Below are 115,343 nucleotides of genomic sequence, written 5' to 3'. Positions count from 1 at the left end.
TATGCAGCGCGTCGAGTTTCTCCAGTACGCCGGTTTGCACCAGCGAAGGTTTGGCGCGAAGCTGGGCGATCATCAGGTCCGGCTGGCGAGAGATCACGGTTTCCAGATCCACGTTCCCCTGGTCGGAAAACTTCATGTCGAGGATCTTCTCTGCTTCCGGCCATTTTCGCTTCAGCACGTTCCAGGTTTCAGTGTCCTGCTTCTTCGGCAGGTTATTCCACGCCACCACGCTGGCAAACGGGTTGTCGCGCTCCAGTAGCGCCAGCGTGAAGATATCGCGCCCGTCCTGCAAAATGATGCGCTGCGGCTTGTGTTCAATCGTGACCGTGCGGTTATCCAGATCTTTTACCGTGACCGGCCAGCTCTGCGCCTGGGCGATGAAAGATGAAAGGAGCAGTGCCAGACCGCCTGCGGCGGCGAGAAGTTTTCTGAGCGTCATGTTTTCCCCGTCTGTTTTAGTAAGGCGTTAACCCGTCAACCACCACGTGCGGCAGCCCGCGCGAACAGTATTCAACCCGACCCTGCACGCCGTAGACCGTTGCCAGATTTGCAGCGTTCACTACCTCTCCCGGCGGCCCGCTGGCAATTAACTCGCCGCCTTTAAGCATCATGGCGTAATCGGCATGGCGCAGCGCAATGTTGATGTCGTGGATCACCACCACGGTGACGATATTGCGTAGCCGCGTTTCGCGCGCCACGATATCCATGACGTGAAACTGGTAGTTCAGATCGAGGGCGCTGAGAGGTTCGTCCAGCAGCAGCAGGTCGGGCTGGCGGATAAGAGACTGCGCCAGGCCAATCAGCTGTTTCTGCCCGCCGGAAAGCTGGTCAAGAAAGCTCATCGCCAGGTGCGCGACGCCGAGCTTATCAAGGATGGCGTAGGCCTCTTGCTCAACGTTTTCACTCTGCTCGCTGCCGCTGGCCCGGCGGGCCACGATGACCGATTCCAGGGCGTGAAGGTGCACTCCCTGCGGCAGGGACTGCGGCAGATAAACCACCTTCTGCGCACGTTGGGCGGAGGGCATCGCCATCAGGTCTTCCCCGTTGAGGTGTAACGCCCCCTGGGCGGGATTGAGGTCAGCGAGGGCGCGCAGCAGGGTCGACTTACCTGAGCCATTGGGGCCGAGCAGAGCGGTAATTTTCCCGCGTGGCAGGCAGGGCGTATTCAGCCCGGTGATAATTTTTTTCTTGCGATAGCCGGTGTGCAGATCGCGAACGAGCAGGCCGCCGGTCATACGTTCCCCCGGTTACGAATAATGATGCTCAGGAAGAAGGGAACGCCAACAAGAGAGGTGACAATGCCGACGGGAATAATGACGCCGGGCACCATGTTCTTCGAGAACACCGAGGCCAGCGACAGTACCAGCGCGCCAATCAGCATACTGCCGGGCAGGTAAAAGCGGTGGTCCTCCCCAAACATCATCCGCGAAATGTGCGGCGCGACCAGGCCGATAAAGCCGACCGGCCCCACAAAGGCGACGGTCAGTGCCGAGATAATGCTGATGCGAAACAGCGTGGTCATGCGCAGTTTCTTCACGTTAATACCGAAGCTCACGGCACGATCTTCCCCCAGGCGCAGCGCCGTGAGTTTCCACGCGTTTTTCAGCGACAGCGGGACGATAATCACCAGCGCGACGGCCAGGATCGCCAGCTTATCCCAGGAGGCTCTCGCCAGGCTGCCCATCGTCCAGAAGACCAGCCCCTGCAGCGTATCTTCGCTGGCAACGAACTGCAGAATGGAGATCAGGGCGTTGAAGGTAAACACCAGCGCGATCCCGAACAGCACCACGCCCGAGGTGGCGACACGGGTCCAGCGGCTGATGCCGTCGAGAATAAAGCAGGCCAGCAGCGCAAAGACAAAGGCGTTGGCGGGAATAAACCATTTGTCGTCGATGCCGGGAATGCCCAGGCCAAGCACAATCGCCAGCGCGGCGCCGAACGAGGCGGCAGACGACACGCCGAGAGTAAAGGGGCTGGCAAGCGGATTGTTCAGGATGGTCTGCATCTCCGCGCCGGCAAGCCCCAGCGCCATCCCCACGGCCACAGCCATCAGCGCGAACGGCAGACGAATATCCCAGACAATGACGCGCGTACCTGCGTCGGCGGCGGAGGCGTTGACGAGGGTGTGCCAGAGGGTCGAAACCGACATGCCGGACGGCCCGAGCGTAAAGTCGAGAAGCAGGGAGCAGACAATTAAAAGCAGAAGCGCGCCCGCAAGGGCGTATCGGCGCAGCACAACCCGGCGATAGTGAGAGGCAATGGTCGATTCGTCAGGCTTTACGCTGGCGGCAAGGCTGGAGTTCATTGGATAACCTTATGCAACACAACAACATCGTGATGCCTCCCACCGTTCCTGTGGAGAGCGCTGCATGATATCCAATATCCGGGAGGCTCCGGCGACGATATTTAAAGTGATAATGCTTATCAATTCAATATTGAAATAACGGGTGTTTCATTGACGAACTGTTGGAGTTTTGGCGCAAAATTAAGCGAAGCGGGCGGGGGAGTCGTGCCTGCAGGGCAGGCACGACGGAAGAGCTATCAGTGTTTTTTACCAATCGGCAGCACGGTGCGGCCAAACTGCTCGTTCAGCACTTCGCCCATTGCCAGGTAGATAGCGCTTGCGCCACACACCAGGCCAACCCAGCCCGCGATGTGAACGATGCCTTCGTTATCCGCCAGGTGGCCAATCGCCAGCAGGGCGAACAGCACGGTCAGGCTCAGGAAGACGAACTGCAGCGCGCGGTTAGCCTTCAGCGTACCGAAGAACATGAACAGCGTGAAGACGCCCCACAGGCCCAGGTAAACGCCCAGGAAGTGCGCGTTTGCCGCGTCTGTCAGACCCATTTTAGGCATCAGCAGAATGGCGACCAGCGTCAGCCAGAAGGAGCCGTAAGAGGTAAAGGCCGTTAGACCAAAGGTGTTGCCTTTTTTGTATTCCAGCAGGCCCGCGAAGATTTGTGCGATACCGCCGTAAAAGATGCCCATCGCCAGGATAATTCCGTCCATCGGGAACATCCCGATATTGTGCAGGTTCAGCAGGATGGTGGTCATGCCAAAACCCATCAGGCCCAGCGGAGCCGGATTAGCCAACTTAGTGTTGCCCATAAGTCCTCAAAAAAAATCATCATTAATATGGTGAAATGGTGAATCCCGCGTCAATTCTCCCTGACGGGGCGCGGCATCATAATGGGGACGCACCATGCCGTCTATGATCTGATCAGGGTGAATTTAAAATATTTTTTATCCTTCCCCCTTGATGGATGCCGTTGCGACCCCATCTTGTAAGCAACCGCAGTGTGTGGACCTGAAAAAATCAAATCTGGGCAGTTGAAAAAGCACGTTCTGCCCTTATTACAGGTACACAACCACATGTTGACTGAATTTTTAGTGGAGACGTTTAGATGGGTAAAATTATTGGTATCGACCTGGGTACTACCAACTCTTGTGTAGCGATTATGGACGGCACTACCGCACGTGTGCTGGAGAATGCCGAGGGCGATCGCACCACGCCTTCTATCATTGCCTATACCCAGGATGGTGAAACTCTGGTTGGTCAGCCGGCTAAACGTCAGGCAGTGACAAACCCGCAAAACACCCTGTTTGCGATTAAACGCCTGATCGGTCGCCGCTTCCAGGACGAAGAAGTTCAGCGTGACGTTGCTATCATGCCGTACAAAATCATCGCGGCGGATAACGGCGATGCATGGCTTGATGTGAAAGGCACCAAAACGGCACCACCGCAGATCTCTGCTGAAGTGCTGAAAAAAATGAAGAAAACGGCGGAAGATTACCTGGGCGAACCGGTAACTGAAGCGGTTATCACCGTACCTGCATACTTCAACGATGCTCAGCGTCAGGCAACAAAAGATGCTGGCCGTATCGCAGGTCTGGAAGTAAAACGTATCATCAACGAACCAACCGCAGCTGCCCTGGCTTACGGTCTGGATAAAGAAGTGGGCAACCGTACTATCGCGGTTTACGACCTCGGTGGTGGTACCTTCGATATCTCTATTATCGAAATCGACGACGTTGACGGCGAAAAAACCTTCGAAGTTCTGGCAACCAACGGTGATACCCACCTGGGTGGTGAAGACTTCGACAGCCGTATGATCAACTACCTCGTTGACGAGTTTAAGAAAGATCAGGGCATTGACCTGCGTAACGACCCGCTGGCTATGCAGCGCCTGAAAGAAGCCGCTGAGAAAGCGAAGATCGAGCTGTCTTCCGCTCAGCAGACCGACGTGAACCTGCCGTACATCACCGCAGACGCGACCGGTCCAAAACACATGAACATCAAAGTGACCCGTGCGAAACTGGAAAGCCTGGTTGAAGACCTGGTGAACCGTTCTATCGAGCCGCTGAAAGTTGCGCTGCAGGACGCGGGTCTGTCCGTCTCTGACATCCAGGACGTTATCCTGGTCGGTGGTCAGACGCGTATGCCAATGGTTCAGAAGAAAGTGGCAGAGTTCTTTGGTAAAGAGCCACGTAAAGACGTTAACCCGGACGAAGCTGTTGCTATCGGTGCAGCGGTTCAGGGTGGCGTACTGACCGGTGAAGTGAAAGACGTACTGCTGCTGGACGTTACCCCGCTGTCTCTGGGTATCGAAACCATGGGCGGTGTGATGACGGCGCTCATCAACAAAAACACCACCATCCCAACGAAACACAGCCAGGTGTTCTCTACCGCTGAAGACAACCAGTCTGCGGTAACCATCCATGTGATTCAGGGTGAGCGTAAGCGTGCGGCGGATAACAAATCTCTGGGTCAGTTCAACCTGGACGGTATCAACCCGGCACCACGCGGCATGCCACAGATCGAAGTTACCTTCGACATCGATGCTGACGGTATCCTGCACGTGTCTGCGAAAGACAAAAACAGCGGTAAAGAGCAGAAGATCACCATCAAGGCATCTTCTGGCCTGAACGAAGCGGAAATCGAAAAAATGGTTCGTGATGCAGAAGCTAACGCTGAATCCGACCGTAAGTTCGAAGAACTGGTTCAGACCCGTAACCAGGGTGACCATCTGCTGCACAGCACCCGTAAGCAGGTTGAAGAAGCAGGCGATAAACTGCCAGCAGAAGACAAAACGGCTATCGAGGCTGCACTGAGCGCGCTGGAAACCTCGCTGAAAGGCGAAGACAAAGCGGACATCGAAGCGAAGATGCAGGAGCTGGCACAGGCTTCTCAGAAGCTGATGGAAATCGCACAGCAGCAGCACGCACAGCAGCAGGCTGGCGCTGATGCCTCTGCGAACAACGCGAAAGACGACGACGTGGTCGACGCTGAGTTCGAAGAAGTAAAAGACAAAAAATAATCGCCCTTTGAACGGGTAATTACTGGCACGGGCGAAGAGGTTTCCTCTCCGCCCGTGCACGCATGTTAGGGGCAGATAAAACAAGATGGCGAAGCTTGATTATTACGAGATTTTAGGCGTTCCCAAAACAGCGGAAGAGCGTGAAATCAAAAAGGCGTATAAGCGCCTGGCCATGAAATATCACCCGGACCGTAATCAGGGTGATAAAGAGGCTGAATCCAAATTTAAAGAGATCAAAGAAGCCTACGAAGTTCTGACCGATGCGCAAAAACGTGCAGCCTACGATCAGTACGGTCACGCGGCCTTTGAACAGGGCGGCATGGGCGGCGGCGGATTCGGCGGCGCGGGCGGCTTTGGCGGCGGTGCTGATTTCAGCGATATCTTTGGCGATGTCTTCGGCGACATCTTCGGCGGTGGTCGTGGTCGCCAGCGCGCGGCGCGCGGTGCAGATCTGCGTTACAACATGGATCTGACGCTGGAAGAAGCCGTTCGTGGTGTCACCAAAGAGATCCGTATCCCGACGCTGGAAGAGTGTGACGTTTGCCACGGCAGCGGCGCGAAGGCGGGCACCCAGCCACAGACCTGTCCAACCTGTCATGGTTCCGGTCAGGTGCAGATGCGCCAGGGCTTCTTCGCGGTACAGCAGGCGTGTCCTCACTGTCACGGTCGCGGTACGCTGATTAAAGATCCGTGCAACAAATGCCACGGTCATGGTCGCGTTGAGAAAACCAAAACCCTGTCCGTTAAAATTCCGGCTGGCGTCGATACGGGCGACCGCATCCGTCTGTCGGGCGAAGGTGAAGCAGGCGAGCACGGCGCGCCGGCAGGCGATCTGTACGTTCAGGTTCAGGTGAAACAGCACGCAATCTTTGAGCGTGAAGGTAACAACCTGTACTGCGAAGTGCCGATCAACTTCGCGATGGCCGCGCTTGGTGGCGAGATTGAAGTGCCAACGCTTGATGGTCGCGTAAACCTGAAAGTGCCAGGCGAAACCCAGACCGGCAAGCTGTTCCGCATGCGCGGTAAAGGCGTGAAGTCCGTTCGCGGTGGTGCGCAGGGCGACCTGCTGTGCCGTGTGGTGGTCGAAACGCCGGTGGGCCTCAACGATAAGCAGAAACAGCTGCTGAAAGAGTTGCAGGAAAGCTTTGGTGGGCCGACGGGTGAAAACAATAGCCCACGCTCTAAAAGCTTCTTCGATGGCGTCAAAAAATTCTTCGATGACCTGACCCGCTAATTCTCTGCTGATCACTATCCTTTAAAAAGCCCGGAAGCGATTCCGGGCTTTTTCTATTTGTGGGTATAGCTCGGTAAAACTGAGTGTAGAGCCAACATTAATCTGATTTTCCCGATCTATATGGCTTGGTATTATGGTTTTAACGACGTATTCTGGGTAAAGAGAGAATTTAAGTGAAATTATTACAGCGTTTCTTTAGCAACGAAGCCTCCGGCGGCGTGATCCTGATCATCGCCGCTGCGGCCGCGATGGCCCTGGCTAACATGGGTATTACGCGCGATCTCTACCATGCATTTCTGGAAACCCCCGTCGAGCTGAAGGTCGGGCCGCTGGAAATTAACAAGAACATGCTGCTGTGGATCAACGACGCGCTGATGGCGGTGTTCTTCCTGCTGGTAGGGCTGGAGGTGAAGCGTGAGCTGGTGCTGGGTTCGCTTGCCAGCCGACAGCGTGCGGCGTTCCCGGTGATTGCCGCCCTCGGCGGTATGGTCGTACCGGCGTTGCTCTTCCTGGCATTTACCTGGCAGGATCCGGTTGCTCGCCACGGCTGGGCCATTCCGGCCGCCACGGATATCGCCTTTGCGCTCGGGGTACTGGCCCTGCTGGGCAGCCGCGTGCCGATGGCGTTAAAAATCTTCCTGATGGCGCTGGCCATCATTGACGATCTGGGCGCAATCATCATTATTGCGCTGTTCTATACCAGCGACTTGTCGGTGCTGTCGCTGAGCGTGGCGGCTGGGGCGATTGCGGTGCTGGCGTTGCTGAATATCTTCAACGTCCGCCGCATCGGCATCTATATGCTGGTGGGCGTCGTGCTGTGGACCGCCGTGCTGAAATCGGGCGTCCATGCCACGCTGGCGGGGGTGATCGTGGGCTTCTTTGTGCCGCTTAAGCCGCAGGAGGGCAAGTCTCCTGCACAACAGTTAGAGCATGTGCTTCAGCCTTGGGTCGCCTTCATGATCCTGCCGCTGTTTGCCTTTGCCAACGCGGGCGTTTCGCTGGCTGGCGTCACCCTTGATGGCCTGACGTCGGTTCTGCCGCTGGGCATTATTGCCGGGCTGTTTATCGGTAAGCCGCTGGGAATTAGCCTGTTCTGCTGGTTGGCGCTGAAACTCAAGCTGGCATCGCTGCCGAATGGCGTGACCTTCAGGCAAATTATGGCGGTTGGCGTGTTGTGCGGTATCGGGTTTACGATGTCGATTTTCATCTCGACGCTGGCGTTTGGCGCACATGCGCCTGAGCTGATTGTCTGGGCGAAGCTAGGCATTCTTATTGGGTCATTACTGGCCGCAGTAACAGGATATACATTGTTGAAAGTGAAATTGTCAGGGCAGGTCGCCCGGGCATAACGGAAGACCGGGAGAAGGGGACCTTCTCCCGGTAAACGATCAGGGAGCGAAGACGCGATGTCTCATTTGAATTACAACCATCTTTACTACTTCTGGCACGTCTACAAACAAGGATCGGTGGTGGGGGCCGCAGAGGCGCTCTATCTGACGCCGCAGACCATTACCGGGCAAATTAAAGCCCTGGAAGAGCGTCTGCAGGGCAAACTCTTTAAGCGTAAAGGCCGCGGGATAGAACCAACGGAGCTGGGCGAGCTGGTATTTCGCTATGCGGACAAGATGTTCACCCTCAGCCAGGAGATGCTGGATATCGTCAACTACCGCAAGGAGTCGAACCTGCTCTTTGACGTAGGCGTGGCGGACGCGCTGTCGAAACGGCTGGTGAGCGGCGTGCTGGATGCCGCCGTGGTGGAAGATGAGCAAATTCATCTGCGTTGCTTCGAGTCCACCCATGAGATGCTGCTTGAGCAGCTGAGCCAGCACAAGCTGGATATGATTATTTCGGACTGCCCGATTGACTCCACGCAGCAGGAGGGGCTGTTCTCGGTGAAGATTGGCGAATGCGGTGTCAGCTTCTGGTGCATCAATCCGCCGCCGGAAACACCGTTCCCGGCGTGCCTGGAGGAGCGTCGCCTGCTGGTGCCAGGCAGACGTTCAATGCTGGGACGTAAACTGCAAAACTGGTTTAACTCCCAGGGGCTGAAGGTGGAGATCCTCGGAGAGTTCGACGACGCGGCGCTGATGAAGGCTTTTGGCGAAGCGCATAACGCTATCTTTGTCGCACCGACGCTGTACGCGCACGATCTCTATTCGGCGAAGGGCATTACGGAGATTGGCAGGGTCGATAACGTGATGGAGGAGTATCACGCCATATTCGCCGAAAGAATGATTCAGCATCCGGCGGTGCAGCGCATCTGCAACCGGGACTACGCGGCGTTGTTTACGCCACCGGCACTCTGAAGGCATAAAAAAACCCGCGTTAAGCGGGTTCTTTAAACAAGCAACAACAAGTAGCGATTAAGCCAGTTTGTTGATCTGCGCGGTCAGGTTTGCTTTATGACGCGCTGCTTTGTTTTTGTGGATCAGACCTTTAGCAGCCTGACGATCCACGATTGGTTGCATTTCGTTAAATGCGTTCTGCGCTGCAGCTTTGTCGCCAGCTTCGATTGCTGCGTATACTTTCTTGATGAAAGTACGCATCATAGAGCGACGGCTTGCGTTGTGCTTACGAGCCTTTTCAGACTGAACGGCACGTTTCTTAGCTGATTTGATATTAGCCAAGTCCAACTCCCAAATATGATCTATGTGGACAATTCAAAGGCCGAGGAATATGCCCTCTTTGCCTTCTTTTGTCAATGGATTTGTGCAAATAAGCGCCGTTAATGAGCGACGCTATGTTACGTAGTGATGGCACAGGATTCTACCAGCTTGTCTCGTGCGAATACAGCTTTTCGGCAGAAAAAAAAGCACCTCTAAGGCAGATTTTTTTGCTGTGAAAGGTCAGCATGATGAAATCATTACGGCTTTCTGTTTTGCGTGAACAATCGCCGGTTAACCTTAATCGCTGTACAAGGTATACTTTGGCGATTTTCACTGTTTTGAGCCAGACATGAAGCTGATACGCGGCATACATAATCTCAGCAAAGCCCCGCACGGGTGCGTGCTGACCATTGGTAATTTCGACGGCGTGCATCGTGGTCATCAGGCGCTGTTGCAGGGATTGCGTAAAGAAGGGGAGGCGCGTGGCCTGCCCGTTGTAGTGATGATTTTCGAGCCACAGCCGCTGGAGCTGTTTGCAGGTGAAAAATCTCCTGCCCGCCTGACTCGCCTTCGCGAGAAGCTGCGCTATCTGGCCGAGTCTGGCGTGGACTACGTACTGTGCGTACGTTTCGACCGTCGCTTTGCCGCGCTGACAGCACAAAACTTCGTCAGCGACCTGTTGGTCAAGCAGCTTGGCGTGCAGTTTCTCGCCGTGGGCGATGATTTCCGCTTTGGCGCTGGTCGTCAGGGTGATTTCTTGCTATTACAGAAGGCTGGCCTGGAGTACGGGTTTGACGTCACCAGCGCCATGACGTTCTGCGAAGGCGGCGTTCGCGTCAGCAGCACGGCGGTTCGCCAGGCGCTGGCTAATGACGAACTGGAGACAGCAGCAAACCTGCTGGGGCATCCGTTCACCATTTCAGGCCGTGTGGTGCATGGCGATGCGCTTGGGCGTACCATCGGCTTCCCGACGGCGAATATCCCGCTGCGCCGCCAGGTCTCCCCGGTAAAAGGGGTTTACGCGGTGGAAGTGACTGGCCTTGGCGATAAGCCCTTTTACGGCGTCGCTAACATTGGCACGCGTCCTACTGTCGCCGGTGTGCGTCAACAGTTAGAAGTACACCTCCTGGACGTTGTAATGGACCTCTACGGTCGCCATATAGATGTGATACTGCGTAAAAAGATACGCAACGAACAGCGATTTGCCTCGCTGGATGAACTAAAAGCGCAAATTGCGCGAGATGAATTGACGGCCCGTGAGTTTTTTGGGCTATAAAACCGGCTTTAATGCCTACGTGATAAATACGGAACCGAGAATCTGATGAGTGACTTTAAATCAACCCTGAATTTGCCGGAAACAGGGTTCCCGATGCGCGGCGATCTCGCTAAGCGCGAACCGGGAATGCTGGCGCGTTGGACCGATGATGACCTGTACGGCATCATTCGTGCAGCCAAAAAAGGCAAAAAAACCTTCATTCTGCATGATGGCCCTCCCTATGCGAATGGCAGCATTCATATTGGTCACTCGGTTAACAAGATTCTGAAAGACATTATCGTGAAGTCTAAAGGCCTCACGGGGTTCGACTCGCCGTACGTTCCGGGCTGGGACTGCCACGGCCTGCCGATCGAACTGAAAGTTGAGCAAGAGTTCGGTAAACCAGGCGAGAAATTCACCGCCGCTGAATTCCGCGCGAAATGCCGCGAATACGCCGCCACTCAGGTTGACGGTCAGCGTGCTGACTTTATCCGTCTGGGCGTACTGGGCGACTGGTCGCACCCGTACCTGACCATGGATTTCAAAACCGAAGCCAACATCATCCGTGCGCTGGGTAAAATCATCGGTAACGGCCACCTGCATAAAGGCGCGAAGCCAGTGCACTGGTGCGTGGACTGCCGTTCTGCGCTGGCTGAAGCGGAAGTTGAGTATTACGACAAAACCTCGCCATCTATCGACGTCGCTTTCGAAGCGGTCGATCAGGATGCCATCAAAGGTAAATTCGGTCTGCCTGGCGTAAACGGCCCGATCTCGCTGGTGATCTGGACCACCACCCCGTGGACCCTGCCAGCCAACCGTGCGATCTCCCTCTCCAGCGAGTTCGACTACGCGCTGGTGCAGATTGATGGCCGCGCGGTAATCCTGGCGAAAGATCTGGTGGAGAGCGTGCTGAAGCGTGCGAACATCACCGAGTACACCGTGCTGGGCACTGTGAAAGGGGATGCGCTGGAACTGATGCGCTTCAAACACCCGTTCCTCGATTTCGATGTGCCTGCAATCCTGGGCGATCACGTGACGCTGGACGCCGGTACCGGTGCGGTGCATACCGCCGGTGGCCACGGTCCTGACGACTACAACATCAGCCTGAAATACGGTCTGGAAATCGCTAACCCGGTGGGTCCGGACGGCTCGTACCTGCCTGGCACCTACCCGGCGCTGGACGGTATCAACGTCTTTAAAGCCAACGACATCATCGTTGACATCCTGCGCACCAGCGGCGCGCTGCTGCACGTTGAGAAAATGCAGCACAGCTATCCGTGCTGCTGGCGCCACAAGACGCCTATCATCTTCCGTGCGACCCCGCAGTGGTTCATCAGCATGGATCAGAAAGGCCTGCGCGCGCAGTCGCTGAAAGAGATCAAAGGCGTGCAGTGGATCCCGGACTGGGGCCAGGCGCGTATCGAATCCATGGTGGCTAACCGTCCTGACTGGTGTATCTCCCGTCAGCGTACCTGGGGCGTGCCAATGTCTCTGTTCGTGCATAAAGAGACGCAGGAGCTGCACCCGAATACGCTGGAGCTGATGGAAGAAGTGGCGAAGCGCGTCGAAGTTGACGGTATTCAGGCGTGGTGGGATCTCGACGCCCGCGACATCCTGGGCGCGGACGCAGACAACTACGAAAAAGTGCCTGATACCCTGGACGTGTGGTTCGACTCCGGGTCAACCCACTCTTCCGTTGTGGACGTGCGTCCTGAGTTTGCCGGTCACGCCGCCGATATGTATCTGGAAGGGTCTGACCAGCACCGCGGCTGGTTCATGTCATCGCTGATGATCTCCACCGCGATGAAAGGTAAAGCGCCATACCGCCAGGTACTGACTCACGGTTTCACCGTCGATGGCCAGGGCCGTAAGATGTCCAAATCTATCGGCAACACCGTTTCTCCGCAGGACGTGATGAACAAACTGGGCGCGGACATTCTGCGTCTGTGGGTGGCATCAACCGACTACACCGGTGAAATGGCCGTTTCTGATGAAATCCTGAAACGTGCCGCCGACAGCTATCGTCGTATCCGTAATACCGCGCGCTTCCTGCTGGCGAACCTTAACGGTTTCGATCCGGCGAAAGACATGGTGAAACCGGAAGAGATGGTGGTTCTCGACCGCTGGGCGGTTGGCTGTGCGAAAGCCGCGCAGGAAGATATCCTGAAAGCCTACGAGTCTTACGACTTCCACGAAGTGGTGCAGCGCCTGATGCGCTTCTGCTCCATCGAGATGGGCTCGTTCTACCTCGACATCATCAAAGACCGCCAGTACACCGCGAAAGCGGACAGCGTGGCGCGTCGCAGCTGCCAGACTGCGCTGTTCCACATCGCAGAAGCGCTGGTGCGCTGGATGGCACCAATCATGTCCTTCACCGCAGACGAGATCTGGGGCTACCTGCCGGGCGACCGCGAGAAGTATGTCTTCACCGGCGAGTGGTACGAAGGTCTGTTCGATCTCTCCAGCACCGAAGCGATGAACGATGCCTTCTGGGACGAACTGCTGAAAGTGCGTGGCGAAGTGAACAAGGTTATCGAGCAGGCGCGTGCTGATAAGAAAGTCGGTGGCTCTCTGGAAGCGACAGTGACCCTGTACGCAGAACCTGAGCTGGCGGCCAAGCTGACGGCGCTGGGCGATGAATTACGATTTGTCCTGTTGACCTCCGGTGCGAAAGTTGCGGATTATGCCGGGGCGCCTGCTGATGCACAGCAGAGTGAACTGCTCAAAGGGCTGAAAGTCGCGCTGAGCAAAGCCGACGGTGAGAAGTGCCCGCGTTGCTGGCATTACACCACCGATATCGGCCAGGTGGCGGAACACGCAGAAATCTGCGGACGCTGTGTCAGCAACGTCGCCGGTGATGGCGAAAAACGTAAGTTTGCCTGATGAGTAAACCATTAAGTTCAACAGGACTGCGCTGGCTGTGGCTGGTTGTGGTGGTGCTGATTATCGATCTGGGCAGCAAATTCCTGATCCTCCAGAACTTCGCTCTGGGGGAGACGGTTTCCCTGTTCCCGTCCCTTAATCTGCATTACGCGCGCAACTACGGCGCGGCGTTCAGTTTTCTTGCTGACAGCGGTGGCTGGCAGCGCTGGTTCTTCGCGGGTATCGCAATGGGTATCTGCGTGGTGCTGGCGGTGATGATGTACCGTTCAAAGGCCACGCAGAAGCTGAATAACATCGCCTACGCGCTGATCATTGGCGGTGCGTTAGGCAACCTGTTTGACCGCCTGTGGCACGGCTTCGTGGTCGATATGATCGACTTCTACGTCGGCGACTGGCACTTCGCCACCTTTAACCTGGCCGATAGCGCAATTTGTGTCGGTGCGGCGTTAATCGTGCTGGAAGGCTTCTTGCCGAAACCGGCCGCGAAAGAGCAGGTGTAAGCATTAATGCCGGGTCGCGTGCAGCGATTCCGGCCTATAAAATTTGTGGCCTCCTGTTTGCCGGGTAAACGAAGCGCCACCCGGCAAACAGGCACCCCAAAACAAGCGAGCAATGTGCATGTCTAAATCCGTACAGAGCAACAGCGCAGTCCTCGTTCACTTCACGCTGAAGCTGGACGATGGCTCAACGGCCGAGTCTACCCGTAACAACGGCAAACCTGCCCTGTTCCGTCTTGGCGATACCTCACTGTCTGAAGGTCTTGAGCAACAGCTGCTGGGCCTGAAAGAGGGCGAGAAGAAGGTCTTTTCGCTGGAGCCGGATGCGGCGTTTGGCGTGCCAAGCCCGGACCTGATCCAGTATTTCTCGCGCCGTGAGTTTATGGACGCGGGCGAGCCGGAAATCGGGGCTATCATGCTCTTTACCGCTATGGACGGCAGCGAAATGCCTGGCGTGATCCGTGAAATCAACGGCGATTCTATCACCGTCGACTTCAACCATCCGCTTGCCGGGCGTACCGTTCATTTTGATGTAGAAGTGCTGGAGATCGATCCGGCACTGGAGGCCTGAAATGCAGATCCTGTTGGCTAACCCGCGCGGTTTCTGCGCCGGTGTAGACCGCGCTATCAGCATTGTTGAAAACGCGCTGGAAATTTACGGCGCGCCAATTTACGTGCGTCATGAAGTGGTGCATAACCGCTACGTGGTCGACAGCCTGCGCGAGCGCGGTGCCATCTTTATCGAGCAGATCAGCGAAGTGCCGGACGGCGCGATCCTGATCTTCTCCGCCCACGGCGTGTCCCAGGCGGTGCGTAACGAAGCGAAAAGCCGTGAACTGACCGTTTTCGATGCAACCTGTCCGCTGGTGACCAAGGTGCATATGGAAGTGGCGCGCGCCAGCCGTCGCGGTGAAGAGTCGATTCTGATTGGTCACGCGGGCCACCCGGAAGTCGAGGGCACCATGGGCCAGTACAGTAACCCGGAAGGGGGCATGTATCTGGTCGAGTCGCCGGACGATGTGCTGACGCTTAACGTCAAAAACGAAGCCCGGCTGTCGTTTATGACCCAGACGACGCTCTCCGTGGACGACACCTCAGACGTGATTGACGCGCTGCGTCAGCGCTTCCCGAAGATCGTCGGGCCGCGTAAAGATGATATCTGCTACGCCACCACCAACCGTCAGGAAGCGGTGCGCGCGCTGGCTGAACAGGCGGATGTGGTGCTGGTGGTCGGTTCGAAAAACTCCTCTAACTCTAACCGTCTGGCCGAGCTGGCCCAGCGTATGGGGAAAGCGGCGTTTCTGATCGACGACGCGACGGATATCCAGGAAGCGTGGGTGAAAAATGCAGCCTGTGTTGGCGTCACGGCCGGGGCTTCCGCGCCGGATATCCTGGTGCAGAATGTCATTACCCGACTGCAGGAACTCGGCGGCGGCGAAGCGGTTCCGCTGGAAGGACGCGAAGAGAACATTGTCTTCGAAGTGCCGAAAGAGTTGCGTATCGATGCGCGCGAAGTCGAGTAACTGAGTTTTAATGAATGCAAAGCCAGGCCCGGTGCCTGGCTTTTTTGATCCACGGCGCAATTCCGGCACGGCATCACAAGGTTAATCGATTAATCTGCTATGCTTTTCAGGCTTTTCTCCTCGGGCCGGAGACACATATGAAACCTGACATTATCCAGCCACCGCAGGTGGACTGGCAGACCGGCGCGTTCGCGCAGGGTCATATCCTGCGTAAAACGACGCGCATTGCCGATCTGGCTGGCGTGTTTGCCTGCACTGACGCCTGGCAGAACGGCGACCCGCAACGGCCCGTTTACGACGTTGAAATCCTCGACGGTAAGACGGTCGAAGGCAGCCTGTTCACTGGCGTAACCCATCTTCAGCCCGGAAAAGTCGGCAATGAATTCTTTATGACCCGCGGCCACTTCCACGCGCGCCGGGAGCAGGGGGAAGTCTATCTCGGGCTGCGCGGGACGGGATTGCTGCTGCTGCAATCAGAGAGCGGCAAGGCGTGGCTGGAACCCGTGAACGCCGGTTCGGTACACGTCATTCCCGGCTTTACCGCACATCGTCTGATTAACACCGGCACGGAGGTACTCTCCGCGCTGGCGGTCTGGCCGACAGTCGCCGGGCATGATTATGCGGCTCTTCAGCAGGGTTTTGCGCTGAGGGTGACGGAGGTGGACGGCGACATCCTGGTGCGTGAGGTGCAGCATGGCTAATTACGGGCTGGATATGCAGATACATCATCGGCCGCTCGGCTTTTCATACGGAGAAGAGGTCACAGGCCCGATGCCGGAGATCCGCCGTCTGGATCAGATCCGCTCGTCGCTGCGCGATCCGGACTGTCAGGGGCCGGAAGAGGTGTACGCTATTGCGATGGACGTGGCGCGAATGCAGGACAGGGATGAGCTGAGCAAACGGATGCTGCTGTTTGGCGTGGTGACCTATGCCGCCGGACAGCTTGGCGACGAGCCCGTGCGCAGCCAGGGGCATGTTCATCGCATCAGCCAGCACAGCGGCTGGTCGCCGCCAGAGCTGTATGAGATCTGGCAGGGGACCGCCATTATTTATATGCAGGAGCGGGTTGAAAACGATCCGGGCCGCTGCTTTGCCGTGATCGCTCACGAAGGCGAGAAGGTGCTGGTTCCACCGGGCTGGGGCCATGCCACACTCTCCGCCGATCCGGATGTTCCGCTGACGTTTGGCGCCTGGTGCGACCGGGAATATGGTTTTGAGTACGAGGCCGTGCGGGCCCATAAAGGGCTGGCCTGGTATCCGCTGATGCAGGACCGGCAGGTCGTCTGGCAGCATAACCCACGCTATGCGCCGGGACGGTTACAGGTCATCACGCCGCGTCGGTATGATGAGTTTGGTATTACTGCGGAGCCCATTTACCAGCAGTTTATTGCCGATCCGGCGCGCTTTCAGTTTATCTCCCGGCCCGATAAAGTCGCCGCGCTGTGGCAGAATTTTCACCCATAAAAAAACCGGGGCCAGTTGGCCCCGGTTATCGCAAGCATTATCCGGCAAAAAGCCCCGACGCCACGCCAGCGGCAGCCAGGACCAGCAGGAGCAGCATCGCCTTAACCGGTGACACACCGCGTTTCGCCATCAGGTACCAGGTGCTCAGTACCACCACCAGCGGCAGCAGCTGCGGGAAAATCCCGTCGAGCATCTGCTGAACATGGATATTAACCCCATCTTTGGTGATGAACTCCAGCCCGGTGCCCAGCTTCACATAGCTTGCCGCGACGCCACCCATCACAAAAACACCCAGCAGGGACAGCGCTTCGCGCAGGCGGGTCGATTTGCTGCTCACCAGCATTTCAACAGAACCGGATCCCATCTGGTAACCCTTCAGGAACAAGAACCAGGAGCCAGGTATGATAATGGCAAGCCAGGCCACTATGTAGAACAACGGTCCCAGGGCGTTACCGCCTGCCGCCAGCGCCATACCGATGCTGAGCAGAATAGGGATCAACATGCCGGGGATCATCGAATCGCCGATCCCGGCGATCGGCCCCATCAGGCCAACCTTGAGGGTATTGATCGTCTCACCATCGATAGGCTCACCGTTGGCCTTTTTCTCTTCAAGGCCCAGCGCCATCCCGTTAACAATGGCACCAATCTGCGGCTCGGTATTGTAGAAAGAGGCGTGGCGACGCAGCATTTCCCGCCGCTGGTCGGCGTCCGGGTAGAGTTTTTTGGCGACCGGCAGCATGCTCAGGCAGAATCCGAATGACTCAAGGCGCTCAAAGCTCATCGACGACAGGTTGTGCATCATCCATGCTCGCCAGCAGCGGCGCAGATCCTTACGGGTCAGTTTACGTTCTTCCATCAGAATTCGTCCTCGTCATCGACGACCGGCGCAGAGGCGACGGCCTTTGCGGATTCCGGTTTGTAGTTATAGTGGATCAGCGCCAGCAGCGCGCCAACGATGACCAGCGCAACCATGTTGAGCTTCAGGAAAACGATGCAGACGAAGCCCACCAGAAAGTAGATCAGCATGCTGTAGTCTTTGATGATCTGCTTGAGCAGGATAGCGATACCGACGGCGGGCAAGATCCCACCTAAAACGTTCATGGTAGACAGCACCACGGCTGGCAGGCTGTCCATGATGCCGCTGATATACTGCGCGCCGAAGTAGACGGCAATGAACGTCGGAACAAAACGCAGAATAAAGTTGGTCGCCTGGGGCCAGATGGCGCTGTTCAGATAGATCCCCCGCTCGTCGCCGCGCTCAAGGGCGTTATCCGCGCGATGGTTCCAGAAGGAGTTCAGCACCATCATCATATTAAACAGAATGGTCCCGGCAATGCCGATCGTAGCCGCCAGCGCCACCGCCACTTCCGGGCCTTTACCCGACAGAATACCCAGCGCAATGGCCGGGTAGGCGACAAAGTTCAGGTCGGCGGGCATCGACCCGCCCGGCGTCACCATGGCGATATAGACTGCCTGCACCGCCACGCCAATCATGATCCCGGTCTTAATATCGCCAAGGATAATGCCCACCAGCATGCCTGACACCAGCGGGCGGGTGATCAAATACCAGCCGCCGGTTAGGCCCAGCAGCCAGGGACTGCTCAGCGCGCCCAGATAACAGAGCACGCCAATTAATGCCGCTTCGATAATCATCATTCGCTCCTTATTTCAGCTTTTGCCGGGCATCCTGCCAGCTGTAGCTGCTGGCATCCGGTACCAGCCGAAATTCAATGAGATGCCCCTGAGCGTTAAGCCAGTCAAACGCCGCGATCTCCTCTGCGTTGACCGACTGGTTCGGGCCAATAGTGGTGGTCTCCGCGCGGGCGCTCATCGGGCCAACGTTGATTTTGCCGTTACTGTTTTTCAGGCTGATACCGGCCTGTTCAATGCGCTGCAGGGTGAGGGGCGATTTGCCAATAACGAAATAGCGCTTGTCGCTGGCGATGACCTTCGGCAATTTTTCAATCGCCGTTGCGGTATCAAAAAGCCAGACTTTGGTGTCGGAGACGGCACCTTTCATGACGGAAGAGAGAAGGGGATCGGCCGCCACGGCGTCGTCAATGGCCACGATACCGTCGCAGGGCAGCTCTTTGGCCCAGCGTGTGATGAGCTGCCCGTGGATCACGCGGTCATCGATGCGTACAAAAGAAATGCTCATAGTGGAGTCCTCAAAAGTCGTCGGATTGCACGGCAGAAGCGGGAGCAGCTACCACCAGCGTGGGTTGGGTGAGCGCCAGCAGCAGGCTGGCCGCGGCGTCCACGTCGGCAAGCGCGTGGATCTCATCGGTTTGCAGCAGCATCGGCAGATTTACCCCGCCCAGCACCGCCACCGGCGGCGTGGTGTCTGGCGAAAAGGCGGCGCTGCTGGCGACGTTCCACGGCGTGCCGCTTTGCATATCGCACAGCACCAGTACACCCTCTGCGTGTTGTGAGGCCTGAGCCAGCACGCGGGCAAAGTTCTGCTTAAAGCCTTCAATTCCCGCCTCACCGGTGAGCGTAACGGCATAGCAGTAGGGCAGATCGCCGTAAACCATGCGGGCGCTGTCGAGCATCGCGTTTGCCATCGGCCCGTGAGAGGCCACAATGATGTTAATCATGCTTACCCCCTGACCCAGGCTTTAACGGTGGCGAGCTGCTGGCCTGAGCCTTTGCCCCACGGTGTGATTCGGTATTCCCCTACGGCGGCAGGAATGATAAACGTCTCTGCGTAATGCACGACGAAAGGTTCAAACGCGCCGCTCGGGCTGTCGACGCGCGCTTCGTCGCCCTCAACCAGATTAAGCACGTTGACGCCGCCTTCAGTGTGGTGAACGACCGGGCCGCTAAACCAGTGGCGGCGTGTTTCGATAAATTCACGTTCGTGCAGTCCGGTTCGTTCTTCACGCCAGCCTTCACCCTCCGCCACCGGTTCAATCCGGTTGACCAGGTGGTCATTTACCCATTGGGTATCGCGCTGCCAGTCGATAACCTGCTCGCCGTGATCGAGGTGAACCGGGCGCGGTAAGCCATCAAGACCCAGGCGGCCCCAGTCCCAGAGCTTAAAGGTGAAAATGTACGGGGTGGCGCTGATCTCAAGCACCATGGTGCCGGCACCTGAACAATGTACGGTTCCGGCCGGGATGAGAAAGTGATCGTGTTTTTTGGCGGGGATTTGATTCACAAAGCGTGCATCGTCGAACGGCTTTTCGCCCCGCGCGGCCTGGCGCAGATCGTCCATCATCGCTTCAGGCCGGGTGCCTGTTTGGGTGCCGAGATAGACCACGGCCCCCGGCTCGGCGTCGAGAATGTAGTAGCTCTCATCCTGGGTGTAATGCATGCCAAACTGCTGCTGAATGTACTCCGTCAGCGGATGCACCTGAAAACTCAGATTCTGCCCCCCGACGGTATCAAGAAAATCAAAGCGGATGGGGAACTCGGCCCCGAAGCGGGCGTGAACCTTTTCGCCCAGCAGCGCGCGCGGTTGCAACAGAACGACATCAATGGAGGGGATCTCGATCCGAACGTCGCCAAACCGCATCAGCAGGCTGTTTTCCTCGGGCACGCAGTCAAAACACCATGCGTAGTTAGGCTTCGCTGGATCGAGATCGAATCGTTGTTTCATCCACTGGCCGCCCCAGACGCCGGGATCAAAGAAGGGGACAACGCGGAACGGCTGCTGTGTGGTCTGCTTAAGCCCCGCGCGAAGTGCCTCGCCGCTGACCATGGCCGGTGCGTCGGCCTGGGTGGTATCAAGCAGGAAATCACAGCGCTTGAGCAGCGGCGTTTTGTGTCGGTCAAAGACGCGCCACTCAACGAAAAAGGCGCGTTTATACCGGCGCAGCATATCTTCAGTGAGGTTTTCAATACCCCAGTTACCCAGCTCGCCTGCGCGCATGCGCTGCTGAATTTCCCAGCGCGGCATATCGGCGTACACCAGCACATCGCCCGGATGGACCAGAGCGGCACCGGAGCCATACACAATCACCAGTCCCGCCGCCTCGGCCACCTGCTTTTGCAGGGCCGTTAATGCTTCGGCATCAAAAAACTCGGCGAGCTGGTGGCAGGAGAGCACGCCAAACACGCGGTCATCCGTCAGGTTGCGGGCCAGCATCTCGCTAAGCGTGTGCTCGTCGCGGCGGGCCGTTTCGACGTTTATCCGCACTGCGTTGCCGAACCGGGCAAGCACATTACGCTCCAGCTCCTCCAGACGGACGCCAGGATAGCAATCGATAACCAGCACGGTTTTCCGGGACGTCAGGACCCTGGTGTTAAGCGCCGTAATAATGTCGTTCCACCCACGCCATGCGTGAGCGTCAAAGCCCCGAACAGAGACTTCAGGATGTTTGTTATAAGGGGGATAAGTCATCGTTTCACTCCGTTGTCGTTGAAACAAGATTAATCGATTAACCTTACGATGGAAGAGTGGTTAACGCGATTAACCTGGCAAAATGGCGAGGAAAGGCGGTTTTAAGGCGGGGAGTGTGAACCGCTTCACAGGGAATTAGACAAAAAACAGGTTATTCGATTAATCTGTGAAGAATAAGGGAGGAACAATGACAACTGTAACGCTGGCGCAGGTCGCTGAACGAGCAGGCGTGTCGACCGCCACGGTGTCGATGGTCTTGCGAAACCGGGGGCGGATCTCGCAAGCCACCCGTGAAAGAGTATTAAAAGCGCTGGATGACGCGGGTTATGTCTATAACCAGACGGCGGCGAATCTTCGAAACCGCAGCAGCAACCAGGTCGGGCTGCTTCTGCACGATATTACTAACCCCTTTTACGGCGAGATGACGGCCGGGCTGAGTCATGAGATTGAGCGTCACGAGATGCTGCTGTTTCTGGCGAACAGTGAAGAGTCCGGTGAGCGACAGCAAAAGTTTGTCGATTCGCTGATGCGTAATAACGCGTGCGGTATGGTGCTGTGCGCGGCCCGCGAAACGCCACAGACGTTTTTTGAGAGCCTCAAGCGTCGCAATATTCCCGCCATTATGGTGGTGCGGCCCGTTAACGATCCGGATTTCGACTTTGTCGGTACCGACAACTTTCTTGGCACCCAGATGGCGACCGCGCATCTGCTCGCCCTGGGACACCGGCATATTGCCTTTATCGGCGGGAGCCAGAGTTCCGGTACGCGTGCCCAGCGTATTGGCGGTTTTACCAGTAAGTTGCTCGAAAAAGGTCTTTCAGCGGACCCGCGATGGATTGTCCCCAGCCTGGCGAGCCAAAGCGACGGCGCACGGGTAGCCGAGAGTTTGTTCCGCCAGTTCCCGGCGATCACCGCCGCGGTCTGTTATCAGGATATCGTCGCGCTCGGCGTGATGCAGGCGCTGCGTAAAATGGGGCGCGAGGTCGGGCGTGATTTTGCCCTGGTGGGGTTTGACGATATCACCGAGGCGGCGCTGGTTCAGCCTGCGCTCACCACTGTATCGGTGGCGGCAAAAGAGATAGGTCGTAAAGCCGGAGAGCTGCTCTACAGCCGAATTCAGGGCAATAACGAGCCGCCGAAACGTATCATTCTGCCGCCTGCCCTGGTGATCAGAGAATCATGCGGTTTCAGTTAGTATGTCTTTTACTGATATCGGCTGCGGTTTCACATTAATTTCTAATTATGGGCGTTTTTAGTGGCAGCCTTCGTGAGGGCTGGTTACTCTGAAAACGATTTACATCATTTTAACGTAAGAGAATAACTATGCATGATGCACAGATCCGTGTCGCTATAGCGGGCGCGGGTGGACGTATGGGTCGCCAGCTTATTCAGGCGGCACTTCAGTTGGATGGCGTGGCGCTTGGCGCGGCGCTGGAACGTGAAGGCTCGTCGCTGTTGGGAACCGACGCGGGTGAGCTGGCGGGGGCAGGGAAGACGGGCGTCACCGTGCAGAGCAGCCTTGAGGCAGTAAAAGATGACTTTGACGTCTTCATTGATTTCACGCGCCCGGAAGGCACGCTGAACCATCTGGCGTTCTGCCGTAAGCACGGCAAAGGAATGGTCATTGGTACCACCGGTTTTGACGATGCCGGTAAACAGGCTATTCAGGATGCCTCGCGCGATATTGCGATTGTCTTTGCGGCGAATTTTAGCGTGGGCGTAAACGTCATGCTGAAGCTGCTTGAGAAGGCGGCAAAAGTGATGGGCGACTATACCGACATTGAGATCGTTGAAGCGCACCACCGTTACAAAGTCGATGCCCCGTCCGGCACCGCGCTGGCGATGGGCGAAGTGATTGCCCAGGCGCTGGATAAAGATCTGAAGGATTGCGCGGTCTATGCGCGTGAAGGCCACACAGGTGAACGCGTACCGGGCACGATTGGTTTCGCTACCGTCCGTGCGGGGGATATCGTCGGTGAACATACGGCGATCTTCGCCGATATTGGCGAGCGCGTTGAAATTACTCACAAAGCCTCAAGCCGCATGACCTTTGCCAACGGTGCCGTTCGATCCGCATTGTGGTTAAAAGAAAAGGATAAGGGTCTTTTTGATATGCGTGATGTGCTGGATCTTAACAATTTGTAAGCATTATTACCCTTCGTGATGTGGTTATTGTAGTCGTAACTTATTGATTGCATAGGGCAATATTTTATTGCCCTTTTATTTTACCTGTTTGGTGGATTTTAATATGCTTAATCCATAAAAGAATGCGTTTACCTTCGTTTATTCGTTATTGAATTGTAAATTTTGACCATTTGGTCCACTTTTTTATCGCGTTGAGCGCTCATTTCAATTTAACGCCTCCCGCAAGCGTTTCCTACAGTGATTTGCCTGATCTTTTCGCCGCTTACTCTGCATTTCAGCCACCAGGCCTGCAAAAGACTAAGTAAAATATCCGTTTTAAGTTGACTTTTAGCCACCAAATCCCCAGAATGCCGCCGTTTGCCAAAAATCCGCTGGCAACACATTTGCATTGCTTCATAACGTGGTTATGAATTAATATGCAAATAAAGTGAGTGAATATTCTCTGGAGGGTGTTTTGATTAAGTCAGCGCTATTGGTTCTGGAAGACGGAACCCAGTTTATCGGTCGGGCCATAGGGGCAACGGGTTCGGCGGTTGGGGAAGTCGTTTTCAATACTTCAATGACCGGTTATCAAGAAATCCTCACTGATCCTTCCTATTCTCGCCAAATCGTTACTCTTACTTATCCTCATATCGGCAATGTCGGCACCAATGCGGCTGACGAAGAATCCTCTCAGGTACATGCGCAAGGTCTGGTCATTCGTGACCTGCCGCTGATTGCCAGCAACTTCCGCAACACTGAAGACCTCTCGTCTTACCTGAAGCGCCATAACATCGTGGCGATTGCTGATATCGATACCCGTAAATTAACGCGCCTGCTGCGCGAGAAGGGCGCACAGAACGGCTGTATCATCGCAGGGGATAACCTCGATGCGGCGCTGGCGCTGGAAAAAGCAAAAGCCTTCCCAGGCCTGAACGGCATGGACCTGGCGAAAGAAGTGACGACCGCAGAAGCCTATAGCTGGACCCAGGGGAGCTGGACACTGGAAGGCGACCTGCCGGAAGCGAAACAGGAGAGCGAGCTGCCATTCCACGTTGTCGCGTATGATTTCGGTGCCAAGCGCAACATCCTGCGCATGCTGGTGGACCGCGGCTGCCGCCTGACGGTCGTCCCGGCGAAAACCTCCGCCGAAGAGGTGCTGAAGATGAACCCGGACGGTATCTTCCTTTCCAACGGCCCGGGCGACCCGGCACCGTGCGACTACGCTATCGACGCCATCAAAGCCTTCCTTGAAACCGACATTCCGGTCTTCGGCATCTGTCTCGGCCATCAGCTGCTGGCGCTGGCGAGCGGGGCGAACACCGTCAAGATGAAGTTCGGCCACCACGGGGGCAACCACCCGGTGAAAGACATTGATAACGACACGGTGATGATTACGGCTCAGAACCACGGCTTTGCAGTGGATGAATCGACCATGCCGGCCAACCTGCGCGTGACGCACAAATCGCTGTTCGACGGCACCCTGCAGGGTATTCATCGCACCGATAAGCCAGCCTTCAGCTTCCAGGGCCACCCGGAAGCCAGCCCTGGCCCGCACGATGCCGCACCGCTGTTCGATCACTTCATCGAACTTATTGAGCACTACCGTAAGACCGCTAAATAATCAGGAGCTGAGAAGACCATGCCAAAACGTACAGACATAAAAAGCATCCTGATCCTCGGCGCTGGCCCGATTGTTATCGGCCAGGCCTGTGAATTTGACTACTCCGGCGCGCAGGCGTGTAAAGCCCTGCGCGAAGAGGGTTACCGCGTTATCCTGGTGAACTCCAACCCGGCGACCATCATGACCGACCCGGAAATGGCCGATGCGACCTATATCGAGCCGATTCACTGGGAAGTGGTACGTAAGATCATCGAAAAAGAGCGCCCGGATGCGGTGCTGCCAACCATGGGCGGCCAGACGGCGCTGAACTGCGCGCTGGAGCTGGAGCGTCAGGGCGTGCTGGAAGAGTTCGGTGTGACCATGATTGGTGCCACCGCCGACGCGATTGATAAAGCAGAAGACCGTCGCCGCTTCGACGTGGCGATGAAGAAAATCGGCCTCGATACCGCGCGTTCCGGCATTGCGCACAATATGGAAGAGGCGCTGGCCGTGGCGGCTGACGTGGGCTATCCGTGCATCATCCGGCCTAGCTTCACCATGGGCGGCACCGGCGGCGGCATCGCCTACAACCGCGAAGAGTTTGAAGAGATTTGCGAGCGCGGCCTGGATCTCTCCCCAACCAAAGAGCTGCTGATTGACGAGTCGCTGATTGGCTGGAAAGAGTACGAGATGGAGGTGGTGCGTGATAAAAACGACAACTGCATCATCGTCTGCTCTATCGAAAACTTCGATGCGATGGGGATCCACACCGGCGACTCCATCACCGTTGCGCCAGCCCAGACGCTGACCGATAAAGAGTACCAAATCATGCGTAACGCCTCGATGGCGGTACTGCGTGAAATCGGCGTGGAAACCGGCGGCTCTAACGTGCAGTTCTCGGTGAACCCGAAAACGGGCCGTCTGATTGTTATCGAAATGAACCCGCGCGTGTCTCGTTCTTCCGCGCTGGCCTCCAAGGCTACCGGCTTCCCGATTGCGAAAGTGGCGGCGAAGCTGGCTGTGGGGTACACCCTCGATGAGCTGATGAACGACATCACCGGTGGCCGCACGCCTGCGTCCTTCGAGCCGTCCATCGACTATGTTGTGACCAAAATTCCACGTTTTAACTTCGAGAAATTCGCCGGTGCGAACGACCGCCTGACCACCCAGATGAAATCCGTGGGTGAAGTGATGGCGATTGGCCGCACGCAGCAGGAATCCCTGCAGAAAGCGCTGCGCGGCCTGGAAGTCGGTGCCACCGGTTTCGACCCGAAAGTGAGCCTCGACGACCCTGAAGCGCTGACCAAAATCCGCCGCGAGCTGAAAGACGCGGGCGCTGAGCGTATCTGGTACATCGCCGATGCCTTCCGTGCGGGCCTGTCCGTCGACGGCGTGTTCAACCTCACCAACATTGACCGCTGGTTCCTGGTGCAAATTGAAGAGCTGGTGCGTCTGGAAGAGAAAGTGGCAGAGCTTGGCATCAACGGCCTGGACGCTGACTTCCTGCGCATGCTGAAGCGTAAAGGCTTCGCTGATGCGCGTCTGGCTAAGCTTGCAGGCGTGCGCGAAGCGGAAATCCGCAAGCTGCGCGACCAGTATGACCTGCACCCGGTTTACAAGCGCGTGGATACCTGCGCGGCGGAGTTCTCCACCGACACCGCCTACATGTACTCCACCTATGAAGACGAATGCGAAGCGAACCCGTCCGTCGACCGCGATAAAATCATGGTACTGGGCGGCGGTCCTAACCGTATCGGCCAGGGCATTGAGTTTGACTACTGCTGCGTCCACGCCTCGCTGGCGCTGCGCGAAGACGGTTACGAGACCATCATGGTCAACTGTAACCCGGAAACCGTCTCGACCGACTACGACACCTCTGACCGCCTCTACTTCGAGCCGGTCACCCTGGAAGACGTGCTGGAAATCGTGCGCATCGAGAAGCCGAAGGGCGTCATCGTGCAGTACGGCGGCCAGACTCCGCTGAAACTGGCACGCGCGCTGGAAGCAGCAGGCGTACCGGTCATCGGCACCAGCCCGGATGCGATTGACCGCGCCGAAGACCGCGAACGTTTCCAGCAGGCGGTTGACCGTCTGAAGCTGAAACAGCCGGCTAACGCCACCGTGACCGCGATTGAAATGGCGGTGGAGAAGGCGAAAGAGATTGGCTATCCGCTGGTGGTGCGCCCATCCTACGTGCTGGGCGGCCGCGCAATGGAGATCGTCTACGACGAAGCCGACCTGCGCCGCTACTTCCAGACGGCGGTAAGCGTCTCTAACGATGCGCCGGTTCTGCTCGACCGCTTCCTGGATGACGCGGTAGAAGTGGACGTCGACGCCATCTGCGACGGCGAAATGGTGCTGATTGGCGGCATTATGGAGCACATCGAGCAGGCGGGCGTGCACTCCGGAGACTCGGCGTGTTCTCTGCCAGCCTACACCCTGAGCCAGGAAATTCAGGACGTGATGCGCCAGCAGGTGCAGAAGCTGGCCTTTGAGTTGCAGGTTCGCGGCCTGATGAACGTCCAGTTCGCAGTGAAAGACAACGAAGTCTACCTGATTGAAGTGAACCCGCGTGCGGCGCGTACCGTCCCGTTCGTGTCAAAAGCGACCGGTATCCCACTGGCGAAAGTGGCGGCGCGCGTGATGGCGGGCCAGACGCTGGCGCAGCAGGGCGTGACCAAAGAGATCATCCCGCCGTACTACTCGGTGAAAGAAGTGGTGCTGCCGTTCAACAAATTCCCGGGCGTTGACCCGCTGTTAGGGCCAGAAATGCGCTCTACCGGGGAAGTCATGGGTGTGGGCCGTACCTTCGCAGAAGCGTTCGCCAAAGCACAGCTGGGCAGCAGCTCCACCATGAAGAAATCGGGCCGTGCGCTGCTCTCCGTTCGTGAAGGTGACAAAGAGCGCGTGGTCGACCTGGCCGCCAAGCTGCTGAAACAGGGCTTCGAGCTGGATGCGACCCACGGAACGGCGATTGTGCTGGGTGAAGCCGGTATCAACCCGCGTCTGGTGAACAAGGTGCATGAAGGTCGTCCGCACATTCAGGACCGTATCAAGAATGGCGAATACACCTACATCATCAACACCACCGCAGGCCGCCAGGCGATTGAAGACTCCAAGCTGATCCGCCGCAGCGCGCTGCAGTACAAAGTGCATTACGACACCACCCTGAACGGCGGTTTCGCGACGGCGATGGCGCTGAACGCGGATGCCACCGAGAAGGTGATTTCGGTGCAGGAAATGCACGCGCAGATTAATAAGTAAATAAGCCAGCCCGGCAGCATTCGCCTGCCGGGCATTATCCCCCCTATTAGGAACCATCTGGTTTTCCATCCGCATTCAGTCAGTTAGCCTAGAATTAACAGGACGTTAATTACATTCAACTGACAAGCAGGGGAAACACCATGCGCAATAAACTCCTTATCACGTCTTTTTTGGCTGCCACTGCACTGTTTACCGTTGCGGGTTGTTCGTCTAACCAGGCGGTGAAAACCACCGATGGCCGTACCATCGTGACCGACGGCAAGCCGCAGGTGGATGATGACACGGGGCTGGTATCGTATAAAAACGCTGAGACGGGCCAAACCGAACAGATTAACCGTGACCAGGTTAAATCCATGGGTGAACTGGATAACTAAAAAAAAGCCGTGGCGAGAGCCACGGCTTTTTGCATTTTGCGGTAAGTGATTACCAGCGGTGATTCAGCAGGATATGACCGCCGTAAGCGGCATAGCTGTTCTCACCCCATTCGCCGCTGGCGCGCAGCGAAATCGTGGTGGTGTCGTTCAGGTTGCCGGTCACGCCCAGCTCTAACTGGCCACGATCGTCTGGCGTATCGTTGCTGACGGTTTCATCGTTAAAGGCCAGATCGTTTTGACCCGCACCTTTCAGCCAGTTAACCGCAACGTACGGCTGCCATGCCTTCACGTCTTTCTGCTGGAAATAGCTCGATTTAACACCGAGACGACCAAAGAAGGTATCGTTATCCAGCGTGGTAACGCGTACGCCATCGCGGTCAGTATGGTTCTCCTGATCCAGATAGCTGTAGATCACCTGTGCCTGCGGCTCGATTTTCCAGGTGCGCTCGTTCTCTGACGCGATAATCCACGCGTGGCCCACTTCGACAGAGGCAGCAAAGCCTTCGCTATCGTAATCTTCGTCGTTACGATTGCTGGTCACTTTGTTGTTGTACCAGCTGTAGGCCGCCCAGGTATCAATGTAGTTGCCCAGACGCAGTTTCTGATCTTCCTGCCAGGTCGCATACAGCCCAACGTTGAAGCCATCCACTTTACCCTGCGCATCGCGGACGTTGTGTTTGGCGTCGGAGTGCGTTTTCGCCTGGCCTGCACCGAACATACCCCCGGCACGCAGAATGCCGTTGTCCATCGGCTTGCTCATGAAATCGCTGCCCACCTGAAGGACGGTGGTGGTGGTGTCATAGTTAACCTTGTCACCGCCAGCATCGTTTTCGTGATAACGGCCTTTGACGTACATCCAGGTGTTCAGATCTTCTTCGTTGCGGAAGGTGATCTGATCGCGGTCGTCACGTTTATGCAGGAACATGCTTTGCGCGGCAAGGTAGTTGCCAAGGTATGCGCCAACTTCCGGTGCCATCACTTCTGGCGCAGCGTTTCCACCGTTATCGGTATCGCCGCCGTTGTCAGAATTGCCACCGTTATCGGTGTTGCCGCCGTTATCGGAATTACCACCGTTATCGGTGTTGCCGCCGTCGTCTGTATTGCCGCCACCGTCGGTGTTACCGCCGTCGTCGGTATTGCCACCACCGTCGGTATTACCGCCATCGTCAGGTTTATTGCCGCCATCATCTGGCTTATCCCCGCCATCGGTATCATCCGCCGGATCGTCAGACGGGGTGGCTTTCGATTCCAGATACCAGTTGCCGTCGCTGTGCTGATACAGGTTGTATTCGTATGCGCCTGCAACCACCGGTTTCGCCAGCGTCAGCTGAGCTTCAGAACTGCCGCCGACGCTGACGATCTCCATACCGTTAACGGTTTGCGCGCCGAGGCCACCCATATTGCTGACGGTCACGCCAGACTGACCGAAGCTGCTGCCGGTAATGGTGAGGTGGTCTGTCGGGGCGTTATCAGCACCCAGTTCGCTGTTCATCACAATCTGGCTGCCGGCAGAGCCGGTATAGTCGCCGTTAATGACGAAGTTATTGCCCACGCTGTTGTTGGCTGCGCTCAGCAGAACTGTGCCGCTATTGGTTACGTTGCCATTAATGGTATCAACGCCTGACGTGCTCAGGGTGGCGTTACCCTGAACCGCGTTCCACGCGGCCAGCGTACCGCCGCTCAGGATATCGATGTTGTCGTTGACTTGTCCGGCAGACGCAAAGGTTGCGCCATTTTCGATGGTGACGGTGGCGTTACTGCCCTGCACACCGAGCTGTGCGCCAGCCGTAACCAGCGTGGTGCCGCTGTGTAAAACCGTATTACCGGTATAGGTGTTTTTGCCGGTAAGCGTCAGTGTTTGGGCATCCGCTTTTTCAATGTTGCCGCTGCCGGTAATGTCGGTAGCGTAAGTGAAATCGCTGCCCTGATTGAAGATGAGGGTGCCGTTGTTGGTCAGGCCACCGCTCAGCGTGGCGGTATCCTGGCCGTTACCCAGCTGCAGCGTGGCGTTTTGAGCCACCAGCGTATTGCCGCTGTTATCGACATCGCCAGTCAGGATTAAATTACCGCTGTTGACCTGCAGGGCATCGCCAGAGCCGATAATATCGAGATCGCCCGACAGCGCCCAGCTTTCACCGTTCATTTTGACGGAGGCAAAGCCGTCGCCTTCATTGAGGCCGACAAAATTGCTGTCTTCGGTGCTTGTGCCCACAAACGTCAGGGTGTTACCGGTAGAAACGGTGGAGATGACATCGCCCGTCAGTGACGAGCCGGTATCGAGTACCAGGGTGTTGTTTTTATTGCTGGCGAACATGACGGCAGTTGAACTACCCCCCAGGATACCGCTGTTATGGATATCAACCTTTGCGTCGCCGGTCACGTTGATGCCGTATTGGCTTCCCTGAACCGTTCCTGTATTAGTGAATTTTGTATTGCCCCCATTTAAAGCAATGCCATCACCCTCAGTACCAATAATACTTCCTTCGTTATTGGCCGCTATACCCACTTCAGAACTTAAACCTGTTTTTCCTTTAATAAGTCCCGTTGCGGTGTTTTTGATATTAACAGAAGAGGATGCCTCACCAATGAGTATCCCTTTTTCGAAACCGGTAATGTTTCCTCCGTTAATAATATCGCCTTGCATGGAGACAACATTGACGGCATTTCCGTTAGTAGAGGAGATCGTTGCAGCAGACTTATTTTCTACAACAAGTCTCTGAGCGCCAGTATCAATATCTAGCCCATTGCCGGTTCCTGAGATATTACCCATGTTCTTTATCGAGGTAACAGCAATGCCTGTGGCGCTTACTGCAGCTGATGCGCCAGAAGAAGAAATGGTAACATCTTTATTGATAATATATTCAGAGTCGATGTTGAATTCTTGCGGGACAGAAGTGGACTGGTCGATCGTACCTGCTGAGGCCATCATCGGAGTGAATATCAGCAGGGCAGGGAATATTTTCCCCAGGGTTATCGTGGTCCTGTTTAATACAAAATATTTATTACTCATGTGCACATCCATTTGAAAGAAAAGACGATAGGCGAATGAATTAAACCAGTCTTTTTACATGTAGAATAGTTTGGGTTAGGGGAAGAAACGCAAAATTATTATTTTTTCAATGTGTTATGTATACTTTATTTTATTAAATATGCTTTTTAATATATCTAAATATGTTGATGCTAATGATCATTAACCATTAATTAATTCATTTAATCAATACATTAAAAGGGGACTCTCCAGGGTGGAAAGGGGCTGGAAGCCGCGGGTGGCAATACTTGCCTTTTTGTTCAGTACCGCCTTTACGCTCTTTCGGCTGCCAACGTAACTGTCTACACTCACTGCTACCAGACAAGAAGAAAGTGAAAACAGGCCCATCGATGATTTTGATTATTTATGCGCATCCTTATCCGCATCATTCACATGCGAACAAAAGGATGCTTGAACAGGCAGGGAGCCTCGACGGAGTGGAAATCCGCTCTCTCTATCAACTTTACCCCGACTTTAATATTGATATTGCCGCCGAACAGGAGGCGCTGTCGCGTGCCGATCTGATTATCTGGCAGCACCCGATGCAGTGGTACAGCACGCCGCCGCTTCTGAAGCTGTGGATCGATAAAGTCCTCTCCCACGGCTGGGCATACGGCCACAACGCTAATGCTCTCAAGGGTAAAAGCCTGATGTGGGCCGTAACGACCGGCGGGGGGGAAAGTCATTTTGATATTGGGGCTTTCCCGGGCTTTGACGTATTGGCACAACCGCTACAGGCAACCGCGCTGTATTGTGGAATGAACTGGCTCCCGCCATTTGCGATGCACTGTACCTTTGTCTGCGACGATGAAACGCTGCAGGCGCAGGCCCGTCATTATAAACAAAGCTTACTTGAGTGGCAGGAGACGCAAAATGGATAGCCATACGCTGATACAGGCGCTGATATACCTTGGCGCGGCGGCGCTGATTGTGCCCGTGGCGGTGCGCCTTGGGTTAGGGTCCGTGCTGGGCTATCTGATTGCGGGCTGCGTCATCGGGCCGTGGGCGCTGCGCCTGGTCACCGATGCCGAGTCGATTCTTCACTTCGCTGAAATTGGCGTCGTGCTGATGCTGTTTGTGATTGGCCTCGAGCTGGATCCGCAGCGCCTCTGGAAATTACGCGCATCGGTATTTGGCGGCGGTGCGTTGCAGATGGTGGCCTGCGGCCTGCTGCTCGGCGGGTTCTGTATCGTGCTGGGAATGGACTGGAAAGTGGCCGCGCTGATTGGCATGACCCTGGCGCTCTCCTCGACGGCCATTGCCATGCAGGCGATGAACGAACGCAACCTGACGGTCTCTCAGATGGGACGCAGCGCGTTCTCGGTGCTGCTGTTCCAGGACATTGCCGCTATTCCGCTGGTGGCGATGATCCCGCTGCTGGCCGCCAGCGGCGCATCAACGACGCTGGGCGCATTTGCCCTGTCGGCGCTTAAAGTCGTCGCTGCGCTGACGCTGGTGATCCTGCTTGGTCGATACGTCACCCGTCCGCTGCTGCGCTTTGTTGCCCGCTCGGGCCTGCGCGAAGTCTTCAGCGCCGTGGCGTTGTTCCTGGTGTTTGGCTTTGGCCTGCTGCTGGAGGAGGCCGGGCTGTCGATGGCGATGGGCGCGTTCCTCGCGGGCGTACTGCTGGCAAGCTCCGAGTACCGACATGCGCTGGAAAGCGATATTGAGCCGTTTAAAGGGCTGCTGCTGGGGCTGTTTTTCATCGGGGTGGGTATGTCGATCGACTTCGGCACCCTGGTCACGCATCCGCTGCGAATCATCATTCTGCTGGTGGGTTTCCTGGTCATCAAAATGGCGATGCTGTGGCTGATCGCCCGTCCGCTGAAGGTGCCCAATAAACAGCGCCGCTGGTTTGCCGTGCTGTTGGGGCAGGGCAGCGAATTCGCCTTTGTGGTGTTTGGCGCGGCCCGGATGGCCAATGTCCTCGATCCTGAGTGGGCGAAAGCGCTGACGCTTGCCGTGGCGCTGTCGATGGCGGCCACGCCAATCCTGCTGGTGCTGCTGACGCGTCTGGAAAAATCGGGCAGCGAGCAGGAACGCGAGGCGGATGAGATCGACGAGGAGCAGCCGCGTGTGATCATCGCCGGTTTTGGCCGTTTTGGGCAGATCACCGGACGTCTGCTGTTGTCGAGCGGGGTAAAGATGGTGATCCTCGATCATGACCCCGATCACGTCGAGACCCTGCGTAAATTCGACATGAAGGTCTTCTACGGCGATGCGACCCGGGTCGATCTGCTGGAGTCTGCCGGTGCGGCAAGGGCGGAGGTGCTGATCAACGCCATTGACGATCCGCAGACCAGCCTGCAGATGGTTGAACTGGTAAAAGAACACTTCCCGAACCTGACCATTATTGCCCGCGCCCGTGACGTCGACCACTACATTCAGCTGCGCCAGGCCGGGGTGGCTGCGCCAGAGCGTGAAACGTTCGAAGGCGCGCTGAAATCGGGCCGCATGGCGCTGGAAAGTCTTGGTCTGGGAGCCTATGAAGCGCGCGAGCGTGCCGATCTTTTCCGCCGGTTCAATACCGGGATGGTGGAAGAGATGGTTGAGATGGCGGGCAGTACGGACACTGAACGCGCGGCGGTATTTAAACGTACCAGCGCGATGCTGACGGAAATCATCAACGAAGACCGCAACCACCTCTCCCTGACCCAGCGTCACGGCTGGCAAGGCACGGAAGAGGGCAAGCATACCGGCGATCCGCAGGATGAACCGGAGAGTAAACCGTCCGCGTGAAGTGGAGTTGCCAGCAATATTAAAAAATTTCTTTTCCTTTACCCTGCCGCCAGTCGACGAAAGATTAAGCTTTCCGTATAGTGGCGGCAATTTTTTGTATCCGGGAAATTTTTAATGATCAGTCTGATTGCAGCGCTGGCGGTAGACCGCGTTATCGGCATGGAGAATGCCATGCCGTGGAACCTGCCTGCCGATCTCGCATGGTTTAAACGTACGACGTTGAACAAGCCGGTAGTGATGGGCCGCCTGACCTGGGAGTCAATCGGTCGTCCATTACCGGGCCGTAAAAATATCGTTATCAGCAGCCAGCCGGGCACGGACGATCGCGTTGAATGGGTAAAATCCGTCGACGAAGCGATTGCCGCGTGTGGCGATGCCGAAGAGATCATGGTGATCGGCGGTGGGCGTGTGTATGAGCAGTTCCTGCCAAAAGCGCAGAAGCTGTATCTGACCCACATTGATGCGGAAGTGGAAGGGGACACCCATTTCCCGGATTACGATCCGGACGAGTGGGAGTCGGTGTTCAGTGAATTCCACGACGCTGATGCACAGAATTCGCATAGCTACTGCTTCGAGATTCTGGAACGTCGTTAAGCGATAACCCTCTCCTTCCGGAGAGGGTTTCAAACGTCAGGAGGCGACCGCCTCACCTTCTCCTGTGTTCAGCTGTCGGTTGGACGGCTGCACAAAATAGGTTTTATCTTCCCAGCGCAGACACGTCAAATCGCCACCCCAGCAGCATCCCGTATCCAGAGCGTAAATGCCCTCCGGCGTGCCTTTTCCTTCCAGTGACGCCCAGTGACCAAACACGACGCTGTAGTCTTGCGTGACCGGCCCCGGAATGGCGAACCAGGGTTTAAGCGGCGCAGGGGCACTTTCAGGCGTCTCTTTACAGTACATATCCAGCTGCCCGTTCGGGAAGCAGAAACGCATGCGTGTGAAAGCATTAGTGATAAAACGCAAACGCGCGAGGCCGCTGAGATCGTCGCTCCAGTTATTCGGCATATCGCCGTACATGGCATCGAGAAAGAACGGGTAAGAGTCGCTCGCCAGCACCGCTTCGGCGTCGCGGGCGCAGGTTTTTGCAGTCTCGATATCCCACTGCGGCGTGATCCCGGCATGCGCCATCACCAGCTTTTTCTCTTCATCGATCTGCAGCAGCGGCTGGCGACGCAGCCAGTTGAGCAACTCGTCGGCATCCGGGGCGTCCAGCAGCGGAGAGAGGCGGTCTTTAGGCTTATTGCGGCTAATCCCGGCGTAGACCGCCAGCAGATGCAGATCGTGATTACCCAGCACCATTCGAACGCTGTCGCCCAGCGATTTGACGTAGCGCAGCACGTCAAGCGAGCCGGGGCCACGCGCGACTAAATCGCCGGTGAGCCAGAGCGTATCCTGCCCGGGCACGAAGTCGACCTGTTTTAACAGGGCGATCAGTTCATCGTAACAACCGTGAACGTCGCCAATCAGATATGTAGACATTAGATTAATGAATGAGTGTGGTTACGGCGAGACGGAACACAGGAATAGCAACGCGGAATGCGTTGCCGTCGGCATCGACCATTTCATAATGGCCCTGCATGGTACCCATCGGCGTTTCAATGACTGCACCGCTGGTGTATTGGTACTCTTCGCCAGGGGCGATGTGCGGCTGTTCACCGACCACACCTTCCCCCTGGACTTCTGTTTCACGGCCATTGCCGTTGGTGATAAGCCAGTAACGCCCGCGCAGTTGCACAGGCATCCGCCCCAGATTGCGAATGGTTACGGTGTACGCAAAGACAAAACGGTCATCATCCGGCGTGGACTGGGACTCAATGTAGACGCTTTGTACATGAACACATACGCGGGGCGAATCAATCATGGCTTAGCTCTCCTTCGGCGGCGCATTGTCGCTGATGTAATTAGCCAGCTTGCAGTACTGCTCTACGGAGATGTTCTCCGCACGCATGGTTGGGTCGATGCCCAACTCAGCCAGCACGTCAACGGTAAACAAATTGCCAAGGCTGTTACGAATCGTTTTACGGCGCTGGTTAAAGGCTTCCGTAGTGATGCGGCTCAGTACGCGCAGTTCTTTAACCGGGTACGGCATCGTTTTATGCGGCACAAGGCGCACAACCGCAGAATCGACTTTTGGCGGCGGCGTGAACGCGGTCGGCGGCACTTCGAGTACCGGGATCACGTTGCAGAAATATTGTGCCATCACGCTTAAACGACCATACGCTTTACTGTTCGGCCCCGCAACCAGACGATTCACCACCTCTTTTTGCAACATGAAGTGCATGTCGGCAATGGCATCAGTATAGCTAAACAGGTGGAACATCAGCGGCGTGGAGATGTTGTACGGCAGGTTACCGAATACGCGCAGCGGCTGGCCCATTTTCTTTGACAGTTCGCCAAAGTCCATGGTCATGGCATCCTGCTGATAAATCGTCAGCTTTGGCCCGAGGAACGGATGCGTTTGCAGGCGCGCGGCCAGATCGCGGTCCAGTTCGATAACGGTCAGCTCGTCTAAGCGTTCGCCTACGGGTTCGGTCAGCGCGGCAAGACCCGGGCCGATTTCGACCATGGCCTGGCCTTTCTGCGGATTAATGGCAGACACAATACTGTCGATCACGAACTGATCGTTAAGGAAGTTTTGCCCGAAGCGTTTACGGGCTAAGTGGCCCTGATGGACTCGATTAGTCATTGAGTATTAACAATCATTTTGATGGCGAGATTAAGCGCCGTAATAAAACTGCCGACATCCGCTTTACCCTGGCCTGCCAGATCCAGCGCAGTACCATGGTCAACGGACGTTCGAATAAAAGGTAAACCGAGCGTGATATTCACACCGCGGCCAAAGCCCTGGTATTTTAGCACGGGTAGGCCCTGATCGTGGTACATCGCGAGCACGGCATCGGCATTATCAAGATATTTAGGCTGGAAAAGCGTGTCTGCAGGCAGCGGCCCGCTCAGATTCATCCCTTGCGCCCGCATCTCCTCGAGCACCGGAATGATGGTGTCGATCTCTTCGGTCCCCATATGCCCGCCTTCACCGGCGTGCGGGTTCAGACCGCACACCAGCACGTGCGGTTGCGCGATACCGAACTTTGTTTGCAGATCGTGATGCAGGATAGCGATGATCTCGCGCAGCAGTTCCGGGGTGATGGCGTCAGGAATGGCTTTAATCGGCAGATGCGTAGTGACCAGCGCGACGCGCATCGCTTCGGTTGCCAGCATCATCACCACTTTCGGGCTGTGTGAGCGCTCTTCAAAGAACTCGGTATGGCCCGTAAAGGGAATTCCCGCCTCGTTGATCACGCCTTTGTGCACTGGCCCCGTAATCAGCGCCGCGAACTCGCCGTTAATGCAGCCATCGCAGGCGCGAGCAAGGGTATCGACCACGTAGTGGCCGTTTTCCGTGCTGAGCTGACCTGGTACGACAGGGGAACGCAGCGGAACGGAAAGCAGCGTAAGCGTCCCCGCCTTCTGGGGGGAGGGCTGCTGGCCGGCATCATAGGGGAGAAGCTGTAAAGGCAGACCGAGCAATTTTGCCCGGTCTTGTAAGAGTGTTGCATCTGCGCAGACGACCAGTTCAACCGGCCAGCTGCGCTGCGCAAGCTGGACGACAAGGTCGGGACCAATCCCGGCGGGCTCGCCGGGAGTGATAACAACACGGTGCTGTTGCATTAGTTGCTCAACACTTTCACGTAGGCGCTGGCGCGTTGTTCCTGCATCCAGGTTGCCGCTTCTTCAGAGAATTTACGGTTAAACAGCATGCGATAGGCCCGGTCTTTCTGCGCCGCGTCGGTTTTATCCACGTTGCGGGTATCGAGCAACTCAATCAGGTGCCAGCCGAAGGAAGAGTGCACTGGTGCACTGATCTGTCCTTTGCTCATTTTCATCAGCGCATCGCGGAAGGCCGGATCGTAGATATCCGCTGCCGCCCAGCCCAGATCGCCGCCCTGATTGGCAGAGCCAGGATCCTGAGAGAACTCTTTTGCCGCGTTGGCAAACGAGGTTTTACCGCTCTTGATGTCTGCTGAAATCTGTTCCAGCTTCGCACGCGCCTGATCGTCAGTCATGATCGGCGACGGCTTGAGGAGGATATGGCGAGCATGGACTTCCGTAACGGAAATATTCTGGCTCTGACCGCGCAGGTCGTTGACCTTCAGAATGTGGAAGCCCACGCCAGAACGGATAGGACCGACGATATCGCCTTTCTTCGCTGTGCTCAGGGCCTGGGCAAAGAGGGAAGGCAGTTCCTGAATACGTCCCCAGCCCATCTGGCCGCCTTTCAGCGCCTGCTGATCGGCAGAGTAGGTGATGGCAAGCTTACCGAAATCGCCGCCGTTACGTGCCTGTTCAACGATAGAGCGCGCCTGGCTTTCCGCTTCGGCTGCCTGATCGGAGGTTGGGTTTTCCGGAAGAGGAATGAGGATGTGACTCAGGTTCAGCTCGGTGCTGGCATCGTTCTGATTACCCACCTGTTTCGCCAGCGCGTCCACTTCCTGAGGCAGAATGGTGACGCGGCGGCGCACTTCGTTGTTACGCACTTCGGAAATCAGCATCTCTTTGCGGATCTGATTGCGGTAGGTGGCGTAGCTGATGCCATCGTAGGCCAGACGGCTGCGCATCTGGTCCGGGGTCATGTTGTTTTGCTTTGCGATATTGGCGATCGCCTGGTCGAGCTGCTCGTCGGAGATCTTCACACCCATTTTCTGACCCATCTGCAGAACGATCTGATCCATGATCAGTCGTTCCAGGATCTGGTGGCGCAACGTGGCGTCATCCGGTAGCTGTTGACCCGCTTCGCCCGAGTTGAGCTTGACGGATTTCATCAAACCGTCAACGTCACTTTCAAGCACGACGCCGTTGTTAACCACAGCTGCGACTTTATCGACAACCTGGGGAGCAGCGAAGCTGGTGTTGGCAACCATGGCGACACCGAGCAGCAGCGTTTTCCAGTTCTTCATACTTTTTCCATTTCAATTAACCGCAAAGCGGATTACGTTGTAAATCAAGCACATTACAATGAGCTACGGTACGGCAGAATGTTCGAGCGCAGCATCTGCTGCGTGCCCAGACCGTAGTTGGAACTCAGGCCGCGCAACTCGATATTAAAGCCAATCACGTTGTCGTATTTGCTCTGATTGTTTTGAGTATCCCAGCCGTTCAGCTTACGCTCGTAGCCGACGCGAATAGCGTAACAGCAGGAGTTATATTGCAGACCCAGCATCTGGTCAGCGGATTTATGGGCGTTGGTGTCAAAGTAGTAAGCCCCGACGACTGACCAGCGATCGGCGATAGGCCAACTCGCTGCACCGCCCACCTGCGAAATCCCATCTTTATATTGATCTGCAGTGGCGTAGTTCGGCAGCGTTGCCTGAACGTATTCAGGGCTGGCATAACGGTACGTCAGCTGCATCATGCGATTTTCATCGCGGCGATATTCAATTGCCGTACTGCTCGTCGCAACGTTGTTGAGACGCGTGTCGTACTGCAGACCGCCACGTAAGCCCCAGCGATCGGACATGCGCCAGTAGGTATCACCTGCCCACACCAGTGAACCCGTTTTGTTGTCTTTCTCCCAGTTAATGTCGTCATCACCGGTACGAGACTCGGTGAAGTAGTAGATTTGACCTACAGAAACGTTAAAACGTTCAACGGCAGCATCATCATAAATGCGTGATGTGACCCCGGTCGTTAACTGGTTTGCAGAGGCAATACGGTCAAGGCCGCCATAGGTACGGTCGCGGAACAGGCCGCTGTAATCAGACTGCAGGAATGAAGAGTCGTAGTTCTGGATTTTGCTCTGATCGCGATAGGGCACGTAGAGATACTGCATACGTGGCTCAAGCGTCTGGGTATAACCGTCTGCCAGCAGGCCCATATTACGTTCGAAGATCAGCTTACCGTCCATTTTGAACTGCGGCAGGACGCGGTTCACCGACTCTTCAAGATCGGTGCCATAGCGGTTGTTGTACCAGTCCAGGTTTTTCTGCTGGTAGTGGGTCGCCATCACCTTGGCTTCGGTGTTCAGGCTTGCCCAGTCGTTTGACCATGGCAGATTGATCGTGGGTTCAAGGTGAACACGTGTGGCTTCCGGCATATCCGAATTGGTGTTAACGAAATGCACGGCCTGGCCGTAGATACGGGTATCGAACGGGCCGACATCGTTCTGGTACCAGTTAACATCCAGCTGCGGCTCCGCGCCGTAGGTGCTTGCCGTTTGGGTGTTAAAGACCTGGAACTGCTTGGTGGAGACCGTGGCGTTGAAGTTTTGTAAGGCATAACCGACGCTGAATTTCTGCGTGGCGTAACCGTCGGTACTGGAACCGTATTTGGAATCAAAGTCGTTGAAGTAATACGGATCGCTGACCTTGGTGTAGTCAATGTTAAAACGCCACACCTGATCCATCACCCCGGCATGCTGCCAGTAATACATCCAGCGGTGTTTATCGCCTTCGGTTGGATGCTCATCCTGGAAGACTTTGTCGGATGGCAGATAATCCAGTTCCATCAGGCCTGCGCCTGCCTGTGTCAGATAACGGAACTCGTTCTCCCACATGACGTTGCCGCGTTTGTGGATATAGTGCGGCGTGATCGTCGCGTCCATGTTCGGCGCGATGTTCCAGTAATACGGCAGGTAGAACTCAAAGTAGTTCGAGGTGCTGTATTTGGCGTTCGGGATCAGGAAGCCGGAACGACGCTTGTCGCCCACCGGGAGCTGCAGATAAGGGCTATAGAACACGGGCACCGGGCCGAGTTTAAAACGCGCGTTCCAGATCTCTGCAACCTGTTCTTCACGGTCGTGGATAACTTCGCTGCCCACCACGCTCCAGGTGTTTGAACCTGGCAGACACGAGGTGAATGAACCGTTTTCCAGAATGGTATAGCGGTTTTCACCACGTTGTTTCATCAAATCCGCATTACCACGCCCCTGACGGCCCACCATCTGGTAGTCGCCTTCCCAGACGTTAGTATCTTTGGTATTCAGGTTTGACCAGGCTTTCGGACCTTTCAGGATGACCTGGTTATCGTCGTAGTGCACATTACCCAGCGCATCCACGGTACGCACCGGTTCTGCCGCCCCGTCCGGTTGCTTCTGGTGCAGCTGCACTTCGTCAGCCTGCAAACGGCTGTTGCCCTGGTTAATGTCCACATTACCTGTGAAGGTGGCATTATCCGGATAATTGCCTTTTGAACTGTCGGCAGTAATAGTGACCGGCAAGCTGTTTGCATCGCCCTGTACCAGCGGGCGATTATAACTTGGGACGCCAAGCATACACTGCGAGGCAAGATCGGCTGCCAGCCCCTGATGGCTATACAGGGCGGAGCCAATCATTGTGGCCAGGAGGGTGGGGATACGTTTTTTCATACGTTATATTTTAGTGTTCCGTCATCAGTGGCTACGGCGTACAAACGCTCAGAGACTATCTTACTCATCAGCGCAGTACCAGCGTTAATCCTGCCCGTTTGCGCGCCAGAGTGTTAGGCTCGCTATCGAATGACGAGTATGATAATGCAAATTATAGGCGATGTCCCTCAATTGACCGTGGCTCGACCACTGTAATGATGGAGTTGCGTCGAACCAGGAACATGACTATTCGGGGAGTATATGCAGTATTGGGGTAAAATAATCGGCGTCGCGTTCGCTATTATGATGGGTGCAGGATTTTGGGGCATTGTTCTCGGCCTTATTATCGGCCACATGTTTGACAAGGCACGCAGCCGCAAGATGGCGTGGTTTGCCAACCAGCGCGAGCGTCAGTCACTCTTTTTCTCCACCACCTTTGAGGTGATGGGGCATTTAACCAAATCAAAAGGGCGCGTCACCGAGGCGGATATCCAAATCGCCAGCGTATTTATGGATCGTATGAACCTGCACGGTGAGTCACGCCTGGCGGCGCAAAACGCGTTTCGTGTCGGCAAGGCTGATAACTATCCGCTGCGTGAAAAAATGCGCCAGTTCCGCAGCATCTGCTTCGGACGTTTTGATTTAATTCGGATGTTTCTGGAGATCCAAATCCAGGCGGCGTTCGCAGACGGGTCTCTCCATCCCAACGAACGCGACGTTTTATACGTCATTGCCGAGGAGCTGGGGATCTCGCGCATGCAGTTCGATCAGTTCCTGCGCATGATGCAGGGCGGGGCGCAGTTCGGCGGGGGCTACCAGCAACAATCTTCTGGCGGAGGCTGGCAGCAGGCGCAGCGTGGCCCGACGCTGGAAGATGCCTGTAACGTGCTCGGCGTAAAACCGACGGACGATGCAACAACCATCAAACGCGCCTACCGCAAGCTGATGAGCGAGCATCACCCGGATAAGCTGGTGGCGAAAGGTTTGCCGCCGGAAATGATGGAAATGGCGAAGCAAAAAGCCCAGGAAATTCAGAAAGCGTACGAGCTGATAAAAGAGCAAAAAGGTTTCAAATAATAAAAAGGCCCGACGATGTCGGGCCTTTTTATTCAGAAGTCCACCGGGGCTTTGAACGTCATCGAATTGCCAAATGCCGGATGGGTGATGGTCAGCGTTTGCGCATGAAGCTGCAAACGCGGCGCCAGCGCCAGCGCGTCGGGCGGGGCGTAGAAACGGTCACCCAGAATCGGGTGGCCCATGGCAAGCATGTGCACACGCAACTGGTGCGAGCGCCCGGTAATCGGCTTAAGCAATACGCGCGCGGTGTTATCCGCGGCGTACTCCAGCACTTCATACTCGGTTTGCGCCGCTTTGCCCGTTTCATAACAGACCTTCTGCTTTGGCCGGTTCGGCCAGTCGCAGATCAGCGGTAAATCTACCAGCCCTTCCGCCTGCGCCGGGTGGCCCCACACGTGCGCGACATACTGCTTTTTCGGCTCACGCTCGCGGAACTGACGCTTCAGTTCGCGCTCGGCGTCTTTATTCAGCGCCACCACAATCACGCCGCTGGTTGCCATATCCAGACGATGGACGGATTCGGCCTGCGGATAGTCGCGCTGAATACGCGTCATCACGCTGTCTTTGTGCTCGTCCAGGCGTCCCGGCACCGACAGGAGGCCGCTCGGCTTGTTGACCACCATAATATGCTCATCCTGATACAGAATGACCAGCCAGGGATCGGTCGGCGGATTGTAGGGCTCCATCACCATGTTGTGCTCCGGTTACTGATGCGTCACAACGATAAGACGCAGGGCATCCAGACGCCAGCCGGCCTGATTCAGGCTTTCCAGCACCTGCTGGCGGTTGCTTTCAATGGCGGCCAGCTCGTCGTCACGGATGTTCGGGTTCACCGCCTTCAGCGCTTCCAGGCGGGACAGCTCTGCGGAGAGCTTCTCGTCGGCTTCGCTGCGCGCGGCATCAATCAGTTCGCGAGCCGCTTTTTCTGCCTGGGCTTCACCCAGCTGCAGAATGGCGTGCACGTCCTGCTGTACCGCGTTGACCAGCTTGCTGCCGGTATGGCGGTTAACCGCGCTCAGCTGGCGGTTGAAGCTTTCGAACTCAACCTGTCCTGCCAGGTTGGTGCCGTTTTTGTCCAGCAGCAAGCGTACCGGCGTTGGCGGCAGGAAGCGAGTGAGCTGCAGCTGCTTCGGCGCCTGCGCCTCCACAACGTAGATCAGCTCGACCAGCAGAGTGCCAACCGGCAGCGCTTTGTTTTTCAGCAGGGAGATGGTGCTGCTGCCGGTGTCGCCTGAGAGGATCAGATCCAGCCCGTTGCGGATCAGCGGGTGTTCCCAGGTGATGAACTGCGCGTCTTCGCGGGACAGCGCCACGTCGCGCTCAAAGGTAATGGTGCAGCCGTCTTCCGGCAGGCCCGGGAAGTCCGGAACCAGCATATGATCGGACGGCGTCAGCACGATCATGTTTTCCCCGCGATCGTCCTGGTTGATCCCCACGATATCGAACAGGTTCATTGAGAAGCTGATCAGGCTGGTGTCGTCATCCTGCTCTTCAATGCTTTCTGCAAGCGCCTGGGCTTTTTCGCCGCCGTTGGAGTGGATCTCCAGCAGGCGGTCGCGGCCCTGTTCCAGCTGGGCCTTCAGCGCCTCGTGCTGTTCGCGGCAGGATGTGATCAGATCGTCAAAACCGTCCGTGTTTTCCGGCGCTGTCAGATAGCCGATCAGATCGGAATGAACCTGATCGTAAATGGCCCGGCCAGTTGGGCAGGTATGTTCAAACGCGTCCAGACCTTCGTGGAACCAGCGCACCAGTACGGACTGAGCGGTTTTTTCCAGGTAAGGCACGTGGATCTGAATATCATGCGCCTGGCCAATACGATCCAGACGACCAATACGCTGTTCCAGCAGATCCGGGTTAAACGGCAGATCGAACATCACCAGGTTGCTGGCGAACTGGAAGTTTCGGCCTTCAGAACCGATCTCAGAACAGAGCAGCACCTGCGCGCCACTGTCCTCTTCACCAAACCAGGCCGCCGCGCGGTCGCGCTCGACGATGGACATGCCTTCGTGGAACACGGCGGCACGAATCCCTTCGCGTTCGCGCAGAACCTGCTCCAGCTGAAGCGCCGTTGCGGCTTTGGCGCAAATCACCAGCACCTTCTGGGAACGGTGCGCGGTCAGGTAGCCCATCAGCCACTCAACGCGCGGATCGAAGTTCCACCAGGTTCCGGTATCGCCTTCAAATTCCTGGTAAATCTGTTCCGGATAGAGCATATCGCGCGCGCGATCTTCGGCGCTTTTACGCGCGCCCATAATGCCGGAGACCTTAATGGCCGTCTGGTACTGGGTTGGCAGCGGCAGCTTGATGGTGTGCAGTTCGCGTTTCGGGAAGCCCTTCACGCCGTGACGGGTGTTACGGAACAGCACGCGGCTGGTGCCGTGGCGGTCCATCAGCATGGAGACCAGCTCCTGGCGCGCAGGCTCGGCGTTATCGCCCTCGCTGTTGGCGGCCTTCAGCAGCGGTTCGATGTCCTGCTCACCAATCAGCTCGCTCAGGGTATTCAGCTCATCGTTGGACAGACGTTTACCCGCCAGCAGCAGGGCGACGGCATCCGCCACCGGACGGTAGTTTTGCTGCTCTTCGACAAACTGCCCGAAATCGTGAAAACGGTTCGGATCGAGCAGACGCAGGCGGGCGAAGTGGCTCTCCAGACCCAGCTGCTCCGGCGTTGCGGTCAGCAGCAGGACGCCTGGCACGCGCTCGGCGAGCTGTTCAATGGCCATATATTCGCGGCTGGGCGCATTTTCGCTCCAGACCAGGTGGTGCGCTTCGTCGACGACCATCAGGTCCCACTCGGCATCGCACAGGTGCTCAAGGCGCTGCTTGCTGCGGCGCACAAAGTCCAGAGAGCAGATCACCAGCTGTTCGGTTTCGAACGGGTTATCCGCATCGTGCTGCGCTTCAGCGTAGCGCTCGTCGTCAAACAGCGAGAAGCGCAGGTTGAAGCGGCGCAGCATTTCGACCAGCCACTGGTGCTGCAAAGTTTCAGGAACGACGATGAGTACGCGCTCTGCCGCCCCGGAGAGCAGCTGCTGATGCAGGATCATCCCGGCTTCGATGGTTTTCCCCAGACCCACTTCATCTGCCAGCAGCACGCGCGGCGCATGGCGACGGCCCACGTCATGGGCGATGTTTAACTGGTGCGGGATCAGGCTGGTACGCTGGCCGCGCAGCCCGCTCCACGGCATACGGTACTGTTCGCTCTGGAACTTACGCGCGCGATAGCGCAGCGAGAAGCGGTCCATGCGGTCGATTTGCCCGGCGAACAGGCGGTCCTGCGGCTTGCTGAACACCAGCTTGCTGTCGAGGAGCACCTCGCGCAGGATGACATTGGATTCATCCGTATCCAGACGCGTACCAATATAGGCAAGCAGTCCATTCTCTTCTTTTACGTCTTCGACCTTGAGCTGCCAGCCATCGTGGCTGGTCACGGTGTCACCCGGATTGAACATCACGCGGGTCACAGGAGAGTCATTGCGAGCGTACAGGCGGTTTTCACCGGTGGCCGGGAAAAGGAGGGTAACCATGCGCGCGTCAACCGCTACTACGGTTCCTAATCCAAGTTCGCTTTCTGTATCGCTGATCCAGCGTTGACCAAGTGTAAAAGGCATATTTGTTCGGCTCTAATCTTTAATTGCAGGCAATAGTTCAACCGCCGTCGCAGAATGACGGCCAGTGAAAAATGGGTCCGGGAATGGAAAGGGCGCTATGGTACTGGATGGCAACGATTTCGTCACGCGTCAAAATAGCCCAAGTTGTCCTGTCACTAGTGTAGCAAAATCGTCGTCCAGGAAGGGCATAATTCCCTCGGCAACCGGCTGAAGCTGACGCGTCAGATAATGCTCATAATCCAGGGGCGATCGCTGGTAATCCACCGGTTCCGGGCCGCTGGTGGTCCAGACGTATTTGATGGAACCGCGGTTTTGATACTGCGGCGCGCGGCCCCGCTTAACGTTCTCTTCATCCGCAAGGCGCGCGGCGCGCACGTGTGGAGGCACGTTACGCTGATACTCTGCCAGCGGGCGGCGCAGGCGTTTACGATAGACCAGTTGGCTGTCCAGTTCGCCGGCCATCAGGCTGGCAATGGTCTCGCGCACATAGTCCTGATACGGCTCATTGCGAAATATCCGCAGATAGAGCGTTTGCTGGAACTGCTGCGCCAGCGGCGTCCAGTCGGTGCGCACCGTCTCCAGCCCTTTAAAGACCATGCGCTGCGTGTCGCCCTCCTGGATAAGCCCGGCATAGCGCTTTTTGCTCCCCTGGTCGGTGCCGCGGATGGTGGGCATCAAGAACCGCGCGAAATGAGTTTCAAATTCCAGCTCTAACGCGCTGGTTAACCGCTCTTTTTGCAACGTTTCACGCCACCAGTCGTTCACAAGAGCCACCAGCCGTTTGCCGATACGCGCGGCCTCGTCTTCCGAATGCGGCCCCTTTAACCAGACAAACGTCGAGTCGGTATCACCGTAGATCACGTCATAGCCCTGGGATTCAATCAGCGCTTTGGTCTGGCGCATGATGTCGTGCCCGCGCATGGTAATCGACGACGCCAGACGCGGGTCGAAGAAGCGGCAGGCGCTGGTGCCCAGCACGCCGTAAAAGGCGTTCATGATGATTTTCAGCGCCTGAGAAAGGGGCTTATTGCCGTGACGTTTGGCATCGTCGCGCCCGTGCCAGATTTTACCGACAATATCCGGCAGGCAGTGCGTCTCACGCGAGAAGCGCGCCCCAAGATAGCCTTCGGTGCTGTGCGCATCGTCCGGTTGCGCCATGCCCTCCACCAGCCCGACCGGGTCAATCAGGAAGGTGCGAATGATCGACGGATAAAGGCTTTTATAATCCAGTACCAGAACCGAGTCATAAAGACCCGGACGGGAATCCATTACGTAGCCGCCGGGGCTGGCCTGCGGCGGCACGTCACCGAGGTTTGGCGCGACATAGCCTGCCCGGTGCATCCGCGGGAAATAGAGGTGGCTGAACGCGGCCACCGAACCACCGTGCCGGTCGACGGCCAGGCCGTTCACCGACGCGCGCTCCAGCAGGAACGGCATGATCTCCGTTTTATGGAAAATGCGGGTGACCAGCTCACAGTCTTTCAGGTTATAGGTGGCCAGCGCCGGTTTATCTTCGTTAAAGCGCCGCTCAATTTCATCCATCCTGTCCCACGGGTTGTCGATGGATTTCCCTTCGCCCAGCAGCGCCTGCGCCACCGCTTCCAGCGAAAACGACGGGAAGCTCCAGAAGGCGGATTTCAGCGCATCGATACCGTCAATAATCAGCCGACCTGTGGCCTGAGCGAAGAACACACCGTTCTTGAAACCGTGCTCGCGCCACTCCAGTTCGCTATTGCCGCGCCCCAGCATCAGCGGGATACGGTAGCGCTCGGCGTGCTTTTGCAAAACGCGCAGATCGAACTGCACCACGTTCCAGCCGATGAGTACGTCCGGATCGTGCTCGGCAAACCACTGATTCAGCTTCTCCAGCAGCTGTGGGCGGCTGGTGACGTACTCAAGCTGGAAATCGAGCCGGGACGCATCGCCGTTTGGCGGCCCCAGCATATAGACAACGCGCTGGCCGCAGCCTTCAAGGCCGATGCAGTAAAGCTCACCGTGGCGGGTGGTTTCGATATCCAGAGAGACCCATTTGAGCGGTGGGCGATAGTCGGGGTGGGGCTTCAGGCGGGCATTCACGAGCCTGCCGTTTTGCAGGGTGCCATCGACCCAGACGGGAGCAGTGATAAACCGCTCCATCAGGAAACGCTCCGGCGGGCGGATATCGGCTTCATACAGCGTCACGCCCGCCTCGCGCAGCAGCTTTTCATAGCGCATTAGCTGACGGTGTGCGCGGCAGTAAAGGCCGTACACCGGCTGGCGGTGAAAATCTTTCAGCTCAAGCGGGGTGATACGCCAGTTGTTTTCGCCGCGCAGCAGCTGTTTAACTTTCTCAACCTGGGCTGCAGGGATAAAGGCCACGGACTCCTGTGGTGGCAGCGTGACCTGCAGCGGACCGCTGTCCGTTGCCAGCCAAAAATCCACTTCAGTCCCCTGAGGGGTATCCCGCCAGTGTCGGGTCAGTAAAAAGCCTTCTTGCGCCTGCGCCACGGCGTTATCCCATAAAACAAAACCAGGCTTGATTATAGCCTGGTTGAGGTGGTTTTGCTGGGGTTTTATACAGTTATTGCGCGTGATTTCCCCTCACCCCAGCCCTCTCCCAAAGGGAGAGGGTGCGTAAAATCCCCTCTCCCTTTGGGAGAGGCTTAGGGTGAGGATTACTGCCCGTAATACGCCTTCGCGCCGTGCTTGCGCAGGTAATGTTTATCCAGCAGGGTTTGCTGCATATCCGGCAACTGCGGCGCCAGCTGGCGGCAGAAGATGCCCATATAGGCCACCTCTTCCAGCACAATCGCGTTATGTACGGCATCTTCGGCATTCTTGCCCCATGCGAACGGACCGTGAGAGTGGACCAGCACGCCCGGCATCTGTGCCGCGTCGATACCCTGTTTTTCAAAGGTTTCAACAATGACGTTACCGGTCTCCCACTCATACTCACCGCCAATTTCCGCATCGGTCATCAGGCGCGTGCAGGGAATCGAACCGTAAAAGTAGTCCGCGTGCGTGGTGCCTGTGGCCGGAATCGACTGGCCCGCCTGCGCCCAGATGGTCGCGTGGCGTGAGTGGGTATGCACAATCCCGCCGATAGTCGGGAATGCCTGGTACAGCAGGCGATGGGTTGGGGTATCGGAGGAGGGCTTTTTCGTCCCTTCCACCACCTCACCGGTGGTGAGGCTGACGACCACCATGTCGTCGGCGGTCATTAGCGTGTAATCCACGCCGGAGGGTTTGATCACCAAAACCCCTTTATCGCGATCGACGGCGCTGACGTTGCCCCAGGTCAGGGTCACCAGGTTATGTTTGGGCAGCGCCAGGTTGGCGTCGAGCACCTGACGTTTGAGATCTTCTAACATTGTTATCTCCTGCCGGATGGCGCTTCGCTTATCGGGCCTACAGAACCGCAGGCGGTAAACGCAGCGCCACCGGGCATACAGGGCTTAACGTTTTGAACCGTAATAGACTTCGTTCCAGCGCAGCGCGTCTTTGAACGCTGGCAGGCGGGTATCGTTATCAATCACCGTCAATTCGATGTCGTGCAGCTCAGCGAACTGGCGCATATCGTTGAGATCCAGCGCATGACTAAAGACGGTGTGGTGCGCACCACCGGCGACGATCCAGGCTTCGGACGCGGTCGCCAGATCCGGCTGTGCTTTCCACAGGGCGTTAGCCACCGGCAGTTTTGGCAGAGAGTGCGGCGTTTCGACCGCATCCACGCAGTTGACCAGCAGGCGGAAGCGATCGCCCAGGTCGATCAGGCTGGCGTTGATGGCCGGGCCGGTACGGGTGTTGAAGATCAGGCGAGCCGGATCCGCTTTGCCACCAATGCCGAGATACTGCACGTCGAGGATCGGTTTCTCTTCCACGGCGATCGTCGGGCAGACTTCCAGCATGTGCGAGCCGAGCACCAGGTCGTTGCCGTTATCGAAGTGGTAGGTGTAGTCCTCCATAAAGGAGGTGCCGCCCTGCAGACCGGTTGACATCACCTTCATGATGCGAAGCAGAGCGGCAGTTTTCCAGTCGCCTTCGCCCGCAAAGCCGTAGCCCTGCTGCATAAGACGTTGCACCGCCAGGCCGGGCAGCTGTTTCAGGCCGTGCAGATCTTCAAAGGTGGTGGTAAAGGCGTGGAAGCCGCCCTGTTCCAGGAAGCGCTTCATCCCCAGCTCAATGCGCGCGGCATCGAGCACGTTCTGGCGTTTTTCACCGTTGATTTGGGCGGCGGGCGTCAGGCGGTAGCTGCTTTCGTACTCGTCGACCAGCGCGCTCACGTCACCGTCGGTGATCTCATTGACGACCTGCACCAGATCGCCAACCGCCCAGGTGTTTACCGAGAAGCCGAACTTGATCTGCGCCGCGACTTTATCGCCGTCGGTCACCGCTACTTCACGCATGTTGTCGCCAAAACGCACCACTTTCAGATGGCGGGTATCCTGTTTTGACACTGCCTGACGCATCCATGAGCCGATACGTTTTTGCGCATTCTGATCCTGCCAGTGACCGGTCACCACCGCGTGCTGCTGGCGCATACGTGCACCAATGAAGCCGAACTCGCGGCCGCCGTGTGCGGTCTGGTTCAGGTTCATAAAGTCCATGTCGATGCTGTCCCACGGCAGAGACGCGTTGAACTGGGTGTGGAACTGCATCAGCGGTTTGTTAAGAATCGACAGGCCGTTGATCCACATTTTGGCCGGGGAGAAGGTGTGCAGCCACACGACCAGCCCGGCGCATTTATCATCGTAGTTCGCGTCGCGGCAGATATTGGTGATCTCGTCCGGCGTGGTGCCGAGCGGTTTCAGCACCAGCCTGCACGGCAGTTTGGCTTCCGCGTTCAGCGCGTTGACGACGTGCTCCGCATGTTTCGTGACCTGCTGCAGCGCTTCCGGCCCGTACAGATGCTGGCTGCCAATGACAAACCACACTTCATAGTTATTAAACAGGGTCATATCGTGTCCTTAATGAGTCAGGGTTGCCGTAGCATCCGCGGCGTTTTTAGCCGGGGCGGCGACAGGGAGATAGTGAAGTTCGGCGCTTTTCGCCCACTGCTGGTAGCGCTGGTAAAGCTGTTCGAAGCGCTGCGCCTGCTGAGGATGCGGCTGGAGCGTACTTTCCACCGCGCTCGCCATGTGTGTTTGTGCCGCCGGAATATCCGCGTGAACGCCTGCGGCTACGGCGGCAAAAATCGCCGCGCCAAGCGCGCAGCACTGATCGGAGGCCACAATCTGCAGCGGACGATTCAGAACGTCGCAGCAGGCCTGCATGATCACCGGGTTTTTACGGGCGATGCCGCCGAGCGCCATCACGTTGTCGACGTCGATACCCTGCTCTGTGAAACACTCCATAATGGCGCGGGCACCAAAGGCGGTCGCCGCAATCAGGCCGCCAAACAGCGCGGGCGCGTCGGTCGCCAGGTTGAGATCGGTAATCACCCCTTTCAGGCGCTGATTTGCAAACGGCGTGCGGCGACCGTTAAACCAGTCGAGTACCACCGGAAGATGATCAAGAGAAGGGTTCGTTGCCCAGGCTTCCGTAAGCTGCGGCAGTAGCTGCTTTTTGCTTTCAGAAATCTGCGCTTTCAGTTCAGGATGCGTGGCTGCCAGCCGATCCAGCGGCCAGCCCAGCACGCGGCCAAACCAGGCGTAGATATCGCCAAAGGCCGACTGGCCCGCCTCAAGGCCGATAAGGTCCGGCACGACGCTGCCATCAACCTGGCCGCAAATGCCTTTCACCGCGCGGTCACCCACGCTGGCTTTATCGGCCATCAGGATGTCGCAGGTTGAGGTGCCTATGACTTTCACCAGGGTGTTTGGCTGCGCACCGGCGCCGACCGCACCCATATGGCAGTCAAACGCGCCGCCGGAGATCGCCACGTTTTGCGGCAGCCCAAGGCGCGTCGCCCACTCCTGACAGAGCGTGCCAACCGGGATATCGGCGGTAAAGGTGTCGGTAAACAGCGGGTAGGTCAGGCTCTTGTTGATAACCGGATCAAGCTCATCGAAGAACGCCGCAGGCGGCAGCCCGCCCCAGCTCTCGTGCCACAGAGATTTATGCCCGGCGCTACAGCGACCGCGACGGATATCCTGCGGACGTGTGGTGCCGGAAAGCAGGGCGGGTACCCAGTCGCAAAGCTCAATCCAGGACGCCGCCGCCTGCGCCACTGACGCGTCTGCGCGGGTCACGTGCAGGATCTTGGCCCAGAACCATTCGCTGGAGTAAACGCCGCCAATAAAGCGCGAGTAGTCGGTTTTGCCGGGCTGGTGGCACAAACGGGTAATGGCTTCGGCTTCTTCAACGGCGGTATGGTCTTTCCACAGCACGAACATGGCGTTCGGGTTGTCGGCAAACTCCGGGCGCAGCGCCAGCACGCGGCCTTCGGCATCCACGGGGGCTGGCGTTGAGCCGGTGCTGTCCACGCCAATGCCCACGACGTCCGCACGCTGGGCGTCGGTGAGCTCCGCCAGCACGGTTTTGATCGCCGCTTCCATCGACTCAATGTAATCCCGCGGATGGTGACGGAACTGGTTATTCGGCGCATCGCAATAGCGCCCCTCTTGCCAGCGCGGGTACCACTCAACGCTGGTTGCTATCTCCTGGCCAGTGTTGCAGTCCACTGCCAGCGCGCGAACCGAGTCGCTGCCAAAGTCGAGGCCAATCGCAATTGCCATGGTGTTGCTCCATCGAAAACAGGTATGGAAGAACATTAGAGACTGGGGGCAAAAATCGTCAGGCAGGATCCGCTAATCTTATGGATTAAATTGCTGTTACGTTTGAAAGTGTGACGCCGTGCAAATAATCAATGTGGACATTTCTGCCGTACTTATAGACACTTTTGTTACTGCTTATCTGCACGCCAGCGTGGAGAAATCAGGGGAAAAGGCTGAAACATGGCGGACGTAAAAGCGGCGAGATGCGTGTAGGATCGTTTCGCGGGCCATTTTTATCCTGCTTTTAACGATATGGACAATTGGTTTCCTTCAGGACCGCCGGGAGAACTGAGTTTATGGCCGAAACGCAAAACGATCCCCTGTTGCCGGGATACTCGTTTAACGCCCATCTGGTGGCGGGGTTAACCCCCATTGAAGCCGACGGGTATCTTGATTTTTACGTCGATCGACCGCTGGGAATGAAAGGCTACATTTTGAACCTCACCGTGCGCGGTGAAGGGGTTATCAAAAATAACGATCGGCAGTTTATCTGCCGGCCCGGCGACATCCTGCTGTTCCCGCCGGGAGAGATCCACCACTACGGGCGTCATCCGGATGCCAAAGAGTGGTATCACCAGTGGGTCTATTTCCGCCCGCGCGCCTACTGGCAGGAGTGGCTGTCGTGGCCCGCCATTTTTGCGCATACCGGTTTTTATCGCCCGGACGAGGCCCATCAGGCGCAGTTCCGCGAGCTGTTTGCCCAGATTATTGAGGCGGGGCAGGCCGGCGGGCGCTACGCCGAGCTGCTGGCGATTAACCTGCTTGAGCAGGTCTTGCTGCGCCGGATGGAGGCGATCAACGAATCGCTGAACCCGCCGCTGGATAACCGCGTGCGCGATGCCTGCCAGTACATCAGCGATCACCTCGCCGACAGCCAGTTTGATATCGCCAGCGTCGCCCAGCATGTCTGCCTTTCACCGTCACGCTTGTCGCACCTTTTCCGTCAGCAACTGGGGGTCAGCGTGCTGAGCTGGCGCGAGGATCAGCGCATCAGCCAGGCGAAGCTGCTGCTGAGCACCACCCGGATGCCGATTGCGACCGTCGGGCGCAACGTCGGCTTTGAAGATCAGCTCTACTTTTCCCGCGTCTTTAAAAAGTGTACGGGTGCCAGCCCCAGTGAATTTCGGGCTGGATGTGAATAAACGGTAAAAAAAGATAAACAGGCGGGTGAACCTGGAAAGCACCCTGTAAACTATTCAGACAATTGATGCCTTGACGCGGTGCAGGGCGCTAAGCAGAATCGCTGATTCGTTTTCTGACCGGAATAGTTATGCAGGCATTGCTGGAACATTTTATCACCCAGTCCGTTATGTACTCGCTCATCGCCGTGGCGCTGGTGGCGTTTCTGGAATCGCTGGCGCTGGTGGGGCTGATCCTGCCCGGCACCGTGATGATGGCGGGGCTTGGTGCGCTTATCGGCAGCGGTGAGGTCAATTTCTGGCAGGCGTGGATGGCCGGGATCATCGGCTGTTTGCTGGGAGACTGGATCTCCTTCTGGCTGGGCTGGCGCTTTAAGAAACCGCTGCACCGCTGGTCGTTCATGAAAAAGAACAAAGCGCTGCTGGATAAAACCGAGCACGCGCTGCATCAACACAGCATGTTTACGATTCTGGTGGGGCGCTTTGTCGGACCAACGCGTCCGCTGGTGCCGATGGTGGCCGGCATGCTCGATCTGCCCGTGGCGAAATTCGTGGTGCCGAACATCATCGGCTGCGTCTTCTGGCCGCCGTTCTACTTCCTGCCGGGGATCCTCGCGGGGGCGGCAATCGATATCCCTGACGGGATGCAAAGCGGGGAGTTTAAGTGGCTGCTGCTGGGAACAGCTGTGCTGCTCTGGCTGGCGGTATGGCTGTGCTGGCGGTTATGGCGCAGCGCGAAAGCCAGTACCGATCGCCTGACGCGCTATCTGCCGCGCACTCGCCTGCTGTGGCTGGCCCCGCTGACGCTGGGTGTGGCGGTAGTGGCACTGGTGGCGCTGATTCGCCACCCGATGATGCCGGTATACGGTGAGATCCTGCTGAAGGTGGTAAGCCGTTAATCTTTTTTCCCTCTCCCTGTGGGAGAGGGCCTCAGACCGCATGAATACCCAGCAGTGAAGACACCCCCGCTCTACCGCTCAGCAGTTCTTCCGTTTCCCCATCCCACAGAATCCGCCCCTCGGCGACCACCACCGATCGCTGCGCAATCCGCGCCGCATCTTCAATGCTATGGGATACCATAAGCATCGTGAGCTGCTGGCGCTGGCAGACGTCCTGCACCAGCGCGAGCATCTCCTGACGCAGGGCCGGGTCGAGCGCCGAAAACGGCTCATCCAGCAGCAGCACCGGCTGCTCGCGAACCAGGCAGCGCGCCAGTGCGACCCGCTGACGCTGGCCGCCGGACAGTTCGCCGGGCAGCCTGTCGATGAAGTCGGCGATCCCCATCTGGGCGGCGATCGTATCAAGCTTATGACGCTGTGCATCGTTCAGCTTCATGCCCGGGTTCATCCCCAGGGCGATGTTTTGTCGCACGGTCAGATGCGTGAACAGGTTATTTTCCTGAAACAGCATCGACACCGGGCGCTTTGCCGGGGGTGTGCGGGTATGGTCCCGGTTTTCAATCATGATTGACCCGCTGGCCGGTTGCAGAAAACCGGCAATCAGGTTGAGCAACGTACTCTTCCCGGCACCGCTCGGGCCAAGGACTGCAATCATTTCGCCCTGTCGAACGGACAGCGTGAAACGCATCGGCAGATGCTGGTACAGCCAGGTTACATCAGTCAGTTTTAACATCACGCCCCGGGATTTTTTCGATAACGGTAAATAACGCAAAGCACAGCAGCAGCAGTAATAGCGCGGTGACAGCCCCGTCCTGGCTACGGTAAGAGCCAATTTGCTGATACAGCCAGAACGGTAGCGTGCGGAAATCGTCATTGCCGAAGAGGGCGACGACGCCGAAATCCCCAATCGACAGCACGCAGGCGAAGGCCAGCGCCTGGGCCAGCGGGCGCTTCAGCGCGCGCAGTTCGACGACGTTTATCCGACGCCAGCCCTGCATTCCCAGCGACTGACACAGCAAACCGTAGCGGCTGTTGATATCGCGCATCGGGTTTTCCAGCACCTTGAGCGCATACGGAATGGCCATCAGGGCGTTGGTAAAAATCACGATACCGTCTGCGCTTTCTGGCAGGCCGACGGTGCTGTTAAAGAGTAAAAAGAAGCCCGTCGCCAGCACGATCCCCGGCATCGCGAGGATCAACATCCCCGTCAGCTCAAGGGCTTGCCCGGCCTTGCGTGCATGGCGGGCGTACAGTTCGCGGCTGCTCCAGAGCAGCATCATGGTCAGAACGACGCACAGCAGACCGGCGGCCAGCGCGATGCGCAGCGAGGTCCACGTCGCCTGCCACAGAACCGGCTGCTGCAGCACGGACGCCATCGCCGGATTTAAGCCATCGACGACAACCGCGATCAGCGGCGGGAGCATCAGCATCAGCGCCATCACAATCAGAATGCCGTCCGTAATGCGGCTGTGCGTGCTGTCCTGCGGATCGCGCCAGCCCGCAATTTGATTGCTGCCGGGAGGAATGGCTTTGCTTAAGCGCTGGCTCAGAAGAACCAGCGCCAGGCAGCACATCATCTGCACGATTGCCAGTAGCGCGGCACGCCCGGGATCGTAGTCGTAACTCAGGGCCTGATAAATCGCCAGCTCAATGGTGGTGGCCAGCGGGCCACCGCCGAGGGAGAGCACGGTGGCGAAGCTGGCGAAGCAGAGCATAAAGATAAGCGCGGCAACGGGCGGGATCTGGCGGCGCAGCCACGGCCACTCCACGAAGCGGAAGAACGACCAGCCTCGCATCCCGAGCTGGGCGGCAATCTGCCGCTGCTCGCCCGGAATGGCCTCCAGCGCCTGTAAAAAGAGCCGGGTTGCCATCGGCATATTAAAAAAGATGTGCGCCAGCAGAATGCCCTGCAGCCCGTAAGGGGAGAAGGTCCACTCCAGGCCTAGCAGACCAGACAGCGAGGAGAGCCAGCCCTGGCGGCCATAGACGCTCAGGATCCCGAACACTGCCACCAGCACGGGCAGAATCAACGTCATGGCGCACAGGCGCAGCAGCGCCTGTCTGCCGGGGAAACGTCGGCGATAGAGCGCGCGAGCCAGGAAAATGGCCGGCACCACCGAGAGCATCGACGAGAGAAACGCCTGCCAGAAGGAGAAGCGGACGACGTGCCAGAGATAGCTGTCATGCCAGAGCGCGAGCAGGTCGCCCTCGGGCGCGTTCAGCCACAGCGCAAGAAAGGCACCCAGGCTGACCGTCACCATCAGCATGGCGGCGAGTAGCCCGGGGAGTAACCAGCCAGGGATCAGCGGCTGACGGCGCGTTGCCATTCACTTACCCATGTACCGCGCTCTGCGGCAACCTGCTGCGGTGTAAATTCCAGCGCGGTTTGCGGTTTGGTCAAGGTGTCAAAGCCAGCGGGCAGCGTCACGTCGATAACCGGGTACATCCAGTTGCCCGTCGGAATGGCATTCTGGAACGCAGGGGAGATCATAAATTTCAGGAACTTCTCAGCCAGCTCCGGCTGTTTGCTCGCGGCGGTACGCGCGGCGACTTCCACCTGCAGATAATGGCCTTCGGCAAAATCGGCGGCGGCGTAGTTATCTTTCTTCTCGCTGATAATGTGGTAGGCCGGAGAGGTGGTGTAGCTCAGCACCAGATCGCTTTCCCCTTTCAGGAACAGGCCGTAAGCCTCGCTCCAGCCCTTGGTCACGGTAACGGTTTTGGCGGCCAGTTTCTGCCACGCGTCAGGCGCTTTATCGCCGTAGACTTTTTGCATCCACAGCAGCAGGCCAAGCCCGGGGGTGCTGGTGCGCGGATCTTCATAAATCACGCGCCATTTCTGGTCGCTTTCAACCAGCTCCTTCAGGCTTTTTGGCGGATTCTTGAGCTTGTTTTTGTCATATACAAACGCGAAGTAGCCGTAGTCGAACGGCACGAAGGTGTCGTTTTTCCAGCCGCCCGGCACGTTAACGGCCTCTGCCGCGACGCCGCTTTTGGCAAAGAGCTTCGTTTGCGTGGCCGCATCCAGCAGGTTGTTATCGAGGCCCAGCACGACGTCGGCTTTGCTGTTTTTACCTTCCATACGCAGACGGTTCAGCAGCGAGACGCCGTCTTCCAGCGCCACGAATTTCAGCTCGCAGCCGCAGTCGGCTTCAAAGGCTTTTTTCACCACCGGGCCTGGGCCCCAGTCGGCAGAGAAGGAGTCGTAGGTGTAGACCGTCAGAACGGGCTTAGCAAACGCAGGCAGCGCAAACAGCGCCAGCAGGGGAAGAACTTTTTTTAACACTTTGCACCTCAAAGTTGAGTGGCAAAGGATTTTGAGCGACAGCCTCAAATCCCTTCGCCGGCGTTATCCGGATCAGGTTCGACGGGTATTATCTCAGCGCACATCAGTGATGCAGCACCCCGTTGAGAACGACAGCATTGTAATGATTTGGTGAATATTTCGAAAGCGTTATGGTTCCGGCGGCGCAAACCAGGCGGATTTAAAATCAAACCAGCCGAGGGTATTCATCCGCAGGCCGCGCATACTGCGTTGCCCCTGAATCATCAGCCAGTGGTGGATCAGCGGAACGATTGCCTGCTCCGCCATCAGCTGCTGGCACCAGACGGCCAGATTCATTTCGCCCGCCCGCCACTGGGCGGCGTCCTGCTGCCAGTCCCGGTTGATACAGTGCTGGATCAGCGGCACTTCATAAAGATGCGAGAAGAGCGAGAAATCAAGCGGCAGCGTGAAGTTAGCGCTGTTCAGCCAGATGTCGCTGACCACCTCGCCGCGATGCCATTCGTCATAATCGACCTCTTTGATCTCCAGCGTCACCCCCACGGCGGCGAGCAGCCGGTGCATGATTCTGGCGATAAACCGGTGCTCGACGTGCTCGCGATAGAATGTCAGGGTGATGGACTCCAGCCCGGCAGGCTTTTCAGCGTGCACCGGGCGCGCGTGGTGCCAGCGGGGAAGCAGCCCATACGCCGGGAACCACCACGACTGGTACTGCTCTTCCGCGTGATAAATCAGGTTCGCGGGGGCAAGAACGTGGCTGATCCACTGGCGAACCTCCAGGTTTGCACCGCGGTGGGTGCGGCTGTCGAACAGCAGATAGTAGCAGCCCTCTTCGAGGCGACTCTCCACGGCTTTTTCCCCGGTCATCGGGCCTTCCAGCGTCAGCCCCACGCTCAGCTCTTCAGTGATATCCGGCAGTACCCAGACGTTCACCTCGTCGATTAACGCCCGGTAGCCAAAGTAGTCATCAAAGGCGCGGATCTTGAGCTGGTTACTGTTATTGCGGGAAACGGCGTACGGGCCGGTGCCGATTGGCAGGCTGGCAAAGTTGTTCAGTGATTCCCATTCGGCGGGCAAAATCATCGATGGCACATAGCCCAGCAGCCAGGGGAGCCATTGATCCGGCTGCGACAGTTCAATATCCAGCGTCCAGGCCGTCGGTGAATGAAGACGGGTGATATGCGAATAGAGCGGCAGCTTGCGGGCGCGTTCTAACGAGGCAATAACGTCGCTCATCTCCAGCTCGCGACCGTGATGGAAATGGATGCCGGGACGTAAAAAGAAGCGCCAGTGGCGCGGAGAAAGCTGTTGCCAGTGGTGCGCAATATCGGCTTCGAGTTCCCCGTTTTCCTCATTTATGCGCGTCAGGCCGCTGAAAATCTGCCGCGCCATGTGCGTTTCCGAGCGGCGTAAGGCGCTTCCCGGTAACAGATTTTTCATCGGACGGTAGTACAGCACCCGCAGAATGTGACGGCCCTGGCGGAAGCTCCGCCCGAGATGCGAGACCAGCATCTGGCGCACCGCCGCCTTGTCACCGACCAGTTGCACCAGCTGATCGATTCTGTCCTGCTCCAGCAGATCCTCCGCCCGCTGCTGCTGCAAGGCGAGGCCGGTATAGAGAAAGGTCAGACGCGAGCGCTTGCCGCGTCCGGCTTCTGCTTCCCAGTTTAGCCAGCCCTGCTGCTGCATGGTGTTGAGCAGCGTGCGCATATGGCGTCGGGAACAGTTAAGCAAATCAGCCAGCTCGTTAAGCGTGGTCTCCTGCGACTGGCCCTCGCAGCACTGCCAGAGGCGAATGAATTGTTGTTGCAGACGACCGGACGGCATAAAAGGGGAACTCCTGACAAAAAATCAGCAATTTATTTATCCCTATATTAAGCCAATAATTCTCCCTGATGAAGCGAGGAGGTAAATTATGAAGAGGTCTACCGCACGTCAGTTTTATCAACAGTATTTTTTAGCGACACAGGGTGTGTCCTGGCTGGCCCGCCAGTGTGCAGAGCAACGGCTGAAAATGCTTGAAGAACTGATGCAGTGGGACGTTACGAAATCGACCTCTTCTCGCTAACTCGCCTCGATCATGTGTGACTGAGTATTGGTGCTAATCACCCGCCAGCAAAATGTTTTTGCTGGCTTTTTTCGTTTACTATTTCGCCCAATTCGTTTTGCTTTCATAAGGATTTGTGCATGCTCTGGTTGATGACAATGGGGCGACGCCTGAACGGCGTGTACGCCGCTTTTATGCTGGTCGCCTTTATGATGGGCGTTGCTGGGGCGCTACAGGCTCCGACGCTGAGCCTGTTCCTCAGCCGCGAAGTGGGCGCGCAGCCGTTTTGGGTCGGCCTGTTTTATACCGTTAACGCCATCGCCGGGATCCTGGTGAGCCTGTGGCTGGCAAAACGATCGGACAACCAGGGCGATCGCCGCCGGCTCATCCTGTTCTGCTGCGCCATGGCGGTGGGGAATGCCTTGCTGTTTGCCTTCAACCGTCACTACCTGACGCTCATTACCTGCGGCGTGCTGCTGGCTTCGTTGGCTAATACCGCCATGCCACAACTGTTTGCGCTAGCTCGCGAATATGCCGATAACTCGGCGCGCGAAGTGGTGATGTTCAGTTCGGTGATGCGTGCGCAGCTCTCTCTGGCGTGGGTCATCGGCCCGCCGCTGGCGTTCATGCTGGCGCTGAATTACGGTTTTACCGTCATGTTTTCCATCGCCGCCGGGATTTTTGTGATCAGCCTTGCGCTGATCGCCTTCGCGCTGCCCTCGGTCGCACGGGTTGAACAGATAACGGATAAACCGATCACCCAGGTAAGCGGCTGGCAGGATAAGAACGTGCGCATGCTGTTCATTGCCTCCACCCTGATGTGGACCTGTAACACCATGTACATCATCGACATGCCGCTGTGGGTAAGCAGCGATCTGGGCCTGCCTGACAGGCTTGCGGGGATCCTGATGGGAACGGCCGCCGGGCTGGAAATCCCGGCGATGATCCTGGCCGGGTATTACGTGAAGCGCTTTGGAAAACGCCGGATGATGATTGTCGCCGTGGCGGCTGGGGTGCTGTTCTACCTTGGGCTGATCCTCTTTCACTCGCGTGACGCGCTGCTGGCACTGCAGCTGTTCAACGCCGTGTTTATCGGGATCGTTGCCGGGATAGGGATGCTCTGGTTCCAGGACCTGATGCCGGGCCGCGCCGGGTCGGCCACGACGCTGTTTACCAACAGTATTTCAACGGGCGTGATACTGGCAGGGGTTATTCAGGGCGCGTTGTCGCAAAGCTACGGGCACGCTGTGGTGTACTGGGTAATTGCGGCCATTTCGGTCGTGACGCTGGTGTTGACGTGCCGGGTAAAAGACGTCTGATTCTGGAAGGCGGCTTCACGAAATGAAATGACTTTCTGACAGAGGCTGAGAAGGGGAATAGAGTGCGTGGCGGGTGCTTGAGGCTGTTTGCCTCAGGCTTTCGCAAGAGGCAAACAGTGGAGAGTCCCACATCAAAAAACTGATGGGGAGACCAACTTCACAACCAACATTGCGAGGTTAGTCTCTTCGTTGCCGAAAAGCAATAAGGAGGCTGGAATGCCAAAACGTGCTCTGCTGTTAGGTTTGTTTTTGATCTGTACGACGCTGTTGATCTTCACCTGGATGGTGCGCGATTCGCTATGTGAATTGCATTTCAGACAGGAGAAAACAGAGCTGGCGGCAGTGTTGGCTTACGAAGCAAAACGTTAGCGGTATTGGCGGGGAAGTGTCCCCGCCTCTCCAGAGTGGTTGAGCCTCAACGCACCCTTATCAATGGCCCGCATTCTGCGGGCCATTGCCTTTAGCCCATAAACGCAGGCTGTTTTTTCTCGTATTCGGAAATGGCGGCTTCGTGCTGCAGCGTTAAGCCGATGCTGTCCAGCCCGTTCAGCATGCAGTGACGACGGAACGCGTCAATGCTGAAGCTGTAGGTTTTATCGCCGGCTTTGACCACTTCCGCTTCCAGATCTACTTCAAACGACATGCCCGGAGTCGCCTGCACCAGCGCGAATAACTCATCGACCTGTTCATCGCTCAGCGTCACCGGCAGCAGCTGGTTGTTAAAGCTGTTGCCATAGAAAATGTCCGCGAAACTCGGGGCGATAACCACCTTAAAGCCGTAGTCGGTCAGCGCCCACGGCGCGTGTTCACGTGAGGAACCGCAGCCAAAGTTTTCACGTGCCAGCAGAATCGAGGCGCCGTCGAATTCAGGAAAGTTCAGAACGAACTCCGGGTTCGGAACTTCACCTTTATCGTCAAGGAACCGCCAGTCATTGAACAGGTGCGCACCAAAACCGGTCCGGGTCACTTTCTGCAAAAACTGCTTGGGAATGATCGCGTCGGTATCAACGTTGGCGGCATCCAGAGGGACAACCCGGCCCGTATGTTGGGTAAATTTCTCTGCCATGATTGTCTCCTTATTTCAGGCTGCGAATGTCGGCGAAATGGCCGGTGACGGCTGCCGCAGCGGCCATTGCCGGGCTGACCAGATGGGTACGCCCGCCGCGGCCCTGACGGCCTTCAAAGTTACGGTTGCTGGTGGAGGCGCAGCGCTCGCCCGGATTCAAACGGTCGTTGTTCATGGCCAGACACATGGAGCAGCCGGGCAGACGCCACTCAAAGCCCGCGTCGATAAAGATCTTATCCAGACCTTCGGCTTCCGCCTGCGCCTTCACCGGGCCGGAGCCAGGCACGACCAGCGCCTGCACGCCGGGTGCCACTTTGCGGCCTTTGGCAATGTCGGCTGCGGCGCGCAAATCTTCGATACGTGAGTTGGTGCAGGAACCAATAAACACTTTGTCGATCGCGACATCGGTCAGCGGAACCCCAGGTTTCAGCCCCATATAGGCCAACGCTTTTTCCGCGCTGGCACGCTCTACCGGGTCGGCAAAAGAGGCCGGATCCGGCACATTATCGTTAACGGAGATCACCTGGCCGGGATTGGTTCCCCAGGTCACCTGCGGGGCAATCTCTTCCGCCTGCAGGGTGACCACGGTGTCGAAGACCGCGCCGTCATCGGTTTTCAGGGTTTTCCAGTATTCCACCGCATCGGCATAATCGCGATCTTTGGGGGCGTGCAGGCGGCCTTTCACGTAGTCAAAAGTAGTTTCGTCTGGCGCAACCAGACCCGCTTTCGCCCCCATCTCAATCGCCATGTTGCACAGGGTCATACGACCTTCCATGCTCAGGGCCTGAATGGCTTCGCCGCAGAACTCGACAACGTGGCCGGTGCCGCCCGCGCTACCGGTTTTACCGATAATGGCCAGAACGATGTCTTTCGCGGTGATGCCCGGAGCGGCTTTGCCCTTCACCTCAATCTTCATGGTTTTGGCGCGGCCCTGCTTCAGGGTCTGGGTCGCCAGCACGTGTTCAACTTCAGAGGTCCCAATCCCGAACGCCAGTGCGCCGAACGCGCCGTGGGTGGCGGTATGGGAGTCGCCGCAGACGATGGTCATCCCCGGCAAGGTAATGCCCTGCTCAGGCCCCATCACATGGACGATGCCCTGATAAGGGTGATTCAGGTCGTACAGCTCCACGCCAAACTCGTTGCAGTTCTTAATCAGCTCCTGCATCTGGATCCGCGCCATCTCGCCTGAGGCGTTGATGTCTTTAGTCTGGGTGGAGACGTTGTGATCCATCGTGGCAAAAGTCTTGCCCGGCTGACGTACCGGGCGCTTGTGCGCCCTCAGGCCGTCAAATGCCTGTGGAGAGGTCACTTCGTGTACCAGGTGACGGTCAATGTACAGCAGTGGGGTTTCGTCAGGCGCCTCATAAACGACATGGGCATCAAACAACTTTTCATATAACGTCTTCGCCATGATTACACCCCTTCAGCAACATAGCGGGCAATGATGTCGCCCATTTCATCGGTACTGACTGCCGCCGTGCCGCGCGCCAAATCGCCGGTACGGATGCCTTCTTCTAACGCGCGGTTGATGGCGTTTTCAATGGCCGTCGCGGCTTCGCCTGCATCAAGGCTGTAGCGCAACAGCAGAGCCAGCGACAGGATCTGCGCAATCGGGTTGGCAATGTTTTTACCCGCGATATCCGGAGCAGAGCCGCCCGCCGGTTCGTACAGGCCAAAGCCCTCTTCGTTGAGGCTGGCGGAAGGCAGCATCCCCATGGAGCCGGTGATCATCGCGCACTCGTCCGACAAAATGTCGCCGAACAGGTTGGAGCAGAGCAGTACGTCAAACTGGGACGGATCTTTAATCAACTGCATCGTCGCGTTATCAATGTACATATGCGACAGCTCAACGTCCGGGTACTGTCTGGCAACGTCGCTGACGATTTCGCGCCACAAAATTGAGGATTGCAGTACGTTCGCTTTATCGATTGAGGTCACTTTGTGACGGCGCTTGCGTGCGGATTCAAACGCGATATGGGCGATCCGCTCGATCTCGAAGCGGTGATAGACTTCGGTATCAAACGCCTTTTCATGCTGGCCGCTGCCTTCACGGCCTTTCGGCTGACCAAAGTAGATCCCGCCGGTGAGCTCACGCACGCACAGAATGTCGAAGCCGTTAGCGGCGATATCCGCGCGCAGCGGGCAAAACTCTTCCAGCCCCGGGTACAGCTTCGCCGGACGCAGGTTGCTGAACAATTTGAAATGTTTGCGCAACGGCAGCAGCGCACCGCGCTCAGGCTGCTCTGCCGGTGGCAGATGTTCCCATTTAGGGCCACCTACGGAGCCGAACAGCACGGCATCGGCATTTTCGCAGCCTTCAACCGTGGCTTTTGGCAGTGGCGTACCCTGATTATCGATGGCGACACCGCCCACATCGTAGTGGCTGGTGGTAATTTTCATCGCAAAACGCGAGCGAACGGCTTCCAGTACTTTCAGCGCCTGTGCCATCACTTCCGGGCCAATACCGTCGCCCGGTAACACAGCAATATGGTGATTCTTCGACATTACACGGTTTCCTTGTTGTTCTCTTTATTCTGAGCTTTGCGTTGCAACTCTTTATCCACTTCAGCGGCGCGCCAGATGTTATTCAGGACATGAACCATCGCTTTGGCAGAGGATTCAACGATGTCCGTTGCCAGACCAACCCCGTGGAAACGGCGGCCATTGTGATTGACGACGATATCAACCTGACCCAGGGCATCTTTACCGTGCCCCTTGGCGCTGAGGCCATACTTAACCAGCTCGATGTCATACTCTGTGATGCGATTGATTGCCTGATAAATGGCATCCACCGGGCCGTTGCCGTTGGCCGCTTCGGCTTTAATCTCTTCACCGCAGGCCAGTTTCACCGAGGCGGTGGCGATATCGCTTGAGCCGGACTGCACGCTGAAGTAATCCAGGCGGAAATGCTCTGGCTCTTCCTGTTGCTTGTTGATGAACGCCAGCGCTTCCAGGTCATAGTCGAAGACCTGGCCTTTTTTATCCGCCAGCTTCAGGAACGCGTCGTACAGCTGGTCCATGTTGTAATCGCTGTCTTTGTAACCCATCTCTTCCATACGGTGCTTCACCGCTGCCCGACCAGAGCGTGAGGTCAGGTTCAACTGAACCTGGTTCAGGCCGATGGATTCCGGGGTCATGATTTCGTAGTTTTCACGGTTCTTGATGACGCCGTCCTGGTGAATACCGGAGGAGTGTGCAAACGCGCCGGTGCCAACGATCGCCTTGTTGGCAGGGACCGGCATATTGCAGATCTGGCTTACGGTCTGGCTGGTGCGCCAGATTTCATGGTGATTAATGCGCGTATTCACATTCATGATGTCTTTACGCACTTTAATTGCCATGATGACCTCTTCCAGCGAGCAGTTACCGGCGCGTTCGCCGATCCCGTTCATCGCGCCTTCTACCTGACGCGCCCCGGCGTGAACGGCCGCAATGGCGTTGCCGACAGCCAGCCCCAAATCATCGTGGGTATGAACGGAGATGATCGCTTTATCGATGTTAGGCACGCGGTCATACAGGCCGGTGATGATGTTGGAAAATTCAAACGGCATGGTGTAGCCGACGGTGTCCGGGATGTTGATGGTTTTGGCTCCTGCGTTGATTGCAGCTTCCACCACGCGCGCCAGATCCTCAATCGGCGTACGGCCCGCATCTTCACAGGAGAATTCAACGTCATCCGTATAGTTACGCGCACGCTTAACCATATATACCGCGCGTTCAATCACCTCATCCAGCGTGCTGCGCAGCTTAGTGGCAATGTGCATTGGAGAGGTGGCGATAAACGTATGAATTCGGAAGGCTTCAGCCACCTTCAGCGACTCGGCCGCCACGTCGATGTCTTTCTCAACACAGCGCGCCAGACCGCAGACGCGGCTGTTTTTGACGGTGCGCGCGATGGTCTGTACCGATTCGAAATCGCCCGGGGAAGAGACCGGGAAACCGACCTCCATCACGTCAACGCCCATACGTTCGAGGGCCAGCGCAATCTGCAGTTTTTCTTTCACGCTCAGGCTTGCCTGCAACGCCTGTTCACCGTCGCGTAATGTCGTATCGAAAATAATGACTTGCTGGCTCATGGGTTAGGTCCTTGTCTGTCTTAGGGCGCCTTGCTACGAGCATAAAAAAACCCGCGCAGTGGCGCGGGTTCTTAGTTTTACTGGAGACGATTCAACGCTGAATTTCGCCCGCCAGACTACCGCGCACAGTGGATGCGTTTAGTAGTAGTAGGCTGGTGAAGCGAATGGTGCGGATCATGAATCGTGCTCCCGTTAAAATCGATATGCTTTTAGTGGTACTGGATACGAGGTTTCATGTCAACCCCCGACGGTAAAAACGCAGCGGATTAACGGGCAGGGCGGATTTTACACTTTAGCTAATTGTGCTGGATTTCGTGTTTATAACCATTCTGATTGTCTATTTTTGGACCGGGCATTTATTTATGAAATGGTTCAAATATATTTTCTTTCAAATAAACACATATTTTAAACGTCATGTGTAATGAAGCTAAACCTTTTTTAATTCATTTATTTATAATTATGGTGAATGATTTCAGGTGGGGGTGAGGCGGGCCCTATGATAGCAAAATGTTAATGAGTTTGTGTAGTCTGAGGTTAATAGTTTAATAATACTTAAATTATCATTCATTTTTGAGGTGATTGTTTATTTGCCGGAATTATGCTTTCATTTCATTATTAATGTTTTATATATCGATTGTTCGAACGTTACCTTTCGCTTAGTGGCTAAGCGAAGCCACTTTTTGATGAGTTTTTCTTTATATTTTCCGAATTTTAAAGAATTCTCTTTCGCTGGTTTTATATGCATGATAAATCATATTTTTCGAACTTATTACTGCACTTTGGTAAAGGGAGTTTAGCGTGACAGTGGAGTCAAGAATGCAAGAAAATAATATTAATCAACCTCAAGTCTATGATGGGGTTAAGCCTCAGTTACGCACCGTCGATCTTAATCTGTTAACCGTGTTTGATGCGGTCATGCAGGAGCAGAATATCACGAGAGCGGCGCAGTCTCTGGGAATGTCTCAACCCGCAGTCAGTAATGCCGTCGCCAGACTTAAGGTGATGTTTAATGACGAACTCTTTGTTCGTTATGGCAGAGGGATCCAACCTACGGCGCGTGCATTCCAGCTTTTCGGCGCGGTTCGCCAGGCGCTGCAATTAGTGCAAAATGAACTGCCGGGTTCAGGGTTTGAACCGCTAAGCAGCGAACGTGTATTCCATCTCTGCGTCTGCAGTCCTTTAGATAATTATTTAACATCTATTATCTACAATAAAGTGGAAGAGATTGCGCCAAATATTCACCTCGTTTTTAAATCATCGTTAAATCAGAACACTGAGCATCAGTTGCGTTACCAGGAAACCGAGTTTGTGCTGGGTTATGAAGAGTTCCGTCGCCCGGAATTCTCCTGCGTTCCTCTGTTTAAAGATGAAATGGTGTTGGTCGCCAGTAAAAAACATCCGCGTATGAATTCACCGCTGCGTGAAAATGATGTCTATAACGAACAGCACGCCGTTGTTGCTCTCGACAGATATGCTTCATTCAGCCAACCGTGGTATGACACGCCTGATAAACAAGCCTGCGTGGCCTATCAGGGAATGGCGATGGTAAGTGTATTAAACGTGGTATCTCAGACTCAGCTGGTGGCTATTGCGCCGCGCTGGCTGGCTGAAGAGTTCTCAGAGCCGCTGGGGCTGCAAGTCCTGCCTTTACCGCTCAAACTCAATAGCCGCACCTGCTATCTTTCCTGGCATGAAGCCGCTGGACGAGATAAAGGCCATCAATGGATGGAAGAGCTTCTTATTAGCGTGTGTGGTCGCTAAATGAATCGGGGTAAATCGTGATAACGACCACGATTTATCCTGGGTTTGTTTAAATATCTACTATTTTATTCTGTTTGATTTTTTTTGCCTCGCCAGACAGCGCGTAAAAATAGATCATTTACTGATTCCTCCCGCTTTTAGGCGATGATTTATCAGCGCGTTTCACTCCCCCAGATGAATTCACCATTAATTATGATAATCCCTCTCTTTTCCACTTTTTAAGCCTCCAGATCGCCCCGGTTTGCTAATTGCCTGCCTCATAACGAGCGGTTAAGGTAACGCTCACTCTGCAAAATATAAGATGGGTTAATCCCCGTTGTAAGACGGCGTGGATGATACGTTTGCGACCTGTCGATAACAAAAGCCTGGAGGCAAAGCATGGAGATGTTGTCTGGCGCGGAAATGGTCGTCCGATCGCTCATCGATCAGGGCGTAAAGCAGGTGTTTGGCTATCCCGGAGGCGCAGTTCTTGATATTTACGATGCGCTCCATACGGTAGGCGGCGTCGATCATGTTCTGGTTCGTCACGAACAGGCTGCGGTGCACATGGCCGACGGCCTGGCGCGGGCGACGGGTGAGGTGGGCGTTGTGCTGGTCACCTCCGGCCCTGGCGCAACCAATGCCATCACCGGGATTGCCACCGCCTATATGGACTCCATCCCGCTGGTGATCCTCTCCGGGCAGGTGGCCACCTCCCTGATTGGCTACGACGCGTTCCAGGAGTGCGACATGGTGGGGATCTCGCGCCCCGTCGTGAAGCACAGTTTTCTGGTGAAGCAGACGGAAGATATTCCCGGCGTGCTGAAAAAGGCGTTCTGGCTGGCGGCGAGCGGTCGTCCCGGCCCGGTGGTGGTCGATCTGCCGAAAGACATTTTGAATCCGGCAAACAAACTGCCTTACGTCTGGCCGGAGTCGGTAAGCATGCGTTCTTACAACCCGACGACTCAGGGACATAAAGGACAAATAAAGCGCGCGCTGCAAACGCTTCTGGCGGCTAAGAAGCCGGTGGTCTACGTGGGCGGCGGAGCCATCAATGCCGCGTGTGAAACGCAGCTGCGCGAGCTGGTTGAGAAATTAAACCTTCCGGTGGCGTCATCATTGATGGGGCTTGGCGCGTTCCCGGCGTCGCACCGTCAGGCGCTGGGGATGCTGGGTATGCATGGTACCTACGAAGCCAACATGACGATGCACAATTCTGATGTGATCTTCGCGGTTGGCGTGCGCTTTGACGATCGTACGACCAATAACCTCGCGAAATACTGCCCGAACGCGACGGTGCTGCACATTGATATCGACCCCACATCGATTTCCAAAACGGTCGCGGCCGATGTGCCAATCGTCGGCGATGCTCGTCAGGTTCTGGAGCAGATGCTGGAGCTGCTGGTTCAGGAAACCACCGCTCAGCCGCTGGATGAGATCCGCGACTGGTGGCAGCAGATCGCCCAGTGGCGTGCGCGTCAGTGTCTGAAGTTTGACACCCAAAGCGAGCACATTAAACCGCAGGCGGTGATCGAAACGATCTGGCGTCTCACCCACGGCGATGCGTACGTGACATCGGACGTTGGCCAGCACCAGATGTTTGCCGCGCTCTACTATCCATTTGATAAACCCCGCCGCTGGATCAACTCCGGCGGGCTGGGCACCATGGGCTTTGGCCTTCCCGCCGCGCTGGGGGTGAAGCTGGCGCTGCCCAATGAAACCGTGGTGTGCGTGACGGGGGATGGCAGTATTCAGATGAACATTCAGGAGCTTTCCACCGCGCTGCAGTACGAACTGCCGGTGCTGATCCTGAACCTGAATAACGGCTACCTCGGAATGGTGAAGCAGTGGCAGGATATGATCTACTCCGGTCGTCATTCTCAGTCATACATGACCTCCCTGCCTGATTTTGTCCGTCTGGCCGAGGCCTATGGACACGTGGGGATGCGGGTGTCCAGTCCGGCTGAGCTGGAGGCGAAACTCAGCGAAGCGCTTGAGCACGTTAAAAACAATCGCCTTGTTTTCATGGACGTCATCGTGGACGGGGCCGAACATGTTTATCCCATGCATATTCGCGGTGGTGGCATGGACGAAATGTGGTTAAGCAAAACGGAGAGAACCTGATATGCGCCGGATATTATCTGTATTACTGGAAAACGAGTCAGGCGCATTGTCGCGCGTCATTGGGCTTTTTGCCCAGCGCGGCTATAACATTGAAAGCCTGACGGTTGCCCCGACGGACGATCCGACGCTATCGCGGATGACCATCCAGACCGTGGGTGATGCCAAAGTGCTTGAGCAGATCGAAAAGCAGCTGCATAAGCTGGTCGACGTGCTGCGCGTAAGCGAACTGGGGCAGGGCGCTTACGTCGAGCGTGAAGTGATGCTGGTGAAAATTCAGGCCAGCGGGTATGGCCGTGAAGAGGTTAAACGCAATACGGATATCTTCCGTGGGCAGATCATCGATGTTACCCCTTCTATATATACCGTGCAGCTGGCCGGCACGAGTGACAAGCTGGATGCTTTTCTCGCCTCGGTGCGGGATGTCGCAAAAATAGTTGAAGTGGCGCGCTCCGGCATTGTTGGCCTGTCGCGCGGCGATAAAATCATGCGTTAGACGTCAAAAAGGTTCGCCTCTTTCTGCCCGGTCGCCAAAGCCGGGCTTTTTTTTGTTCAAACCGCCGCGAATGCAGATAAAAGCGATTGCCGCGGTGACTATTCTGCGTTTAGATGTTAAAAGATTTAACCATAACCTTGACAGGGCCATGGACTCTTTTCTTTTTTTGAGGGGCAATTGTGAAACTGGATGAAATCGCCCGGCTAGCCGGCGTGTCACGAACTACGGCCAGCTATGTGATTAACGGTAAAGCAAAGCAGTACCGTGTCAGCGATAAGACCGTGGAAAAAGTCATGGCGGTGGTTCGTGAGCATAACTACCATCCGAATGCTGTCGCCGCCGGTCTGCGTGCCGGGCGCACCCGCTCTATCGGTCTGGTGATCCCGGATCTGGAAAACACCAGCTATACCCGCATTGCTAACTATCTTGAACGTCAGGCGCGCCAGCGTGGCTACCAACTGCTGATCGCCTGTTCAGAAGATCAGCCTGATAACGAGATGCGCTGTATCGAACACCTTCTCCAGCGGCAGGTTGATGCCATTATTGTCTCGACGTCCTTGCCGCCTGAGCATCCTTTCTATCAACGCTGGGCGAACGACCCGTTCCCGATTGTGGCGCTTGACCGTGCGCTGGACCGCGAACACTTTACCAGCGTCGTGGGGGCCGATCAGGACGATTCAGAAATGCTGGCCGCCGAGCTAAGAACCTTCCCGGCGGAAACGGTGCTGTATCTGGGGGCTTTACCCGAGCTGTCCGTCAGCTTCCTGCGTGAGCAAGGGTTCAGAACCGCCTGGAAAGACGATCCGCGTGAAGTCCATTACCTCTATGCCAACAGCTATGAGCGTGAAGCTGCCGCACAACTCTTCGAAAAATGGCTGGAAACGCATCCGATGCCGCAGGCGCTGTTCACCACCTCTTTCGCGCTGTTGCAGGGTGTGATGGACGTGACGCTGCGTCGTGACGGTAAACTCCCCTCTGACCTGGCGATTGCCACGTTTGGGGATAACGAACTGCTCGATTTCCTGCAGTGCCCGGTGCTGGCCGTTGCGCAGCGTCATCGCGACGTGGCAGAGCGCGTGCTGGAAATCGTTCTGGCGAGCCTGGATGAGCCGCGTAAACCGAAACCGGGGCTGACGCGTATCAAACGCAATCTTTATCGCCGCGGCATTTTAAGCCGCCATTAAGTTGTTCAGGGGTAGCGTTTGCTACCCCTTTTTAGCGTAATAGGGTGAAAGACAATTCCCGCAGGAAAATTAGGATAATTCTTTACGCGTTGTCGTCTGCTATTTTTCTTAATTCATTCTGGCTTTTAAATAGCCTTTTAAAGAACATTTATACGATTTTTAATCCGCCGCACTGAATTATTTTGTTACAAACCCTGTCCGGGGCGATGAATATCCAGACGTTTTTTCTCGCTTCCAGCCAGCCTGCCCATCAACCTGCATCCTCGCGCGAATCTGGCGCTGTTCCTGTCAGGCAATATGTCCTAAAATGCTGCCCGCGTCGCAAACTGACACTTTATATTTGCTGGTGACGATATGAAGCGATCTTTAACGCTTACGTGCATATTCGTTTTTTTCTTACAAATATTCATAACGTTAATTTGCCTCGCCAGTTGTGCAGTTATTAATCAGGTTGAGTTGTCTCTGTAAATACCGGGCTTTCGGACTCATATAGGGATAGTCCTGGCTTGACAAGCTTTTCCCTCGCTCCGTAAACTCCTTTGGGTGGGAATTTGTGGGGTAAAGTGGTTTAGAGGGGTGAGGCTGGCATGTTCCGTGGGGCAACGTTAGTCAATCTCGACAGCAAGGGGCGTTTATCGGTACCAACCCGATACCGCGACCAGTTGATCGAGAACGCTTCAGGTCAAATGGTCTGCACCATTGACATCAACTCCCCCTGCCTGCTGCTTTATCCTTTACCTGAATGGGAAATTATTGAGCAAAAGCTGTCGCGACTGTCGAGCATGAACCCGCAGGAACGCCGCGTGCAGCGGCTGTTATTGGGACATGCCAGTGAATGTCAGATGGATAGCGCAGGGCGTTTACTGATCGCGCCTGTGTTGCGGCAACATGCCGGTCTGACAAAAGAAGTGATGCTGGTCGGGCAGTTCAATAAGTTTGAGCTGTGGGATGAAACGACCTGGTATCAACAGGTCAGGGAAGATATCGACGCTGAGCAGTCGGATTCCGCGACACTATCGGAACGGCTGCAGGACTTGTCTCTATAAATATGATGGAAAATTATAAACATACAACGGTGTTGCTGGATGAGGCCGTTAACGGCCTGAATATTCGTCCGGACGGCATCTACGTTGATGGCACTTTTGGTCGCGGTGGACACTCGCGTTTAATCCTCTCACAGCTTGGAGCGGAAGGACGCCTGCTGGCAATCGATCGCGATCCGCAGGCGATTGCCGTTGCGCAAACCATCGACGATCCTCGTTTTTCCATCGTGCATGGACCTTTCTCTGCGCTCGCGGACTACGTGGCCGAGCGCGGCTTAACCGGCAAGATTGACGGCATTCTCCTCGATCTTGGCGTCTCTTCACCCCAGCTTGATGATGCCGAACGTGGTTTCTCCTTTATGCGTGACGGTCCGCTGGATATGCGTATGGACCCTACGCGCGGTCAGTCTGCTGCCGAATGGCTTCAGACGGCGGACGAAGCGGATATCGCCTGGGTGATCAAAACCTTCGGTGAAGAGCGTTTTGGCAAACGCATTGCGCGCGCCATCGTTGAGCGTAACCGCATTGAGCCAATGACCCGCACGAAAGAGCTGGCTGAGGTTATCGCGGCGGCGACGCCGGTGAAAGATAAGCATAAACATCCCGCGACCCGTACCTTCCAGGCGGTGCGCATCTGGGTAAACAGTGAACTGGAGGAAATAGAGCTGGCGCTAAAAAGCTCGCTCGACGTGCTGGCCCCGGGTGGGCGGTTATCCGTAATCAGCTTCCATTCACTGGAAGACCGCATTGTGAAACGCTTTATGCGCGAGCAAAGTCGCGGTCCTCAGGTGCCTGCGGGGCTGCCGATGACGGAAGAACAGCTCAGCAAGCTGGGGGGTCGTCAGCTGCGAGCACTAGGCAAGTTGATGCCGGGCGAAGAAGAGGTGGCAGAGAATCCACGAGCCCGTAGTTCAGTGCTGCGTGTAGCAGAGAGGACGAACGCATGATCGGCAGAGTGACAGAGACCCTAAGCAAAGTTAAGGGATCGTTAGGAAGCAACGAGCGCCATGCCTTGCCTGGCGTGATCGGCGACGATCTTTTGCGGTTTGGGAAGCTGCCACTCTGCTTGTTCATTTGCATCATCGTGACGGCAGTAACGGTGGTCACTACGGCCCACCACACCCGTTTGTTAACCGCGCAGCGCGAGCAGTTGGTGCTGGAACGTGATGCGCTGGATATCGAATGGCGAAACCTCATTCTTGAAGAGAACGCGCTCGGCGATCACAGCCGGGTTGAACGGATCGCAACGGAAAAGCTGCAGCTGCAGCATGTTGATCCTTCTCAGGAAAATATCGTAGTACAAAAATAAGGGAAAACGCGACGCATGAAAGCAGCGGCAAAAACGCTAAAACCAAAACGTCAGGAAGAACAGGCCAACTTTGTGAGTTGGCGTTTTGCGTTGCTTTGCGGCTGCATTTTACTGGCGCTGGGGTTCCTGCTGGGACGCGTGGCGTGGTTGCAAATCATCGCCCCTGACATGCTGGTGCGCCAGGGCGACATGCGTTCTCTGCGCGTTCAGGAAGTGTCTACCTCTCGCGGCATGATCACCGACCGCTCTGGCCGTCCGCTGGCGGTGAGCGTGCCGGTAAAAGCCATTTGGGCTGACCCTAAAGAGCTGCACGACGCGGGGGGGATCACGCTTGATAACCGCTGGAAAGCGCTCTCCGATGCGCTGAAAATGCCGCTGGATCAACTGGCGTCGCGCGTTAACGCTAACCCGAAAGGGCGTTTTATCTATCTGGCACGTCAGGTTAACCCTGACATGGCGGATTACATCAAAAAGCTTAAGCTGCCGGGGATTCACCTGCGTGAGGAGTCACGCCGCTATTATCCTTCCGGCGAAGTAACCGCTCACCTCATCGGTTTTACCAACGTCGATAGCCAGGGGATCGAGGGCGTCGAAAAAAGCTTTGATAAGTGGCTGACCGGCCAGCCGGGCGAGCGCATCGTGCGTAAAGACCGCTACGGTCGCGTCATTGAGGATATCTCTTCCACGGACAGCCAGGCCGCGCATAACCTGGCCCTGAGCATTGATGAACGTCTGCAGGCGCTGGTCTACCGCGAGCTGAACAACGCCGTGGCCTTTAACAAGGCGGAATCCGGCAGCGCCGTCCTGGTTGATGTCAACACGGGCGAAGTGCTGGCGATGGCCAGCAGCCCCTCTTACAACCCAAATAATTTCGCAGGCACTGCAAAAGATGCGATGCGTAACCGGTCGATTACTGACGTTTTCGAACCGGGTTCAACCGTAAAACCAATGGTGGTGATGACCGCGCTTCAGCGTGGCATCGTCAATGAAAGTACCGTTCTGAATACGATTCCTTACCGCATTAACGGCCATGAAATTAAAGACGTGGCCCGTTACAGCGAACTGACCCTCACCGGGGTCTTACAGAAGTCGAGTAACGTCGGTGTTTCAAAGCTGGCGTTAGCGATGCCGTCCTCAGCGTTAGTAGAGACTTACTCACGTTTTGGGCTGGGAAAAGCGACCAATTTGGGGTTGGTCGGAGAACGCAGTGGCTTATATCCTCAAAAACAACGGTGGTCTGACATAGAGAGGGCCACCTTCTCTTTCGGCTACGGGCTAATGGTAACCCCGTTACAGTTAGCGCGAGTCTACGCAACGATTGGCAGCTATGGCGTTTACCGTCCGCTGTCGATCACCAAAGTTGATCCACCGGTTCCGGGCGAACGTATCTTCCCGGAATCCATCGTGCGTACCGTGGTGCATATGATGGAAAGCGTGGCGCTGCCCGGCGGCGGCGGCGTGAAGGCGGCGATCAAAGGTTATCGCATCGCCATTAAAACCGGTACGGCGAAAAAAGTGGGGCCAGATGGCCGCTACATCAATAAATACATTGCCTATACCGCAGGCGTTGCACCTGCCAGCAATCCGCGTTTTGCGCTGGTGGTGGTGATTAACGATCCGCAGGCGGGTAAATACTACGGTGGCGCCGTTTCCGCGCCTGTGTTCGGAGCCATCATGGGCGGCGTGTTGCGCACCATGAATATCGAACCGGATGCGCTGGCGACGGGCGAGAAAAGTGAATTTGTAATTAATCAAGGCGAGGGTACAGGTGGCAGATCGTAATTTGCGCGACCTTCTCGCTCCGTGGGTGCCAAACGCACCCGCGCGAGCGCTACGAGAGATGATTCTGGACAGCCGCGTTGCGGCTTCTGGCGATCTTTTTGTGGCTGTAGTAGGTCATCAGGCGGACGGGCGTCGTTATATCCCGCAGGCGATTGCGCAAGGTGTTGCTGCCGTTATTGCTGAGGCGAAAGATGAGGCAACCGACGGCGAAATCCGTGAAATGCACGGCGTGCCGGTTATCTACCTCAGCCAGCTGAATGAGCGTCTCTCCGCACTGGCAGGACGTTTTTATCATGAGCCCTCCGACCAGCTTCGTCTGGTGGGCGTTACGGGCACCAACGGAAAAACAACCACCACGCAGTTGATGGCGCAATGGGCTCAGCTGCTGGGTGAAACCGGCGCGGTAATGGGCACGGTCGGTAATGGCCTGCTGGGCAACGTTAGCCCGACGGAAAATACCACCGGCTCGGCGGTAGATGTGCAGCATATGCTTGCCGGTCTGGCAGAGCAGGGGGCGAGCTTCGCCGCAATGGAGGTTTCCTCCCACGGGCTGGTGCAGCACCGCGTGGCTGCGCTGAAATTTGCCGCTTCCGTGTTCACCAACCTCAGCCGCGATCATCTTGATTATCACGGCGATATGGAGCATTACGAAGCCGCGAAATGGCTGCTCTATTCCACCCACCATCACGGCGAGGCTATCGTTAACGCCGATGATGAAGTCGGACGCCGCTGGCTGGCGAAGCTGCCGGACGCGGTTGCCGTCTCGATGGAAGACCATATTAACCCGAACTGCCACGGCCGCTGGCTGAAAGCGGTTGAGGTGAAGTATCACGACCGCGGAGCGACTATTCGCGTTGCGTCGTCATGGGGCGAAGGCGAGATCGAAAGCCGCCTGATGGGCGCATTCAACGTCAGCAACCTGCTGCTGGCGCTGGCGACGCTGCTGGCGCTGGGCTACCCGATGGCGGAGCTGCTGAAAACGGCGGAGCGTCTGCAGCCGGTGTGTGGCCGTATGGAAGTGTTTAGCGCGCCGGGTAAACCGACCGTGGTCGTGGATTATGCCCACACCCCGGATGCGCTGGAAAAAGCGCTGGAAGCGGCACGTCTGCACTGCGCCGGTAAACTCTGGTGCGTGTTTGGCTGCGGCGGCGATCGTGATAAAGGCAAGCGCCCGCTGATGGGGGCGATTGCGGAACAGTTCGCGGACATTCCGGTGGTGACCGATGACAACCCGCGTACCGAAGAGCCGCGCACCATCATCAACGACATTCTGGCCGGTATGCTCGACGCTGGCCGCGCCCGCGTGGTGGAAGGCCGCGCGGAAGCCGTCACCAACGCCATTATGCAGGCGCAGGAGAACGACGTCGTTCTGCTGGCCGGTAAAGGGCATGAAGATTATCAGATCGTTGGCAACCGCCGTCTGGACTACTCCGACCGCGTAACGGCAGCACGTCTGCTGGGAGTTGTAGCATGATTAGCATTACGCTAAGCCAGGCCGCAGCCATCCTGAAGGGGACGCTGCAGGGCCAGGATCTGAACATTGACGACGTAACGACCGATACCCGCAAAGTGACCGCGGGTTGCCTGTTTGTGGCGCTGAAAGGCGAGCGTTTTGATGCGCACGATTTTGTCGATAGCGCTAAAGAGAACGGCGCAGGTGCGCTGCTGGTAAGCCGCAAGCTCGACATCGATCTGCCGCAGATTGTGGTGAAAGATACCCGCCTGGCGTTTGGCGAACTGGCGGCGTGGGTACGCCAGCAGGTTCCGGCTCGCGTTGTGGCGCTGACGGGATCGTCCGGCAAAACCTCGGTCAAAGAGATGACGGCAGCGATCCTCGGCCAGTGCGGAAACACGCTGTATACCGCAGGTAACCTCAACAATGACATCGGCGTGCCGATGACACTGCTGCGCCTGACTAAAGAACATGAATTTGCGGTGATTGAATTAGGGGCCAACCATCAGGGCGAAATCGCCTGGACGGTGAGCCTGACGCGCCCGGAAGCGGCGCTGGTAAATAACCTGGCGGCTGCGCACCTCGAAGGGTTCGGCTCGCTGGAAGGCGTGGCGAAAGCCAAAGGCGAAATCTACACCGGCCTGCCTGCTGACGGTATCGCCATTATGAATGCCGACAATAACGACTGGCTGAACTGGCAGAGCATCATTGGTTCGCGTAAGACCTGGCGCTTTTCCCCAAATGCCGCCAACAGCGATTTTACGGCAACCAATATCCATGTGACGTCGCACGGCACCGAGTTCACGCTCAACACCCCAACGGGTGGTGTGGATGTGCTGCTGCCGTTGCCGGGTCGCCATAACATCGCGAATGCGCTTGCAGCAGCGGCGTTATCGATGGCCGTGGGCGCGTCGCACGACGCCATCAAAACCGGGCTGGCGAATCTTAAAGCCGTGCCGGGGCGTCTGTTCCCCATCCCGCTGGCAGAAAACAAACTGCTGCTGGACGACTCCTACAATGCCAACGTCGGTTCTATGACCGCGGCTGTGCAAGTGCTGTCGGAAATGCCGGGCTATCGCGTTATGGTTGTCGGTGATATGGGTGAACTGGGCGATGAGAGCGAAGCCTGCCATATCCAGGTGGGCGAGGCGGCGAAAGCGGCGGGTCTGGATTGCGTGCTGAGCGCAGGAAAATTGAGTCAGGCGATTTCTCAGGCCAGCGGCGTTGGCGAGCATTTTGCGACCAAAGGCGAATTGATTGAACGCCTCAACGCGTTAATTGCAGAAAAACAAATTGTGACTGTGTTAGTGAAAGGTTCACGTAGTGCCGCCATGGAAGAGGTTGTGCACGCATTACAGGAGAACGGAACATGTTAGTTTGGCTGGCCGAGCATTTGGTCAAATATTATTCAGGCTTTAACGTCTTTTCCTATCTGACGTTTCGCGCCATCGTCAGCCTGCTGACTGCGCTGTTCATCTCCTTGTGGATGGGCCCGCGCATGATTGCCCGTCTGCAAAAACTCTCTTTCGGCCAGGTTGTGCGTAACGATGGCCCGGAATCTCACTTCAGCAAGCGCGGTACGCCGACCATGGGCGGGATTATGATCCTGACCGCTATTGTCGTGTCCGTACTGCTGTGGGCTTACCCGTCAAACCCTTACGTCTGGTGCGTGCTGACCGTGCTGGTCGGCTACGGGATTATTGGTTTTGTCGATGACTACCGTAAGGTGGTGCGCAAAGATACCAAAGGCCTGATTGCCCGCTGGAAATATTTCTGGATGTCGGTGATTGCGCTGGGCGTCGCCTTCGCGCTGTATCTGGCAGGTAAGGATACCCCGGCTACCGAACTGGTGGTGCCCTTCTTCAAAGACGTGATGCCGCAGCTGGGGCTGTTCTACATCCTGCTGGCGTACTTCGTGATTGTTGGCACCGGTAACGCCGTCAACCTGACGGATGGTCTGGATGGCCTGGCGATTATGCCTACCGTTTTTGTCGCGGGTGGTTTTGCGCTGGTCGCCTGGGCGACAGGTAACATGAACTTTGCCAACTATCTGCACATTCCTTACCTGCGTCACGCCGGTGAACTGGTGATTGTCTGTACGGCGATCGTCGGGGCGGGGCTGGGTTTCCTGTGGTTCAACACCTATCCGGCGCAGGTCTTTATGGGCGACGTCGGTTCGCTGGCCCTGGGCGGCGCGCTCGGCATTATCGCCGTGCTGCTGCGTCAGGAGTTCCTGCTGGTGATCATGGGCGGCGTGTTTGTGGTGGAGACCCTGTCGGTCATTCTGCAGGTGGGTTCCTTCAAGCTGCGCGGACAGCGCATCTTCCGCATGGCACCGATTCACCACCACTATGAACTGAAAGGCTGGCCGGAGCCGCGCGTCATTGTGCGCTTCTGGATTATTTCGCTGATGCTGGTCCTGATTGGCCTGGCAACGCTGAAGGTACGTTAATCATGGCAGATTACCAGGGTAAAAAAGTCGTTATCATCGGGTTAGGCCTGACCGGCCTCTCCTGCGTGGACTTTTTCCTCGCGCGGGGTGTAACGCCGCGGGTGATGGATACGCGTGTTTCTCCGCCGGGTCTGGACACGCTGCCAGAGCCGGTTGAACGCCACCTTGGTGGTCTGAATGATGACTGGCTGCTGGCCGCCGATCTGATTGTTGCCAGCCCGGGTATGGCGCTGGCACACCCTTCGTTAAGCGCTGCTGCCGATGCCGGCGTTGAGATTGTCGGTGATATCGAACTGTTCTGCCGGGAAGCGCAGGCCCCCATCATTGCGATTACCGGTTCAAACGGCAAAAGCACCGTCACCACGCTGGTGGGCGAGATGGCAAAAGCCGCGGGCATGAACGTGGGCGTGGGCGGGAATATCGGCCTGCCGGCGCTGATGCTGCTGGATAAAGGCTGCGAGCTGTACGTGCTCGAACTCTCCAGCTTCCAGCTGGAAACCACCACCAGTTTGCATGCCGCCGCGGCGACGATCCTCAACGTGACCGAAGATCATATGGATCGCTATCCGTTTGGTTTGCAGCAGTACCGCGCGGCCAAGCTGCGCGTGTATGAAAATGCCAAAGTCTGCGTGGTCAACGCCGATGATGCGCTCACCATGCCGGTGCGCGGCGCGGACGATCGTTGTATCAGCTTTGGCATTACTATGGGCGATTATCACCTGAACCGTCAGTTGGGCGAAACCTGGCTGCGCGTGAAGGGTGAGAAAGTGCTGAATGTGAAAGAGATGAAACTGTCCGGCCAGCATAACTATACCAACGCCCTGGCGGCGCTGGCGCTGGCGGATGCGGTGGGCTTGCCGCGCTCTTCCAGCCTGCAGGCGCTGACCACTTATTCAGGTCTGGCACACCGTTTCCAGCTGGCGCTGGAGCACAACGGGGTGCGCTGGATCAACGACTCCAAAGCCACGAACGTCGGCAGTACCGAGGCCGCGCTGAATGGCCTGCACGTTGACGGCACGCTGCATCTGCTGCTGGGTGGCGATGGCAAATCAGCCGATTTCTCCTCGCTGAAGCAGTACCTCGCGGGCGATAACATCCGCCTGTACTGTTTCGGACGCGATGGCGGCGAGCTGGCACAGCTGCGCCCTGAGATTGCCGAGCAAACAGAGACCATGGAGCAGGCGATGCGCCTGATTGCGCCGCGCGTTCAGCCCGGCGATATGGTGCTGCTTTCTCCGGCCTGCGCCAGCCTCGATCAATTCAAGAATTTTGAGCAGCGGGGCGATATCTTTACCCGCCTGGCGAAGGAGTTAGGCTGATGCGTTTCTCTCTCCCTCGCCTGAGAATGCCGCGTCTGCCGGGGTTTGGCATCCTGGTATGGCTGTTCGCGGCGCTAAAAGGCTGGGTCATGGCCTCCCGGGACAAAGATTCCGATAGCCTGGTGATGTACGACCGCATGCTGTTCTGGCTCACGCTGGGGCTGGCGGCGATCGGCTTTATCATGGTGACCTCGGCATCGATGCCTGTCGGGCAGCGTCTGGCTAACGATCCCTTCCTGTTTGCCAAGCGTGACGGCCTGTACATTATTCTGGCGTTCTGCCTGGCGATGATAACCCTGCGTCTGCCGATGGAGTTCTGGCAGCGCCACAGTACCGCGATGCTGATTGCCTCGATCATCATGCTGCTGATCGTGCTGGTTGTCGGCAGCTCCGTAAACGGGGCATCGCGCTGGATTGCCTTTGGTCCGCTGCGTATTCAGCCAGCAGAGTTCACCAAGCTCTCGCTCTTCTGTTACCTGGCGAACTACCTGGTGCGTAAAGTCGACGAGGTGCGTAACAACCTTCGTGGCTTCTTAAAACCGATGGGCGTGATTCTGGTTCTCGCCATCCTGCTGCTGGCGCAGCCTGACCTCGGGACGGTGGTGGTGCTGTTCGTGACCACGCTGGCGATGCTGTTCCTGGCGGGTGCGAAGCTGTGGCAGTTTATCGCGATTATCGGCATGGGGATTTCCGCAGTGGTACTGCTGATCCTCGCTGAGCCATACCGTATTCGCCGTGTGACCTCGTTCTGGAACCCGTGGGAAGACCCGTTCGGCAGCGGCTACCAGCTGACGCAGTCGCTGATGGCATTTGGCCGCGGCGAAGTCTGGGGACAAGGCCTGGGCAACTCCGTTCAAAAACTGGAGTATTTACCTGAGGCGCACACCGACTTCATCTTCTCCATTATTGGGGAAGAACTGGGTTATATCGGTGTGGTATTGGCACTATTAATGGTATTCTTCGTCGCTTTCCGCGCCATGTCGATTGGTCGGAAAGCGCTGGAAATCGATCACCGCTTCTCAGGTTTTCTGGCCTGCTCAATTGGTATCTGGTTTAGCTTCCAGGCATTGGTTAACGTCGGGGCCGCAGCAGGTATGCTGCCGACCAAAGGTCTGACGTTGCCGTTAATCAGTTATGGTGGCTCCAGCCTGTTGATTATGTCGACGGCGATCATGTTCTTGTTACGTATTGATTATGAAACGCGTCTGGAAAAAGCCCAGGCGTTTACACGAGGTTCACGATGAATCAACCGAAGCGGTTAATGGTGATGGCAGGCGGTACGGGCGGGCATGTGTTCCCCGGACTTGCGGTTGCGCACCATTTAATGGATCAGGGCTGGCAGATACGCTGGCTGGGAACCGCAGACCGCATGGAAGCCGACCTGGTACCGAAGCACGGTATTGAGATCGACTTTATTCGTATTTCTGGCCTGCGCGGAAAAGGTATCAAGGCGCAGTTGCTGGCACCGGTGCGGATCTTCAACGCCTGGCGTCAGGCCCGCGCCATTATGAAACGCTTTAAACCCGACGTCGTGCTGGGCATGGGCGGCTATGTCTCGGGTCCTGGCGGGCTGGCAGCATGGTCGCTGGGCATTCCTGTCGTTCTGCACGAGCAGAACGGCATCGCCGGGCTGACCAACAAATGGCTGGCGAAAATCGCCACCAAGGTGATGCAGGCCTTCCCGGGTGCATTTCCAAAAGCGGACGTTGTGGGCAACCCGGTGCGCGTGGACGTGCTGGCGCTGCCGCTGCCTGATGCTCGCCTGACGGGCCGTGAAGGGCCGGTGCGTGTGCTTGTCGTCGGCGGCTCTCAGGGCGCGCGTATTTTAAACCAGACGATGCCGCAGGCGGCCGCAAAGCTGGGTGATGCCGTGACGATCTGGCATCAAAGCGGAAAAGGCGCTCAGCAGATGGTAGAGCAGCTGTACGCAGAGCACGGCCAGCCGCAGCATAAAGTGACGGAGTTTATCGATGACATGGCCGCAGCCTACGCCTGGGCCGATGTTGTGGTGTGTCGCTCTGGCGCACTGACGGTGAGCGAAATCGCCGCCGCCGGTTTACCCGCGCTATTTGTGCCGTTCCAGCACAAAGACCGACAGCAGTACTGGAATGCGCTGCCGCTTGAGAAAGCCGGAGCAGCCAAAATTTTTGAGCAGCCACAATTTACCGCCGATGCGGTCGCCACCACTCTGGCGGGCTGGGACAGAGACGCATTGCTGAAGATGGCCGAACGCGCGCGCGCGACCGCCATCCCGGATGCGACGGAACGGGTAGCAAAAGAAGTGAGCCTGGCAGCCCGGGCTTAACCCTCGCAGCGCGTGTTGCGCTGCACGAATTTTTTAAAGTAGTCGATGGCGTTTAGAGAATGAATACACAACAACTGGCAAAACTGCGTTCAATCGTGCCCGAGATGCGTCGCGTCCGGCACATTCACTTTGTTGGCATCGGTGGTGCTGGCATGGGCGGTATTGCCGAAGTGTTGGCGAACGAAGGTTATCAGATCAGTGGTTCCGATCTGGCGCCAAACCCGGTCACCCAGCAGCTGGCGTCGCTTGGGGCGACTATCTATTTTAACCATCGCCCGGAAAACGTCAGCGATGCGAGCGTGGTTGTTGTCTCCAGCGCCATCTCTTCAGATAACCCGGAAATCGTTGCCGCGCACGAAGCGCGCATTCCGGTGATCCGCCGTGCTGAAATGCTGGCGGAGCTGATGCGTTTTCGTCATGGCATTGCGGTTGCCGGTACGCATGGAAAAACCACGACCACGGCGATGGTTTCAAGCATCTACGCAGAAGCGGGCCTGGATCCGACGTTTGTTAACGGTGGCCTGGTGAAAGCGGCGGGCGTGCATGCGCGTCTGGGCCACAGCCGGTACCTGATTGCGGAAGCGGATGAAAGCGATGCGTCGTTCCTGCATCTGCAGCCGATGGTGGCGATTGTCACCAATATCGAAGCCGACCATATGGATACCTACCAGGGCGACTTCGAAAATTTAAAACAGACCTTTATTAATTTCCTGCACAATCTGCCGTTTTATGGTCGTGCGGTGATGTGCGTTGACGATCCGGTGATCCGCGAGCTGCTGCCGCGTGTTGGCCGTCAAATCACTACCTACGGTTTTAGCGAAGACGCTGACGTGCGGGTGGAAGAGTACAAACAATCTGGCGCGCAGGGGCATTTCACGCTTGCCCGTCAGGATAAAGAGTTGCTGCACGTTACCCTTAATGCGCCAGGGCGCCATAATGCCCTGAACGCCGCGGCGGCAGTAGCCGTTGCGACGGAAGAGGGCATTGATGACGAGGCGATCCTGCGCGCGCTGGAGAGCTTCCAGGGTACAGGTCGTCGCTTCGACTTCCTCGGTGAGTTCCCGCTGGATGCCGTAAACGGTAAATCCGGGAGCGCCATGCTGGTGGACGACTACGGTCACCATCCGACCGAAGTCGATGCCACGATCAAAGCCGCGCGTGCTGGCTGGCCGGACAAAAACCTGGTGATGATTTTCCAGCCGCACCGCTTTACGCGCACCCGCGATCTATATGACGACTTCGCCAACGTATTGTCTCAGGTCGATACGCTGCTCATGCTGGATGTATATTCAGCAGGTGAAACTCCGATTCCGGGCGCAGACAGCCGTTCTTTGTGTCGTACCATTCGTGGACGCGGTAAAGTGGATCCTATTTTGGTTCCAGAGCCCGCTCAGGTGGCTGAAATTCTGGCACCGGTACTGACCGGTAACGATTTGATTCTGATTCAGGGTGCGGGAAATATCGGCAAAATCGCCCGTACCTTAGCCGAAATCAAACTGAAGCCGCAAACTCACGAGGACGAGCGTCATGGCTGATAAGATTGCGGTCCTGTTTGGCGGGACATCCGCTGAACGCGATGTTTCCCTGAACTCAGGCGCTGCCGTACTGGCGGGCCTGCGTGAAGGCGGCGTGGATGCGCACCCGGTCGATCCTAAAGACGTGGATGTGACGCAGCTGAAAGCGATGGGCTTTGATAAGGTCTTTATCGCGCTGCACGGCCGCGGCGGTGAAGACGGCACCCTGCAAGGGCTGCTGGATCTCATCGGCCTGCCGTACACCGGCAGCGGCGTAATGGCCTCGGCGATCTCAATGGATAAACTGCGCAGCAAACTGCTGTGGCAGGGCGCGGGTTTACCCGTTGCGCCATGGGTTGCCCTGACGCGTCGCGAATATGAAATGGGCCTTAACGATAGCGTTAATGGACGCATTGCGGCGCTGGGGTTACCGGTTATTGTTAAGCCGAGCCGTGAAGGGTCGAGCGTTGGTATGTCGAAAGTCGATAAAGCGGGGGATTTACCCGCCGCGTTAGCACTGGCATTTCAACATGATGAAGAAGTTTTAATCGAAAAATGGCTTAGCGGGCCAGAATATACCGTGGCGATGCTCGGTGAAGAAATTTTACCGTCAATTCGCATCCAACCCGCTGGCGTCTTCTATGATTATGAGGCGAAGTATCTCTCTGATGAGACGCAATATTTTTGCCCATCAGGTTTAGAAGATCAACGTGAGGCTGATTTACGCGCTCTGGTGCTTAAAGCCTGGACTGTTTTAGGCTGCCGGGGATGGGGAAGAATTGACGTGATGCTCGACGGTGACGGGCAATTTTATCTGCTGGAAGCGAATACCTCGCCGGGCATGACCAGCCACAGCCTTGTGCCGATGGCGGCGCGTCAGGCGGGCATGAGCTTCTCCCAGCTTGTTGTACGCATACTGGACCAGGCGGGCTGATATGTCTCAGGCTGCATTGAACACGCGCAACCGCGACGAAGAAGAATACACGTCTTCGCGCCGGAGTAATGGAACGCGTCTTGCAGGGATCCTTTTCCTGCTGGGGGTGCTGTGCACCGTGTTTATCAGCGGCTGGATGGTGCTGGGGTGGATGGAAGATGCGCAGCGGTTACCGCTCTCGAAGCTGGTAGTGACCGGTGAGCGCCACTACACGCGTAACGATGATATTCGCCAGTCGATCCTGGCGCTGGGCTCGCCCGGCACCTTTATGACTCAGGATGTGAACATCATTCAGAGTCAGATTGAACGTCTGCCGTGGATAAAACAGGCGAGCGTCAGAAAGCAATGGCCTGATGAATTGAAGATTCATCTGGTTGAATATGTGCCCATTGCGCGTTGGAATGATCAGCACATGGTAGACGTGGATGGAAATTCCTTCAGCGTGCCGAGCGATCGTGTCAGCAAGCAAAATTTACCGATGTTGTATGGCCCGGAAGGTAGCGAAAACGAAGTGTTGCAGGGTTTTCGTGATATGGGCCAAGTGCTGGCTAAGGACCGCTTTACGTTAAAAGAGGCAGCGATGACGGCGCGCCGCTCATGGCAGTTGACGTTAACGAACGGCATTAAGCTTAACCTTGGTCGCGGCGACACAATGAAACGTCTGGCGCGTTTTGTAGAACTTTACCCGGTTTTACAACAGCAGGCGCAGACGGACGGCAAACGGATAAGCTACGTTGATTTGCGCTATGACTCAGGCGCAGCAGTCGGTTGGGAGCCGGCTCCGGTCGAGGAACCTAATCAGCAACAGAATCAGGCACAGGTACAGGCAAAACAACAATGATCAAGGCGACGGACAGAAAACTGGTAGTTGGACTGGAGATTGGCACCGCAAAGGTTGCCGCTTTAGTAGGGGAAGTTCTGCCCGACGGTATGGTCAATATCATTGGCGTGGGCAGTTGCCCGTCCAGGGGTATGGACAAAGGTGGGGTAAACGACCTTGAGTCGGTGGTGAAATGCGTTCAGCGCGCCATCGACCAGGCTGAACTGATGGCCGATTGCCAGATTTCTTCTGTCTATCTGGCCCTGTCTGGCAAGCACATCAGCTGCCAGAACGAAATTGGTATGGTGCCGATTTCAGAAGAAGAAGTGACGCAGGAAGACGTTGAAAACGTTGTGCATACGGCGAAGTCCGTGCGCGTGCGCGATGAACATCGCGTGCTGCATGTGATCCCACAGGAATATGCGATCGACTATCAGGAAGGGATCAAGAATCCGGTCGGTCTTTCCGGCGTGCGTATGCAGGCAAAAGTGCACCTGATCACATGTCACAACGATATGGCGAAGAACATTGTAAAAGCCGTTGAACGTTGTGGTCTGAAAGTTGACCAACTTATTTTCGCCGGTCTGGCCGCAAGCTATTCTGTGCTGACCGAAGATGAACGTGAACTGGGCGTCTGTGTGGTCGATATTGGTGGTGGTACAATGGACATGGCCGTCTATACCGGCGGTGCGTTGCGCCACACCAAAGTGATCCCGTACGCAGGGAACGTTGTGACCAGCGATATTGCTTACGCTTTTGGTACGCCACCGAGTGATGCAGAAGCGATTAAAGTGCGCCACGGTTGTGCACTGGGCTCTATCGTAGGTAAAGATGAGAGCGTTGAAGTACCGAGCGTAGGCGGTCGTCCGCCGCGCAGCCTTCAGCGCCAGACGTTGGCAGAGGTGATTGAGCCGCGCTATACCGAGCTGCTCAACCTGGTTAACGAAGAGATTTTGCAGTTGCAGGAGCAGCTTCGCCAGCAGGGTGTGAAACACCATCTCGCGGCGGGGATTGTATTAACCGGCGGGGCAGCGCAAATTGAAGGTCTTGCGGCCTGCGCTCAGCGCGTGTTCCATACGCAGGTGCGTATTGGTGCGCCGCTGAATATCACCGGGTTAACGGATTATGCTCAGGAGCCGTACTATTCAACGGCCGTGGGCCTGCTGCACTACGGGAAAGAATCCCATCTGAGTGGTGAAGCAGAAGTGGAAAAACGCGTATCAGTGGGGTCGTGGGTCAAACGACTGAACAACTGGTTGCGAAAAGAGTTTTAATTTTTTTAAGAGACCGGAGAGAATTAGCGGTCTCGGGCGACAGGCACAACGGAGAGAGAAATTATGTTTGAACCTATGGAACTGACCAACGACGCGGTGATTAAAGTCATCGGCGTCGGTGGCGGCGGCGGTAACGCCGTAGAGCATATGGTGCGCGAGCGCATTGAAGGTGTTGAATTTTTCGCAGTTAACACCGATGCACAGGCACTGCGTAAGACGGCCGTAGGCCAGACGATTCAGATCGGTGGTGGCATCACCAAAGGTCTGGGTGCAGGGGCTAACCCTGAAGTCGGTCGTAACGCCGCTGAAGAAGATCGTGAAGCCCTGCGTGCCGCGCTGGACGGTGCAGACATGGTCTTCATCGCAGCGGGCATGGGCGGCGGTACCGGCACCGGTGCAGCGCCTGTTGTGGCAGAAGTGGCTAAAGATTTAGGTATTCTGACCGTTGCCGTCGTGACCAAGCCTTTCAACTTTGAAGGCAAGAAGCGTATGGCTTTCGCGGAGCAGGGTATCACCGAGCTGTCCAAGCACGTGGACTCTCTGATTACTATCCCGAACGACAAGCTGTTGAAAGTTCTGGGGCGCGGTATCTCCCTGCTTGACGCCTTTGGCGCGGCAAACGACGTGCTGAAAGGCGCAGTCCAGGGTATCGCTGAACTGATTACCCGTCCTGGCCTGATGAACGTTGACTTTGCAGACGTTCGCACCGTGATGTCCGAAATGGGCTACGCGATGATGGGCTCTGGCGTGGCAAGCGGTGAAGACCGTGCGGAAGAAGCGGCTGAAATGGCGATCTCTTCTCCACTGCTGGAAGATATCGATCTGTCCGGCGCGCGCGGCGTACTGGTCAACATTACCGCTGGCTTTGACCTGCGTCTGGATGAGTTCGAAACCGTGGGTAACACCATCCGTGCGTTCGCGTCCGACAACGCAACCGTGGTTATCGGTACATCCCTTGACCCGGAAATGAACGACGAGCTGCGCGTAACGGTTGTTGCCACCGGTATCGGTATGGACAAGCGTCCTGAGATCACCCTGGTGACCAATAAACAGACTCAGCAGCCGGTAATGGATCGTTACCAGCAGCACGGTATGGCTCCGCTGACGCAAGAGCAAAAACCAGCCGCGAAAGTGGTTAACGATAACACGCCACAAACCGCGAAAGAGCCAGATTATCTGGACATCCCGGCGTTCCTGCGTAAGCAAGCTGACTAAGAATTGGCTGGAATTTGGGGATTTTCGCTCTTTGTGCTAAACTGGCCCACCGTTAGTGATATACACTTTCGGTTGGATAGTTAATTTGGCGAGATTATACGATGATCAAACAAAGGACACTTAAACGTATCGTTCAGGCGACAGGTGTCGGTTTACATACCGGCAAGAAAGTCACACTGACGTTACGCCCTGCGCCGGCCAATACCGGGGTCATCTATCGTCGCACCGACTTGAATCCACCGGTAGATTTTCCGGCCGATGCCAAATCTGTGCGTGATACTATGCTCTGTACTTGCCTGGTGAATGAGCATGACGTGCGGATTTCTACCGTAGAGCACTTGAACGCCGCCCTGGCGGGTCTGGGTATCGACAACATTATGGTTGAAGTCGATGCGCCAGAAATCCCGATTATGGATGGTAGTGCTGCTCCGTTCGTTTATCTGTTGCTGGATGCCGGCATCGAAGAACTGAACTGCGCGAAGAAATTTGTTCGCATCAAAGAGACCGTTCGTGTCCAGGATGGCGACAAGTGGGCTGAATTCAAACCGTACAATGGTTTCTCGTTGGACTTTACCATCGACTTTAACCATCCGGCGATTGATGCCAGTACCCAACGCTATGCGATGAACTTCTCTGCTGATGCGTTTATGCGCCAGATCAGTCGTGCTCGTACGTTTGGCTTCATGCGTGATATCGAATATCTGCAGTCCCGTGGTTTGTGCCTGGGCGGCAGCTTCGATTGTGCCATCGTTGTTGACGATTATCGCGTACTGAACGAAGACGGCCTGCGTTTTGAAGATGAATTCGTTCGTCACAAAATGCTGGATGCTATCGGCGACCTCTTCATGTGTGGTCACAATATCATTGGTGCATTTACCGCGTTTAAATCCGGTCATGCGCTGAACAACAAATTGTTGCAGGCCGTCCTGGCGAAACAGGAAGCCTGGGAATATGTGACCTTCGAAGACGAAGCAGAACTGCCGCTGGCGTTCAAAGCACCCAATACGGTCCTGGCGTAACGCTCAATCCGTTGCGTGAAAAATCGACTGGTTAACCTGGTACTCTCTCCGGCCAGGGAAACCAGTCGTTTTTATTTTTACCTTTCTCAGATCTGTTCCCGTTTTCCTGTCGCCTTTGTCTGGCGCTGAAAATCCGTGCGTTAGCTGCATTCTTGACCGTTTTTCCTCGCTGCAACTCGTCATTCCTGCTGATGTGCATTGGCTTTAGTGGTAATATCTGGGCGCTAAAAGAATAATTGATCCCGGCCTGTATCAGGCTGGCTTATGTGGTGGAGCAGGTGAGCGGAATACTGACGCGCTGGCGACAATTTGGCAGACGTTATTTCTGGCCGCATCTCTTATTAGGGATGGTCGCGGCAAGCCTCGGCTTGCCTGCGCTCAGCAACAGCGCTCAGGCGGACACGCCAACCAAAGCTTCCACCAGTAAACACGATCTCAGCACGCGGGTTAACATTACTAACCTCGCGTGGCTTGAAGCCAATCGCCGGCCTAATTACTCGGTTGATTACTGGCACCAGCACGCCATCCGCACGGTTATTCGTCATCTGTCATTCGCAATGGCACCGCAGACGATGCCGGTGGCGGAACAGGCGCTGCCTGCTCAGGTACAGCACCTTGCTCTGCTGGACACGCTCAATGCCCTGCTGACGCAGGATAGCCAGCCGCCGGTTGCGGTACGCCAGAAGACGCACGTTGCGTTCGTTTCTCCCGCCACATTCTCTGTTTCCTCATGGATCAGCCAGGCCCACGGTATTCGCGCCGGGCCTCAGCGCCTCAGCTAAATTAACCCTTTTTCAATACCTTAATTTATCTGCCCGCACTGGGGCGTTTGAGAATTTATTATGCTAATCAAATTATTAACCAAAGTTTTTGGTAGTCGTAACGATCGTACCCTGCGCCGTATGCGCAAAGCTGTCTCCGTTATCAATGGCATGGAACCGGCGATGGAGAAGCTGTCTGATGATGAGCTGAAAGCCAAGACCGTGGAATTCCGTGCACGTCTGGAGAAAGGTGAAACCTTAGAAAGCCTGATTCCGGAAGCTTTCGCCGTTGTGCGTGAAGCCAGTAAGCGCGTATTCGGCATGCGCCACTTCGACGTTCAGCTGCTGGGCGGTATGGTGCTCAACGAACGCTGCATCGCGGAAATGCGTACCGGTGAAGGTAAAACTCTGACCGCAACGCTGCCAGCTTACCTGAATGCGCTGACCGGTAAAGGCGTTCACGTGGTTACCGTCAACGACTATCTGGCACAGCGTGACGCCGAAAACAACCGCCCGCTGTTCGAGTTCCTGGGCCTGACCGTGGGCATCAACATGTCCGGTCTGCCTGCTCCGGCCAAGCGTGAAGCCTATAACGCGGACATCACGTACGGTACCAACAACGAATACGGTTTCGACTACCTGCGTGACAACATGGCGTTCAGCCCGGAAGAGCGCGTACAGCGTAAACTGCACTATGCGCTGGTGGATGAGGTGGACTCCATCCTGATCGATGAGGCGCGTACCCCGCTGATCATCTCCGGCCCGGCCGAAGACAGCTCCGAGATGTACCGCAAAGTCGATAAAATCATTCCGCACCTCCTGCGTCAGGAAAAAGAAGACTCCGACACCTTCCAGGGTGAAGGTCACTTCTCCGTGGATGAAAAAGCACGTCAGGTTAACCTGACCGAGCGCGGTCTGGTTCAGATTGAAGAATTGCTGGTTGAACAGGGCATTATGGAAGAGGGTGAGTCGCTGTACTCTCCGACCAACATCATGCTGATGCACCATGTGACGGCGGCGCTGCGCGCCCACGCGCTGTTCACCCGCGACGTTGACTACATCGTGAAAGACGGTGAAGTGATCATCGTTGACGAACACACTGGCCGCACCATGCAGGGCCGTCGCTGGTCCGATGGTCTGCACCAGGCCGTTGAAGCCAAAGAAGGCGTAGAGATCCAGAACGAAAACCAGACGCTGGCCTCCATCACCTTCCAGAACTACTTCCGTCTGTATGAGAAGCTGGCCGGGATGACCGGTACTGCGGATACCGAAGCGTTTGAATTCAGCTCCATCTACAAGCTGGATACCGTGGTGGTACCGACCAACCGTCCAATGATCCGTAAGGACATGCCGGATCTGGTCTACATGACCGAAGCAGAAAAAATTCAGGCGATCATCGAAGATATTCGCGATCGTACCGCTGCAGGCCAGCCGGTGCTGGTGGGGACCATCTCCATCGAGAAATCCGAAGTGGTTTCAAACGAGCTGACCAAAGCGGGCATCAAACACAACGTTCTGAACGCCAAGTTCCACGCAAAAGAAGCGGATATCGTTGCGCAGGCGGGCTATCCGGGAGCCGTTACCATCGCCACCAACATGGCGGGTCGCGGTACCGACATCATGCTCGGCGGTAGCTGGCAGGCAGAAGTCGCTGAACTGGAAAACCCAACGCCAGAGCAGATTGCGCAGATCAAAGCCGACTGGCAGGTGCGTCACGATGCCGTTCTGGCTTCAGGCGGCTTGCATATCATCGGTACCGAACGTCACGAATCTCGTCGTATCGATAACCAGCTGCGTGGCCGTGCGGGTCGTCAGGGTGATGCCGGTTCTTCCCGTTTCTATCTGTCTATGGAAGATGCGCTGATGCGTATTTTCGCCTCTGACCGCGTGTCCGGCATGATGCGTAAACTGGGGATGAAACCAGGCGAAGCGATCGAGCACCCATGGGTAACCAAAGCGATTGCGAACGCCCAGCGTAAAGTGGAAAGCCGTAACTTCGATATTCGTAAGCAGCTGCTGGAATATGATGACGTGGCCAACGACCAGCGCCGTGCAATCTACACCCAGCGTAACGAACTGCTGGACGTGTCCGACGTAAGCGAAACCATTAACAGCATCCGTGAAGATGTCTTCAAGGCAACCATCGACGGCCATATTCCACCGCAATCTCTGGAGGAGATGTGGGATATCGAAGGCCTGCAGGAACGTCTGAAAAACGACTTCGACCTCGATCTGCCAATCAAAGAGTGGCTGGACAAAGAACCTGAGCTGCACGAAGAGACGCTGCGTGAGCGTATCTTTGAGCACGCGCTGGAAGTGTATAAGCGCAAAGAAGAGGTGGTTGGCGCAGAGATGATGCGTCACTTCGAGAAAGGCGTGATGCTGCAAACGCTCGACTCCCTGTGGAAAGAGCACCTGGCGGCGATGGACTACCTGCGTCAGGGTATTCATCTGCGCGGCTATGCGCAGAAAGATCCGAAGCAGGAGTACAAGCGCGAATCCTTCTCCATGTTTGCCGCCATGCTGGAGTCGCTGAAGTATGAAGTGATCAGCACCCTGAGCAAAGTTCAGGTACGTATGCCTGAAGAAGTGGAAGCGATGGAAGAGCAGCGTCGCGAAGAGGCCGAGCGTCTGGCCCAGATGCAGCAGCTGAGCCACCAGACTGACGAGAGCGAAGCGGCGGAAGCGATTGCCGCGCAGACAGGCGATCGTAAAGTGGGCCGTAATGACCCATGCCCATGTGGTTCAGGCAAAAAATACAAGGCGTGCCACGGCCGCCTGAGCTAAGACGTTTACACACTGAAAAGGCGCAGATTACTGCGCCTTTTTTATGGAAGCGACATGATGAAAACTTTGCAAATCGCCGTCGGGATTATCCGCAACCCGCAACATCAGATCTTCATTACCCAGCGTGCCGCCGACGCCCATATGGCGAATAAGTGGGAGTTTCCTGGCGGGAAAATAGAGTCAGGCGAAACGCCGGAACAGGCGCTGGTGCGCGAGCTTCAGGAAGAGGTGGGTATCACCGCGCTGGGCGCTACGCTGTTTGATAAGCTGGAGTATCAGTTTCCGGATCGCCACGTTACGCTGTGGTTCTGGCTGGTGGAAAACTGGGAAGGCGAGCCCTGGGGCAAAGAGGGGCAACCGGGTAACTGGGTTGCTCTTCAGGCGAGTGATGCGGAAAAATTCCCACCCGCCAATGCGCCCGTGATCACCCGGTTAGTAGAGGGCGGTTAACTTACCGCTGCTCTTCGCTCCAGTCGTCGCTGTCAGAAAGATCGCCTTCACTCGGGATGCGTTTCTCTTCCGCGGCCCATTCGCCAAGGTCTATCAGCTGGCAGCGCTTGCAGCAGAACGGGCGAAACGGGCTGATTTCGCCCCAGACAACGGTTTTCCCACAGGTGGGGCAGCTTACGGTAGTAATGTCAGTCACGGGCACTCCTTAACAACAGGCCAGTTCAAAATCAAGGCGCTCCGGTACGGTGCCATTTTCGCTGTCGAGCGGCATAAAGCGGATCGCAAAACGGCTTTTATGGCCGGAAATTTGCGGATAGAGCTGCTCGCCAAGAGAGAGATTGAGGCGCAGCAGATCCGCGTCGTCGCCGTTATCCTGATAGAACCCGTTGAGGCTGGTCTGCTTGCGGAAAGGGGCCGAGTTGCGGATAAGATCGAGCACCAGCGTCAGGGCCTGATTCATTGGATCCAGGCTTGCCAGCCAGCTGTGCACCTGCGCGTCACGTTGCGCCTGCGGCATGTGCAGCCACATGTGAAGCGTCGGCAGGTCAAAGCTGCAGCAGCCGCCCGGAATACTCAGACGCTGGCGGACCAGGGCGATGAGGCGATCTTCACGTAAAAATTGCCCGACGCGCGGTGCGCCCATCAGGATCGTACTGCTGTTTTTCAACTGCTGACGAAGCGAATCGATGCGGCTCTGGTCAACGCCAGGCACCTCTGCCCACGCCTGTAATTTACGCTGCTGGCGCTCCAGCTCTTTCAGCAATTCCGTGCGAACATCACCGCGTTCAATCACATCCAGCAAGTCGCCAATATTGCGGAAGAAGTGCAGTGCCGCGGCATGGTCGCTAATAGAGGGGTGATGTGAAAGCTGTTGGAGCAAAAACTCAATACGCAGCCAGGTGCGCATTTTTTCATTAAGTGGATGCTCAAAAAGGATATGGGTCGACATCATGGTTTTTCCTGTGCAACGGCCTGCGCGGCGAACGACAGATACTGCTCATGCAGGCGGGCAACATCCGATGCAATGGCATCTGGTGCGCCGTTATTATCAATAACATCATCCGCTACGGCAAGGCGCGCATCGCGCGTGGCCTGAGCGGCAAGAATATGTTCAGCATGCTCGCGCGAAACATTGTCGCGGGCCATGGTGCGCTGGATCTGCGTCTCGGGAGACACGTCGATCACCAGAACTCTGTCGGCTTTTTTCTGCAGCTGGTTTTCGACCAACAGCGGGACAACCCACAGAACATAGGGCGAGCGTGCTTCAGCGATCTGACGCTGGGTTTCCTGGTGGATAATGGGGTGGAGCAGGGCATTAAGCCAGACTTTTTCTGAAGAATCAGAAAAAATGTATTCGCGAAGCTGCCGGCGGTTAAGCGTGCCATCCGCATTGAGGATGCGGCTGCCGAAATGCGTTTTGATGGCTTTTAGCGCTGGTGTATTCGGCTCTACCACCTGACGGGCAATAATATCGGCATCGATTATCGTGATGCCCAGACGAGAAAACGCGTTCGCAACGGTACTTTTACCACTACCGATGCCGCCGGTTAATGCGACGATGTACCCCATTAAATCAAATCCTGGGAATTATTCATTTTTAAAATCAGTTGCTTGAAATTCAAACATGCTGCATGCGATGTTTCGCTCCCTTTACCCGCCTTTTCTCAGGTAAATTTATAGGATTGTAGCGTAAAAAAAGAGATTTTCGCAGTCTTGCGGAGCAGGTATTAGTGCGTATGATAACGTCACTGGAGTTGTGCTTTTAACATTTTTGCCTCTAACCCCAGGAATCCGCACATGCGTATCGAAGAAGATCTGAAGTTAGGTTTCAAAGACGTTCTTATCCGCCCTAAACGCTCTACGCTGAAAAGTCGCTCAGACGTTGAACTCGATCGTCAATTCACCTTTAAACACTCCGGTCAGACCTGGTCTGGCGTGCCTATTATCGCGGCCAATATGGACACGGTGGGTACCTTTGCCATGGCAACAGCGCTGGCCAAATTTGACGTGCTGACCGCCGTGCATAAGCACTATAGCCCGGAAGAGTGGAACGAATTTGTCGCTGCTGCCTCTGATGAAGTGATTAAGCATGTGATGGTCTCTACCGGCACGTCCGATGCTGATTTCGAGAAAACCAAACAGATCCTGAATGCCAACCCGGCGCTGAATTTTGTTTGTATTGATGTCGCGAATGGTTATTCAGAACACTTCGTTCAGTTCGTCAGCAAAGCGCGTGAAGCCTGGCCGACAAAAACCATCATCGCGGGCAACGTGGTGACCGGCGAAATGTGTGAAGAGCTGATCCTCTCCGGCGCGGATATCGTGAAAGTGGGCATTGGCCCGGGTTCTGTCTGCACCACGCGTGTGAAAACCGGCGTCGGTTATCCGCAGCTGTCTGCGGTGATTGAGTGCGCGGATGCGGCGCACGGCCTTGGCGGGCAGATCATCAGCGACGGTGGCTGCACCATGCCGGGCGATGTGGCTAAAGCTTTCGGCGGCGGCGCTGATTTCGTGATGCTTGGCGGTATGCTGGCAGGCCATGAAGAGAGCGGCGGTACCGTGGTGGAAGAAAACGGTGAGAAATTTATGCTGTTCTACGGCATGAGCTCTGAGTCCGCGATGACGCGTCATGTCGGCGGCGTGGCAAAATACCGCGCGGCAGAAGGCAAAACCGTTAAGCTGTCACTGCGCGGCCCGGTAGAAAACACGGCGCGTGATATTCTCGGCGGCCTGCGTTCTGCCTGCACCTACGTGGGTGCCTCCCGCCTGAAAGAGCTGACGAAACGCACGACGTTTATTCGCGTTCAGGAACAGGAAAACCGCGTATTCAACAGCCTGTAATGGCTTTCGCTGGCGCATCCTTGCGCCAGCGCTATCCCGCGCTCATCGCATCGCCCAGATGAAAAATCGGCAGGTACATCGCCACCACCAGCGTCCCGATAATCACCCCCGTCACGATCAGCAGTAAAGGCTCAAGAAGCGCCGCCAGGTTGTCCGCCTGCTGGAGCGTTTGCTCCGTATGATGACGTGCCAGGTTTGCCAGCATCGCGTCGAGCGCACCCGAGATTTCGCCGGTGCGAACCAGCTGAATGCACAGGGGCGTAAACACACCTGACTTCTGAAATGCAGACCAGACAGGCGACCCCTGCGCGACATCTTCACGGATCCCCGTCAGTAGCTCTTGCCAGAACAGGCTTTCAACGGTCTCCGCCGCGCTTTCCATACCGTGTAAAAAGGCGATGCCTGCCTGCTGGGTCAGCGTCAGAACGGTAAAGATCTGTCCCAGTTTTTGCCCCCGTGCCAGCGCACCCAGGACCGGTAAACGCAGCAACAGACGCTGGCTGAATTGTTGACATAGAGGATGCCGCCTGAGGCCATACGCGCCGATAAAAGGGGTAATGAACAGAACGATCAGTACGACCGCATGATGCTGAATGAACGCCGACAAGCGCATTACACTCTGCGTCAGCCAGGGGAGCGGCGTATTGAATGTGCTGTAGATGGCGGCGAACTCCGGCAGGACCAGCGTAACCATCGCCAGTACCACCGCTGCGGCCAGCGTCAGGATGATGATGGGGTAGCGCAGCGCTTTCATCACCTTTGCGCGCAGAAGTTGCTGAGACTTCTGCTGCTGTGCAAGCTGGCGGCAGCAGGTCTCCAGCTTACCCGTGAGCTCGCCCGTTTTGATCATCGCGACATACAGCGGAGGAAACACCTCGGGCCACTGTTTTAGGGCCTCAGAGAAGGCAGACCCTTCGCTGAGGTCATCGGCAATGGCCTGCAGTAACGCCCGCCATTGCGGCAAAGGGTGCTGCTGTGCCAGCATCGCCAGGCTGTGCGATAGGGTCAGACCCGCCTGTAGCAGCGTGGCGAGCTGCTGGAAAATAGCGTAGCAGTGATCGATCTGCCAGCGCTGGCGTAACCTGCGGCGCTTGAGCGCCAGCGGATGCAGGTTTTTATGCATTAATGTGGCAAACGCCGCCTCGCGGTTTTGCGCCCACAGCGTTCCTTGCTGCAGTTCACCGTCGTGTGACAGCGCCCGCCATTGCCACAGCTGATTAGCAGTCATCAGGCATTCCCAGCACGCGCAGAAGCTCTTCGACGGTCGTGAGCCCTTGCTCCACGGCCAGGCAGCCGTGTTCAAACAGCGACAGCATACCCGCCTGACGGGCGCTCTCATTTATGATGTCACTCGTTGCGCCGCTGGCGATTGCCTGACGTAACGCATTGTCGATCGCCAGCACTTCAAAAATAGCCACGCGGCCATAAAAACCGTGATAGCAGCGATCGCAGCCTGAGGGCAGCCAGCGCGGCAGTGGCCGGGGCCACACCGAGTGGGGTAAGTCCGTTTTGCTGCTCGCCTCTTTCCGGCAGTGTGGGCACAGGCGGCGAACCAGTCGTTGAGCCACAACCAGCGAGAGGGCAGAGGAGATCGTCCAGCGCGCAACGCCGATTTGCTGCAGGCGGACAAGCGTTTCTGCCGTTGAGTTGGTGTGGAGCGTGGACAGAACCAGGTGTCCTGTTTGGGCGGCATTGATGGCAATTTCCGCCGTTTCGCCATCGCGGATCTCCCCCACCATGATGATGTCCGGATCCTGGCGCAGCAGCGCCCGCAGCACGCTCTGAAAGGTTAAGCCCGCACGCGGGTTGATTTGCGTCTGGTTTAACCCGGCGAGCGGAATTTCAATGGGGTCCTCCACGCTGCAAATATTCACCTCAGGCGCGTTACGTGCCTGCAGCGCACTGTAGAGCGTGACGGTTTTGCCGCTGCCGGTAGGTCCGGTGACCAAAATCAGCCCCTGAGGTTTGTGCAGGGCGTCGGTGAAGCGCGCGAGCTGATCCGCACTCATCCCAAGTTGACCCACGTCCAGCGTCTGCTGGACCTGATGCAGCAGGCGCAGGACGATCTTTTCTCCGCCGCTGCACGGAAGGGTGGCGATACGAAAAGAGACGGGCTTCTCTGCCAGCTCGACCGTAAATTGCCCGTCCTGCGGCAGACGGCGTTCGGCGATATCCAAATCTCCAAGGACCTTTAGCCGGGCGATGAGCGTGTTCGCCAGCGCGGGCGCAAGTGGCGGCTGTGGGCAAAGCACGCCATCGATACGTAAACGGATCTGGCAGGCGTGTTCTGACGGTTCGATATGAATATCCGAGGCGCGCTGGCTTAGCGCCTCGCGCAGCGTATTATTCAGGGCATCCACCGCAGTACGAGCGGCGGGAATCGCTGGCAGCGGAGAAGGCGAGGCGAACTGCCGCTGCTTTTCCATGCGCTCGGTGGTCCAGCATTCAATATCGATGCGTTTTTGCGTCGCGAAGCGTAACGCCTCCATCAGCTCCGTCCCGGGATTGCCAACCACCGCAATGCCAATCATATCGTTGTCGCTGGTCAACAGCAGGGCATGGTGGCGCTGACAGAGCGCCGTGAGTTGTTCGGTATTCATCCTCGGCTCCTGTCAGTGATCATCGAAGCGGAAGACGTCTTCGCAGGCCTGCTTCAGGGCGCTGTCGTCAGCGATATTGCAGTCGCGCTTCCAGCCCGTCATGCCGTTGCCCTCGTTCCACTGCGGCGTCATCACCACTTCAAGCCCGTTCAGACTCTCCTGGCCGGTTAACGTCACAATGCCTGACGCGACGCTCATGGCAGAGACATAGCGCGTCGTGGTGGCGGAAGGAATGCCGTTGCTGCCCGCGTCGCAGCGCTCTACACCCCCGTGATCCAGCGCGCACAGCTCAATGGCGGTGCGGTAGGGAACGAAGGTTTGCAGCATATCGGTGAGCGCGGCTTTTCGCAGGTAGTTCTGGTAGGCGGGGACACCAATGGCGCTCAGGATGGCAATAATGCCAATGACCACCATCAGCTCAATGAGCGTAAATCCGTGTTGTCTGTTCATATCTGCTCCTCAGATTAGGTGGCGCTACTTTGTCAGCAGGCGAGAAGACAGACGAGGGGCAAAAAAAGGAACGGGAAGAGGCTTTCAGGGATTTAATACGTTGTTGCACAACAGGGCATTATCTTTGCGAGCGGGGGTTCTATTTTCCCCTCTCCGGGTGGAGAGGGGAGGACGTATTATTTGAAGCGCATCGAGAGATCGAGGGCACGTACGTGTTTGGTCAGCGCACCCACGGAGATGTAATCCACGCCGGTTTCGGCGAACTCGCGGATGGTATCGAAGGTCACGTTGCCAGACACCTCAAGCCGCGCCTGTCCGTTAGTGAGTTTTACCGCCTCGCGCATTTGCTCCGTCTCGAAGTTATCGAGCATGATGATATCCGCGCCCGCCTTAATGGCCTGCTCCAGCTCTTCAAGGGTTTCGACTTCCACCTCGACCGGCACGTCCGGGTGCAGCCAGAAGGCTTTCTCCACGGCCTGGCGTACAGAGCCAGAGGCAATAATGTGGTTCTCTTTGATCAGGAAGGCGTCGGATAAGCCCAGACGGTGGTTCGTGCCGCCACCGCAGAGCACGGCGTATTTCAGGGCGGTGCGCAGGCCCGGCAGGGTTTTGCGCGTGTCCAGCAGCTGCGTGCGCGTGCCGGCCAGCAGGTCAACGTAGCGGCGAACTTCACTGGCGACGCCGGAAAGCGTCTGGACAAAGTTAAGCGCGGTGCGCTCACCGGTCAGCAGCAGGCGGGAGGGGCCATCAAGCTCGAACAGCGGTTGATTGGGGATGAGGGTATCGCCATCTTCAACATGCCAGGTGACCTTCACCTCGTCGCCCGCAAGCTGGGTGAAGACCTCTTCAACCCAGCGTTTACCGCAGAACACGCCCTCTTCACGGGTGATGATCACCGCGTGCGAGCGTGTCTCTTTCGGCAATAATTGTGCGGTAATATCGTTATCGGCATTCACGTCGCCGCCCAGGTCCTCTTTTAAAGCCTGGGCAACGCTTGCCGGAATATCTCTGTTAATACGTTCCAGAAGCGCGTCACGTCGATGGTCGGGGTTATAGCGGCGAGGCGGCATGATAAAACTCCAAATTGGTAACGAATCATAATATTGAAACATGCTACTCTGAACCGAGAAACTGCACCACACATAAGGAGTTCCAGCATGCTGTTAGAAAACGGATGGCTGGTGGATGCGCGGCATGTACCTTCGCCGCACCACGACAGCCGCCCGGAGGACGAAACGCCCACACTGCTGGTGGTTCATAATATCAGCCTTCCGCCGGGGGAGTTTGGCGGTCCGTGGATCGACGCGTTATTCACGGGAACGATTGATCCTGATGCACACCCATACTTTGCTGAAATTGCCCATCTGCGCGTATCGGCCCACTGTCTGATTCGCCGCGATGGCGAAGTGGTTCAGTATGTTCCTTTTGATAAGCGCGCCTGGCATGCGGGCGTGTCGATGTATCAAGGGCGCGAGCGCTGCAACGATTTCTCGATTGGTATTGAGCTGGAAGGGTCGGATACGACGCCTTACACGGACGCACAGTACCAACAGCTGGTCGCTGTCACTGAGGCGCTTATCGGGCTGTATCCTGCCCTTGCCGAGAATATCGCAGGGCACAGCGACATCGCTCCCGTGAGAAAAACCGACCCCGGCCCGGCATTCGACTGGTCCCGGTTTCGCGCCATGCTTACCGCGTCGTCAGATAAGGAGATAACATGACGTTGTTTACCATGCTGCTGGTTATGATCGCCGAACGCCTGTTTAAACTTGGCGAGCACTGGCACCTGGATCATCGACTGGAAGTGCTTTTCCGCCGTATCAAACACTTTTCCATGCTGCGCACGCTGCTGATGATGGCCTGCGTGATGGGCATTACCTTCCTGCTGCTGCGCGCCCTTTACGGCCTGTTTTTCAACGTACCCTTGCTGGTGGTGTGGATCCTGCTGGGCGTGCTGTGTATCGGCGCGGGCAAAGTGCGTTTGCACTATCACGCCTATCTTAAGGCCGCATCCCGCGATGACGTTCATGCGCGTAGCGCCATGGCAAGCGAGCTGACGATGATCCACGGCGTGCCGCCGGATTGTAACGAGCGTGAGTTCCTGCGCGAGCTGCAAAACGCGCTGCTGTGGATTAACTTCCGCTACTATCTGGCGCCGCTGTTCTGGTTTGTGGTGGGTGGCCCGTGGGGGCCGGTACTGTTGATGGGGTATGCGTTCCTGCGCGCCTGGCAAACCTGGCTTGCCCGCTACCTGACGCCGCACGAGCGCCTGCTTTCGGGGATTGATGCCATTCTCCATGTGCTCGACTGGATCCCGGTGCGCTTAGTGGGCGTGGTGTATGCGTTGATCGGCCACGGCGAAAAGGCGCTGCCGGCGTGGTTTGCTTCACTTGCCGACCGTCATACTTCGCAGTACCACGTGTTAACGCGTCTGGCGCAATTCTCGCTGGCGCGTGAACCGCATACCGATAAAGTCGAAACGCCGAAAGCCGCCGTTTCTATGGCGAAGAAAACCTCGTTCGTGGTGGTGGTGATTGTAGCGCTGCTGACCATTTACGGCACGCTGGTTTAAGCCAGCGCGCCGTACCGATCAGAGTGTATCCGCAGGCGGGATGCCAAAATCAGGCATCCCGTTTTCGTCCCAGCGGACCTGTTTCAGGCGGGTATGGCGATTCGGATCGTACAGCGGATCGCCCTCAATCTCGGTGTAGTTTCGCGCGTGGTACACCAGCACGTCTTCCCCCTCCGGCGTTTGCGTAAAGCTGTTGTGGCCCGGGCCATACTGACGATTTTCATAGCTGGTCCGGAATACCGGGCGCGAGGCTTTATGCCAGTTCGCCGGGTTTTGCGGATCGGCATCAACATCAATCCACAACAGCCCCATGCAGTAGTTTTCATCGGTAGCGCTGGCGGAGTAGCTGATAAACAGCCTGTCGCCGTGCATCAGTACCGCCGGACCTTCGTTAACCCAGAATCCACGGCACTCCCAGTCGTATTCCGGTTTGCTGAGCATCACCGGCTCGCCTATCAGCGTCCACGGGTTTTCCATTTCACAGAGATAGAGATTGGAGTTTCCGGAGATATCCGGGGCTTTTTGCGCCCACAGATACCAGCGTTTGCCCTGATGAACAAAGGTGGTGGCATCCAGCGCGAAGGTGTCAAAAGGCGTGTTGATTTGCCCTTTTTCCACCCATGAGCCGGTTAGCGGATCGCGGTCGGCGCATTCAATCGCGAACATGCGGTGCTGGAACATCCCGAGATTATCCAGCGCCTGGGTGTGCGTGGCAGCAAAATAGATGTACCACTTCCCGTCAATGTGATGCAGCTCCGGTGCCCAGATCAGCTGGCTCATCGGTCCGGTATCGGGTTTACGCCACACGACAACCTCGTCGGCGCTGCGTAACCCTTCCAGCGTGTCAGCGCGGCGGATCGCCAGCCTGTCGTACTCTGGCACTGAGGCAATAAAATAGTATTGCCCCTCATGATGCAAAATATAGGGATCGGCTCGTTGTTCGATAAACGGGTTGGGCCAGGTTTGCATTCGGCTTTCCTTATTTCGTCATTTCGTCTCAGCGGCTTTGAGTTCCTGATAATCGTTCAGCTCGCGGTAGTTATTGCGACGCTTCTCCAGGTCTTCCTGGATCTGCTTCATGGTTTCACGATCGACCTTCAGCAGGCGAACCACGCCTGCGGTAATGAGATACCCCACGCCTGGGATCACGGTAAACAGCAGCACAATCCCGTTGAGGGCATCCGCGCTTTGCGCTTTCGCGCCGGCGTCGTAACCGTACCAGGAGAGCAGGAAACCGACCATCGCCCCGGCAATCGCCAGCCCCAGCTTGAGGAAGAAGATATTGCCGGAGAAGCTGATCCCGGTGATGCGTTTACCGGTTTTCCATTCGCCGTAGTCATCGACGTCGGCCATCAGCGACCAGTGCAGCGGCGACGGGATCTGATGCAGGATGTTCAGCAGGAAGTAGAGCACCACGATGGCGACGGTCGCTTTCGGATCGAAGAAGTAGAACGCGCAGGAGAAAATCGCCAGCACGATGTTGGTCCAGAAGAACACTTTCAGCTTACACCAGCGGTCGGTCAGCACTTTCGCCAGCATACTGCCGATCATCATGCCCACTACGCCCAGGCTGATAAAGATTGTGGCGAAGTGGGTGCTTTGACCCATCACCCAGGTGACGTAATACATTGTCGCCGCCATGCGGATAAAACCGGGGCAGACGTTGCATAGGGTCAGCAGCAGGATGCGCACCCACTGATCGTTTTTCCACACGTCCTTAAGGTCGTTTTTAAGCTCGTCATGGGTCTGGACCGCCGGACGCACGCGCTCGCGTACGGTAGAGAAGCTGAACAGGAACATACAGGTTCCGATGAGCGCCAGCACCGTCATCGCCATCTGGTAGCCTTTGGCTTTGTTATCCCCGCCAAACCAGTCGGCCATCGGGAGCAGCGTCAGCGACAGCAGCAGAGTCGCGATACCGACCATCACAAAACGGTAGGACTGACAGGCCACGCGCTCTTTTGGGTCGTTGGTGATCACGCCACCCAGCGAGCAGTAGGGAATGTTAATGGCGGTGTAGGTCAGGGACAGCAGGAAATAGGTCACAAACGCATAGATAACTTTGCTGTTGTAACTCCATTCCGGGGTGGTGAACATCAGGATGCTGAACAGCGCATAGGGGAAGGCAATCCACAGCAGCCATGGACGAAAACGGCCATATTTGCTGCGGGTACGGTCAGCAATGGCGCCCATGATCGGGTCCGTTACGGCGTCAATGACGCGCACGGACAGCAGCAGAACGCCGACCAGCGCGGGGGCAAGACCAAAAATATCCGTATAGAAATAGTTAACAAACAGCATGATAGCGCCGAAGATGATGTTACATCCTGCGTCGCCCATCCCATAGCCGATCTTCTCTTTCACTGACAGTTTATTGTTATCCATCGACAGCTCTCCGGGTTGCGGTATGGAGAGAATTAAACGCCGACAAGGCGATATATGCGTTGCAACATAGAGGCGGTGATATGGATAAAATGGCTGTGGATGTGAATCTGTGAGGAAGGTAACAATCCTCTGCGCCCGTTAGAGGCAGGCGCAGAGGAGGAGGATCAGTGCGCTTTTACCGTTTTGGCATTTTTCTGTTTAACCATATAGCCCACGCCGAGGAGCGCAATCCAGACCGGGATCAGGTACACGGAAATCGCCATGCCTGGGGTAATCAGCATGATGACCAGTACGGCCGCCATGAACAGCAGGCAAACCCAGTTACCCAGCGGGTAGAGCAGGGCAGGGAAGCGTGTGGTGACGCCCTGCTGCTGCTTGGCGCGGCGGAATTTGATGTGCGCCAGGCTGATCATTGCCCAGTTGATGACCAGGGCAGAAACCACCAGCGCCATCAGCAGGCCAAAGGCCGATTCCGGTGCCAGGTAGTTGATCAGCACGCACAGCGCAGTGACCACGGCTGAAACAATAATGGTGTTCACCGGTACGCCACGCTTGTCGACGTTGAGCAGCGCTTTCGGGGCGTTGCCCTGCTGTGCCAGGCCAAACAGCATACGGCTGTTGCAGTAAACGCAGCTGTTATATACGGATAGCGCGGCAGTCAGCACCACGACGTTCAGCGCGTTCGCCACAAAGGTGTCGCCCAGCTCGTGGAAGATCAGAACGAACGGGCTGGTATCCGCCGTGACGCGCGTCCATGGCAGTAGGGAGAGCAGCACGGCCAGCGAGCCTACGTAGAAGATCAGAATACGGTAGATAACCTGGTTGGTCGCTTTCGGAATGCTCTGCTCCGGGTTATCGGCTTCTGCGGCAGTGATGCCTACCAGCTCCAGGCCGCCGAAGGAGAACATAATGATCGCCATCATCATCACCAGGCCGGTCATGCCGTGCGGCAGGAACCCGCCCTGCTCCCAGAGGTTACGCACCGTCGCCTGCGGGCCGCCGTTGCCGCTGAACAGCAGCCAGCCGCCGAAGATAATCATCGCCACAACGGCAATGACTTTGATGATTGCAAACCAGAACTCCATCTCACCGAACACCTTCACGTTGGTCAGGTTAATGGCGTTAATAATGACGAAGAACGCGGCGGCGGAAGCCCAGGTGGGGATCTCCGGGTACCAGAACTGAATGTACTTGCCGACGGCAGTCAGTTCGGCCATGGCAACCAGAACGTACAGCACCCAGTAGTTCCAGCCGGATGCGAAGCCCGCAAAGCTGCCCCAGTATTTATAAGCAAAGTGGCTGAACGAGCCTGCAACCGGCTCTTCAACGACCATTTCACCGAGCTGGCGCATAATCAGGAAGGCAATGAACCCTGCGATGGCATAACCCAAAATAATGCCCGGTCCGGCTGACTGGATAACCGATGCGCTTCCCAGAAACAGGCCGGTACCAATGGCACCACCCAATGCGATGAGCTGTATATGGCGGTTTTTGAGGCCGCGCTTGAGCTGATCGCCATGCTGTTGAGCTTCCATTTGAAACCTCGTGTGTGGTTGTTATGTTCACGCTGTGCGTGTGTAATTATGAAAGTCCATGTTCTGTATTTATTTCTTTACGGCTAACGATGCCGAAAAAATCGGAGATGACTTCCGTAAGCGCAAGAATAGTGGTAAGCGCCCGCGAATGCACCTGCTTTATGAAGGGACGATGACGACTTGAATAAAAAGAAAGCATTTGTAAATCTGCACGCTAACCCTTCGTCTCCCAACCTATAGAATAGAAATGCTCCATAAGGGGGCGAATTTTCATGATTTGCCTTGTTGAATCGCTTCAGATTGTAAAAACCCTCGTTTCATTATGGTTAAAACTGCCTCTTTGTGGGTAATCAACTCATTTGTGCAAAGTTACATTTCTGAAACGTTATTTCTGTAAGGTTGTTAAAAAGTGCAGGCTTTACTGATTTCAATCAAAACCAATATGGACAGAAGGTGAATACTTTGTTACTTTAGCGATACGAACATGAAATTGGTAAGACCAATTGACTCCGGGCAAAAAGGCGTAAGACAGGGAATATGGCCTACAGCAAAATTCGCCAACCAAAATTATCCGATGTGATTGAGCAACAGCTGGAGTTTTTGATCCTCGAAGGGACACTGCGCCCGGGTGAAAAACTTCCGCCAGAACGCGAACTGGCAAAACAGTTCGACGTTTCCCGTCCCTCTCTGCGTGAGGCGATTCAACGTCTCGAAGCAAAGGGCTTGCTCCTTCGTCGTCAGGGCGGCGGAACCTTTGTGCAAAACAGCCTGTGGCAGAGCTTCAGCGACCCGCTGGTAGAACTTCTCTCTGACCACCCAGAATCCCAGTTTGATCTGCTTGAGACCCGTCACGCGCTGGAAGGCATCGCGGCCTATTACGCCGCGCTTCGCAGCACTGATGAAGATCGCGTGCGTATCCGCGAGCTGCATCAGGCCATTGAACGGGCACAGCAGTCCGGCGATTTAGACGCCGAGTCCAGCGCCGTAGTCCAGTATCAAATTGCCGTCACCGAAGCAGCACATAACGTGGTGCTCCTCCATCTGCTACGCTGCATGGAGCCGATGCTGGCCCAGAACGTTCGTCAGAATTTTGAATTGTTGTATGCCCGTCGGGAAATGCTCCCACTGGTAAGCAACCATCGCACCCGAGTATTCGAGGCGATAATGGCCGGGGAACCGGAGCAGGCGCGCGAAGCGTCGCACCGTCACCTGGCTTTCATTGAGGAAATCTTGCTGGACCGCAGCCGTGAGCAATCACGTCGTGAACGCTCACTTCGCCGCATACAGCAACGAAAGGATTAAGCGCCGACATTTTAGAGCGCGGCAACTAAACGCAGAACCTGTCTTATTGTGTTTTCTGGCGAAAATACAATGGGACAGGTTCCAGACAAATCAACGTATTAGATAGATAAGGAATACCCCCATGTCAGAACGTCTCCAAAATGACGTGGATCCGATCGAAACTCGCGACTGGCTACAGGCGATCGAATCGGTCATCCGTGAAGAAGGTGTTGAGCGCGCTCAGTATCTGATTGATCAGCTCCTTTCAGAAGCCCGCAAAGGCGGTGTGAAGGTTGCTGCAGGTGCAGGGGCTAACAACTACGTAAACACGATTGCCGTCGAAGACGAACCGGAATACCCGGGCAATCTGGATCTGGAACGTCGTATTCGTTCTGCTATCCGCTGGAACGCCATCATGACCGTTCTGCGCGCGTCCAAAAAAGACCTGGAACTGGGTGGCCACATGGCGTCCTTCCAGTCTTCTGCAACCGTTTATGAAGTGTGCTTCAACCACTTCTTCCGTGCGGCCAACGAGAAAGACGGCGGCGATCTGGTGTACTTCCAGGGCCACATCTCTCCGGGCATCTACGCGCGTGCGTTCCTGGAAGGTCGTCTGACTGAAGAGCAGATGAACAACTTCCGTCAGGAAGTTCACGGTAAAGGTCTGTCTTCTTATCCGCACCCTAAACTGATGCCAGAATTCTGGCAGTTCCCGACCGTATCTATGGGTCTGGGTCCAATCGGTGCGATTTATCAGGCTAAATTCCTGAAATATCTGGAACACCGTGGTCTGAAAGACACCTCTGAGCAAACCGTTTACGCCTTCCTGGGCGACGGCGAAATGGATGAGCCAGAATCTAAGGGTGCGATCACCATCGCGACCCGTGAGAAGCTGGACAACCTGTGCTTCATCATCAACTGTAACCTGCAGCGTCTGGATGGTCCGGTAACCGGCAACGGCAAGATCATCAACGAACTGGAAGGCATCTTCGCGGGTGCTGGCTGGAACGTGATTAAAGTGATGTGGGGCGGTCGTTGGGATGAGCTGCTGCGTAAAGACACCAGCGGTAAACTGATCCAGCTGATGAACGAAACCGTTGACGGCGACTACCAGACCTTCAAATCCAAAGACGGTGCCTACGTGCGTGAGCACTTCTTCGGTAAATACCCTGAAACCGCCGCACTGGTTGCAGACTGGACTGATGAGCAGATCTGGGCGCTGAACCGTGGTGGTCACGATCCGAAGAAAGTCTACGCGGCACTGAAAAAAGCGCAGGAAACCAAAGGTAAAGCGACTGTAATCCTGGCCCACACCATCAAAGGTTACGGCATGGGTGATACCGCAGAAGGTAAAAACATCGCTCACCAGGTGAAGAAAATGAACATGGACGGCGTGCGTTATATCCGCGACCGTTTCAACGTTCCAGTGACCGATGAGCAGGTAGAAAACCTGTCTTACATCACCTTCCCGGAAGGCTCTGAAGAGCACAAGTACCTGCACGAACGTCGTCAGGCGCTGAAAGGCTACCTGCCTGCTCGTCAGCCTAAGTTCACCGAGAAACTGGAACTGCCAGCGCTGGAAGACTTCTCTCAGCTGCTGGAAGAGCAGAACAAAGAGATCTCCACCACTATCGCTTTCGTGCGTGCCCTGAACGTGATGCTGAAGAACAAGTCGATCAAAGATCGTCTGGTTCCAATCATCGCCGACGAAGCGCGTACTTTCGGTATGGAAGGTCTGTTCCGTCAGATCGGTATCTACAGCCCGAACGGCCAGCAGTACACCCCGCAAGACCGTGAGCAGGTTGCATACTACAAAGAAGACGAGAAAGGCCAGATCCTGCAGGAAGGTATCAACGAGCTGGGTGCAGGCGCGTCCTGGCTGGCTGCTGCGACCTCTTACAGCACCAACAACCTGCCGATGATCCCCTTCTACATCTACTACTCCATGTTCGGTTTCCAGCGTATCGGTGACCTGTGCTGGCAGGCGGGCGACCAGCAGGCTCGCGGCTTCCTGATCGGGGGTACTTCTGGTCGTACGACCCTGAACGGTGAAGGTCTGCAGCACGAAGATGGTCACAGCCACATTCAGTCGCTGACTATCCCTAACTGTATCTCTTACGACCCGTCTTACGCGTACGAAGTGGCTGTCATCATGCATGACGGTCTGACCCGTATGTACGGCGAAGCACAAGAGAACATTTACTACTACATCACCACGCTGAACGAAAACTACCACATGCCGGCTATGCCAGCAGGTGCCGAGGAAGGTATCCGCAAAGGTATCTACAAACTCGAAACCCTCGAAGGTAGCAAAGGTAAAGTTCAGCTGCTGGGCTCCGGCTCTATCCTGCGTCACGTCCGTGAAGCAGCACAGATCCTGGCGAACGACTACGGTGTCGGTTCCGATGTGTACAGCGTAACCTCCTTCACTGAACTGGCGCGTGATGGCCAGGATTGTGAGCGCTGGAACATGCTGCACCCAATGGAAAACCCACGCGTTCCGTACATCGCTCAGGTGATGAACGACGCGCCAGCGGTGGCGTCTACTGACTATATGAAACTGTTCGCTGAGCAGGTTCGTACTTACGTTCCAGCGGATGATTATCGCGTTCTGGGTACTGACGGCTTCGGTCGTTCTGACAGCCGCGAAAACCTGCGTCACCACTTCGAAGTTGATGCTTCTTACGTGGTTGTAGCAGCCCTGGGCGAACTGGCTAAACGTGGCGAAATCGATAAGAAAGTGGTTGCGGATGCAATTACCAAATTCAACATCGATGCAGAAAAAGTTAACCCGCGTCTGGCGTAAGAGGTAAAAGAATAATGGCTATCGAAATCAATGTACCGGACATCGGGGCTGATGAAGTTGAAATCACCGAGATCCTGGTCAAAGTGGGCGACAAAGTTGAAGCTGAACAGTCGCTGATCACCGTAGAGGGCGACAAAGCCTCTATGGAAGTACCGTCTCCTCAGGCTGGCATCGTTAAAGAGATCAAAGTCTCTGTTGGCGATAAAACCGAGACGGGCAAACTGATCATGATTTTCGATTCCGCCGACGGTGCAGCTGATGCTGCACCTGCTAAGGCAGAAGAGAAGAAAGAAGCCGCTCCGGCTGCAGCACCTGCTGCTGCGGCAGCGAAAGACGTTAACGTGCCTGACATCGGCGGTGATGAAGTTGAAGTCACTGAAATCCTGGTGAAAGTAGGCGATACCGTTACGGCTGAACAGTCCCTGATCACCGTAGAAGGCGACAAAGCCTCTATGGAAGTCCCTGCGCCGTTCGCAGGTACCGTTAAAGAGATCAAAATCAACACCGGTGACAAAGTGTCTACCGGCTCCCTGATCATGGTCTTTGAAGTGGCTGGCGCTGAAGGCGCGGCGGCTCCGGCGAAAGCCGAAGCGGCTCCGGCCCAGGCGGCTGCACCAGCAGCGGCTGGCGGTGCGAAAGACGTAAACGTACCGGACATCGGCGGTGACGAAGTTGAAGTGACCGAAGTGATGGTGAAAGTGGGCGACAAAGTTGCCGCTGAACAGTCACTGATCACCGTTGAAGGCGACAAGGCTTCCATGGAAGTTCCTGCGCCGTTCGCAGGTACCGTTAAAGAGATCAAAATCAGCACCGGCGACAAAGTGTCTACCGGTTCTCTGATCATGGTCTTCGAAGTAGAAGGCGCTGCGCCTGCGGCCGCTCAGGCTGCCGCGGCTGCTCCAGCTCCGGCTGCTGCACCGGCTCAGGCTGCTAAACCTGCTGCTGCCCCTGCTGCAAAAGCGGAAGGCAAATCCGAGTTCGCCGAAAACGATGCTTACGTCCACGCTACACCGCTGATTCGTCGCCTGGCGCGCGAGTTCGGTGTAAACCTGGCGAAAGTGAAAGGGACCGGTCGTAAAGGTCGTATCCTGCGTGAAGACGTTCAGACATACGTGAAAGACGCGGTGAAACGCGCCGAAGCTGCACCTGCTGCAGCCGCTGGCGGCGGTATCCCGGGCATGCTGCCATGGCCAAAAGTGGACTTCAGCAAGTTCGGCGAAATCGAAGAAGTGGAACTGGGCCGTATCCAGAAAATCTCTGGTGCTAACCTGAGCCGTAACTGGGTGATGATCCCGCACGTTACGCACTTCGATAAGACCGATATCACCGATCTGGAAGCGTTCCGTAAACAGCAGAACGCCGAAGCTGAGAAGCGTAAACTGGACGTGAAATTCACCCCAGTGGTCTTCATCATGAAAGCGGTTGCGGCGGCGCTGGAACAGATGCCACGTTTCAACAGCTCCCTGTCCGAAGACGGCCAGAAGCTGACGCTGAAGAAATACATCAACATCGGTGTTGCGGTTGATACGCCAAATGGTCTGGTTGTTCCGGTCTTCAAAGACGTGAACAAGAAGAGCATTACCGAGCTGTCCCGTGAACTGACCACCATCTCCAAAAAAGCGCGTGATGGTAAGCTGACTGCCGGTGAAATGCAGGGCGGCTGCTTCACTATCTCCAGCATCGGCGGCCTGGGTACGACCCACTTCGCACCGATTGTGAACGCGCCGGAAGTGGCCATCCTCGGTGTGTCCAAGTCCGCGATGGAGCCGGTGTGGAATGGTAAAGAGTTTGTGCCGCGTCTGATGATGCCAATCTCTCTCTCCTTCGACCACCGCGTTATCGACGGTGCAGATGGTGCGCGTTTCATCACCATCATTAACAACACCCTGAGCGACATTCGCCGCCTGGTGATGTAATCGAAAAGCCGGCCAGACGGCCGGCTTTTTTCTGGTAACCTTGTGATGTCAGTGAGGTTACTGGCGAAAGCGAGAATTCATGAGCCGTTTGTTGTTTCAAAATTGTTAACAATTTTGTAAAATACGGGCGGATAGAACGACCCGGTGGACGACGGGTATAAATTAAGAGGTCATGATGAGCACAGAAATCAAAACTCAGGTCGTAGTACTTGGGGCAGGCCCGGCAGGTTATTCCGCAGCATTCCGCGCTGCGGATTTAGGTCTGGAAACCGTCATCGTAGAACGTTACAACACCCTCGGCGGTGTTTGTCTGAACGTCGGCTGTATCCCTTCTAAAGCGCTGCTGCACGTAGCGAAAGTTATCGAAGAAGCCAAAGCGCTGGCTGAACACGGTATCGTCTTCGGCGAGCCGAAAACCGATATCGACAAAATTCGTACCTGGAAAGAGAAAGTTATCACTCAGCTGACCGGCGGTCTGGCAGGTATGGCCAAAGGCCGTAAAGTGAAAGTGGTTAACGGTCTGGGTAAATTCACCGGGGCGAACACCCTGGAAGTGGAAGGTGAAAACGGCAAAACCGTGATCAACTTCGACAACGCGATCATCGCGGCGGGTTCCCGTCCGATCGAACTGCCGTTCATTCCACATGAAGACCCACGCGTATGGGATTCCACCGATGCGCTGGAGCTGAAAACCGTTCCTAAGCGTCTGCTGGTAATGGGTGGCGGTATCATCGGTCTGGAAATGGGTACCGTGTACCACGCGCTGGGTTCAGACATTGACGTGGTTGAAATGTTCGACCAGGTGATCCCGGCTGCTGACAAAGACATCGTTAAAGTCTTCACCAAGCGCATCAGCAAGAAGTTCAACCTGATGCTGGAAACCAAAGTGACTGCCGTTGAAGCGAAAGAAGACGGTATTTACGTTTCCATGGAAGGCAAAAAAGCCCCTGCAGAACCACAGCGTTACGACGCCGTGCTGGTGGCTATCGGCCGTGTGCCGAACGGTAAAAACCTCGACGCAGGCAAAGCCGGCGTGGAAGTGGACGACCGTGGCTTCATCCGCGTTGACAAGCAGCTGCGCACCAACGTGCCACACATCTTTGCTATCGGCGATATCGTTGGTCAGCCAATGCTGGCACACAAAGGTGTTCACGAAGGTCACGTTGCCGCTGAAGTTATCGCGGGCATGAAGCACTACTTCGATCCGAAAGTGATCCCATCTATCGCCTACACCGAGCCAGAAGTTGCCTGGGTGGGTCTGACCGAGAAAGAAGCGAAAGAGAAAGGCATCAGCTACGAAACCGCCACCTTCCCGTGGGCTGCTTCTGGCCGTGCTATCGCTTCTGACTGCGCAGACGGTATGACCAAGCTTATCTTCGACAAAGAATCTCACCGTGTTATCGGTGGTGCGATTGTCGGGACCAACGGCGGCGAGCTGCTGGGCGAAATCGGCCTGGCGATCGAAATGGGCTGTGATGCTGAAGACATCGCGCTGACCATCCACGCGCACCCGACTCTGCACGAGTCTGTGGGCCTGGCGGCAGAAGTGTTTGAAGGTAGCATCACCGACCTGCCAAACGCCAAAGCGAAGAAGAAATAAGTTTCTTTATTGCTGATAAACGCCTCTTCGGAGGCGTTTTTTTTGCTTTTGCCGTGCTGAACCAGCGCGCCACTCGAAGGATTTATGGCGCGACGGCTTCCCAGCTTTTATCCAGGTGGAAGGAGGTTACATCCTCTGCTTTTTGCCCGGTTCCACTGCCGAGATCGGCCTGATAAACCCTGTCGTCCTGATTAATCATAAAGCTCATCACGCCCGTCTGACCGTAACGCACCGGCCAGGCGATCATCGCAAAGCCCTCTTTATCTGGCAGGATCCGGAAACGATAGCCGTGATAACCGGCGCCAGGCTCTTGCGGGCTAAATGCCGGTCCGAGCGGGCTGGGCGCTTCGCCCGGTGAGACGGGCCAGTACAGACCATCTTTTTTTCCTTCAGCGCTGACGATTTTTTCGGCGTAATGCTGATTCAGCGCAAAATAGCTCTGCTGCGCGTCCACATAGGCGTGTAAGGCTTCAATTGCCGCAAGCTCGTTGCGCCCGATTTCACGCGTCTGGATCTCGTCGGCGGCTTTTTGCATATCAAACTGCCAGCCGTCGGTTTTTTTCACGACGGG

The 115,343-nt window shown here is 56.3% G+C and carries 99 protein-coding genes, 1 pseudogene and 1 riboswitch (2 of these 101 only partly in view); of the genes and pseudogenes, 57 read left to right on the top strand and 43 right to left on the bottom strand.

What is annotated here, in order from left to right:
* The 4 genes from I6L58_RS09095 to satP form a co-directional block, all read right to left on the bottom strand.
* On the bottom strand, nucleotides 1–439 hold the 5' portion of the coding sequence (locus I6L58_RS09095) for an ABC transporter substrate-binding protein (protein ID WP_088208836.1). 698 nt of this gene lie to the left of the window's left edge; only the first 439 of its 1,137 coding nucleotides appear in the window; its start codon is at nucleotides 437–439; its stop codon lies off the left edge, out of view.
* A gap of 16 nt (nucleotides 440–455) precedes the next feature.
* On the bottom strand, nucleotides 456–1,235 hold the full coding sequence (locus I6L58_RS09090) for an ABC transporter ATP-binding protein (RefSeq protein WP_088208837.1): 780 nt from the start codon (nucleotides 1,233–1,235) through the stop codon (nucleotides 456–458).
* Nucleotides 1,232–2,305 carry a FecCD family ABC transporter permease gene (locus tag I6L58_RS09085; RefSeq protein ID WP_006173977.1) on the bottom strand — a complete coding sequence of 358 codons (1,074 nt, stop codon included), beginning with the start codon at nucleotides 2,303–2,305 and terminating at the stop codon, nucleotides 1,232–1,234. Before I6L58_RS09085 ends, I6L58_RS09090 begins: the two co-directional genes overlap by 4 nt.
* A 236-nt stretch (nucleotides 2,306–2,541) precedes the next feature.
* Nucleotides 2,542–3,108 (bottom strand): acetate uptake transporter, encoded by a 567-nt coding sequence (gene satP / locus I6L58_RS09080; protein WP_088208838.1) that lies wholly within the window; start codon nucleotides 3,106–3,108, stop codon nucleotides 2,542–2,544.
* Between the two features lie 296 nt (nucleotides 3,109–3,404).
* On the opposite strand from satP, the gene dnaK reads away from it, so the two are divergent.
* The 4 genes from dnaK to nhaR all read left to right on the top strand — a co-directional run bounded on the left by dnaK (nucleotide 3,405) and on the right by nhaR (nucleotide 8,858).
* Nucleotides 3,405–5,318 carry a molecular chaperone DnaK gene (gene dnaK, locus I6L58_RS09075; RefSeq protein ID WP_058609649.1) on the top strand — a complete coding sequence of 638 codons (1,914 nt, stop codon included), beginning with the start codon at nucleotides 3,405–3,407 and terminating at the stop codon, nucleotides 5,316–5,318.
* A gap of 85 nt (nucleotides 5,319–5,403) precedes the next feature.
* Nucleotides 5,404–6,552 (top strand): molecular chaperone DnaJ, encoded by a 1,149-nt coding sequence (dnaJ, locus tag I6L58_RS09070; RefSeq protein WP_006173972.1) that lies wholly within the window; start codon nucleotides 5,404–5,406, stop codon nucleotides 6,550–6,552.
* 173 nt (nucleotides 6,553–6,725) lie between these two features.
* Complete coding sequence (nhaA, locus tag I6L58_RS09065; protein ID WP_088208839.1) at nucleotides 6,726–7,901, top strand: Na+/H+ antiporter NhaA; 1,176 nt, start codon at nucleotides 6,726–6,728, stop codon at nucleotides 7,899–7,901.
* A 57-nt stretch (nucleotides 7,902–7,958) separates the two neighbouring features.
* Nucleotides 7,959–8,858 (top strand): transcriptional activator NhaR, encoded by a 900-nt coding sequence (nhaR, locus tag I6L58_RS09060; RefSeq protein WP_006173964.1) that lies wholly within the window; start codon nucleotides 7,959–7,961, stop codon nucleotides 8,856–8,858.
* 57 nt (nucleotides 8,859–8,915) lie between these two features.
* Here nhaR and rpsT read toward each other — a convergent pair whose 3' ends face one another.
* Nucleotides 8,916–9,179, bottom strand: coding sequence for a 30S ribosomal protein S20 (gene rpsT, locus I6L58_RS09055; RefSeq protein WP_003856458.1), 264 nt, complete (start codon nucleotides 9,177–9,179; stop codon nucleotides 8,916–8,918).
* Nucleotides 9,180–9,280: 101 nt separating this feature from the next.
* Here rpsT and I6L58_RS23020 point away from each other — a divergent pair.
* From I6L58_RS23020 to I6L58_RS09020, 8 genes and pseudogenes are all read left to right on the top strand, one after another.
* Nucleotides 9,281–9,500, top strand: a pseudogene (locus tag I6L58_RS23020) (DUF2575 domain-containing protein).
* Nucleotides 9,501–9,507: 7 nt separating this feature from the next.
* A complete protein-coding gene (gene ribF, locus I6L58_RS09050) occupies nucleotides 9,508–10,434 on the top strand; it encodes a bifunctional riboflavin kinase/FAD synthetase (protein ID WP_088208840.1) in 927 nt (308 codons plus the stop codon).
* Nucleotides 10,435–10,479: 45 nt separating this feature from the next.
* Nucleotides 10,480–13,296, top strand: a complete 2,817-nt coding sequence (gene ileS / locus I6L58_RS09045; RefSeq protein WP_058609652.1) for an isoleucine--tRNA ligase — start codon at nucleotides 10,480–10,482, stop codon at nucleotides 13,294–13,296.
* Nucleotides 13,296–13,796, top strand: coding sequence for a signal peptidase II (lspA, locus tag I6L58_RS09040; RefSeq protein ID WP_006173956.1), 501 nt, complete (start codon nucleotides 13,296–13,298; stop codon nucleotides 13,794–13,796). Before ileS ends, lspA begins: the two co-directional genes overlap by 1 nt.
* A gap of 118 nt (nucleotides 13,797–13,914) precedes the next feature.
* Nucleotides 13,915–14,364 (top strand): FKBP-type peptidyl-prolyl cis-trans isomerase, encoded by a 450-nt coding sequence (gene fkpB / locus I6L58_RS09035; protein ID WP_006173955.1) that lies wholly within the window; start codon nucleotides 13,915–13,917, stop codon nucleotides 14,362–14,364.
* Nucleotide 14,365: 1 nt separating this feature from the next.
* A complete protein-coding gene (ispH, locus tag I6L58_RS09030) occupies nucleotides 14,366–15,316 on the top strand; it encodes a 4-hydroxy-3-methylbut-2-enyl diphosphate reductase (protein ID WP_006173954.1) in 951 nt (316 codons plus the stop codon).
* A 137-nt stretch (nucleotides 15,317–15,453) separates the two neighbouring features.
* Entirely contained in the window at nucleotides 15,454–16,017 is a 564-nt protein-coding gene (locus tag I6L58_RS09025; protein ID WP_088208841.1) for a glucose-6-phosphate isomerase family protein, read from the top strand.
* Nucleotides 16,010–16,780, top strand: a complete 771-nt coding sequence (locus I6L58_RS09020; protein ID WP_006173947.1) for a glucose-6-phosphate isomerase family protein — start codon at nucleotides 16,010–16,012, stop codon at nucleotides 16,778–16,780. Before I6L58_RS09025 ends, I6L58_RS09020 begins: the two co-directional genes overlap by 8 nt.
* Before the next feature lie 37 nt (nucleotides 16,781–16,817).
* On the opposite strand, the gene I6L58_RS09015 is transcribed toward I6L58_RS09020, so the two are convergent.
* Genes I6L58_RS09015 through I6L58_RS08995 form a run of 5 tightly spaced genes read right to left on the bottom strand, consistent with a single transcriptional unit; the run spans nucleotide 16,818 to nucleotide 21,125 of the window.
* Nucleotides 16,818–17,636, bottom strand: a complete 819-nt coding sequence (locus I6L58_RS09015) for a PTS system mannose/fructose/sorbose family transporter subunit IID (protein ID WP_006173945.1) — start codon at nucleotides 17,634–17,636, stop codon at nucleotides 16,818–16,820.
* The gene (locus tag I6L58_RS09010) at nucleotides 17,636–18,433 is read right to left on the bottom strand and encodes a PTS mannose/fructose/sorbose/N-acetylgalactosamine transporter subunit IIC (RefSeq protein ID WP_088208842.1); all 798 of its coding nucleotides are present in this window, start codon (nucleotides 18,431–18,433) and stop codon (nucleotides 17,636–17,638) included. The genes I6L58_RS09015 and I6L58_RS09010 overlap by 1 nt, the downstream gene beginning before the upstream one ends.
* 10 nt (nucleotides 18,434–18,443) lie before the next feature.
* A complete protein-coding gene (locus I6L58_RS09005; RefSeq protein WP_006173940.1) occupies nucleotides 18,444–18,938 on the bottom strand; it encodes a PTS system mannose/fructose/N-acetylgalactosamine-transporter subunit IIB in 495 nt (164 codons plus the stop codon).
* 10 nt (nucleotides 18,939–18,948) lie between these two features.
* A complete protein-coding gene (locus I6L58_RS09000; protein ID WP_088208843.1) occupies nucleotides 18,949–19,377 on the bottom strand; it encodes a PTS sugar transporter subunit IIA in 429 nt (142 codons plus the stop codon).
* A gap of 2 nt (nucleotides 19,378–19,379) precedes the next feature.
* Entirely contained in the window at nucleotides 19,380–21,125 is a 1,746-nt protein-coding gene (locus tag I6L58_RS08995; RefSeq protein WP_088208844.1) for a class I mannose-6-phosphate isomerase, read from the bottom strand.
* Nucleotides 21,126–21,312: 187 nt separating this feature from the next.
* On the opposite strand from I6L58_RS08995, the gene I6L58_RS08990 reads away from it, so the two are divergent.
* The 5 genes from I6L58_RS08990 to I6L58_RS08970 all read left to right on the top strand — a co-directional run bounded on the left by I6L58_RS08990 (nucleotide 21,313) and on the right by I6L58_RS08970 (nucleotide 28,490).
* Nucleotides 21,313–22,320 (top strand): LacI family DNA-binding transcriptional regulator, encoded by a 1,008-nt coding sequence (locus I6L58_RS08990; protein WP_006173931.1) that lies wholly within the window; start codon nucleotides 21,313–21,315, stop codon nucleotides 22,318–22,320.
* A 128-nt stretch (nucleotides 22,321–22,448) separates the two neighbouring features.
* On the top strand, nucleotides 22,449–23,270 hold the full coding sequence (gene dapB, locus I6L58_RS08985) for a 4-hydroxy-tetrahydrodipicolinate reductase (protein WP_088208845.1): 822 nt from the start codon (nucleotides 22,449–22,451) through the stop codon (nucleotides 23,268–23,270).
* Between the two features lie 454 nt (nucleotides 23,271–23,724).
* Nucleotides 23,725–24,873, top strand: a complete 1,149-nt coding sequence (gene carA, locus I6L58_RS08980; protein WP_088208846.1) for a glutamine-hydrolyzing carbamoyl-phosphate synthase small subunit — start codon at nucleotides 23,725–23,727, stop codon at nucleotides 24,871–24,873.
* 18 nt (nucleotides 24,874–24,891) lie between these two features.
* Nucleotides 24,892–28,116, top strand: coding sequence for a carbamoyl-phosphate synthase large subunit (gene carB, locus I6L58_RS08975; protein WP_006173924.1), 3,225 nt, complete (start codon nucleotides 24,892–24,894; stop codon nucleotides 28,114–28,116).
* Nucleotides 28,117–28,256: 140 nt separating this feature from the next.
* Nucleotides 28,257–28,490, top strand: coding sequence for a YgdI/YgdR family lipoprotein (locus tag I6L58_RS08970; protein ID WP_006173922.1), 234 nt, complete (start codon nucleotides 28,257–28,259; stop codon nucleotides 28,488–28,490).
* 49 nt (nucleotides 28,491–28,539) lie between these two features.
* Here I6L58_RS08970 and I6L58_RS08965 read toward each other — a convergent pair whose 3' ends face one another.
* A complete protein-coding gene (locus I6L58_RS08965) occupies nucleotides 28,540–31,134 on the bottom strand; it encodes an autotransporter family protein (protein ID WP_254082155.1) in 2,595 nt (864 codons plus the stop codon).
* 124 nt (nucleotides 31,135–31,258) lie between these two features.
* On the opposite strand from I6L58_RS08965, the gene I6L58_RS22915 reads away from it, so the two are divergent.
* The 4 genes from I6L58_RS22915 (at nucleotide 31,259) to folA (ending at nucleotide 34,851) form a co-directional block, all read left to right on the top strand.
* Nucleotides 31,259–31,516 carry a hypothetical protein gene (locus tag I6L58_RS22915; protein WP_254082154.1) on the top strand — a complete coding sequence of 86 codons (258 nt, stop codon included), beginning with the start codon at nucleotides 31,259–31,261 and terminating at the stop codon, nucleotides 31,514–31,516.
* Between the two features lie 352 nt (nucleotides 31,517–31,868).
* A complete protein-coding gene (kefF, locus tag I6L58_RS08960) occupies nucleotides 31,869–32,399 on the top strand; it encodes a glutathione-regulated potassium-efflux system oxidoreductase KefF (RefSeq protein ID WP_088208847.1) in 531 nt (176 codons plus the stop codon).
* Complete coding sequence (kefC, locus tag I6L58_RS08955; protein ID WP_058609661.1) at nucleotides 32,392–34,257, top strand: glutathione-regulated potassium-efflux system protein KefC; 1,866 nt, start codon at nucleotides 32,392–32,394, stop codon at nucleotides 34,255–34,257. Before kefF ends, kefC begins: the two co-directional genes overlap by 8 nt.
* A 114-nt stretch (nucleotides 34,258–34,371) precedes the next feature.
* A complete protein-coding gene (gene folA / locus I6L58_RS08950; RefSeq protein WP_006173915.1) occupies nucleotides 34,372–34,851 on the top strand; it encodes a type 3 dihydrofolate reductase in 480 nt (159 codons plus the stop codon).
* 36 nt (nucleotides 34,852–34,887) lie between these two features.
* On the opposite strand, the gene apaH is transcribed toward folA, so the two are convergent.
* Genes apaH through lptD form a run of 6 tightly spaced genes read right to left on the bottom strand, consistent with a single transcriptional unit; the run spans nucleotide 34,888 to nucleotide 41,617 of the window.
* Entirely contained in the window at nucleotides 34,888–35,736 is an 849-nt protein-coding gene (apaH, locus tag I6L58_RS08945) for a bis(5'-nucleosyl)-tetraphosphatase (symmetrical) ApaH (RefSeq protein ID WP_088208849.1), read from the bottom strand.
* A 4-nt stretch (nucleotides 35,737–35,740) separates the two neighbouring features.
* On the bottom strand, nucleotides 35,741–36,118 hold the full coding sequence (apaG, locus tag I6L58_RS08940; RefSeq protein ID WP_006173911.1) for a Co2+/Mg2+ efflux protein ApaG: 378 nt from the start codon (nucleotides 36,116–36,118) through the stop codon (nucleotides 35,741–35,743).
* 3 nt (nucleotides 36,119–36,121) lie between these two features.
* The gene (gene rsmA, locus I6L58_RS08935) at nucleotides 36,122–36,943 is read right to left on the bottom strand and encodes a 16S rRNA (adenine(1518)-N(6)/adenine(1519)-N(6))-dimethyltransferase RsmA (protein WP_088208850.1); all 822 of its coding nucleotides are present in this window, start codon (nucleotides 36,941–36,943) and stop codon (nucleotides 36,122–36,124) included.
* Nucleotides 36,940–37,926 carry a 4-hydroxythreonine-4-phosphate dehydrogenase PdxA gene (gene pdxA / locus I6L58_RS08930; protein WP_088208851.1) on the bottom strand — a complete coding sequence of 329 codons (987 nt, stop codon included), beginning with the start codon at nucleotides 37,924–37,926 and terminating at the stop codon, nucleotides 36,940–36,942. The genes rsmA and pdxA overlap by 4 nt, the downstream gene beginning before the upstream one ends.
* Nucleotides 37,926–39,212, bottom strand: coding sequence for a peptidylprolyl isomerase SurA (surA, locus tag I6L58_RS08925; protein ID WP_006173906.1), 1,287 nt, complete (start codon nucleotides 39,210–39,212; stop codon nucleotides 37,926–37,928). Before surA ends, pdxA begins: the two co-directional genes overlap by 1 nt.
* Nucleotides 39,213–39,265: 53 nt before the next feature.
* Complete coding sequence (gene lptD / locus I6L58_RS08920; protein WP_006173904.1) at nucleotides 39,266–41,617, bottom strand: LPS assembly protein LptD; 2,352 nt, start codon at nucleotides 41,615–41,617, stop codon at nucleotides 39,266–39,268.
* 240 nt (nucleotides 41,618–41,857) lie between these two features.
* Here lptD and djlA point away from each other — a divergent pair, with 240 nt between their 5' ends.
* A complete protein-coding gene (gene djlA, locus I6L58_RS08915; protein WP_006173902.1) occupies nucleotides 41,858–42,673 on the top strand; it encodes a co-chaperone DjlA in 816 nt (271 codons plus the stop codon).
* A gap of 32 nt (nucleotides 42,674–42,705) precedes the next feature.
* Here djlA and rluA read toward each other — a convergent pair whose 3' ends face one another.
* From rluA to araB, 6 genes are all read right to left on the bottom strand, one after another.
* Complete coding sequence (gene rluA / locus I6L58_RS08910) at nucleotides 42,706–43,365, bottom strand: bifunctional tRNA pseudouridine(32) synthase/23S rRNA pseudouridine(746) synthase RluA (RefSeq protein ID WP_088208852.1); 660 nt, start codon at nucleotides 43,363–43,365, stop codon at nucleotides 42,706–42,708.
* A 12-nt stretch (nucleotides 43,366–43,377) separates the two neighbouring features.
* On the bottom strand, nucleotides 43,378–46,284 hold the full coding sequence (rapA, locus tag I6L58_RS08905; RefSeq protein WP_088208853.1) for an RNA polymerase-associated protein RapA: 2,907 nt from the start codon (nucleotides 46,282–46,284) through the stop codon (nucleotides 43,378–43,380).
* Between the two features lie 129 nt (nucleotides 46,285–46,413).
* Nucleotides 46,414–48,771: a DNA polymerase II gene (gene polB / locus I6L58_RS08900; protein WP_088208854.1), complete on the bottom strand. Its 2,358-nt coding sequence runs from the start codon at nucleotides 48,769–48,771 to the stop codon at nucleotides 46,414–46,416.
* Nucleotides 48,772–48,938: 167 nt separating this feature from the next.
* On the bottom strand, nucleotides 48,939–49,634 hold the full coding sequence (araD, locus tag I6L58_RS08895; RefSeq protein WP_006173897.1) for an L-ribulose-5-phosphate 4-epimerase: 696 nt from the start codon (nucleotides 49,632–49,634) through the stop codon (nucleotides 48,939–48,941).
* An 84-nt stretch (nucleotides 49,635–49,718) separates the two neighbouring features.
* Nucleotides 49,719–51,221, bottom strand: coding sequence for an L-arabinose isomerase (gene araA, locus I6L58_RS08890; RefSeq protein WP_088208855.1), 1,503 nt, complete (start codon nucleotides 51,219–51,221; stop codon nucleotides 49,719–49,721).
* 9 nt (nucleotides 51,222–51,230) lie between these two features.
* Complete coding sequence (gene araB, locus I6L58_RS08885; RefSeq protein WP_088208856.1) at nucleotides 51,231–52,940, bottom strand: ribulokinase; 1,710 nt, start codon at nucleotides 52,938–52,940, stop codon at nucleotides 51,231–51,233.
* A 335-nt stretch (nucleotides 52,941–53,275) separates the two neighbouring features.
* On the opposite strand from araB, the gene araC reads away from it, so the two are divergent.
* Together araC and I6L58_RS08875 are read left to right on the top strand one after the other, a co-directional pair.
* On the top strand, nucleotides 53,276–54,121 hold the full coding sequence (gene araC, locus I6L58_RS08880) for an arabinose operon transcriptional regulator AraC (protein WP_006173890.1): 846 nt from the start codon (nucleotides 53,276–53,278) through the stop codon (nucleotides 54,119–54,121).
* Between the two features lie 128 nt (nucleotides 54,122–54,249).
* The gene (locus I6L58_RS08875; RefSeq protein WP_006173888.1) at nucleotides 54,250–55,017 is read left to right on the top strand and encodes a DedA family protein; all 768 of its coding nucleotides are present in this window, start codon (nucleotides 54,250–54,252) and stop codon (nucleotides 55,015–55,017) included.
* Nucleotides 55,018–55,048: 31 nt separating this feature from the next.
* Here the strand turns inward: I6L58_RS08875 and thiQ are convergent, their stop codons facing one another.
* From thiQ to sgrR, 4 genes are all read right to left on the bottom strand, one after another.
* A complete protein-coding gene (gene thiQ, locus I6L58_RS08870) occupies nucleotides 55,049–55,750 on the bottom strand; it encodes a thiamine ABC transporter ATP-binding protein ThiQ (RefSeq protein ID WP_006173887.1) in 702 nt (233 codons plus the stop codon).
* A complete protein-coding gene (gene thiP, locus I6L58_RS08865; protein ID WP_088208857.1) occupies nucleotides 55,734–57,344 on the bottom strand; it encodes a thiamine/thiamine pyrophosphate ABC transporter permease ThiP in 1,611 nt (536 codons plus the stop codon). Before thiP ends, thiQ begins: the two co-directional genes overlap by 17 nt.
* Nucleotides 57,320–58,303, bottom strand: coding sequence for a thiamine ABC transporter substrate binding subunit (gene thiB / locus I6L58_RS08860; RefSeq protein ID WP_088208858.1), 984 nt, complete (start codon nucleotides 58,301–58,303; stop codon nucleotides 57,320–57,322). Before thiB ends, thiP begins: the two co-directional genes overlap by 25 nt.
* 31 nt (nucleotides 58,304–58,334) lie before the next feature.
* Nucleotides 58,335–58,435: riboswitch (TPP riboswitch) on the bottom strand.
* Nucleotides 58,436–58,471: 36 nt separating this feature from the next.
* Entirely contained in the window at nucleotides 58,472–60,127 is a 1,656-nt protein-coding gene (sgrR, locus tag I6L58_RS08855; protein ID WP_088208859.1) for an HTH-type transcriptional regulator SgrR, read from the bottom strand.
* Between the two features lie 88 nt (nucleotides 60,128–60,215).
* On the opposite strand from sgrR, the gene sgrT reads away from it, so the two are divergent.
* From sgrT to I6L58_RS08840, 3 genes are all read left to right on the top strand, one after another.
* Entirely contained in the window at nucleotides 60,216–60,368 is a 153-nt protein-coding gene (gene sgrT / locus I6L58_RS08850) for a glucose uptake inhibitor SgrT (protein WP_042319274.1), read from the top strand.
* Nucleotides 60,369–60,487: 119 nt separating this feature from the next.
* A complete protein-coding gene (locus tag I6L58_RS08845; RefSeq protein WP_088208860.1) occupies nucleotides 60,488–61,666 on the top strand; it encodes a sugar efflux transporter in 1,179 nt (392 codons plus the stop codon).
* 216 nt (nucleotides 61,667–61,882) lie between these two features.
* Nucleotides 61,883–62,035: a Hok/Gef family protein gene (locus tag I6L58_RS08840; protein ID WP_042319272.1), complete on the top strand. Its 153-nt coding sequence runs from the start codon at nucleotides 61,883–61,885 to the stop codon at nucleotides 62,033–62,035.
* Nucleotides 62,036–62,126: 91 nt separating this feature from the next.
* Here the strand turns inward: I6L58_RS08840 and leuD are convergent, their stop codons facing one another.
* The 5 genes from leuD to leuL form a co-directional block, all read right to left on the bottom strand.
* The gene (leuD, locus tag I6L58_RS08835) at nucleotides 62,127–62,732 is read right to left on the bottom strand and encodes a 3-isopropylmalate dehydratase small subunit (RefSeq protein ID WP_088208861.1); all 606 of its coding nucleotides are present in this window, start codon (nucleotides 62,730–62,732) and stop codon (nucleotides 62,127–62,129) included.
* A gap of 10 nt (nucleotides 62,733–62,742) precedes the next feature.
* Nucleotides 62,743–64,143 (bottom strand): 3-isopropylmalate dehydratase large subunit, encoded by a 1,401-nt coding sequence (gene leuC / locus I6L58_RS08830; protein ID WP_058609674.1) that lies wholly within the window; start codon nucleotides 64,141–64,143, stop codon nucleotides 62,743–62,745.
* A gap of 2 nt (nucleotides 64,144–64,145) precedes the next feature.
* Nucleotides 64,146–65,237: a 3-isopropylmalate dehydrogenase gene (leuB, locus tag I6L58_RS08825; protein ID WP_058609675.1), complete on the bottom strand. Its 1,092-nt coding sequence runs from the start codon at nucleotides 65,235–65,237 to the stop codon at nucleotides 64,146–64,148.
* Nucleotides 65,237–66,808 (bottom strand): 2-isopropylmalate synthase, encoded by a 1,572-nt coding sequence (leuA, locus tag I6L58_RS08820; RefSeq protein WP_088208862.1) that lies wholly within the window; start codon nucleotides 66,806–66,808, stop codon nucleotides 65,237–65,239. Before leuA ends, leuB begins: the two co-directional genes overlap by 1 nt.
* A 91-nt stretch (nucleotides 66,809–66,899) precedes the next feature.
* Complete coding sequence (gene leuL, locus I6L58_RS23050; RefSeq protein WP_101738246.1) at nucleotides 66,900–66,986, bottom strand: leu operon leader peptide; 87 nt, start codon at nucleotides 66,984–66,986, stop codon at nucleotides 66,900–66,902.
* A 638-nt stretch (nucleotides 66,987–67,624) separates the two neighbouring features.
* On the opposite strand from leuL, the gene leuO reads away from it, so the two are divergent.
* The 23 genes from leuO (at nucleotide 67,625) to mutT (ending at nucleotide 94,786) form a co-directional block, all read left to right on the top strand.
* Complete coding sequence (gene leuO / locus I6L58_RS08810; RefSeq protein ID WP_006173872.1) at nucleotides 67,625–68,569, top strand: transcriptional regulator LeuO; 945 nt, start codon at nucleotides 67,625–67,627, stop codon at nucleotides 68,567–68,569.
* Nucleotides 68,570–68,947: 378 nt separating this feature from the next.
* Complete coding sequence (gene ilvI, locus I6L58_RS08805; protein WP_006173871.1) at nucleotides 68,948–70,672, top strand: acetolactate synthase 3 large subunit; 1,725 nt, start codon at nucleotides 68,948–68,950, stop codon at nucleotides 70,670–70,672.
* Nucleotide 70,673: 1 nt separating this feature from the next.
* Complete coding sequence (gene ilvN, locus I6L58_RS08800) at nucleotides 70,674–71,165, top strand: acetolactate synthase small subunit (RefSeq protein WP_006173870.1); 492 nt, start codon at nucleotides 70,674–70,676, stop codon at nucleotides 71,163–71,165.
* A 179-nt stretch (nucleotides 71,166–71,344) separates the two neighbouring features.
* Nucleotides 71,345–72,349, top strand: coding sequence for a catabolite repressor/activator (gene cra, locus I6L58_RS08795; protein ID WP_006173866.1), 1,005 nt, complete (start codon nucleotides 71,345–71,347; stop codon nucleotides 72,347–72,349).
* Nucleotides 72,350–72,936: 587 nt separating this feature from the next.
* Nucleotides 72,937–73,395: a division/cell wall cluster transcriptional repressor MraZ gene (mraZ, locus tag I6L58_RS08790; protein ID WP_006173863.1), complete on the top strand. Its 459-nt coding sequence runs from the start codon at nucleotides 72,937–72,939 to the stop codon at nucleotides 73,393–73,395.
* Nucleotides 73,396–73,397: 2 nt separating this feature from the next.
* Nucleotides 73,398–74,339, top strand: coding sequence for a 16S rRNA (cytosine(1402)-N(4))-methyltransferase RsmH (gene rsmH / locus I6L58_RS08785; RefSeq protein ID WP_006173862.1), 942 nt, complete (start codon nucleotides 73,398–73,400; stop codon nucleotides 74,337–74,339).
* Nucleotides 74,336–74,701 (top strand): cell division protein FtsL, encoded by a 366-nt coding sequence (gene ftsL / locus I6L58_RS08780; RefSeq protein WP_006173860.1) that lies wholly within the window; start codon nucleotides 74,336–74,338, stop codon nucleotides 74,699–74,701. The genes rsmH and ftsL overlap by 4 nt, the downstream gene beginning before the upstream one ends.
* Nucleotides 74,702–74,716: 15 nt before the next feature.
* On the top strand, nucleotides 74,717–76,483 hold the full coding sequence (locus I6L58_RS08775; RefSeq protein ID WP_006173859.1) for a peptidoglycan glycosyltransferase FtsI: 1,767 nt from the start codon (nucleotides 74,717–74,719) through the stop codon (nucleotides 76,481–76,483).
* The gene (gene murE / locus I6L58_RS08770) at nucleotides 76,470–77,957 is read left to right on the top strand and encodes a UDP-N-acetylmuramoyl-L-alanyl-D-glutamate--2,6-diaminopimelate ligase (RefSeq protein ID WP_088208863.1); all 1,488 of its coding nucleotides are present in this window, start codon (nucleotides 76,470–76,472) and stop codon (nucleotides 77,955–77,957) included. Before I6L58_RS08775 ends, murE begins: the two co-directional genes overlap by 14 nt.
* Nucleotides 77,954–79,312: a UDP-N-acetylmuramoyl-tripeptide--D-alanyl-D-alanine ligase gene (murF, locus tag I6L58_RS08765; RefSeq protein WP_088208864.1), complete on the top strand. Its 1,359-nt coding sequence runs from the start codon at nucleotides 77,954–77,956 to the stop codon at nucleotides 79,310–79,312. Before murE ends, murF begins: the two co-directional genes overlap by 4 nt.
* Nucleotides 79,306–80,388, top strand: coding sequence for a phospho-N-acetylmuramoyl-pentapeptide-transferase (gene mraY, locus I6L58_RS08760; protein ID WP_003856353.1), 1,083 nt, complete (start codon nucleotides 79,306–79,308; stop codon nucleotides 80,386–80,388). Before murF ends, mraY begins: the two co-directional genes overlap by 7 nt.
* A 2-nt stretch (nucleotides 80,389–80,390) precedes the next feature.
* The gene (gene murD / locus I6L58_RS08755) at nucleotides 80,391–81,707 is read left to right on the top strand and encodes a UDP-N-acetylmuramoyl-L-alanine--D-glutamate ligase (RefSeq protein WP_088208865.1); all 1,317 of its coding nucleotides are present in this window, start codon (nucleotides 80,391–80,393) and stop codon (nucleotides 81,705–81,707) included.
* A complete protein-coding gene (gene ftsW, locus I6L58_RS08750; RefSeq protein WP_006173854.1) occupies nucleotides 81,707–82,951 on the top strand; it encodes a cell division protein FtsW in 1,245 nt (414 codons plus the stop codon). Before murD ends, ftsW begins: the two co-directional genes overlap by 1 nt.
* Complete coding sequence (gene murG, locus I6L58_RS08745; protein ID WP_088208866.1) at nucleotides 82,948–84,012, top strand: undecaprenyldiphospho-muramoylpentapeptide beta-N-acetylglucosaminyltransferase; 1,065 nt, start codon at nucleotides 82,948–82,950, stop codon at nucleotides 84,010–84,012. Before ftsW ends, murG begins: the two co-directional genes overlap by 4 nt.
* A gap of 59 nt (nucleotides 84,013–84,071) precedes the next feature.
* Nucleotides 84,072–85,547, top strand: coding sequence for a UDP-N-acetylmuramate--L-alanine ligase (gene murC, locus I6L58_RS08740; RefSeq protein ID WP_088208867.1), 1,476 nt, complete (start codon nucleotides 84,072–84,074; stop codon nucleotides 85,545–85,547).
* On the top strand, nucleotides 85,540–86,460 hold the full coding sequence (locus I6L58_RS08735) for a D-alanine--D-alanine ligase (protein ID WP_058609680.1): 921 nt from the start codon (nucleotides 85,540–85,542) through the stop codon (nucleotides 86,458–86,460). The genes murC and I6L58_RS08735 overlap by 8 nt, the downstream gene beginning before the upstream one ends.
* Before the next feature lies 1 nt (nucleotide 86,461).
* Nucleotides 86,462–87,301, top strand: coding sequence for a cell division protein FtsQ (gene ftsQ / locus I6L58_RS08730; RefSeq protein ID WP_088208868.1), 840 nt, complete (start codon nucleotides 86,462–86,464; stop codon nucleotides 87,299–87,301).
* A complete protein-coding gene (gene ftsA, locus I6L58_RS08725; RefSeq protein ID WP_006173845.1) occupies nucleotides 87,298–88,554 on the top strand; it encodes a cell division protein FtsA in 1,257 nt (418 codons plus the stop codon). The genes ftsQ and ftsA overlap by 4 nt, the downstream gene beginning before the upstream one ends.
* A gap of 63 nt (nucleotides 88,555–88,617) precedes the next feature.
* Nucleotides 88,618–89,769, top strand: a complete 1,152-nt coding sequence (gene ftsZ / locus I6L58_RS08720; protein ID WP_006173842.1) for a cell division protein FtsZ — start codon at nucleotides 88,618–88,620, stop codon at nucleotides 89,767–89,769.
* Between the two features lie 101 nt (nucleotides 89,770–89,870).
* Nucleotides 89,871–90,788: a UDP-3-O-acyl-N-acetylglucosamine deacetylase gene (gene lpxC / locus I6L58_RS08715; protein ID WP_006173839.1), complete on the top strand. Its 918-nt coding sequence runs from the start codon at nucleotides 89,871–89,873 to the stop codon at nucleotides 90,786–90,788.
* A 278-nt stretch (nucleotides 90,789–91,066) separates the two neighbouring features.
* On the top strand, nucleotides 91,067–91,570 hold the full coding sequence (secM, locus tag I6L58_RS08710; RefSeq protein ID WP_042320467.1) for a secA translation cis-regulator SecM: 504 nt from the start codon (nucleotides 91,067–91,069) through the stop codon (nucleotides 91,568–91,570).
* Nucleotides 91,571–91,630: 60 nt separating this feature from the next.
* Nucleotides 91,631–94,336 carry a preprotein translocase subunit SecA gene (gene secA, locus I6L58_RS08705; RefSeq protein WP_042319257.1) on the top strand — a complete coding sequence of 902 codons (2,706 nt, stop codon included), beginning with the start codon at nucleotides 91,631–91,633 and terminating at the stop codon, nucleotides 94,334–94,336.
* Between the two features lie 57 nt (nucleotides 94,337–94,393).
* Nucleotides 94,394–94,786, top strand: coding sequence for an 8-oxo-dGTP diphosphatase MutT (mutT, locus tag I6L58_RS08700; RefSeq protein ID WP_088208915.1), 393 nt, complete (start codon nucleotides 94,394–94,396; stop codon nucleotides 94,784–94,786).
* A 1-nt stretch (nucleotide 94,787) separates the two neighbouring features.
* Here the strand turns inward: mutT and yacG are convergent, their stop codons facing one another.
* The 3 genes from yacG to coaE are packed head-to-tail and all read right to left on the bottom strand — an operon-like array spanning nucleotide 94,788 to nucleotide 96,355.
* The gene (gene yacG / locus I6L58_RS08695) at nucleotides 94,788–94,982 is read right to left on the bottom strand and encodes a DNA gyrase inhibitor YacG (RefSeq protein WP_006173828.1); all 195 of its coding nucleotides are present in this window, start codon (nucleotides 94,980–94,982) and stop codon (nucleotides 94,788–94,790) included.
* Nucleotides 94,983–94,991: 9 nt separating this feature from the next.
* Entirely contained in the window at nucleotides 94,992–95,735 is a 744-nt protein-coding gene (zapD, locus tag I6L58_RS08690; protein WP_042320460.1) for a cell division protein ZapD, read from the bottom strand.
* A complete protein-coding gene (gene coaE / locus I6L58_RS08685; protein ID WP_088208869.1) occupies nucleotides 95,735–96,355 on the bottom strand; it encodes a dephospho-CoA kinase in 621 nt (206 codons plus the stop codon). Before coaE ends, zapD begins: the two co-directional genes overlap by 1 nt.
* Nucleotides 96,356–96,583: 228 nt before the next feature.
* On the opposite strand from coaE, the gene I6L58_RS08680 reads away from it, so the two are divergent.
* Nucleotides 96,584–97,627, top strand: coding sequence for a GMP reductase (locus tag I6L58_RS08680; protein WP_088208870.1), 1,044 nt, complete (start codon nucleotides 96,584–96,586; stop codon nucleotides 97,625–97,627).
* A gap of 31 nt (nucleotides 97,628–97,658) precedes the next feature.
* On the opposite strand, the gene hofC is transcribed toward I6L58_RS08680, so the two are convergent.
* From hofC to nadC, 4 genes are all read right to left on the bottom strand, one after another.
* Complete coding sequence (gene hofC, locus I6L58_RS08675; RefSeq protein WP_088208871.1) at nucleotides 97,659–98,855, bottom strand: protein transport protein HofC; 1,197 nt, start codon at nucleotides 98,853–98,855, stop codon at nucleotides 97,659–97,661.
* A complete protein-coding gene (gene gspE, locus I6L58_RS08670; protein WP_088208872.1) occupies nucleotides 98,845–100,227 on the bottom strand; it encodes a type II secretion system protein GspE in 1,383 nt (460 codons plus the stop codon). The genes hofC and gspE overlap by 11 nt, the downstream gene beginning before the upstream one ends.
* A 12-nt stretch (nucleotides 100,228–100,239) precedes the next feature.
* A complete protein-coding gene (gene ppdD, locus I6L58_RS08665) occupies nucleotides 100,240–100,677 on the bottom strand; it encodes a prepilin peptidase-dependent pilin (RefSeq protein ID WP_058609685.1) in 438 nt (145 codons plus the stop codon).
* A 176-nt stretch (nucleotides 100,678–100,853) separates the two neighbouring features.
* Entirely contained in the window at nucleotides 100,854–101,747 is an 894-nt protein-coding gene (gene nadC / locus I6L58_RS08660; protein WP_088208873.1) for a carboxylating nicotinate-nucleotide diphosphorylase, read from the bottom strand.
* An 87-nt stretch (nucleotides 101,748–101,834) separates the two neighbouring features.
* Here nadC and ampD point away from each other — a divergent pair, with 87 nt between their 5' ends.
* Nucleotides 101,835–102,398: a 1,6-anhydro-N-acetylmuramyl-L-alanine amidase AmpD gene (gene ampD, locus I6L58_RS08655; protein ID WP_088208874.1), complete on the top strand. Its 564-nt coding sequence runs from the start codon at nucleotides 101,835–101,837 to the stop codon at nucleotides 102,396–102,398.
* Nucleotides 102,395–103,249 carry a beta-lactamase regulator AmpE gene (gene ampE, locus I6L58_RS08650; protein ID WP_006173813.1) on the top strand — a complete coding sequence of 285 codons (855 nt, stop codon included), beginning with the start codon at nucleotides 102,395–102,397 and terminating at the stop codon, nucleotides 103,247–103,249. Before ampD ends, ampE begins: the two co-directional genes overlap by 4 nt.
* Before the next feature lie 18 nt (nucleotides 103,250–103,267).
* Here the strand turns inward: ampE and I6L58_RS08645 are convergent, their stop codons facing one another.
* The 3 genes from I6L58_RS08645 to aroP all read right to left on the bottom strand — a co-directional run bounded on the left by I6L58_RS08645 (nucleotide 103,268) and on the right by aroP (nucleotide 107,169).
* Nucleotides 103,268–104,218, bottom strand: coding sequence for a glycoside hydrolase family 43 protein (locus tag I6L58_RS08645; RefSeq protein WP_088208875.1), 951 nt, complete (start codon nucleotides 104,216–104,218; stop codon nucleotides 103,268–103,270).
* A gap of 18 nt (nucleotides 104,219–104,236) precedes the next feature.
* Entirely contained in the window at nucleotides 104,237–105,634 is a 1,398-nt protein-coding gene (locus tag I6L58_RS08640) for a glycoside-pentoside-hexuronide (GPH):cation symporter (RefSeq protein WP_006173810.1), read from the bottom strand.
* Between the two features lie 164 nt (nucleotides 105,635–105,798).
* Complete coding sequence (gene aroP / locus I6L58_RS08635; protein ID WP_088208876.1) at nucleotides 105,799–107,169, bottom strand: aromatic amino acid transporter AroP; 1,371 nt, start codon at nucleotides 107,167–107,169, stop codon at nucleotides 105,799–105,801.
* A 537-nt stretch (nucleotides 107,170–107,706) separates the two neighbouring features.
* Between aroP and pdhR the strand changes: the two genes are divergently transcribed.
* The 4 genes from pdhR to lpdA all read left to right on the top strand — a co-directional run bounded on the left by pdhR (nucleotide 107,707) and on the right by lpdA (nucleotide 114,772).
* Complete coding sequence (pdhR, locus tag I6L58_RS08630; RefSeq protein WP_006173806.1) at nucleotides 107,707–108,471, top strand: pyruvate dehydrogenase complex transcriptional repressor PdhR; 765 nt, start codon at nucleotides 107,707–107,709, stop codon at nucleotides 108,469–108,471.
* 121 nt (nucleotides 108,472–108,592) lie between these two features.
* A complete protein-coding gene (gene aceE, locus I6L58_RS08625; RefSeq protein ID WP_088208877.1) occupies nucleotides 108,593–111,256 on the top strand; it encodes a pyruvate dehydrogenase (acetyl-transferring), homodimeric type in 2,664 nt (887 codons plus the stop codon).
* A gap of 14 nt (nucleotides 111,257–111,270) precedes the next feature.
* Nucleotides 111,271–113,172, top strand: coding sequence for a pyruvate dehydrogenase complex dihydrolipoyllysine-residue acetyltransferase (aceF, locus tag I6L58_RS08620; protein ID WP_088208878.1), 1,902 nt, complete (start codon nucleotides 111,271–111,273; stop codon nucleotides 113,170–113,172).
* Nucleotides 113,173–113,347: 175 nt separating this feature from the next.
* Nucleotides 113,348–114,772 (top strand): dihydrolipoyl dehydrogenase, encoded by a 1,425-nt coding sequence (gene lpdA / locus I6L58_RS08615; protein ID WP_042319244.1) that lies wholly within the window; start codon nucleotides 113,348–113,350, stop codon nucleotides 114,770–114,772.
* Nucleotides 114,773–114,854: 82 nt separating this feature from the next.
* Here lpdA and I6L58_RS08610 read toward each other — a convergent pair whose 3' ends face one another.
* A protein-coding gene (locus tag I6L58_RS08610) for a DUF2950 family protein (RefSeq protein ID WP_088208879.1) crosses the window boundary here: on the bottom strand, nucleotides 114,855–115,343 show its 3' portion. 303 nt of this gene lie beyond the right edge of the window; only the last 489 of its 792 coding nucleotides appear in the window; its start codon lies off the right edge, out of view; its stop codon occupies nucleotides 114,855–114,857.

This window comes from Enterobacter cancerogenus (assembly GCF_019047785.1).
Classification (GTDB): domain Bacteria; phylum Pseudomonadota; class Gammaproteobacteria; order Enterobacterales; family Enterobacteriaceae; genus Enterobacter; species Enterobacter cancerogenus.
This window is presented reverse-complemented; position numbering and strand designations above follow the sequence as displayed.

What these genes read in the sequence shown, in the direction of transcription:
- I6L58_RS09090 (WP_088208837.1), bottom strand. Translation starts at nt 1,235, where the DNA reads ATGACCGGCGGCCTGCTCGTTCGCGATCTGCACACCGGCTATCGCAAG.
- I6L58_RS09085 (WP_006173977.1), bottom strand. Translation starts at nt 2,305, where the DNA reads ATGAACTCCAGCCTTGCCGCCAGCGTAAAGCCTGACGAATCGACCATT.
- satP (WP_088208838.1), bottom strand. Translation starts at nt 3,108, where the DNA reads ATGGGCAACACTAAGTTGGCTAATCCGGCTCCGCTGGGCCTGATGGGT.
- dnaK (WP_058609649.1), top strand. Translation starts at nt 3,405, where the DNA reads ATGGGTAAAATTATTGGTATCGACCTGGGTACTACCAACTCTTGTGTA.
- dnaJ (WP_006173972.1), top strand. Translation starts at nt 5,404, where the DNA reads ATGGCGAAGCTTGATTATTACGAGATTTTAGGCGTTCCCAAAACAGCG.
- nhaR (WP_006173964.1), top strand. Translation starts at nt 7,959, where the DNA reads ATGTCTCATTTGAATTACAACCATCTTTACTACTTCTGGCACGTCTAC.
- ribF (WP_088208840.1), top strand. Translation starts at nt 9,508, where the DNA reads ATGAAGCTGATACGCGGCATACATAATCTCAGCAAAGCCCCGCACGGG.
- ileS (WP_058609652.1), top strand. Translation starts at nt 10,480, where the DNA reads ATGAGTGACTTTAAATCAACCCTGAATTTGCCGGAAACAGGGTTCCCG.
- lspA (WP_006173956.1), top strand. Translation starts at nt 13,296, where the DNA reads ATGAGTAAACCATTAAGTTCAACAGGACTGCGCTGGCTGTGGCTGGTT.
- fkpB (WP_006173955.1), top strand. Translation starts at nt 13,915, where the DNA reads ATGTCTAAATCCGTACAGAGCAACAGCGCAGTCCTCGTTCACTTCACG.
- ispH (WP_006173954.1), top strand. Translation starts at nt 14,366, where the DNA reads ATGCAGATCCTGTTGGCTAACCCGCGCGGTTTCTGCGCCGGTGTAGAC.
- I6L58_RS09025 (WP_088208841.1), top strand. Translation starts at nt 15,454, where the DNA reads ATGAAACCTGACATTATCCAGCCACCGCAGGTGGACTGGCAGACCGGC.
- I6L58_RS09020 (WP_006173947.1), top strand. Translation starts at nt 16,010, where the DNA reads ATGGCTAATTACGGGCTGGATATGCAGATACATCATCGGCCGCTCGGC.
- I6L58_RS09015 (WP_006173945.1), bottom strand. Translation starts at nt 17,636, where the DNA reads ATGGAAGAACGTAAACTGACCCGTAAGGATCTGCGCCGCTGCTGGCGA.
- I6L58_RS09010 (WP_088208842.1), bottom strand. Translation starts at nt 18,433, where the DNA reads ATGATTATCGAAGCGGCATTAATTGGCGTGCTCTGTTATCTGGGCGCG.
- I6L58_RS09005 (WP_006173940.1), bottom strand. Translation starts at nt 18,938, where the DNA reads ATGAGCATTTCTTTTGTACGCATCGATGACCGCGTGATCCACGGGCAG.
- I6L58_RS09000 (WP_088208843.1), bottom strand. Translation starts at nt 19,377, where the DNA reads ATGATTAACATCATTGTGGCCTCTCACGGGCCGATGGCAAACGCGATG.
- I6L58_RS08995 (WP_088208844.1), bottom strand. Translation starts at nt 21,125, where the DNA reads ATGACTTATCCCCCTTATAACAAACATCCTGAAGTCTCTGTTCGGGGC.
- I6L58_RS08990 (WP_006173931.1), top strand. Translation starts at nt 21,313, where the DNA reads ATGACAACTGTAACGCTGGCGCAGGTCGCTGAACGAGCAGGCGTGTCG.
- dapB (WP_088208845.1), top strand. Translation starts at nt 22,449, where the DNA reads ATGCATGATGCACAGATCCGTGTCGCTATAGCGGGCGCGGGTGGACGT.
- carB (WP_006173924.1), top strand. Translation starts at nt 24,892, where the DNA reads ATGCCAAAACGTACAGACATAAAAAGCATCCTGATCCTCGGCGCTGGC.
- I6L58_RS08970 (WP_006173922.1), top strand. Translation starts at nt 28,257, where the DNA reads ATGCGCAATAAACTCCTTATCACGTCTTTTTTGGCTGCCACTGCACTG.
- I6L58_RS08965 (WP_254082155.1), bottom strand. Translation starts at nt 31,134, where the DNA reads ATGCAAGGCGATATTATTAACGGAGGAAACATTACCGGTTTCGAAAAA.
- I6L58_RS22915 (WP_254082154.1), top strand. Translation starts at nt 31,259, where the DNA reads ATGTTCTTTATCGAGGTAACAGCAATGCCTGTGGCGCTTACTGCAGCT.
- kefF (WP_088208847.1), top strand. Translation starts at nt 31,869, where the DNA reads ATGATTTTGATTATTTATGCGCATCCTTATCCGCATCATTCACATGCG.
- kefC (WP_058609661.1), top strand. Translation starts at nt 32,392, where the DNA reads ATGGATAGCCATACGCTGATACAGGCGCTGATATACCTTGGCGCGGCG.
- folA (WP_006173915.1), top strand. Translation starts at nt 34,372, where the DNA reads ATGATCAGTCTGATTGCAGCGCTGGCGGTAGACCGCGTTATCGGCATG.
- apaH (WP_088208849.1), bottom strand. Translation starts at nt 35,736, where the DNA reads ATGTCTACATATCTGATTGGCGACGTTCACGGTTGTTACGATGAACTG.
- apaG (WP_006173911.1), bottom strand. Translation starts at nt 36,118, where the DNA reads ATGATTGATTCGCCCCGCGTATGTGTTCATGTACAAAGCGTCTACATT.
- rsmA (WP_088208850.1), bottom strand. Translation starts at nt 36,943, where the DNA reads ATGACTAATCGAGTCCATCAGGGCCACTTAGCCCGTAAACGCTTCGGG.
- pdxA (WP_088208851.1), bottom strand. Translation starts at nt 37,926, where the DNA reads ATGCAACAGCACCGTGTTGTTATCACTCCCGGCGAGCCCGCCGGGATT.
- surA (WP_006173906.1), bottom strand. Translation starts at nt 39,212, where the DNA reads ATGAAGAACTGGAAAACGCTGCTGCTCGGTGTCGCCATGGTTGCCAAC.
- lptD (WP_006173904.1), bottom strand. Translation starts at nt 41,617, where the DNA reads ATGAAAAAACGTATCCCCACCCTCCTGGCCACAATGATTGGCTCCGCC.
- djlA (WP_006173902.1), top strand. Translation starts at nt 41,858, where the DNA reads ATGCAGTATTGGGGTAAAATAATCGGCGTCGCGTTCGCTATTATGATG.
- rluA (WP_088208852.1), bottom strand. Translation starts at nt 43,365, where the DNA reads ATGGTGATGGAGCCCTACAATCCGCCGACCGATCCCTGGCTGGTCATT.
- rapA (WP_088208853.1), bottom strand. Translation starts at nt 46,284, where the DNA reads ATGCCTTTTACACTTGGTCAACGCTGGATCAGCGATACAGAAAGCGAA.
- araD (WP_006173897.1), bottom strand. Translation starts at nt 49,634, where the DNA reads ATGTTAGAAGATCTCAAACGTCAGGTGCTCGACGCCAACCTGGCGCTG.
- araA (WP_088208855.1), bottom strand. Translation starts at nt 51,221, where the DNA reads ATGACCCTGTTTAATAACTATGAAGTGTGGTTTGTCATTGGCAGCCAG.
- araB (WP_088208856.1), bottom strand. Translation starts at nt 52,940, where the DNA reads ATGGCAATTGCGATTGGCCTCGACTTTGGCAGCGACTCGGTTCGCGCG.
- araC (WP_006173890.1), top strand. Translation starts at nt 53,276, where the DNA reads ATGGCCGAAACGCAAAACGATCCCCTGTTGCCGGGATACTCGTTTAAC.
- I6L58_RS08875 (WP_006173888.1), top strand. Translation starts at nt 54,250, where the DNA reads ATGCAGGCATTGCTGGAACATTTTATCACCCAGTCCGTTATGTACTCG.
- thiQ (WP_006173887.1), bottom strand. Translation starts at nt 55,750, where the DNA reads ATGTTAAAACTGACTGATGTAACCTGGCTGTACCAGCATCTGCCGATG.
- thiP (WP_088208857.1), bottom strand. Translation starts at nt 57,344, where the DNA reads ATGGCAACGCGCCGTCAGCCGCTGATCCCTGGCTGGTTACTCCCCGGG.
- sgrR (WP_088208859.1), bottom strand. Translation starts at nt 60,127, where the DNA reads ATGCCGTCCGGTCGTCTGCAACAACAATTCATTCGCCTCTGGCAGTGC.
- sgrT (WP_042319274.1), top strand. Translation starts at nt 60,216, where the DNA reads ATGAAGAGGTCTACCGCACGTCAGTTTTATCAACAGTATTTTTTAGCG.
- I6L58_RS08845 (WP_088208860.1), top strand. Translation starts at nt 60,488, where the DNA reads ATGCTCTGGTTGATGACAATGGGGCGACGCCTGAACGGCGTGTACGCC.
- I6L58_RS08840 (WP_042319272.1), top strand. Translation starts at nt 61,883, where the DNA reads ATGCCAAAACGTGCTCTGCTGTTAGGTTTGTTTTTGATCTGTACGACG.
- leuD (WP_088208861.1), bottom strand. Translation starts at nt 62,732, where the DNA reads ATGGCAGAGAAATTTACCCAACATACGGGCCGGGTTGTCCCTCTGGAT.
- leuC (WP_058609674.1), bottom strand. Translation starts at nt 64,143, where the DNA reads ATGGCGAAGACGTTATATGAAAAGTTGTTTGATGCCCATGTCGTTTAT.
- leuB (WP_058609675.1), bottom strand. Translation starts at nt 65,237, where the DNA reads ATGTCGAAGAATCACCATATTGCTGTGTTACCGGGCGACGGTATTGGC.
- leuA (WP_088208862.1), bottom strand. Translation starts at nt 66,808, where the DNA reads ATGAGCCAGCAAGTCATTATTTTCGATACGACATTACGCGACGGTGAA.
- leuL (WP_101738246.1), bottom strand. Translation starts at nt 66,986, where the DNA reads ATGATCCGCACCATTCGCTTCACCAGCCTACTACTACTAAACGCATCC.
- leuO (WP_006173872.1), top strand. Translation starts at nt 67,625, where the DNA reads ATGCAAGAAAATAATATTAATCAACCTCAAGTCTATGATGGGGTTAAG.
- ilvI (WP_006173871.1), top strand. Translation starts at nt 68,948, where the DNA reads ATGGAGATGTTGTCTGGCGCGGAAATGGTCGTCCGATCGCTCATCGAT.
- ilvN (WP_006173870.1), top strand. Translation starts at nt 70,674, where the DNA reads ATGCGCCGGATATTATCTGTATTACTGGAAAACGAGTCAGGCGCATTG.
- mraZ (WP_006173863.1), top strand. Translation starts at nt 72,937, where the DNA reads ATGTTCCGTGGGGCAACGTTAGTCAATCTCGACAGCAAGGGGCGTTTA.
- rsmH (WP_006173862.1), top strand. Translation starts at nt 73,398, where the DNA reads ATGATGGAAAATTATAAACATACAACGGTGTTGCTGGATGAGGCCGTT.
- ftsL (WP_006173860.1), top strand. Translation starts at nt 74,336, where the DNA reads ATGATCGGCAGAGTGACAGAGACCCTAAGCAAAGTTAAGGGATCGTTA.
- I6L58_RS08775 (WP_006173859.1), top strand. Translation starts at nt 74,717, where the DNA reads ATGAAAGCAGCGGCAAAAACGCTAAAACCAAAACGTCAGGAAGAACAG.
- murF (WP_088208864.1), top strand. Translation starts at nt 77,954, where the DNA reads ATGATTAGCATTACGCTAAGCCAGGCCGCAGCCATCCTGAAGGGGACG.
- mraY (WP_003856353.1), top strand. Translation starts at nt 79,306, where the DNA reads ATGTTAGTTTGGCTGGCCGAGCATTTGGTCAAATATTATTCAGGCTTT.
- murD (WP_088208865.1), top strand. Translation starts at nt 80,391, where the DNA reads ATGGCAGATTACCAGGGTAAAAAAGTCGTTATCATCGGGTTAGGCCTG.
- ftsW (WP_006173854.1), top strand. Translation starts at nt 81,707, where the DNA reads ATGCGTTTCTCTCTCCCTCGCCTGAGAATGCCGCGTCTGCCGGGGTTT.
- murG (WP_088208866.1), top strand. Translation starts at nt 82,948, where the DNA reads ATGAATCAACCGAAGCGGTTAATGGTGATGGCAGGCGGTACGGGCGGG.
- murC (WP_088208867.1), top strand. Translation starts at nt 84,072, where the DNA reads ATGAATACACAACAACTGGCAAAACTGCGTTCAATCGTGCCCGAGATG.
- I6L58_RS08735 (WP_058609680.1), top strand. Translation starts at nt 85,540, where the DNA reads ATGGCTGATAAGATTGCGGTCCTGTTTGGCGGGACATCCGCTGAACGC.
- ftsQ (WP_088208868.1), top strand. Translation starts at nt 86,462, where the DNA reads ATGTCTCAGGCTGCATTGAACACGCGCAACCGCGACGAAGAAGAATAC.
- ftsA (WP_006173845.1), top strand. Translation starts at nt 87,298, where the DNA reads ATGATCAAGGCGACGGACAGAAAACTGGTAGTTGGACTGGAGATTGGC.
- ftsZ (WP_006173842.1), top strand. Translation starts at nt 88,618, where the DNA reads ATGTTTGAACCTATGGAACTGACCAACGACGCGGTGATTAAAGTCATC.
- lpxC (WP_006173839.1), top strand. Translation starts at nt 89,871, where the DNA reads ATGATCAAACAAAGGACACTTAAACGTATCGTTCAGGCGACAGGTGTC.
- secA (WP_042319257.1), top strand. Translation starts at nt 91,631, where the DNA reads ATGCTAATCAAATTATTAACCAAAGTTTTTGGTAGTCGTAACGATCGT.
- mutT (WP_088208915.1), top strand. Translation starts at nt 94,394, where the DNA reads ATGAAAACTTTGCAAATCGCCGTCGGGATTATCCGCAACCCGCAACAT.
- zapD (WP_042320460.1), bottom strand. Translation starts at nt 95,735, where the DNA reads ATGTCGACCCATATCCTTTTTGAGCATCCACTTAATGAAAAAATGCGC.
- coaE (WP_088208869.1), bottom strand. Translation starts at nt 96,355, where the DNA reads ATGGGGTACATCGTCGCATTAACCGGCGGCATCGGTAGTGGTAAAAGT.
- I6L58_RS08680 (WP_088208870.1), top strand. Translation starts at nt 96,584, where the DNA reads ATGCGTATCGAAGAAGATCTGAAGTTAGGTTTCAAAGACGTTCTTATC.
- hofC (WP_088208871.1), bottom strand. Translation starts at nt 98,855, where the DNA reads ATGACTGCTAATCAGCTGTGGCAATGGCGGGCGCTGTCACACGACGGT.
- gspE (WP_088208872.1), bottom strand. Translation starts at nt 100,227, where the DNA reads ATGAATACCGAACAACTCACGGCGCTCTGTCAGCGCCACCATGCCCTG.
- ppdD (WP_058609685.1), bottom strand. Translation starts at nt 100,677, where the DNA reads ATGAACAGACAACACGGATTTACGCTCATTGAGCTGATGGTGGTCATT.
- nadC (WP_088208873.1), bottom strand. Translation starts at nt 101,747, where the DNA reads ATGCCGCCTCGCCGCTATAACCCCGACCATCGACGTGACGCGCTTCTG.
- ampD (WP_088208874.1), top strand. Translation starts at nt 101,835, where the DNA reads ATGCTGTTAGAAAACGGATGGCTGGTGGATGCGCGGCATGTACCTTCG.
- ampE (WP_006173813.1), top strand. Translation starts at nt 102,395, where the DNA reads ATGACGTTGTTTACCATGCTGCTGGTTATGATCGCCGAACGCCTGTTT.
- I6L58_RS08645 (WP_088208875.1), bottom strand. Translation starts at nt 104,218, where the DNA reads ATGCAAACCTGGCCCAACCCGTTTATCGAACAACGAGCCGATCCCTAT.
- I6L58_RS08640 (WP_006173810.1), bottom strand. Translation starts at nt 105,634, where the DNA reads ATGGATAACAATAAACTGTCAGTGAAAGAGAAGATCGGCTATGGGATG.
- aroP (WP_088208876.1), bottom strand. Translation starts at nt 107,169, where the DNA reads ATGGAAGCTCAACAGCATGGCGATCAGCTCAAGCGCGGCCTCAAAAAC.
- pdhR (WP_006173806.1), top strand. Translation starts at nt 107,707, where the DNA reads ATGGCCTACAGCAAAATTCGCCAACCAAAATTATCCGATGTGATTGAG.
- aceE (WP_088208877.1), top strand. Translation starts at nt 108,593, where the DNA reads ATGTCAGAACGTCTCCAAAATGACGTGGATCCGATCGAAACTCGCGAC.
- aceF (WP_088208878.1), top strand. Translation starts at nt 111,271, where the DNA reads ATGGCTATCGAAATCAATGTACCGGACATCGGGGCTGATGAAGTTGAA.
- lpdA (WP_042319244.1), top strand. Translation starts at nt 113,348, where the DNA reads ATGAGCACAGAAATCAAAACTCAGGTCGTAGTACTTGGGGCAGGCCCG.